Annotated in this window: 77 protein-coding genes and 1 pseudogene (1 of these 78 cut by a window edge); 35 read left to right on the top strand and 43 right to left on the bottom strand. The window is 72.3% G+C overall.

The features are described 5' to 3' along the window. Nucleotides 1-198: 198 nt before the first annotated feature. Genes Vau01_RS34355 through Vau01_RS34345 form a run of 3 tightly spaced genes read right to left on the bottom strand, consistent with a single transcriptional unit; the run spans nt 199 to nt 3,373 of the window. The gene (locus Vau01_RS34355; protein WP_204001487.1) at nt 199-963 is read right to left on the bottom strand and encodes an ABC transporter permease; all 765 of its coding nucleotides are present in this window, start codon (nt 961-963) and stop codon (nt 199-201) included. Further along, nucleotides 960-2,453 (bottom strand): DUF1349 domain-containing protein, encoded by a 1,494-nt coding sequence (locus tag Vau01_RS34350; RefSeq protein WP_204001485.1) that lies wholly within the window; start codon nt 2,451-2,453, stop codon nt 960-962. Before Vau01_RS34350 ends, Vau01_RS34355 begins: the two co-directional genes overlap by 4 nt. Then, nucleotides 2,450-3,373, bottom strand: a complete 924-nt coding sequence (locus Vau01_RS34345) for an ABC transporter ATP-binding protein (protein ID WP_204001483.1) — start codon at nt 3,371-3,373, stop codon at nt 2,450-2,452. Before Vau01_RS34345 ends, Vau01_RS34350 begins: the two co-directional genes overlap by 4 nt. A gap of 143 nt (nt 3,374-3,516) precedes the next feature. Here Vau01_RS34345 and Vau01_RS34340 point away from each other — a divergent pair, with 143 nt between their 5' ends. Continuing rightward, nucleotides 3,517-4,656, top strand: coding sequence for a sensor histidine kinase (locus tag Vau01_RS34340; RefSeq protein ID WP_204001470.1), 1,140 nt, complete (start codon nt 3,517-3,519; stop codon nt 4,654-4,656). Further along, nucleotides 4,653-5,318 carry a response regulator gene (locus tag Vau01_RS34335; protein WP_204001467.1) on the top strand — a complete coding sequence of 222 codons (666 nt, stop codon included), beginning with the start codon at nt 4,653-4,655 and terminating at the stop codon, nt 5,316-5,318. Before Vau01_RS34340 ends, Vau01_RS34335 begins: the two co-directional genes overlap by 4 nt. On the opposite strand, the gene Vau01_RS34330 is transcribed toward Vau01_RS34335, so the two are convergent. The 3 genes from Vau01_RS34330 to Vau01_RS64760 form a co-directional block, all read right to left on the bottom strand. Continuing rightward, entirely contained in the window at nt 5,315-7,135 is a 1,821-nt protein-coding gene (locus tag Vau01_RS34330; protein ID WP_204001465.1) for a WD40 repeat domain-containing protein, read from the bottom strand. The two genes, Vau01_RS34335 and Vau01_RS34330, sit on opposite strands and share 4 nt — an antisense overlap. 27 nt (nt 7,136-7,162) lie before the next feature. Then, nucleotides 7,163-8,071, bottom strand: a complete 909-nt coding sequence (locus tag Vau01_RS34325; protein WP_239152070.1) for an endonuclease/exonuclease/phosphatase family protein — start codon at nt 8,069-8,071, stop codon at nt 7,163-7,165. 61 nt (nt 8,072-8,132) lie between these two features. Beyond that, nucleotides 8,133-10,373: an Hsp70 family protein gene (locus Vau01_RS64760; protein WP_204001462.1), complete on the bottom strand. Its 2,241-nt coding sequence runs from the start codon at nt 10,371-10,373 to the stop codon at nt 8,133-8,135. A gap of 58 nt (nt 10,374-10,431) precedes the next feature. Between Vau01_RS64760 and Vau01_RS34315 the strand changes: the two genes are divergently transcribed. The 3 genes from Vau01_RS34315 to Vau01_RS34305 are packed head-to-tail and all read left to right on the top strand — an operon-like array spanning nt 10,432 to nt 15,004. After that, the gene (locus Vau01_RS34315; protein WP_239152069.1) at nt 10,432-12,438 is read left to right on the top strand and encodes an AAA family ATPase; all 2,007 of its coding nucleotides are present in this window, start codon (nt 10,432-10,434) and stop codon (nt 12,436-12,438) included. Nucleotides 12,439-12,487: 49 nt separating this feature from the next. Further along, on the top strand, nt 12,488-13,888 hold the full coding sequence (locus tag Vau01_RS34310; RefSeq protein WP_204001457.1) for an FAD-dependent oxidoreductase: 1,401 nt from the start codon (nt 12,488-12,490) through the stop codon (nt 13,886-13,888). A 45-nt stretch (nt 13,889-13,933) separates the two neighbouring features. Beyond that, nucleotides 13,934-15,004, top strand: coding sequence for an ABC transporter permease (locus Vau01_RS34305; RefSeq protein WP_204001454.1), 1,071 nt, complete (start codon nt 13,934-13,936; stop codon nt 15,002-15,004). A gap of 181 nt (nt 15,005-15,185) precedes the next feature. On the opposite strand, the gene Vau01_RS34300 is transcribed toward Vau01_RS34305, so the two are convergent. Next, nucleotides 15,186-16,364 (bottom strand): IS701 family transposase, encoded by a 1,179-nt coding sequence (locus Vau01_RS34300; protein ID WP_373320340.1) that lies wholly within the window; start codon nt 16,362-16,364, stop codon nt 15,186-15,188. 128 nt (nt 16,365-16,492) lie between these two features. Between Vau01_RS34300 and Vau01_RS34295 the strand changes: the two genes are divergently transcribed. The 3 genes from Vau01_RS34295 to Vau01_RS34285 are packed head-to-tail and all read left to right on the top strand — an operon-like array spanning nt 16,493 to nt 18,704. Next, nucleotides 16,493-16,882, top strand: coding sequence for a GntR family transcriptional regulator (locus Vau01_RS34295; protein WP_204001451.1), 390 nt, complete (start codon nt 16,493-16,495; stop codon nt 16,880-16,882). Beyond that, on the top strand, nt 16,879-17,748 hold the full coding sequence (locus tag Vau01_RS34290; RefSeq protein ID WP_204001448.1) for an ABC transporter ATP-binding protein: 870 nt from the start codon (nt 16,879-16,881) through the stop codon (nt 17,746-17,748). The genes Vau01_RS34295 and Vau01_RS34290 overlap by 4 nt, the downstream gene beginning before the upstream one ends. Beyond that, nucleotides 17,745-18,704, top strand: coding sequence for an ABC-2 membrane transporter-related protein (locus Vau01_RS34285; RefSeq protein ID WP_204001445.1), 960 nt, complete (start codon nt 17,745-17,747; stop codon nt 18,702-18,704). Before Vau01_RS34290 ends, Vau01_RS34285 begins: the two co-directional genes overlap by 4 nt. A gap of 27 nt (nt 18,705-18,731) precedes the next feature. On the opposite strand, the gene Vau01_RS34280 is transcribed toward Vau01_RS34285, so the two are convergent. Together Vau01_RS34280 and Vau01_RS34275 are read right to left on the bottom strand one after the other, a co-directional pair. Beyond that, complete coding sequence (locus Vau01_RS34280; RefSeq protein WP_204001443.1) at nt 18,732-19,562, bottom strand: TIGR03619 family F420-dependent LLM class oxidoreductase; 831 nt, start codon at nt 19,560-19,562, stop codon at nt 18,732-18,734. Nucleotides 19,563-19,584: 22 nt separating this feature from the next. After that, entirely contained in the window at nt 19,585-19,977 is a 393-nt protein-coding gene (locus tag Vau01_RS34275) for a PPOX class F420-dependent oxidoreductase (protein ID WP_204001441.1), read from the bottom strand. Between the two features lie 390 nt (nt 19,978-20,367). Here Vau01_RS34275 and Vau01_RS34270 point away from each other — a divergent pair, with 390 nt between their 5' ends. The 4 genes from Vau01_RS34270 to Vau01_RS34255 are packed head-to-tail and all read left to right on the top strand — an operon-like array spanning nt 20,368 to nt 24,300. Next, nucleotides 20,368-21,426 carry an ABC transporter substrate-binding protein gene (locus Vau01_RS34270; protein ID WP_204001439.1) on the top strand — a complete coding sequence of 353 codons (1,059 nt, stop codon included), beginning with the start codon at nt 20,368-20,370 and terminating at the stop codon, nt 21,424-21,426. 2 nt (nt 21,427-21,428) lie between these two features. Further along, nucleotides 21,429-22,268 (top strand): ABC transporter permease, encoded by an 840-nt coding sequence (locus Vau01_RS34265; protein ID WP_204001422.1) that lies wholly within the window; start codon nt 21,429-21,431, stop codon nt 22,266-22,268. Beyond that, nucleotides 22,244-22,972 (top strand): ABC transporter ATP-binding protein, encoded by a 729-nt coding sequence (locus tag Vau01_RS34260; protein WP_204001420.1) that lies wholly within the window; start codon nt 22,244-22,246, stop codon nt 22,970-22,972. Before Vau01_RS34265 ends, Vau01_RS34260 begins: the two co-directional genes overlap by 25 nt. Next, entirely contained in the window at nt 22,969-24,300 is a 1,332-nt protein-coding gene (locus Vau01_RS34255) for an LLM class flavin-dependent oxidoreductase (RefSeq protein ID WP_204001417.1), read from the top strand. The genes Vau01_RS34260 and Vau01_RS34255 overlap by 4 nt, the downstream gene beginning before the upstream one ends. A 296-nt stretch (nt 24,301-24,596) precedes the next feature. Here the strand turns inward: Vau01_RS34255 and Vau01_RS34250 are convergent, their stop codons facing one another. Next, nucleotides 24,597-24,944, bottom strand: a complete 348-nt coding sequence (locus tag Vau01_RS34250; RefSeq protein ID WP_204001414.1) for a winged helix-turn-helix transcriptional regulator — start codon at nt 24,942-24,944, stop codon at nt 24,597-24,599. Between the two features lie 143 nt (nt 24,945-25,087). On the opposite strand from Vau01_RS34250, the gene Vau01_RS34245 reads away from it, so the two are divergent. Beyond that, the gene (locus tag Vau01_RS34245) at nt 25,088-25,645 is read left to right on the top strand and encodes an NADPH-dependent FMN reductase (RefSeq protein WP_204001411.1); all 558 of its coding nucleotides are present in this window, start codon (nt 25,088-25,090) and stop codon (nt 25,643-25,645) included. A gap of 40 nt (nt 25,646-25,685) precedes the next feature. On the opposite strand, the gene Vau01_RS34240 is transcribed toward Vau01_RS34245, so the two are convergent. Further along, complete coding sequence (locus Vau01_RS34240) at nt 25,686-26,207, bottom strand: DUF6653 family protein (protein WP_204001408.1); 522 nt, start codon at nt 26,205-26,207, stop codon at nt 25,686-25,688. 164 nt (nt 26,208-26,371) lie between these two features. On the opposite strand from Vau01_RS34240, the gene Vau01_RS34235 reads away from it, so the two are divergent. Both Vau01_RS34235 and Vau01_RS64755 read left to right on the top strand, forming a co-directional pair. Then, nucleotides 26,372-29,737 (top strand): phosphodiester glycosidase family protein, encoded by a 3,366-nt coding sequence (locus Vau01_RS34235; protein ID WP_204001405.1) that lies wholly within the window; start codon nt 26,372-26,374, stop codon nt 29,735-29,737. A gap of 120 nt (nt 29,738-29,857) precedes the next feature. Then, nucleotides 29,858-31,510 (top strand): methyl-accepting chemotaxis protein, encoded by a 1,653-nt coding sequence (locus tag Vau01_RS64755; RefSeq protein ID WP_204001390.1) that lies wholly within the window; start codon nt 29,858-29,860, stop codon nt 31,508-31,510. Here Vau01_RS64755 and Vau01_RS34225 read toward each other — a convergent pair. From Vau01_RS34225 to Vau01_RS34215, 3 genes are read right to left on the bottom strand one after another with little or no spacing between them, the layout of a single operon-like run. Beyond that, the gene (locus Vau01_RS34225) at nt 31,507-32,424 is read right to left on the bottom strand and encodes a WD40 repeat domain-containing protein (protein WP_204001373.1); all 918 of its coding nucleotides are present in this window, start codon (nt 32,422-32,424) and stop codon (nt 31,507-31,509) included. The two genes, Vau01_RS64755 and Vau01_RS34225, sit on opposite strands and share 4 nt — an antisense overlap. Next, entirely contained in the window at nt 32,425-33,075 is a 651-nt protein-coding gene (locus Vau01_RS34220) for a response regulator transcription factor (RefSeq protein ID WP_204001370.1), read from the bottom strand. Nucleotides 33,076-33,079: 4 nt separating this feature from the next. Next, complete coding sequence (locus Vau01_RS34215; RefSeq protein ID WP_204001367.1) at nt 33,080-34,303, bottom strand: sensor histidine kinase; 1,224 nt, start codon at nt 34,301-34,303, stop codon at nt 33,080-33,082. Between the two features lie 91 nt (nt 34,304-34,394). Here Vau01_RS34215 and Vau01_RS34210 point away from each other — a divergent pair, with 91 nt between their 5' ends. From Vau01_RS34210 to Vau01_RS34185, 6 genes are all read left to right on the top strand, one after another. Further along, nucleotides 34,395-35,120 (top strand): ABC transporter ATP-binding protein, encoded by a 726-nt coding sequence (locus Vau01_RS34210; RefSeq protein ID WP_204001363.1) that lies wholly within the window; start codon nt 34,395-34,397, stop codon nt 35,118-35,120. Then, nucleotides 35,117-36,478 (top strand): ABC transporter permease subunit, encoded by a 1,362-nt coding sequence (locus Vau01_RS34205; protein WP_204001348.1) that lies wholly within the window; start codon nt 35,117-35,119, stop codon nt 36,476-36,478. The genes Vau01_RS34210 and Vau01_RS34205 overlap by 4 nt, the downstream gene beginning before the upstream one ends. After that, nucleotides 36,475-37,152, top strand: coding sequence for an ABC transporter permease (locus Vau01_RS34200; protein WP_204001345.1), 678 nt, complete (start codon nt 36,475-36,477; stop codon nt 37,150-37,152). Before Vau01_RS34205 ends, Vau01_RS34200 begins: the two co-directional genes overlap by 4 nt. Nucleotides 37,153-37,229: 77 nt before the next feature. Beyond that, nucleotides 37,230-38,672 (top strand): FAD-dependent oxidoreductase, encoded by a 1,443-nt coding sequence (locus tag Vau01_RS34195; RefSeq protein ID WP_204001342.1) that lies wholly within the window; start codon nt 37,230-37,232, stop codon nt 38,670-38,672. Further along, nucleotides 38,669-39,739, top strand: a complete 1,071-nt coding sequence (locus Vau01_RS34190; protein ID WP_204001341.1) for a hypothetical protein — start codon at nt 38,669-38,671, stop codon at nt 39,737-39,739. The genes Vau01_RS34195 and Vau01_RS34190 overlap by 4 nt, the downstream gene beginning before the upstream one ends. Nucleotides 39,740-39,766: 27 nt before the next feature. Continuing rightward, nucleotides 39,767-40,390: a TetR/AcrR family transcriptional regulator gene (locus Vau01_RS34185; RefSeq protein WP_204001339.1), complete on the top strand. Its 624-nt coding sequence runs from the start codon at nt 39,767-39,769 to the stop codon at nt 40,388-40,390. Here Vau01_RS34185 and Vau01_RS34180 read toward each other — a convergent pair. The 7 genes from Vau01_RS34180 to Vau01_RS34150 all read right to left on the bottom strand — a co-directional run bounded on the left by Vau01_RS34180 (nt 40,305) and on the right by Vau01_RS34150 (nt 50,095). After that, a complete protein-coding gene (locus Vau01_RS34180; protein WP_204001337.1) occupies nt 40,305-41,528 on the bottom strand; it encodes an MFS transporter in 1,224 nt (407 codons plus the stop codon). The genes Vau01_RS34185 and Vau01_RS34180 overlap by 86 nt on opposite strands. Then, a complete protein-coding gene (gene narI, locus Vau01_RS34175; RefSeq protein WP_204001335.1) occupies nt 41,525-42,265 on the bottom strand; it encodes a respiratory nitrate reductase subunit gamma in 741 nt (246 codons plus the stop codon). Before narI ends, Vau01_RS34180 begins: the two co-directional genes overlap by 4 nt. Then, nucleotides 42,262-42,879, bottom strand: coding sequence for a nitrate reductase molybdenum cofactor assembly chaperone (gene narJ / locus Vau01_RS34170; RefSeq protein ID WP_204001332.1), 618 nt, complete (start codon nt 42,877-42,879; stop codon nt 42,262-42,264). Before narJ ends, narI begins: the two co-directional genes overlap by 4 nt. Beyond that, entirely contained in the window at nt 42,876-44,447 is a 1,572-nt protein-coding gene (narH, locus tag Vau01_RS34165) for a nitrate reductase subunit beta (RefSeq protein WP_204001319.1), read from the bottom strand. The genes narJ and narH overlap by 4 nt, the downstream gene beginning before the upstream one ends. Nucleotide 44,448: 1 nt before the next feature. Continuing rightward, on the bottom strand, nt 44,449-48,114 hold the full coding sequence (locus Vau01_RS34160) for a nitrate reductase subunit alpha (protein WP_204001317.1): 3,666 nt from the start codon (nt 48,112-48,114) through the stop codon (nt 44,449-44,451). A gap of 68 nt (nt 48,115-48,182) precedes the next feature. Then, nucleotides 48,183-49,769, bottom strand: coding sequence for a methyl-accepting chemotaxis protein (locus tag Vau01_RS34155; RefSeq protein ID WP_204001315.1), 1,587 nt, complete (start codon nt 49,767-49,769; stop codon nt 48,183-48,185). A gap of 47 nt (nt 49,770-49,816) precedes the next feature. Then, nucleotides 49,817-50,095, bottom strand: coding sequence for a hypothetical protein (locus Vau01_RS34150; RefSeq protein ID WP_204001312.1), 279 nt, complete (start codon nt 50,093-50,095; stop codon nt 49,817-49,819). Nucleotides 50,096-50,174: 79 nt separating this feature from the next. Between Vau01_RS34150 and Vau01_RS34145 the strand changes: the two genes are divergently transcribed. Further along, complete coding sequence (locus Vau01_RS34145; RefSeq protein ID WP_204001309.1) at nt 50,175-51,407, top strand: EAL and HDOD domain-containing protein; 1,233 nt, start codon at nt 50,175-50,177, stop codon at nt 51,405-51,407. Nucleotides 51,408-51,411: 4 nt separating this feature from the next. Here Vau01_RS34145 and Vau01_RS34140 read toward each other — a convergent pair whose 3' ends face one another. The 5 genes from Vau01_RS34140 to Vau01_RS34120 all read right to left on the bottom strand — a co-directional run bounded on the left by Vau01_RS34140 (nt 51,412) and on the right by Vau01_RS34120 (nt 57,494). After that, nucleotides 51,412-52,581 carry a phage tail tape measure protein gene (locus tag Vau01_RS34140; RefSeq protein WP_204001292.1) on the bottom strand — a complete coding sequence of 390 codons (1,170 nt, stop codon included), beginning with the start codon at nt 52,579-52,581 and terminating at the stop codon, nt 51,412-51,414. An 85-nt stretch (nt 52,582-52,666) separates the two neighbouring features. Beyond that, a complete protein-coding gene (locus Vau01_RS34135) occupies nt 52,667-53,536 on the bottom strand; it encodes a hypothetical protein (RefSeq protein WP_204001289.1) in 870 nt (289 codons plus the stop codon). 80 nt (nt 53,537-53,616) lie between these two features. Beyond that, nucleotides 53,617-54,396: a hypothetical protein gene (locus Vau01_RS34130; RefSeq protein WP_204001286.1), complete on the bottom strand. Its 780-nt coding sequence runs from the start codon at nt 54,394-54,396 to the stop codon at nt 53,617-53,619. Between the two features lie 42 nt (nt 54,397-54,438). Next, on the bottom strand, nt 54,439-56,805 hold the full coding sequence (locus Vau01_RS34125; RefSeq protein WP_204001283.1) for an FtsX-like permease family protein: 2,367 nt from the start codon (nt 56,803-56,805) through the stop codon (nt 54,439-54,441). Further along, on the bottom strand, nt 56,802-57,494 hold the full coding sequence (locus Vau01_RS34120; RefSeq protein ID WP_204001279.1) for an ABC transporter ATP-binding protein: 693 nt from the start codon (nt 57,492-57,494) through the stop codon (nt 56,802-56,804). The genes Vau01_RS34125 and Vau01_RS34120 overlap by 4 nt, the downstream gene beginning before the upstream one ends. Before the next feature lie 152 nt (nt 57,495-57,646). Between Vau01_RS34120 and Vau01_RS34115 the strand changes: the two genes are divergently transcribed. The 3 genes from Vau01_RS34115 to Vau01_RS34105 all read left to right on the top strand — a co-directional run bounded on the left by Vau01_RS34115 (nt 57,647) and on the right by Vau01_RS34105 (nt 60,431). Further along, the gene (locus Vau01_RS34115) at nt 57,647-58,459 is read left to right on the top strand and encodes a sensor histidine kinase (protein WP_204001276.1); all 813 of its coding nucleotides are present in this window, start codon (nt 57,647-57,649) and stop codon (nt 58,457-58,459) included. Next, nucleotides 58,456-59,127: a response regulator gene (locus Vau01_RS34110; RefSeq protein ID WP_204001273.1), complete on the top strand. Its 672-nt coding sequence runs from the start codon at nt 58,456-58,458 to the stop codon at nt 59,125-59,127. Before Vau01_RS34115 ends, Vau01_RS34110 begins: the two co-directional genes overlap by 4 nt. A gap of 116 nt (nt 59,128-59,243) precedes the next feature. Further along, complete coding sequence (locus Vau01_RS34105) at nt 59,244-60,431, top strand: S8 family peptidase (protein WP_204001270.1); 1,188 nt, start codon at nt 59,244-59,246, stop codon at nt 60,429-60,431. Here the strand turns inward: Vau01_RS34105 and Vau01_RS34100 are convergent. Both Vau01_RS34100 and Vau01_RS34095 read right to left on the bottom strand, forming a co-directional pair. Beyond that, nucleotides 60,422-61,000 carry a GNAT family N-acetyltransferase gene (locus tag Vau01_RS34100; RefSeq protein ID WP_204001267.1) on the bottom strand — a complete coding sequence of 193 codons (579 nt, stop codon included), beginning with the start codon at nt 60,998-61,000 and terminating at the stop codon, nt 60,422-60,424. The two genes, Vau01_RS34105 and Vau01_RS34100, sit on opposite strands and share 10 nt — an antisense overlap. Before the next feature lie 40 nt (nt 61,001-61,040). Further along, nucleotides 61,041-61,604, bottom strand: coding sequence for a hypothetical protein (locus Vau01_RS34095; protein WP_204001265.1), 564 nt, complete (start codon nt 61,602-61,604; stop codon nt 61,041-61,043). A gap of 66 nt (nt 61,605-61,670) precedes the next feature. Between Vau01_RS34095 and Vau01_RS64750 the strand changes: the two genes are divergently transcribed. Continuing rightward, nucleotides 61,671-64,373, top strand: a complete 2,703-nt coding sequence (locus tag Vau01_RS64750) for a winged helix-turn-helix domain-containing protein (protein WP_204001263.1) — start codon at nt 61,671-61,673, stop codon at nt 64,371-64,373. Between the two features lie 90 nt (nt 64,374-64,463). Then, nucleotides 64,464-65,285, top strand: a complete 822-nt coding sequence (locus Vau01_RS34085; protein WP_204001261.1) for a class I SAM-dependent methyltransferase — start codon at nt 64,464-64,466, stop codon at nt 65,283-65,285. On the opposite strand, the gene Vau01_RS34080 is transcribed toward Vau01_RS34085, so the two are convergent. Further along, complete coding sequence (locus Vau01_RS34080; protein WP_204001259.1) at nt 65,286-66,764, bottom strand: sensor domain-containing diguanylate cyclase; 1,479 nt, start codon at nt 66,762-66,764, stop codon at nt 65,286-65,288. Between the two features lie 175 nt (nt 66,765-66,939). On the opposite strand from Vau01_RS34080, the gene Vau01_RS34075 reads away from it, so the two are divergent. Next, on the top strand, nt 66,940-67,653 hold the full coding sequence (locus Vau01_RS34075; protein ID WP_204001257.1) for a hypothetical protein: 714 nt from the start codon (nt 66,940-66,942) through the stop codon (nt 67,651-67,653). Here Vau01_RS34075 and Vau01_RS34070 read toward each other — a convergent pair. Genes Vau01_RS34070 through Vau01_RS34040 form a run of 7 tightly spaced genes read right to left on the bottom strand, consistent with a single transcriptional unit; the run spans nt 67,635 to nt 73,912 of the window. Further along, complete coding sequence (locus Vau01_RS34070; RefSeq protein ID WP_239152067.1) at nt 67,635-68,240, bottom strand: hypothetical protein; 606 nt, start codon at nt 68,238-68,240, stop codon at nt 67,635-67,637. The genes Vau01_RS34075 and Vau01_RS34070 overlap by 19 nt on opposite strands. 10 nt (nt 68,241-68,250) lie before the next feature. After that, nucleotides 68,251-69,117, bottom strand: coding sequence for an aldo/keto reductase (locus Vau01_RS34065; protein WP_204001255.1), 867 nt, complete (start codon nt 69,115-69,117; stop codon nt 68,251-68,253). A gap of 44 nt (nt 69,118-69,161) precedes the next feature. After that, nucleotides 69,162-70,202 (bottom strand): hypothetical protein, encoded by a 1,041-nt coding sequence (locus Vau01_RS34060; RefSeq protein ID WP_204001252.1) that lies wholly within the window; start codon nt 70,200-70,202, stop codon nt 69,162-69,164. A gap of 43 nt (nt 70,203-70,245) precedes the next feature. Then, complete coding sequence (locus Vau01_RS34055) at nt 70,246-71,121, bottom strand: MBL fold metallo-hydrolase (protein WP_204001249.1); 876 nt, start codon at nt 71,119-71,121, stop codon at nt 70,246-70,248. Continuing rightward, on the bottom strand, nt 71,114-71,884 hold the full coding sequence (locus Vau01_RS34050; protein WP_204001246.1) for a FadR/GntR family transcriptional regulator: 771 nt from the start codon (nt 71,882-71,884) through the stop codon (nt 71,114-71,116). Before Vau01_RS34050 ends, Vau01_RS34055 begins: the two co-directional genes overlap by 8 nt. A 17-nt stretch (nt 71,885-71,901) precedes the next feature. Beyond that, on the bottom strand, nt 71,902-73,488 hold the full coding sequence (locus Vau01_RS34045) for a class I adenylate-forming enzyme family protein (protein ID WP_204001243.1): 1,587 nt from the start codon (nt 73,486-73,488) through the stop codon (nt 71,902-71,904). Beyond that, nucleotides 73,481-73,912 (bottom strand): acyl-CoA thioesterase, encoded by a 432-nt coding sequence (locus Vau01_RS34040; protein ID WP_204001240.1) that lies wholly within the window; start codon nt 73,910-73,912, stop codon nt 73,481-73,483. Before Vau01_RS34040 ends, Vau01_RS34045 begins: the two co-directional genes overlap by 8 nt. Nucleotides 73,913-74,145: 233 nt before the next feature. On the opposite strand from Vau01_RS34040, the gene Vau01_RS34035 reads away from it, so the two are divergent. The 3 genes and pseudogenes from Vau01_RS34035 to Vau01_RS63700 all read left to right on the top strand — a co-directional run. Further along, nucleotides 74,146-75,258 (top strand): serine hydrolase domain-containing protein, encoded by a 1,113-nt coding sequence (locus Vau01_RS34035; protein ID WP_204001237.1) that lies wholly within the window; start codon nt 74,146-74,148, stop codon nt 75,256-75,258. A gap of 92 nt (nt 75,259-75,350) precedes the next feature. After that, nucleotides 75,351-76,133, top strand: a complete 783-nt coding sequence (locus tag Vau01_RS34030; protein WP_204001234.1) for a MerR family transcriptional regulator — start codon at nt 75,351-75,353, stop codon at nt 76,131-76,133. A gap of 146 nt (nt 76,134-76,279) precedes the next feature. Further along, nucleotides 76,280-76,586: pseudogene (locus Vau01_RS63700) on the top strand (transposase family protein); the annotation flags it as partial. A gap of 275 nt (nt 76,587-76,861) precedes the next feature. Here Vau01_RS63700 and Vau01_RS34020 read toward each other — a convergent pair. Beyond that, the gene (locus Vau01_RS34020) at nt 76,862-78,553 is read right to left on the bottom strand and encodes an FAD-dependent oxidoreductase (protein WP_204001229.1); all 1,692 of its coding nucleotides are present in this window, start codon (nt 78,551-78,553) and stop codon (nt 76,862-76,864) included. Nucleotides 78,554-78,556: 3 nt separating this feature from the next. Further along, on the bottom strand, nt 78,557-80,086 hold the full coding sequence (locus tag Vau01_RS34015; RefSeq protein WP_204001226.1) for an FAD-binding oxidoreductase: 1,530 nt from the start codon (nt 80,084-80,086) through the stop codon (nt 78,557-78,559). Between the two features lie 48 nt (nt 80,087-80,134). On the opposite strand from Vau01_RS34015, the gene Vau01_RS34010 reads away from it, so the two are divergent. Further along, nucleotides 80,135-80,698, top strand: a complete 564-nt coding sequence (locus Vau01_RS34010) for a TetR/AcrR family transcriptional regulator (RefSeq protein ID WP_204001223.1) — start codon at nt 80,135-80,137, stop codon at nt 80,696-80,698. Continuing rightward, nucleotides 80,695-82,227 carry a glycerol-3-phosphate dehydrogenase/oxidase gene (locus tag Vau01_RS34005; RefSeq protein ID WP_204001220.1) on the top strand — a complete coding sequence of 511 codons (1,533 nt, stop codon included), beginning with the start codon at nt 80,695-80,697 and terminating at the stop codon, nt 82,225-82,227. The genes Vau01_RS34010 and Vau01_RS34005 overlap by 4 nt, the downstream gene beginning before the upstream one ends. A 52-nt stretch (nt 82,228-82,279) precedes the next feature. Here Vau01_RS34005 and Vau01_RS34000 read toward each other — a convergent pair whose 3' ends face one another. Further along, nucleotides 82,280-82,942, bottom strand: a complete 663-nt coding sequence (locus Vau01_RS34000) for an HAD family hydrolase (RefSeq protein ID WP_239152066.1) — start codon at nt 82,940-82,942, stop codon at nt 82,280-82,282. Nucleotides 82,943-82,952: 10 nt separating this feature from the next. After that, complete coding sequence (locus Vau01_RS33995) at nt 82,953-84,356, bottom strand: UbiD family decarboxylase (RefSeq protein WP_204001217.1); 1,404 nt, start codon at nt 84,354-84,356, stop codon at nt 82,953-82,955. Between the two features lie 119 nt (nt 84,357-84,475). On the opposite strand from Vau01_RS33995, the gene Vau01_RS33990 reads away from it, so the two are divergent. Next, nucleotides 84,476-86,359 (top strand): N-acetylmuramoyl-L-alanine amidase, encoded by a 1,884-nt coding sequence (locus Vau01_RS33990; protein ID WP_204001214.1) that lies wholly within the window; start codon nt 84,476-84,478, stop codon nt 86,357-86,359. On the opposite strand, the gene Vau01_RS33985 is transcribed toward Vau01_RS33990, so the two are convergent. Genes Vau01_RS33985 through Vau01_RS33975 form a run of 3 tightly spaced genes read right to left on the bottom strand, consistent with a single transcriptional unit; the run spans nt 86,343 to nt 88,316 of the window. Further along, nucleotides 86,343-86,702 carry a hypothetical protein gene (locus Vau01_RS33985; RefSeq protein WP_204001211.1) on the bottom strand — a complete coding sequence of 120 codons (360 nt, stop codon included), beginning with the start codon at nt 86,700-86,702 and terminating at the stop codon, nt 86,343-86,345. The genes Vau01_RS33990 and Vau01_RS33985 overlap by 17 nt on opposite strands. Continuing rightward, nucleotides 86,699-87,304 carry a PadR family transcriptional regulator gene (locus Vau01_RS33980; RefSeq protein WP_204001208.1) on the bottom strand — a complete coding sequence of 202 codons (606 nt, stop codon included), beginning with the start codon at nt 87,302-87,304 and terminating at the stop codon, nt 86,699-86,701. Before Vau01_RS33980 ends, Vau01_RS33985 begins: the two co-directional genes overlap by 4 nt. Nucleotides 87,305-87,341: 37 nt before the next feature. Continuing rightward, nucleotides 87,342-88,316 (bottom strand): Lrp/AsnC family transcriptional regulator, encoded by a 975-nt coding sequence (locus Vau01_RS33975; protein WP_204001206.1) that lies wholly within the window; start codon nt 88,314-88,316, stop codon nt 87,342-87,344. A gap of 84 nt (nt 88,317-88,400) precedes the next feature. On the opposite strand from Vau01_RS33975, the gene Vau01_RS33970 reads away from it, so the two are divergent. Next, nucleotides 88,401-88,765: the 5' end (the start) of an MFS transporter gene (locus Vau01_RS33970; RefSeq protein ID WP_204001203.1), read on the top strand. 1,150 nt of this gene lie beyond the right edge of the window; the window shows 365 of its 1,515 coding nt (coding positions 1-365); the start codon lies at nt 88,401-88,403; its stop codon lies beyond the right edge, outside the window.

Raw genomic sequence — 88,765 nt, 5'->3', positions numbered from 1 at the left:
ACACCACGCCAACAACCACGCCCACACCATCCGCACCAACGCCGACCGCATCGTGGTCGAATCCGGCTTCGACTGGCGCACCGCCTGACCGAACACCGCCTGACCCAGCAGTACCTCGACGCCCCACCCCCGCGCGGACTCCCTCCGGCGCGCGGGGGTGGGGCCGCCCATGACAATCGGCGCAGCGGACGACAACGCTCAGCGGGCGTCGCGGACGTGGAAGGTCACGAGTCCGGCGATGACGACCGCACCGGCGTACGCGGACAGCACCCCGATTCCCGCCCACGGCCCGATGTGTTCGGCGGCGACGTTCCGGGTGGCCTGGATGGCCAGGCCGGCGTCCATCGGCGAGAACCGGTGCAGCCGATGCTGCCAGCGCGGGTCGGAGACGAGCCCCGCCACCACCGACGTCCCGTAGAGCATGGCCAGCGCCACGATCACCGCACCGGCCGTATCGCGCAACAGTAGCCCCAGCCCCACCCCCAGCGCCGCGACCAGTCCCAGATAGAGGGCGGTGCCCAGCGCGGCCCGTTGCAGGAGATGGTCGGACAGGGACAGCTGCGGAAACCCGGTGTGCGGCAGGGCCGACCGGGCCGCCGCGACCGAGCCGGCCGCGGCGGTCGCCCCGGCCAGGACGGCGAGGGCGACCAGCGTGACCAGTTTGCCGACCACCACGGACGTGCGGCGCGGGACGGCGGCCAGCGTCGGCTGGATCGTGCGGGTGGCGTACTCGGCCGTCACGCCCAGCACGGCGAGGATGACGACCGCGACCTGCCCGAGGCGCACGCCGGCCAGGCTCAGTTTGCCCGGATCGGTGACGCACGGCGCGTCGCAGCGCGAGTAGTCGAGCGACGCGGTAATGGCGAACCCGACGGCCACCGTGGCGACGACGGCTCCCAGCAGCAGCCATCCCGTGCTCGGCAACGTCCGCAGCTTCGTCCACTCCGAGTGCAGGACCCTCACGCGTCCGCCCGCCGCAGGCGCCACCACGCCAGCCCGAGCGCGAGCCCGGCATAGGCCACCACCACCGCGATGCCCGGCCCGGGTCCGATCATCGACCACGGCTCGACCAGCGTGATGGTCGGCGGCTTGGCCCGCTGTGTGGCCAGGCCACCGGCCAGCGTCGTGTACATCAGCCACCGCGGCGCGGTTCCGGGCAGCACCGTGCCGAGGACGACCGGCAGCAGCACGAGGACGACCGTCAGCGTGATCGCGATGGCGCTGCGGCGCAGCAACATCCCGACGGCCATGCCGAAGACGGCCACCAGGGCCATGAACCCGGCGCTCAGCAGCACCGCCCGCAGCACGGGACCGTCCACGAGGGACGGTTGCGGGAAGGCGGGCGGCGCGAAGCCGTTGTCGCGCAACGTCGGCAACGCCAGCAGCAAGGCCGCGATGACGCCGACGACGCTCACGACGTACGCCGACGCCCCGAGCACCAGCGCCTTCGCGGCGAGAACCCGCCCGCGGCGGGGCGTCGCCGCGAACGTCGCCCGGATCATTCCCCGGCGGTACTCCGACGTCGCGAACAGGACGCCGACGCAGATCAGTGCCATGAGACCGGCGATGACCCCGATGAGCGCGATCTCCACGATGTCGTCGTCCGGCGGCTTCGGGCCGACCTGACCGGTGCCCGTCACGGCGAAACCGCCGCCGGCCTCCGCGTGTTCGCCGCCCCGCGCTTCACCCTTCGGGGTTTCGAGGCCGCCGATCTGCTCACCGGCCCACTCCGCGGCCCCGTCGAGAGTGATGCTGTCGAACGTGGCCGAGGCGGTGGTCGGGCGCTCGCCGACGGATGAGACGCCGCCGCCGCGCGAGGTGTAGACCGCGGGCGTCGACGAGACGTAGAAACCGATCTCGGCGGTTGCGGGAAGGTTCTCCGGCGTCGCGGTCCCGATCCTGCGCCAGGCGACGCCGTCGGCCGACTCGTAACCGGTGATCGTGTTCCCGGTGCGCACCAGCCTGAGCCACCGGGTGCCCCGGCTGGTGCTGCCCGGAACGTCGGAGGCGAAATCGGACTGCATCCGCACGCCGTCGGCGCCGGTGAGCAGCACGGCGGCGTAGGACGATCCGGACCGCGTGCCGTCCTTGATCATGATTCCGGCGGCCGCGCCGGCGAACGGGTCGGGGTTGTCGAGCAGGGTCATCCCGTTGCCGTCCACGTTCACCCGCTCGCGGACCCGGGGCGGGACGAGCGACGCGACCCGCACCGTGAGCGTCGTGTTCCCGGTGACCGGCTGGTGCACGAAGTAGAAGCTGTCGGTGACCGGGTCGCCGTGCGGCCCGACGACGAAGTTGGGGTGCACGTTCATGTCGGTCTTGCTCGCGGACGCGGCGAGCAGGCTGAGCCCGGTGGTCAGCACGGCCGCCCCCAGCAGCGTGGCGACCCACCGGCCCACCGAGCGCAACTTGGTCCACTCGGCCCGCAGCAGCCCGGGGAAGGACTCTCTCATCGGGCGGTCCCCTCGGGTGCGAACTCGATGGCGCCCCGCGTCAGGTCCATGTACGCCTCTTCCAACGTGGCCCGGTGCCGCCGCAACTCCGAGAACGGAACCGCGGCCTCGGTCAGCAGTGCCGCGACGCGGTCGCCGGGCAACCCGTCGACCGTCACGGTGTCGACGCCGGCGACGGTCACCGTCGCGCCGGCGTTGGCGAGGACGCTCGTCGCGTCGGCGCGTTGCGCGGTGACCACCTCGACGCTCTCCTTCGACGCCGCGGCCAGCAGCCGCGCGACGCTCGTGTCGGCGACGAGCCGACCCCGGCCGACGACGATGACGTGGTCGGCCGTGTCCTCCAGTTCGCCCATGAGATGGCTGGAGACGAGGACGACCCGACCCTCCGCGGCCAGCGACCTGAGCAGTTCCCGGATCCAGACGATGCCGTCCGGGTCGAGCCCGTTGACCGGTTCGTCGAACATCAGCACCGGCGGGTCACCGAGCATCGCCGCCGCGATCCCCAACCGCTGCTGCATTCCGAGCGAGAAGCCGCCCGCGCGGCGGCGGGCCGCGGAGGCCAGGCCGACCTGGTCGAGCACCTCGTCGACGCGGCGCTTCGGGATCCCGTTGCTGTGGGCCAGCCACAGCAGGTGGTCGCGGGCCTTCCGCGCGGGGTGCAGCGCCGACGCGTCCAGCAGCGCACCGACGTGGGTCAGCGGCGCCCGCAGGGACCGGTACGGCTTCCCGCCGACCAGCGCGGCACCCTCGTCGGGCGAGTCAAGGCCCAGGATCAGCCGCATGGTCGTCGACTTGCCGGCGCCGTTGGGGCCGACGAAGCCGGTCACCTCGCCGGGCCGGACGGTGAACGACAGTCCGTCCACGGCGACGGTGCTGCGGAAGCGTTTGCGCAGTGCGCGTACCTCGATGGAGGGTTCCATGCCAGGCAGGTTAGGCGCGCCGGGCCGGCCGGCGCGTCACGCGCGGTGGGGTCTTCGCCGGCGGCCCCTCTCCCCCGTACGGGGGAGAACGCTTCCCGGACAGGTGGGACGACGGCGGCACGCGCGACCGACACAATGGTTCCGTGACGGTATCCGGGGTCGGCGCGGCGACGACGCTCCTCGGCGTGGCCGCCGCCGCCGAGTCGGTCGCGCGGGGCGACGGGCAGCAGCCGTCCACGACGGTCGCCGCGGTGATCGCGGTCGCGGTGGTCGCCCCGCTGGCCCTGAGCCGCCTCTGGCCGGTGGCCGCCGTGCTCCTCTCGACGGCCGCGTGCATGTTCGGGCTGTCGGCCTCGTTTCCGCTCACGGTGGCCGGAATCGCCGCGCTCGCCACGCTTTTCGCGGTCGCCGGGCGCAACCGTCCACTGCGGACGGTCGCCCCGTTGCCGCTGCCGTTCGCCGCGTTCGCGGTGCAGCCCTGGTCGACCGGCACGCCGGATGCGCGTCCGCTCGCCCTGGTTCTCGTCGGCGTTACCGCGGCGGCGGCCGCCGGCGGCGCGGCCGTGCGACGGCGGGAGGAGCGACGCCGGCAGCGCGCCACCGAACGGTCCGCCGCCGCCACGCTGCTGGAGTACGCCGCCCGCGGCGAACGCGCCCGCATCGCCCGGGAACTGCACGACGTCGTGGCCCACCACATCACGATGATCGCGTTGCAGGCCGACGCGGCCCGGCTGGCCACCCCCGGGATGCCGCCCGAGGGCGCGCGCCGGCTCACGGCGATCGGCGACACGGCCCGGACCGCGCTGACGGAGATGCGCCGCCTGATGGGCGTGCTGCGGGAGGACGTGGACACCGAGCCCGTCGAGCGCCACCCGCAACCCGGCCTGCGCCAGCTGTACGCGCTCCTCGACGAGGTGCGCGACGCCGGAACGGGCGGCGTGCGGCTCATCGTCAGCGGCCCGGTCGAACCGCTCGACCACGGGATCGAGTTGACGGCGTACCGCATCGTGCAGGAGGCGCTCACGAACGCGCGGCGGCACGCCCCCGGCGCGGCCGTCGACGTGGAACTGCGCTTCGGCGACGGCGAGGTGCGCGTCCGCGTCTTCGACAACGGCCCGGGGCCGCCGGTGGCGGACGACGCGGCGGGGCACGCGGCGGGGCACGGCCTGGCCGGGATGCGGGAGCGGGCCGCGATGGTCGGCGGGAAGGTGACGGCCGGCCCTGGTCCGGGCGCCGGCTTCCTCGTCGAGGCCGTCCTGCCGACGAAGAGCGTGAACGCATGACGCGGATCGTGGTGGTCGACGACCAGGACGTCGTGCGTGCCGCGTTCGAGGTCCTGCTCGCCACCCAGCCCGACTTCGCGGTCGTCGGCTCCGCCTGCGACGGCGAGGAGGCGGTCCGGCTGTGCCGGCAGGTGCGCCCCGACGTCGTCCTGATGGACGTCCGCATGCCCGGCATGGACGGCATCGCCGCGACCCGCCGCATCCTGGCCGAACCCGGCGGGCCGGTGCCGCGGGTCCTGATCCTGACGACGTTCGACCTCGACGCCCACGTGTACGACGCGCTCGAAGCGGGCGCGAGCGGGTTCCTGCTCAAGGACGCCACGGCCGAACGCCTCTTCGACGCCGTCCGCGTCGTCGCGGCCGGCGACGCGTTGCTGGCACCGACCGTGACCCGCCGGCTCGTCGCCGAGTTCGCCCGCCTGCGGGTGCGCCGCCGCGAGCCGGACGCCGCGCTGCGGGCGTTGACGGCGCGGGAGACCGAGGTGCTGCGGCTGATCGCCGAGGGTCTGTCGAACACCGAGATCGCCGCCCGGCTCGTCGTCGGCGAGGAGACCGTCAAGTCACACGTCAGCCGGGTGCTGGCCAAGCTCGGCCTGCGCGACCGCACCCAGGCCGTCGTCATCGCCTACGAGTCCGGCCTGATCGTCCCCGGCGATCGTTAGTCGAGTTCCAGCAGTCGTCCGTCGGCGAGGGTGGCGAGCAGCGTCTTGCCGTCGGGCAGGAACCAGACCTGCCGCACGCCCTCCGGTAGCGGCACCGTTCCGGCGGGCTCGCCGGTGTACGCGTCCCAGAGCCGGATCGCATCGGTGTGGACGGTCGCCAGCCGGCCGGCGTCCGACAGCGCGCCCGTGCCGCTGATCGTCTCGGTCTCCACGACCCCGTACAGTTCCGCGTTGCGGCCGGTGTCGATCGCGTGGATCCGACCCTGGTACTCCGTCTCCACCAGCAGGGTGCCGCCGGGAAGCAGGAACTGGGTGGGCTTGAAGGGCCAGCCCCGGGCGGCCTGCTGGTGCACCACCGACCTCGTGGCCGGGTCGAAGACCAGCCGGTGCGCGTCGCCCCGCAACTCGACCAGGCCGTCGTCGCGCAGGTCCGCCGCGCGGAAGGTGCGGTCCATGCGCTCGCTGTGCACGGGCGTGAGGGTCGTGGCGTCGAAGAGGTACAGCTCGCCGTACGAACGCCGTCTCGCCTGTGCGGCCGCGAGCACGAGGCCGGTCCCCGGCAGCGGTCGGATGACGGTCACCCGGTCCTTGAGGAAACCGGTCGTCGCGGGCGGCCCGCCGTCGAGGGGATACCGCTGCAGCCGGGTGCCGAACGCCGTCCAGACCGCGTCATCGTCGAGGTGCACCGCCTCGCTCTCGGTCTGTTTGGTCGACGGCTCGGCGGTGAACACCGGGGTGGACGACCCCCGTTCCCAGACGCACACCCGGACATCCTTGCCACTGGTGGCGAAGCGTTCCCCGGCGAAGGCGACCGCGATCACCGGCGCCCCGTGGCCACCGGGGTCCTCCGGCCACGGCTCGCCGTCCCGCAGAACGGCCACCCGGCCGGTCGCCGCCGTGGCCGCGACGACGTCAGGCCCGACCGCCAGGCCGCGGGTGAAGGTGCGCGAGGTCCACGAGTGGCGGACCGCGCCGGTCGCGGCGTCGAGATCGCGCAGCGTGTGGAAGTGCAGCGAGACGACCCGGTCCCCGTGGACCCGCGCGGTGTTGTACTGGTCGACCTTCCAGACCTCGGCCCCGGTGGACGGGTCGATCGCGTGCAGGGTCTTCTCGCTCACCTGGGCGATGAGCAGGCCGCCGGTGGTGAAACCGACGACGGACGCCGGGTTCTTCGCGGCGAGCAGGGTGACCGGCTTCGGTACGCCGAGCGTCCAGCCGAACACACGCGGCCCGGCCGCCGCGACCACCAGCCCGCGCCCCGACACCCGGACCGAACGCACCGGTGCCCGGGGGCCCTTCAGCGTCGCCGTGACCGTCGCGGTCGCGGTGTCGACGATCAGCACCGATCCGCTGCGTTCGGTGCCCGTCCCGATGGCGGCCACGGTTCCGTCGTCGCTCACCGCGACGCACATGGGTGACGCGGGCAGCGGACCGCTGCGGACCGATCCGGTGACCGGGTCGACGACGGCCACCGTGGGCGGACCGTCGCCGGCCACGACGACCACCGGCCCACCGGCGGCCAGGCACCGCACCGGGGCGTCGAGCGGGACGGTGCGCTCGACGGAGAGGTCGGCACCGGCCACCGTCAGGGACGCCCGTGCGGCCGTGGGCACCGCGACGACGCGGTCACCCGCCACCGTGAACGTGGCGACCTCGTCGCCCTCGATGACCTTCCCGGTGGCGACCTCGACGCTCTGCAGCACCGTTGCGCGCCGATCGGGACGGCCGACCGCGAAGACGGTGCGGCCGTCGGAGCCGACAGCGAGGTGGTGGTAGTCGTCGCGGAGCCGGTAGGCCGGCGAACCATAGCTGCGCACCGGGGCGAGGGTACCAACCGTGATCTGTCAGCCGACCGCGAGCGTCACCGTGCCGTAGACGATGCGGTGGTCCGAACACGGCTTGCCGCAGGCGGTGGAGATGGTGAGCGAGTCGCCGAAGTACGACCCGACGATCCGGTTCTCCGGAACGAAAATGAGGTCGATCTTCGAGCCGAGGCCGCACGCCCCGTTGTCGGTGCGGTTGGTCGTGCCCTCGCCGTAGCCGAGGCAGACCGGGTCGGTGTCGTCGAGTTCGCGGTGCCGGCCCCAGTTGCCCGGGTTGATCGTCGTGTTCGCGCTCGCCGCGTACCAGGAGTTGAGCCGGTCGTAGCTCGGCTCGGTGTTGAAGTCGCCGGTGAGGATGACGGTGTCACCGGCGTCCTCGAACGCCTCGACCCGCGCGCGGACCTCGTTCAGCTGCGTGTTCACCATGCCGTACGGGGTCAGGTGGGTGGTGCACAGGCGCAGCCGCTTGCCGGTCACCGGCGCGCACAGCAGCTTGCGCAGCTCGCCGTTGTCGCGGGGTTCGGCGGTGAGCGTGAACCGGTCGGCCGTGCCGAGGGGCGCCTTGCTGAAGATGGCGAGCCCGAACGGGTCGCCGTTGCAGACGGTGTCGAGCTGGGCCTCGAAGCGGGAGAAGTTCGAGGTGTCCGGCCAGCCGCTGGCGGCCAGGTCGGCCTGCACCGCCTTGTACTGGTCCCAGCAGATCTCGTTGAGCGCGACGAACGTGGCGTTGCGGTTGCGGATGGACGCGGTGAGCGCCGGGATGAGGCCGTCGGTGGTCGAGTTGCGGTGGATCACCCACCCGCTGACGTTCCACTGCCAGACGGTCGTGGTGACGTTCTCGGCCGCCGCGGAGGCGGCCGCGACCGGCGCCGCCGGCAGCACTCCGGCGAACAGTGCGAGGACGGCGACGAGCACGATTCTGATACGCAAGGCGGATCCCTCCCCCGTGGACGGAACCTGTATTCGACCATAGACATGTCTCGATGCTCAACTACGGGAGCCGCCAGAGCACCGTTTCCCCGTCGCCGCCGACGGCGATCGTGCGGCTGTCGGGGCCGAACGCGACCGAGTCGCCGTCGAACCGCGCGCTCAGAACGCGCGAGCCGTCGGCGGCGACGGCCCAGACGAAGACGGCGGAACTGTAGACGTCCGCGAGCGTCCGGCCGGTCGGCGCGAACACGACACCCGTGGCGTCGAACGAGTCGACCCTGGCCGGCGTGGGCGCGCCCAGGTTCCAGAGCGTCCCGGTGCGCGCGCGATCGGCGGTCGCGAGCAGCCCGCCGTCGGGACAGATCGCGATGGACGACGACCCGGGCAGGCTGCCCGCCGGAACGGGCTGGCGCCGATCGGACATGGTCCACCGGATCGTGGCGTCGTCGCTACCGGTGAACATCGCCGTGCCGTCGGCGCTGAACGCGACCGCGCCGACCGCGCCGGCGTGCCCGGACAGCGTGGCGATCCGCACGGGACGGGCCGGGTCGGCCAGATCCCACAACGCGACCGCGCGGAGCGTCCCGGTGGCCAGCGTCCGCCCGTCGGGGCTCAGCGCGATGTCGTACAGGCCCTGCGCGTAACCGCTGAGCGCGGCGACCCGCACCGGACGGGCCCGGTCGGCGACGTTGTACACCCGCCCCTCCGTGCCCTGCCCGGCGATGACGAGCGTGTTGCCGTCGGGAGTGAACACCATCGTGTTCACCGACGCCACCTCCGGCGCGATGACCGCGACCCGCCGGGGATTCGCCGCGTCGGCCAGATCCCACAGGAGCACGCCGAGGTTCGGTCCGGCCGTGGCGAGCGTGCGACCGTCCGGGGCGAACACCGCCGGCCCGACGGCACCGGCGAGCGCGGCTAGCCGGACCGGCTTCGCGGGCTGCGTCGGGGAACCGGAGGTCGCCGTGGGATTCACCGACGACGGATCCGCGCCATCGTCCTGCAGCGCCACGACGACCGCGACCAGCACCAGCACCAGCACAGCGAGCGCCGCGAAGGCCGGGCCCAACCGGCCGTTCCGCGGCGCGTCCGGGTCGGCGGGCGGATCCGGTGCCGGGCCGGGCTTTCGGACCGGTTGCGGTTCGGGCTCCGGTTGCGGTTCGACCGCCGGTTGCGGCTCGGGCGCCGGTCGCGGCCCGGGCTCCGGCATTTGGGTGACGAGCACAGCCGACTCCGGGGCACGGACGCCGCCCTCGGCGACCACGAGTTCGGGACGCTCGATGACCGTCGGCGCCAGCCCCAGCGCCCGGTGCAACAGCGTCGCCGCCAACGGCATGCGCGACGAGCCACCGACGAGGAACACCCCCGCGACCGCCTCCGTGCCGACGCCGGCATCGCGCACCACCGACCGGGTGGCCTCGACGGTGCGGTCCAGCACCGGACGGGACAGCGTCTCCAGTTCGGCCCGCCCGAGCGGCGCGTCCTCGCCGAACAGCGGCACGTGGACGAACGTCGACGACGCCCGCGACAGCATCTCCTTGGCGCCGCGCACGTCGGTCCACAGTTGCTGGGACGCGCGGCGGTCCTCGCCGTCCACCGGCCGGATGAGGCGCGCCCACCGCTCCGGATCGCGGGCGGCATAGACGGTGCCGAGGTGCGCGACCACCGCCGCGTCGATGTCCAGGCCGCCGGCGTCCGGCAGGCCACGGTCGGCGAGCACGTCGAAGCCGTCGACGGTGCGACGCACCACGGACGCGTCGAACGTGCCCGCACCGAAGTCGTAGACCACCGCGCAGAAACCCGTCGGCAGCCGGCCGTCGAGGACGTCGACGAAGTACGACGCCGCCGCCACCGGCTCGGCGACCAGTTGCACCGACGCCAACCCGGCGGCGTTCGCGGCCGTCGTCAACAACTGCCGGCGCCGGGGCCCCCACCCCGCCGGACAGGTCAGCCGCGCCGCGCGGACCGGCTCGCCGGCCACCCGTCCGGCCTCGTCGACGACCCGGGCGAGCACCGCCGCGAACACGTCGCCGACGGCGATCTCGGTGCCGCCGAGCAGGAGGGAACCGTCGTCGACGCTGCGCTTGGGGTTCGGCTCGAACCGGCCCGGATGCGATCGGGCGGCGTGCAACGCGTCGCGGCCGACCAGCAGCGTCCCGTCCGGCCCGACGCAGACCGCCGACGGCAGCAGTTCCGAGCCGTCGAACACCAGCGGCCGGGCCGCACCGCCGGCGCGGGCCAGCACGGCGACCGTGGTGGAGGTACCGAAGTCGATGCCGACCGTGAAGCCATCGACCGCCATCCCGACACTCTACGGAAGAACGACTGTGGCGTTGCCTCGCCGGGCGTACCATCCGGGCGTGGCGGGACGGCTGGGCGAGCTACTGGACAGCGAACGGCACCGCAACTTCGTCGGGCGCCGGCGCGAGGTGGCGTGCTTCGACGAGGCGGTAGCGGGCCGGTCGCCGCAGCGCGTCCTGTTCGTGCACGGGCCCGGTGGCATCGGCAAGACCACGCTGCTGCAGGAGCTCGGCGCCCGCGCCCGCGCCGCCGGACGCACCGCGACGCTGATCGACGGTCGGGAGATCGACGCGTCCCCGTCGGGTTTCCGGGACGCCGTCGGGCGGGGGGCGGGCCTGCCGGCCGAGGGCGTCCTCCTGGTCGACGGCTACGAGCACCTGGCGCCGATCGACGGCTGGATCCGCGGCGAGTTCCTTCCCGCGCTCGGCGTCACCGCGATCGTGGTGCTGGCGGGTCGCGACCCGCCGGCCGCGGCCTGGCGGGTCGACGCGGGATGGCGCCACGTCCTGGCCGTGCACGAGCTGGATCCGTTCGGCCCGGACGAGAGCGACGACCTGCTGGCCCGGGCCGGCGTCGGCGTCCCGGACCGGGCGCACCTGACCGCGCTGGGCCGCGGGCATCCGCTGGCGATCGCGCTGCTGGCCGACGCGGCCCGCGCCGGAGTCGTACCCGGGAGCCTCGCCGACGTGCCGACGCTCGTGTCCGTGCTGCTCGACCCGCTGCTGTCCGGCGCGCCGACGCCGGCGCACGTCACCGGCCTCGCGGCCTGCGCCAAGGCGTGGGTGACGACCGAGGACCTGCTCCGCGACGTGGTCGGCGCCGAGGCACCCGCCGTGTGGGCCTGGCTCGAACGGCGACCGTTCATCGTCAGCGGTCCGCACGGGCTGTCGCCGCACGACCTCGCCCGCGACGTGCTCGACGCCGAGTTCGACCGGCGCTCACCCGAGCGGTACCGGGCCCTGCACCGCCTCGTCCACGACCACGCGGTCACCGGCCTGCGCACCGCGGCCGGCGCCGACCGCCCGCTCCGCGCCCAGCACCTGCTCTACCTGCACCGCCGGGCACCGTTCACGGCCGCCATCGACGCGCTGCGCACGCGCGGTTCGACCGCGGTGGTGACGGCCCGGCCGGACGAGCACGACGAGGTCCTGGCGCTGGTGGACCGGTACGAGGGGCCGGTGTGCGCGGAACTCGCCGCGGCGTGGCTCGCCGAGCAGCCGGACGCGCTCAGCGTGGTGCGCACCGACGCGGGCGTCGGCGGCTACGGCTTCATCGTGCTGCTGCCCACCGGCTCCGCGCTGGAGGAGCGCGACCCGGTCGTGCGGGCGGTGCTCGCACACGTCGCCCGGGCGGGGCCGGCCCGCCCCGGCGAACGGGTCAGCGTCGCGCGGTTCCTCGGCGGGCGGGTCGAGCACCAGCGCGACCTGTACGCCAACCTGGTCGGACCGGTGGCCTCGCTGGTCGACTGGGTGAGCCGTCCGCTGGCCTGGTCGTTCGTCGTCGTCATCGACGACGAGTACTGGGGACCCGTCTTCGACTACCTGGGGTTCGCCCGCCTCGTGGAGGTCGAGGTCGACGGCCGCGCACACGTCGGGTACGGCACCGACTGGCGCCGGCTGCCCGTCGACGTCTGGCTGGAACTGATGAACGAGCGGGAACACTCGGGCGGCACCGGCCCGCCACCGGCGTCGCTGCTGCGCCCGCCCGCCCTCGACCGGGCCGCCTTCGCCGCCGCGGTCCGGGCCGCGCTGACGGACCTGCGCCGCCCGGACCGGCTCGCCACCAACCCGCTGGCGTCGTCGGGGATCGCGGGCGACGCCGGGGACCTGCGCTCCGCGATCACGACCGCCATCGACCGGCTCCGGGACGAACCCCGGGGCGAGCCGCTGAGCCGGGTTCTGGACCGCACGTTCGTCCGCGCCGCACCGACCCAGGAGGCCGCCGCGGAGGTGCTGGGCCTGCCGTTCAGCACCTACCGGCGCCATCTCGGTCGCGCCGTCGACCAGCTGACCGAGCTGCTGTGGGCCGTCGAGATCAAGCAGATCGGCCTGCCGGGCGGCGATTGAGCACCAGGTGACCTGGAAAGTGAGCAGTGCGGTCGCCGATCCTCCGGGTATGGCAGGAATCATCATCCTCGGCGCGGGTGTCGGTGGGCTGTCCACCGCCATGCTGCTCGCCCGCGACGGGCACGAGATCACGGTGCTGGAACGCGACCCGGCCGGGCCGCCTCCCCCGGCGCGGGCGTGGGACAGCTGGGAGCGGCGCGGGGTCAACCAGTTCCGGCTGGCGCACTTCATGCTGCCCCGCTGGTACGCGCAGATCGCGGCGGACCTCCCGGACGTACCGGCCGAACTGCGGGCGGCCGGCGCGCTGTCGACGAACACGCTCGCGATGCTGCCCGAGGCGCTGCGCGGCCCGCTGCGTCCGGACGACGGCCGGTTCGACACGGTGACGGCGCGGCGACCGGTGCTGGAGGCGGTGCTGGCCACGGTCGCCGCCCGCACGCCGGGCGTCACGATCCGGCGCGGTGTCACGGTGACCGGCCTGTGGTCCGACCCGGATCAGCGGTCCGGCCCGCCGCACGTCACCGGTGTCCTGGTCGAGGGCGGCCGGGCGGTCCGCGGCGACCTCGTGGTCGACTGCGGCGGCCGGCGCAGCGCACTCGGCGCGTGGCTCGACGCGGTGGGCGCCCGCCGACCCGTCGAGGAGCGCGAGGAGTCCGGCTTCGTGTACTACGGCCGGCACTTCCGCGGTGCGCCACCCGAGCCTCGGATGTACGTGGCCCAGCACCACGACTCGCTGACCGTCCTGACGCTGCCGGCCGACAACGGGACGTGGAGCGTGGTGCTGGCCACCAGCAAGCGCGACGCGGCACTGCGCGCCCTGCGCGACCCGCACGCGTTCGACGCCGCCCTGGCGCGGTACCCGCTGGCGGCGCACTGGCGCGACGGTGAGCCGATCTCCGGCGTCGAGGTCATGGCGGGCATCGAGGACCGGTACCGGCGCCTCGCCGTGGACGGTGAACCGGTCGCGACCGGCGTGGTGGCCGTCGGTGACGCCTGGGCGTGCACCAACCCGACGCTGGGCCGCGGCACGTCGATCGGCCTGCTGCACGCCCGGGTGCTGCGCGACGTTCTCCGCGAGGTGGACCCGCAGGACCACGACAAGCTGGCGCGCCGCGTCGACGAGCAGACCACCGCGCTGGTGGAGCCGCTGCACCGGATGACCGTCTGGTACGACCGGCACCGGCTCGCGGAGATCGACGCCGACATCGCCGGGGTCGGCTACCACACCGACGACGAGCGGTGGGCGATCAGCAAGGCGACGTTCGCGGCCAGCCTCGCCGATCCGGCGATCGCCCGCGGGTACCAGTCGCTCGCGTCGCTGCTCACCACGCCGGCCGACCTGTACGCCGAGCCGGGCATGCTCGACCGGATCGTCGAACTGGGCATGCGGGCCCCGCGCTACCCGCTGCCGGGACCGGACCGTCGGGAACTGCTCGCCGCCGTGGGTTGATCGCGAATCGGCTCGATTGCAACGTTCCTCTGCCAGCGTCGGGGCATGGGCACGTTGTCCCAGGACGTCGAGCTGGATGCCACCTCCGCCACCGACCTTCCGCCCGCCGCGGAACGCCGCCGCGAGCGGCACTTCTGGGTGCGGGCGGTCGTGGTGGCCGGGCTGGGCGTCGTCATCGCGACGCTGCTCGGCTCCGCGCTGCTGAGCATCTCCCACGCGCCCGCACCGCACCACGTGCCACTCGGCTATGTCGACAACACTGTCGGCGCCGCCGGTGCGCGCGAGGCCCTGTCGGAGAAGGCCGGCGACGCGCTCACGCTCGTCTCCTACGACGACCGCGACGCGGCCGTCACCGGCATCAGACGCCTCGACGTCTACGGGGCCCTGGTCGTCGGTGCCGGCGGCGTCGAGCTGCTCAAGTCCACCGCCGCGTCGCCGCAGGTCGCCGCCGCGCTGACCGCTCTGGTCACGTCGGCCACGGCCGGCTCGACCGCACCGAGGGTCACCGAGATCACGCCGTTGCCGGCCGGCGACTCCGCCGGAGGCGGTCTCGCCGTGCTGCTGCAGGTGGTCATCCTCGTCGGCACGATCGGTGCCGTGGGACTGGGTCGGCTCGTTCCCCGGTACCGCGCCAACTGGGCACGCGGCGAACTTCCGGTGCTGTTCCTGGTCCTCTATGCCCTGTGCGCCGGAGCGACCATCGCCACGCTGGCCCGGGCGTTCGGCGTCGGCGACCATCTGCACTACGCCGAACTGGCGCTCAGCCTGGCACTCGTCAACCTGGCCGTGACCGCGTCGATCAGCGCCGTCGTCTCGCTGATCGGCAGCGCCGGAGCCGCCGTCGGCGGCGTGCTCTACTTCCTGCTCGGCGCCCCGATCAGCGGCGCCGCCACCGCCCTGCCGATGATGCCCGCCGCCTGGCGTGATTTCGGGCAGGCGCTGCCGCCGGGCGCGGGCGCCACGCTGCTGCGCCGCGTCCTGTACTTCCCGGACGCGCCACTGGGGACGCCGGTGCTGACGCTCGCCCTGTACGCCATCGCCGGCGCGCTCGTTCTCGGCATCGTGAACGCCGTGGCCGGCGCCCACCACCGCAACAGCCTCGCCGACCTGCCCTAGTACTGCTACGGCGGTTCGTATCTTTCGAGGCGTTCGAGTCGTTTGCGGTAGTGGGAGTGGCGGGCTCGTCGGCAGCAGAGTCGGCGGAAGTCCGACCAGGCCAGGATGTGGTCGATGGTGTGCCGGATGGTCAGGATCAGCGTGGCGAATAGGCGTCTGATTTCGTTGGCGGTCAACGGGGTCAGGCTGTCTGTGTTGCCGCTGGTGCCCCCTTTGCGGCTTCATTTGCGGCTTCATTTGCGGCTTCGGTGGCGCGGATGACGGTCAGGAACGCGGCGGCGGCCATGGCCAGGGTGATGTGGGCGTACCAGGCGTCGTAGCGGCGGGCCTGGTACTGGTCGAGGCCGACCTCGTTCTTCGCGGTCTGGAACGACTCTTCGACCGCCCACCGCGCACCTGCGGTCCGCGCGAGGGTGCGTAGCCGGGTGCCGCGCGGCCCGAAACACACGTAGTAGGCCAGTTCGCCGGTGGTGATGTTGCGACGGGCCAGGACCCAGCCGCGCCGCCGGTGCGGGAACGGTGCTGTCGCTGGTGTCCGGATTGGGGTGGACACCCAGTCGTAGACGCGGGGGCCGTGCGCGCCGTCGCCGCAGGACATCCGTCGCCACGCCCCGGGTCTGACCTTGGCGATGAGCTGGTCGACGCGGGTCGACGTGTGCAGGCCGGAGGGCACCTCGTGGTCGGTGCGGGTGGCCATCACATACGCGACGTCCTGCTGCTCGCACCACTCCCGTAGCTGCCGGTTCTGCCCGTAGGCCTCGTCGGCGGTGAACCACGCGAACGGCACCCCCGCCTCGATCGCGCGGGCCAGCATGGTCTGCGCCTGCTGCGGCTTGGTGGCGAAGCCGACCTGCTCGGGCACGTGCGCACGCCGGCAGCGGTCCGGGTCGCCGATCCAGGACTGGGGCAGGTACAACTCACGGTCGATCAGCGCCCGCCCGGTCGGGGTGTGGTAGGCCAGGAAAACCCCGATCTGACAATTGTCGATCTTCCCAGTCGTCCCGGTGTACTGCCGCTGAACCCCGGCCGAGCCCTTGCCCTTCTTGACGAACCCGGTCTCGTCACCGACCAGCACCCCAGCCGGATCCCCGATCGCCTCCACGACCTGCGCCCGCACATCATCGCGGACCGCGTCCCGGTCGAAACACGGACTGCACAACAACGCCTGCATCGAATCCGGAGTGCCGTCGCCGGCCTGCTCGGCCAGGGTCCAGCCGTTACGCCGCTCCAACGGGGCCATCAACCCGCGCAGGTACTTCCGCGCCTGCCACCGCGTCTCCACCCGCCGGAACCGATGCGAGAACCCGAGAAAGAACTCCTCGAACCGCTCATCCCACAACCGAACCTGCTCAACCGTCACCACACCCAGCCAACGACCCGACCCCGGCCGAAGTAGCGAACCGCCGTAGCAGTACTAGCCGGGCCCGCCTTTGACGGTTCCTCGCTTTACTGCTTTACTACGCGACTAGTAAAGCGAGAGGGCGGGCGATGTTTCATTTCCGGCTCGAACCGGATTCCGGGGTGCCGCCGTACCTGCAGCTGGTTCAGCAGGTGCGGCAGGCGGTGCTGCTGGGCTTCCTGCGACCCGGTGACCGGCTGCCGCTGATCCGTGAGGTCGTCGAGGCGCTGGCCATCAACCCGAACACGGTCGCCAAGGCGTACCGGCAGCTGGAGCAGGAGGACCTCGTCACCGGCCGGCCGGGGCACGGCACGTTCGTCAACGACGTGCCGCCGGGCGTCATGTCTCCGGCGACCTACACCTCGCTGCGTCGCGGCCTGGAGACGTGGCTGCGCCGCGCGTACGCCGCGGGGCTCGACGAGCAGGCGGTCGAGGCGCTCATGTCCACCGTCCACGTTCAACTGAGGAAGACGGCATGACGGCCCTGCGCACCACGGAACTCACCAAGCGCTACCGCCGGTCCTGGGCCCTGCGCGACTGCACCCTGGACCTGCCGGCCGGTTCGGTGACCGCGCTGGTCGGCCCGAACGGCGCCGGAAAGACGACGCTGCTGCGGTTGTCGGTCGGGCTGCTGACCCCGACGTCGGGGTCGGTCGAGGTGTTCGGCGAGTCACCGACGACCAACAGCGTGCGGGCACTCAGCCGGATCGGTTTCCTCGCCCAGGACCACCCGCTGTACCGCCACTTCACGGTCGCCGACCTGCTGCGCTTCGGCCGCTCGTCCAACGTCCGCTTCGACCATGACCTCGCGGCGAAGCGCCTGACGCACCTCGGCATCCCGCTGGACCGCCGGGCCGGCGCGCTGTCCGGCGGGCAGCAGTCCCAGGTCGCGCTGGCGCTGGCGTTGGCGAAACGACCCGACCTGCTGGTGCTCGACGAGCCGCTCGCCAGCCTGGATCCGTTGGCACGGCACGAGTTCCAGCAGATGCTCATGGGCGCGGTCGCCGACGGCGACCTCACCGTGCTGTTCTCGTCGCACGCCGTCCACGAACTCGAACTCGTCTGCGACCACCTCGTCGTGCTCAACCACGGGCGGGTCGCCGTCGCCGGTGAGATCGAGGCGCTGCGGGCCGAACACCGCGTCCTGGTGGGCCCGCGGGTCGACGCGGACGCGCGGAGGTCGGCGTCCGTCATCCAGGCGACGCACAGCGACCGGCACACCACCCTGCTGGTGCGCGACATGGAGGCCCCGCTCCTGCCCGGCTGGCAGGCCAGTTCCGTCGGGCTGGAGGAGCTGATCCTGGCCTACCTGCGCCGTCCCGAAGATCTGGAGGTGGCGGCGTGACGTGGCTGATCTGGCGGCAGCACCGCGCGGAGGCCCTCGCCCTCGGCGCCTTCGTCGCGGTCATCGCCGCCTGCCTGCTCGTGCTCGGCCAGCCGATGCACGACCTGTTCCCGCGCGGCACGGAATTCTGCTCGACGCACGCGGCCGACCAGTCCTGCCGGGCCGCGCTCAGCCGTCTGCAACAGGACTTCGGCTACAGCACCACCCTGCTGATCCTGCTCAACTTCGCGCCGTTCGCGATCGGCGGTTTCCTCGGCGCGCCGCTGCTGGCCCGCGAACTGGAGTCCGGTACGTGGCAGCTCGCGTGGACACAGGCGATTCCCCGCACCCGGTGGCTGATCGCCAAGATCGCGGCGCTCGGCGCGTTGACCGCCGGGCTCGCCGCGGGACTGTCCACTGTGGTCGGCTGGTACCGGCAGCCGCTGGACCTGCTGGGCGGGTTCGACATCACCGGGTTCGACCTGACCGGCGTCGCGCCCGTGGCCTACGCGCTGTTCGCCTTCGCGGTGGGCACCGCCGCCGGCGGGCTGCTCGGGCGCAGCCTGCCGGCGGCCGCGACGGCGTTCGTCGTGTTCGTCGCCGTGCGCTTCACCGTCGCGGGGTGGATCCGGCCGCACCTGTTCCCGGTCACCCGCGTCGACGCGATCGCGCCCGGCTCCGGCGACGTCGTCCAGGGCACGGGCAACAACCGCGACATGATCCTGAACGAGGGCTTCGTCGACGCGAGCGGCAGGCGGATCGACGGGCTCGCCGCCGTCATCGTCGAGGGGAAGGCGCGCGAGGGTGCCACCGATCCCACCCTCTACCTCCACGACCACGGGTACCGGAAGTGGGTCGTCTACCAGCCCATCGAACGGTTCTGGACGTTCCAGCTCGTCGAGACGGTCTTCTACGCCGGGCTGGCCGCGATCCTGCTGACGCTGGTGGTGCTGCGGATCAGACGCCGGGCGTCCTAGCGTCCCGCGTCCCGGTGTCCTGGCGTCCTATGTGGACACCTGCCCGACGAGTGTCTCACCGACGGAGGCGATCAGGCCGTCGACCTTGTCGTCGTCGAGCCCCTCCAGCTCGATGATGAGGCGGTGCACCCCCGCGTCGGCGTACCGGCGGGCGGTGTCGAGGTCGGGCGGGGTGGGCGGCGTCATGCTGATCTCCAGCTCGCCGAGGCCGGCGGGCCGCTCCTCGCGGCCGGCGGTCTCGTTCAGCGCGCGCAGCGTCTCCCGGGTCTCGTCGACGCTCAGACCCCAGCCGTACCAACCGTTCCCGTGCCGGACGGCCCGGCGGAACGCGGCGGCCGAGTGGCCACCGATCACGATCGGCGGGTGCGGACGCTGGACCGGCGACGGGTACTGCGCGACGCCTTCGTAGGAGACGAAGCGACCGGTGTACGACGTCTCGGCGGCCCACAGCGCGCGCATCACGGCCAGGTACTCGTCGGTGCGGGCACCGCGCTCGGCCAGTTGCACACCCATCGCGTTCAGTTCCGGCTCGACGTACCCGGCGCCGACCGCGACCGTCAGCCGGCCACCGGACAGCACGTCGAGCGAGGTGAGCTGCTTGGCCAGCAGCACCGGCTGGCGCTGCGGAAGGACCACCAGGCCGGCGCCGAGGCGTACCCGGCTGGTGACCGCCGACAGGTAGGTCAGCGCGGTGACGGCCTCCAGCCGGGGCGGGTTGCCCTCGCCGATCGGGAGGGCGATGTGGTCACCCACCCAGATCGACTCGAAGCCGGCGTCTTCGGCCAGGGTGGCCCGGCGGGCCAGGACGCCGGGGTCGACGTTGCGGTCGCGGTGCAGTCCGTACAACCCGAATCTCATCCGGCGACGATAGCCGCCCTGATCATCCGTGCGCGACGAACTTCTCCGGCCGGATGTTCAGGATCACGCGGACGGCGGCGTCGGGGATCGGGTAGCTCTTGCCGTACCGCTCCTGCAGCCCCTGGTAGAACGACGCCTGCGCGTCGTCGTCGTCGATCCGCTCGACGACGCCGCGGATCTCCAGGAACCGGTACGGGTTGTCGGGGTCGGCGATCGACAGGGCGAGGCGCGGCTCCTTCTGGAAGTTGCGGTACTTCTGCCGGGTCTTCGTGTGCGTCATCTGGACCCGGTCGCCGCTCCAGCGGAACCACATCACCTGGGTCTGCGGCGAGCCGTCGGGCCGGACCGTCGCCAGGTGCGCGAACAGCGGGCGCTCGAGAAGATCGAGGTGACTCTGGGGAACTTCAACGGACACGGTCGGCTGCCTTTCTGACGTACTGATCCACGACTCATCCTCGCACGGCGGACGGCGGTCGTCGCGGCACTACGGCGTTCCGGTCATTACCTATCTAACCTATAGGTTTAATTGGTGACGTGCGTCATACCTGTCTGTTCCGATCGGATCACCGACGGTAGATTCAGCGCCATGTATCGGAGCCAGCGCCTCATCCGGCGCCGCTTCCTCGACTTCCAGCGGGTCTGTAGCTGCACCTGTTGAGGAACCGGCCGCACTCCCCCGCGGTCACCGGTCATCTCTCCGTCCACTGAGGACATTCATTCGTCACGTGCCGATGCCGTCGCGTGTCCGCAGCACTGTCGCCGCGGGCACGCCGACGCAGCCTGCCCACGTACGTCAGGAGTCATTGTGTACCGACCATCGACACCCGCACCGGTCCTGCGCCGGCGCACGTTACTCGCCTCGCTCGGCCTCGGCGCCGCGGCGATCGGGCTCGGCGCCTGCGCGGAGGCCGACGCCGGCGGGCTCGAGAACGACGCTCCCCTGCCCACCGAGGTCGACCCGGCGACGGCGCTGTCGATCTCGATCCGGACGACCCAGAAGCAACTCGAGGGATCCGGCCTGATCGGCAAGCTTCCGTTCCAGGTCAAGGAGTGGATCAACCTGGGCGCCGGCCCCGACATCATCCAGGGCTTCCGGGCCAAGTCGATCGACATCGCCAACAACGCGGGCATCCCGCCGATCCAGGCCCGCGCCATCAACGTCGACGCGAAGATCGTCGCGGTGCAGAGCGTCCCCATCCCGATCTACAAGCTGGCGACGATCCCCGGTTCGGGAATCAACTCGCTCGCCGACATCAAGGGCAAGAAGATCGCCTTCTCGCAGGGCCAGGCGCAGGGCGTCGTGGTGCTGCGCACCATCAAGGAACTCGGGCTGAAGAACAGCGACGTGACGCTGGTCCCGTTGACCAGCAACCAGTTCTTCACCGCGTTGCAGAGCAAGCAGGTCGACGCCGCGCCGCTCGGCGAACCGAGCCTCACCAAGTACATCAGCCAGTTCGGCCGCGACGGCGCCAAGGCGGTCGACATCAACGCGGTCGACTACCTGTCGGTGCTGTGGGCGCCGGGCGCGGTGCTGGCCGACCCGAAGAAGGCCGCCGCCGTGCGCAGCTTCATCCCGTTCTGGGTGCAGGGCGCGGTGTGGGGCTGGGAGAACCAGTCCGCCTACATCGACGTCTACTTCGTCAAGGACCAGCAGGTGACCACGACCGACGGTCAACGCATCCTGGCCGCGTCACCGAAGCCGGTCTTCCCGACCGGTTGGGACAAGGCGATCGCCTGGGAACAGGAGACCGCCGACCTGCTGGCCGACGGCGGATACGTGCCGAAGATCAAGGCGACGGACCTGTTCGACCGGCGGTTCGAGAAGATCGCCTCCGAGGCCGCCCCCGCGGGATACCGGGAGTAGCGATGACCATTGTCGACCTGAAGAAGATCGCGCCGGTCGCGCCGACGAACGTCGGGCCGCCGAAGCGGTCCCGGCTCGGCCCCGGCCGGTCCATCCCCTACGGACGCGTGCTCGGCCCGCTCGTGGTCCTCGCGGTGTGGTGGACGGCGTCGGCGGCCGGGCTGCTCGACCCCCGCATCCTGCCGACACCCGGTGCCGTGTGGACGTCCGCCGTCGACCTGATCGAACGCGGCACCCTGCAGAGCAGCCTGGCCGTGTCGCTGCAACGGGCCGGGCTGGGATTCGCCATCGGCACCGCGGCGGGAATCGCGCTGGCGCTCGTCGCCGGGTTGAACCGGGTGGGCGAGGCCGTCGTCGACGGCTGGATGCAGGTGCAGCGCTCGGTGCCGACGCTCGGCCTGATCCCGTTGATGATCCTGTGGCTCGGCATCGGCGAGACGTTCAAGGTGGCCATCATCGCGATCGTCGTGGCCATCATCATGTACATCCAGACGTACTCCGGGCTGACCGGGATCGACAGCCGGTACGTGGAGCTGGCCGAGACCGTCCACTTGCGACGGTGGCAGTTCATCGGCACGGTCGTGCTCCCCGGCGCGCTGCCGAGCGTCTTCGTCGGGCTGCGGCTGGCGGTCACCGGATCGTGGCTGTCGCTCGTGGTCCTCGAACAGATCAACGCCACGAGCGGCATCGGTTACCTGATGTTCCAGGCGCAGAACTACGCGCAGACCGAGGTGATCCTGGTGGGTCTGGTGGTGTACGGCCTGTTCGGCTTCGCCTCCGACGGGCTCCTGCGTGTTCTGGAAAGGAAGGTGCTGTCATGGCGACGGACGTTGAGCAGCTGACCCGGCCCGCCGTCCGGGTGTCCGGGCTGGTGCGCCGCTTCGGACCGACGGTCGTCCTCGACGGCCTGGATCTGGAGATCGCACCGGGCGAGTTCGTCGCCCTGCTCGGGCGCAGCGGATCGGGCAAGAGCACGCTGCTGCGCGCGCTGGCCGGGCTCGACAAGGATGTCGCCGGATCGGGCGGGATCGCCGTGCCCGGCAACGTGTCCGTGGTCTTCCAGGACTCGCGGCTGCTGCCGTGGCAGCGGGTGTTGCGCAACGTGCTGATCGGGCTCGACGGCCGGGCCGCGCGCGACCGCGGTCTCGCCGCGCTGGCCGAGGTCGGCCTGGCCGGACGCGAACGGGCGTGGCCGGTGGAGCTGTCGGGCGGCGAGCAGCAGCGGGTGGCGCTGGCCCGGTCGCTGGCCCGCGAACCGCAGCTGCTGCTCGCCGACGAGCCGTTCGGCGCGCTCGATGCGTTGACCCGCATCCGGATGCACGCGCTGCTGCGGGAGCTGTGCGAACGGCACCGGCCCGCCGTGCTGCTGGTGACGCACGACGTCGACGAGGCGATCGTGCTGGCCGACCGCGTCGTCGTGCTCGACAAGGGCGCGATCGCCGTCGACGTCACCATCGACCTGCCCAAGCCACGGTCGCACCGCGACCCACGGTTCCTGGAGCACCGCTCCCGGTTGCTCACCGCCCTTGGAGTGGACGACGAATGACCAGAAGACTGCATCTCAACGCGTTCCTGATGGAGAACGGCCACCACGAGGCGTCCTGGCGGCTGCCGGAGAGCGACCCACACGCCGGCACCGACGTGGCGCACTGGAAGCGCATGGCCCGGATCGCCGAACGGGGGAAGCTCGACTCGCTGTTCCTGGCCGACAGCCCCGTGCTGTGGGGCGACATCGGGCGGCGGCCGTCCGGCGCGCTGGAACCGACCGTGCTGCTGACCGCGCTGGCCGGCGCGACCGACCACATAGGACTGATCGCGACCGCGTCGACGACCTACAACGAGCCGTACAACCTGGCCCGCCGGTTCGCCTCGCTCGACCACATCAGCGGCGGGCGGGCCGGCTGGAACATCGTCACCACGGCGGGCCTCGACGCGGCGCAGAACTTCAACCGCACCCACCTGCCGAGCCACCGCGACCGGTACGACCGCGCGGCCGAGTTCGTCGACGTGTCACTGCGCCTGTGGGACAGCTGGGCCGACGACGCCGTGCTCGCCGACAAGGCCGCCGGAGTCTGGGGAGACGACGACCGGCTGTACCCGCCGGCACACATCGGCCCGCACTTCCGGGTCGCCGGCGCGTTGAACCTGCCCCGCTCGCCGCAGGGACATCCGTTGCTGGTGCAGGCCGGCTCGTCGGAGAACGGACGCGGGTTCGCCGCGCGGTACGCCGAGGCGGTGTTCACCGCCCAGCAGACCCTCGCCGACGCGCAGGCGTTCTACGTCGACCTCAAGCGCCGCGCCGGTGCCGCGGGCCGCGACCCCGACACGGTGAAGATCCTGCCCGGGATCGTGCCGGCGATCGCCGCCACCGAACGCGAGGCGCTGGCGCTGGAGGAGGAGCTGGACCGGCTGATCAAACCGGAGTACGCCAAGCGCCAACTGGCCGAACAGCTCCGCGTCTCCCCCGACGCCCTCGACCTCGACCGGGAACTCCCGGACGGCCTGCCCGACGAGGACGAGATCGAGGGCGCGAAGAGCCGGTACACGCTCATCGTGACGCTCGCCCGGCGCGAACGGCTCACCGTGCGCCAGCTCATCGGCCGGCTCGGCGGCGGCCGCGGGCACCGCACGTTCGCCGGCACGCCGGAGCAGGTGGCGGACGCCATCCAGCACTGGTTCGACAACGGCGCCGCCGACGGGTTCAACATCATGCCGCCCGTGCTCCCCCGCGGGCTGGCCGACTTCGTCGACCACGTGGTGCCGATCCTGCAACACCGCGGCCTGTTCCGCACCGGGTACGAGGGAACGACCCTGCGCGACCACTACGGCCTCACCCGACCGGCGAACCGCAACGCCGCGCCGGTACCCGCATAGCGTCCTGAGTTGCAACAGCTGTTCACGTGGTGGTTGTCGCGACCGCCCCCCTGAGTCGATCTTGCAGTTATGGTGGGCCACAAACAGCAGCAAATACGGGCGAACCAGGCACCACAACCGCAAGATCGACGCCGGAGGACAGCCCTCGGTTGTCGATCTTGCAGTTGTGCCCGCCTTTTTGCCGGAATTCGCCCGTTTTTTGGCGAGCACAACTGCAAGATCAGCGACGTTGGGTCACTGTGGACCCACCCTGGGCCAGGGTCACTCGGGTGAGCGATCGTGCGGGCGGCGTGCTGTCAGTGCGCCGCCCGGTTGCGCAGCACGGTGCGGCCGTGCTCGTCGACCCAGCGGATGAGGCCGTCGACGGGATCGAGGAGCGTGCGCCCGAGCGGCGTCAGCGCGTACTCCACCCGCGGCGGCACCTCGGCGTGGACCTCGCGCGACACCAGGCCGTCGTGTTCGAGGTCGCGCAGCGTCTTGGTGAGCATGCGGTGGGAGATGCCGTCGACGCGGCGCTGGATCCCGGTGAACCGCTGCGCGCCGTCGACGAGGGCGGCCACGACGACCAGGGTCCACTTGTCGCCGATCGTGGTCAGCAGGCCGCGCAGCACCAGCCGCAGGTCGTCATCCTGACATGTCGTCATCGCTGGTCCCTCCAATGCGCACCTCGAAGTGCGTCAGGCATTAAATAGTGCCCATTTCCTACCGGGAATCAAGGTTATTGGGGAATCGCTCACACGGTTCGAGCGGCACAGATCGCCGCCGTAACCCGTGAGGAGTCCGCACCGTGACCAGAATCGCCATCATCGTCGGAAGTTCCCGGCCCGGCCGCTACAGCCGGCAGGTCGCCGACTGGGTGTACGAGGAGGCGGCGAAGCGCACCGACGCCGAGTTCGCCGTCGTCGACCTCGCCGACCACCCGCTGCCGCACCTCGACGAGCCGATCCCGGCGTCGGCGGGCAGCTACGCCAACGAGCACAGCAGGGCGTGGTCGCGCGTCATCGACGCCTTCGACGGCTACGTCTTCGTGACGCCGGAGTACAACCACTCGACCAGCGGCGTGCTGAAGAACGCCATCGACTACCTGTACGCCGAGTGGAACAACAAGGCCGCGGGCTTCGTCAGCTACGGCGTGGTCGGCGACGCCCGGGCCGTGGAGCACCTGCGGCTGATCGCGGCCGAGCTTCAACTGGCCACGGTCCGCTCGCAGGTCGCCCTGTCGTTCTACACCGACTTCGAGAACTTCACGACGATCACGCCCGGCCGGCACCAGTTCGACGCGCTGACCGCCACGCTGGACCAGGTGATCGCCTGGTCCGACGCCCTGTCGACGCTCCGCAAGTAGAACGCCGTCGGCCCGGCGGTGTTCAGGCGCCGCCGGGCCGTCAGAAATCCCATTCCGCGTACGGCGCGTGCCGGTCCTTCATGTCCTCGAACAGCAGCACCATGCGGTCGAGATACCAGCACTTGGCGCACTGGACGAGCAGCGTCCCGGCCACCGCGGCGACGGCGTCGAGCCGCGCCAGCCCGTAGGCGAGCACGACGAGCCCGAGAACCTGGAAGCCGTACGTCACGGCGAAGGAGCGGGACTCGCGGTACCGGGCCGGCACCTCGACCTGGTTGCGCTCGGCCCAGACCCGTTCGCCGAGGACGGCCTTCGACGCCCAGTTGCGGGTCGACCGCGGCGGCGCGAACAGCAGCGGATTGACCATCATGAACACGAGCGACAGGCCGAGCGGCACCAGCGACCACCACCCGATCCAGTCCCGGCTCCAGATCGAGACGACGATCATCGGCAACACGGCGAACCTGGTCCAGACGCTGACCGCGTTCGCGTGGCGCATCCAGTTGTCGCCCTGCAGGCCGAACAGCTTGGCGATCCGCTGCTCGCCGGTGGAGGTACTCATCGCAGACCCTCCTTCGAAGGCTGGGAGCACGACCCACCCTACAAATCGGCCGACGTCGACGGAACCCGGAAAATAGCTTCTCCCCTCTTGAGGAATTCGAAGGAAACCTTCACGATATTTCGACAGCGGTGGATGTTCGTGCCCAGGAGGCCCCGGGAGGTCGCATGTCCGCGTCAACACGGTCCCGGTTCCGCGGGGTCACCGCACGGACCACCCTGATCGTCACGCTCCTGGCGGTGCCGACCGCCGTGCCGACCGTGGCCCGGGCCGATCCGGCCGCACCGGCCGCGGTGCAGTCCATCGACACCGATCGGCGGGACCGGCCGGTCGCGCCGGGCGTCACCCTGAGCTCCTTCGACCGCGTCGATCCGCGGGGCTGGCTGCGCGCCGACGCGCTCACCGCCGACCTCACCGGCGGGGTCAGGGTCGACTACCTGTCCCCCGGCACGGTGTCGGCCGTCGAACCGTTGTCGGCGCAGGCGAACCGCCAGCGCGCGGTGGCCGCCGTCAACGGCGACTTCTTCGACATCAACAACAGCGGCGCGCCGCGCGGCGTCGGCATCGGCGCCGGCCAGGTCATCAAGTCACCGAGTGCCGACTGGAACCGGGCGGTCGGCATCGACGCCGCCGGGATCGGGCGCGTGGTCGACGTCTTCTTCGAAGGGTCCGTGACGACGCCCGGCGGACCGCTCGCGCTCACGCAGCTCAACAGCGCCGCGATCCCCGTCGACGGGATCGGCGCGTTCACCCACCTGTGGGGCACCTACAGCCGCGACCGGGCGGTGCAGGGTGCCGCCGGGGTCCGCGAGGTCACCGTGGTCGGTGGGCGGGTCACCGCCGTCGCGGACGGTGCGGGCGCGGGCGCGATCGGAGCCGACGGCTTCGTGCTGGTCGGGCGGGAGAAGGGCGCGGACGCGCTGCGGGCGCTCGCCGTCGGCGACGCCGTCTCGATCGACTACCGGGCCCGGGCCGGCGACGACAGCAAGCTGCGCGCCGCGATCGGCGGCAACGCCCGGCTGCTCGTCGACGGTCAGATCTCTCCCGAGGCCGCCGACGACGTCACGGCACACCCGCGCACCGCGGTCGGCTTCTCCGCCGACGGCCGCACAATGTACCTGCTCACCGTCGACGGGCGGCAGGCCGACAGCCGCGGCGCCACCATGCGCGAACTCGCCCTGCTGATGAAGGAACTCGGCGCGGTCCACGCCCTCAACCTCGACGGCGGCGGCTCCTCGACGATGCTGGCCCGCGAGCCCGGCTCCGCGACGGTCCAGGTGGAGAACGGCCCGTCCGACGGCGGGGAACGCCTGGTGCCGAACGGGCTCGGCCTCTTCGCCCCCGCCGGAAGCGGCCGGCTGACCGGGTTCTGGGTGGAGACCGCCGCCGATCCCGCGTCCGCTCCCGGAGCGGCGCCGGTGCGCGGTGGGCGTCCGGAAAGGGTCTTTCCCGGACTGACGCGGACCCTGACCGCCCGGGGCCACGACGAGACCTACGGCCCCGCGGCCGGCGACCCGGCCTGGCGGGTCGACGCGCCGGCGCGCGGCTTCGTCCAGCCCGGCGGCGGCCGCACGGCGACGTTCCGGGCGCTGCTGCCCGGCACCGTGACCGTCACCGCCGCCCGGGGCGCCGCGAAGGGCCGGATCGGGCTGACCGTGCTCGGTCCGCTGGAACGCATCGAGGCGACCACCGACCGGCTGACGATCGCCGACCCGCAGCAGCCGGGCCGGTTCGGGGTGGTCGGCTACGACCGGAGCGCGAACACGGCACCGATCGAGCCGGGCGACCTCCGGCTGGAGTACGACCGGAACCTGCTCGACATCACGCCCGCCGGCGACGGCGGCTTCTCCGTCACCGCGAAGCAGCCCACCGGATCGGCGCTCGTCACCGTGCGCGTCGGCACCGCCAGCACGGTCGTGCCGGTGTCGGTGGGGCTGGAGTCACGGCTGTTCGCCGACTTCGACGACGGCGCCGCCTGGAAGTTCGGCACCGCCCGCGCGGCCGGCGCGGTGACCCCGGTCGCCGACGGACACACCGGCGCCGGGCTGCGACTCACGTACGACTTCACGCTGTCGACCGGCACCCGCACCGCGTACGCCTACCCGCCGCAGCCGATCGCCATCGAGGGCCAGCCGCTCGCGCTCGGCGCCTGGGTGTACGGGCACGGCAAGGGCGAATGGACGGCGTTCACCGTCACCGACGCCAACAACCAGACCTACTCGCTGTACGGCCCCTACATCACCTGGACCGGTTGGCAGTACCTGGAGATCGCCGTGCCGCCGACGGTGGCGTACCCGATCAAGGTCAACCGCTTCTACACGATCGAGACCGCCGCCGCCCGCCAGTACACCGGCGAGGTGCTGATCGACGACTTCGTGGCGAAGGTCGCCCCGTCGGTGACCGCGCCGCCGAAACCGGTGCAGCGGGCGCCGTTCGTGGTCACCGACGGCACCGTCGGCGACGCGCCGTGGCGGTACGCGGTGATGTCCGACGCCCAGTTCGTCGCGGCGTCGCCGGACAGCCCGCTGGTCGCCGCGGCCCGCCGGACCCTGCGGGAGATCAAGGCGGCCCGGCCCGACTTCCTGGTCATCAACGGCGACTTCGTCGACACGGCGTACCCGGCCGACATGACGCTCGCCCGCCGCATCCTCACCGAGGAGCTCGGCGACGACCTGCCGTGGTACTACGTGCCGGGCAACCACGAGATCATGGGACCGGGCGACACCGGCAACTTCTCCGCCGAGTTCGGCGCCACGTACCGGTCGTTCGACCACAAGGGCGTGCGGTTCGTGCTCCTGAACTCCGCCACCGGAACGCTGCGCGGCGGCGGGTTCGACCAGCTCGCGCTGCTCCGCGAACGGCTCGACGAGGCGCGCGGCAACCCGGCGGTGTCCGGCGTGGTCGTGATGCAGCACCACCCGCCGCGCGACCCCACGCCGGCCAAGGGCAGCCAGCTCGGCGACCGCAAGGAGGCGGCGCTGGTCGAGCAGTGGCTGGCCGAGTTCCAGCACGGCACCGGCAAGGGCGCGGCGTTCGTCGGCGCGCACGTGGGCACGTTCCACGCGTCCCAGGTCGACGGCGTGCCCTACCTCATCAACGGCAACAGCGGGAAGGCGCCGTCGACCCCGGCGGCCGAGGGCGGCTTCACCGGCTGGACGATGGTCGGCGTCGACCCGGGCCGGCCGCGGTGGTTCCGGGCGGAGGTCCGTCCGCACGTCGACGGCCTCGCGCTCGCCGCGCCCGCGGAGGCGGTCGTCGGCGCGCCGGTCGCGCTGCGGGCCACCGTCACCCAGGGCACGCGGGAGTTTCCGGTGGCGTACCCGGTCAGCTACGACTGGTCGGCGTCGCCGAGTGTCCACATCGGAGGGTGGGCCGGGATCCGGCCATGGCACGTCGCCCGGCTCGATCCGGACACCGGCGAGCTGACCGCGTTGCGGCCAGGAACGGTGACGGTGCGGATCGCCGTCAACGGGGCCGAGGCCACGGCGGCGGTCACGCTCGTCGCGTCGTCGGAACGGCAGCGGACGGCGTGAGCACCTTACTCCTCGCGCGACCGTCCGGCGGGAGAACGGCCCACCAGGACCCGGCCGGGTGACAACGGGCCTTCGGGCTCAGCCCGGGGGTGGGACCGCCGATAGGGCGACGTGGCACAGATGAGCACCGACCTGTCCGCTATCAACGTGACGATCGAGCGGAACCGGTTGACCGGCTGGCTCTCCGACCGCCGGTTCGGCACCAAGATCCTGGTGTCGACGGCCGTTCTCACGCTGGTGGCGATCGGCATCGGCGTCGTGTCGCTGACCCGGATGTCCGAGCTCGACTCGAACTTCGAGGAGCTCAAGTCGGCGCACCTGGAGAGCATGGCCGAACTCGTGGTCGTGCGGCAGGGCGTGGGCGAGATGTACCGCGGCCTGTCCCTGTACGCCTGGCAGACGACGGACCCGTCGCTCGGCCCCCGCGGCCGGCAGGCCATCAAGGACGGCGACGCCATGGTGCTCGGTGCCGCCGAGTCCTACCGCACGCGCGCCGCCGGGTCGCCCGCCCGCGTGGAGCAGATCACCACGTTCACCACGACGTACACCCGCTACGTGCAGCTGCGCAACCTGCTGGTGTTCCAGGAGCAGCCGCCGGCCGGCGCGTCACTGCCGACCGGCGCCGCCGAGCAGAGCAAGCTGTGGAACGACTCCGAGGCCGCGATGAACGCCACGCTGGCCGCGCTGCAGCAGCTGGAGATGGACGAGGCGACGGCCAAGACGACCGCGGCGCGGGACTCCTACCACCAGGCACGCCTGATTCTCATCGTCTGCCTCGTGGTCGGACTGCTCCTCGCGCTCGCCGTCAGCGTCCGCGTGAACCGGCTCATGGCCGCACAGCTACGAACGGTGTCTGACGCCCTGGACAGCATGGCCAACGGTGACCTCACCCGGCGGGCGGAGGTCCGCGCCCGCGACGAACTCGGCGCCATGGCCGTCGCCGTGAACCGGGCCGCCGACGGCATCCGCACCACCGTGCACACGCTCAGCAGCGGCGCGCAGACCCTCGGGCAGAGCGCCGGTCAGCTCACCCAGATCACCGCCCGCATCGCCGGCAGCGCCCGCGACACCGCCGACCAGGCCAACCTGGTCTCCGGCGACGCCGGCACGGTGTCGAACAACGTGCAGACCGTCGCCGCCGGGTCCGAGGAGATGAGCGCGTCGATCCGCGAGATCGCGCAGAACGCCAACGACGTCTCCGCGGTGGCCACCGAAGCGGTCGCCGTCGCCGACTCGGCCAACCAGACCGTGGCCAAGCTCGGCGAGTCGTCGACCGAGATCGGCAACGTGGTGAAGGTGATCACCTCGATCGCCGAGCAGACCAACCTGCTGGCCCTCAACGCCACCATCGAGGCGGCGCGGGCCGGCGAGTCCGGCAAGGGTTTCGCGGTAGTCGCCAGCGAGGTCAAGGACCTGGCCCAGGAGACCGCCCGGGCCACCGAGGACATCTCCCGCCGGGTCGAGACGATCCAGTCCGACACCACCAACGCGGTGCAGGCGATCCAGAAGATCAGCCAGATCATCGCGCGCATCAACGACTACCAGCTGACCATCGCCTCGGCCGTGGAGGAGCAGACCGCCACGACCAACGAGATGTCCCGCAACATCAGCGACGCCGCGAGCGGCGCCGGCAACATCGCCCGCGTCATCGGCGGGGTCGCGGACGCCGCGCAGACCACCACGACCATCCTCGGCGACGCCGACCACACCGTCACCGAGCTCAGCCGGCTGGCCGGCGAGCTGCAGGAGGCGGTCTCCCGGTTCCGCACCTAGCCGGCGTGCCGGGCGCGCAGCGTTCCGTCCAGCTCCACGCTGATCAGCCGGCCGTCTCCGGTGAACGCCAGGTCGACCACCCCCTCGCCCGTCCACGTCGCCAGCTCCGTGCCGTCCGTGCGGTACACGCGTACCGTGTCGGAATCCGCTACGGCCGCCACGGGCAGGCTGGGGTGCAGCGCCATGGCGTCGACACGTTTCCCGGAACCCGGGAGCCGGGCGACCCGCGCGCCGGTGGCCGGATCCCAGCTGACGACCGCGTCACCCACCGTGTACAGCAGGCCCCGCGCGTCGAAGTCGACCGTGGTGAGGTCGCCGAGGTGCGAATCGGCGATCCGCCGGCCGAGTTGGATCGGCTCCTCGTGGTCGTAGTCGTTGGCCAGGATCCGGAACTCCTCGACGCCCAGCACGGGATCGGCGCCGAGGTCCCACACGAAAACCTCGTCGTCGTTGTTCAGCGTGGCCGCCCATCGACCGTCGGGGCTGACCGCCACGTCGAGGAGCGTGTCGGCGCCGGCGGCGAGCACGCCGCGGCACGCGCCGGCGGCCAGGTCCCACACCTGCGCGGCGCCGACGTCGCTGGTGGCGGCGACGGCGACCGTGCCCGTGCTCGCCAGCGCCCAGACCGTGTCCAGGTGCTCCAGCGCCGCCGACCGGGACCAGGTGGCCGTGTCCCAGACCAACACCGTCTCGTCATACGACGCGGACGACAGCAGGCGACCACCGCCGGCCGTCGACAGGCCGTTGATCGAACCGCCGTGGGCCTCGATCACCCGGAGCACCTCTCCGGCACGCAGGGAGGCCACGTGCAGCGTGCCGAGGGTCAGGCAGCCGACCACGCACGTGTCGCCGTCGGGCAGGACGGCGAGGCGGGTCGCCTCGGTGAACTCCAGTGGTACCGTCAGAACGTCCATTCAAGCGTCTCCCTGGAGATAGGTGAGGACGGCCCGCACCCGGCGGTGGTCGTCGTTGTTGTCGGGCGGCAGGTCCAGCTTGGTGAAGATCGAGTTGATGTGCTTGCCGATGACCTTCTCGCTGACCGCGAGCGTCCGCGTGATGGCGGCGTTCGACCGGCCCTCGGCCATCAGCGCGAGCACCTCGCGCTCGCGCGGCGTGAGCCGGGCCAGCGGGCTGGTGCGGCGCCGGAGCAGGTGCCGGACGACGTCCGGGTCGATGACGCAGCCACCGGCGGTGACCCGTTCCAGCGCGTCGACGAAGTCGCGCACCTCGAGGACGCGGTCCTTGAGCAGGTACCCGACGCCGCCGCTGCTCGTGGACTCCAGGAGTTTCGCGGCGTACGCGGTGGCGATGTACTGGCTGAGCACGAGCACCGGCAGGCGCGGGTGGTCGCGGCGCAGCGCGAGGGCGGCGTGCAGCCCCTCGTCGGTGAAGGTGGGCGGCATGCGTACGTCGGTGACCACGGCGTCGGGCGCGTGCCGCGCCACGGCGGTCAGGAGCGCGGACGCGTCACCGACCGCGGCGACGACCTCGTGTCCGAAGCGGCCCAGGAGCGCGGCCAGGCCCTCGCGCAGCAGGACGGCGTCGTCGGCGAGTATCACGCGCACGGCGTCACCCGGTCCAGGGCAGGTCGACGGTCAGGGTGGTCGGTCCGCCGGGCGGGCTGGCGAGCGTCAGCGTGCCGTCGAGGGCGTCGACGCGGTCGGCCAGGCCGGTGAGCCCGGTGCCGCGGGCCGGGTCGGCGCCGCCGGCACCGTCGTCGCGGATCTCGACGACGAGCCGCTTCCCGCGTAGCCCGCCGGCGACGATCACCTCGCGGGCGCCGGCGTGCTTGGCGGCGTTGGTGAGCGCCTCGGCGATCACGAAGTACACGGTCGACTCCACTGTGGACGGTAGGCGGTGCGGCACGTCGAGCGTCACCGACACCGGCGCCGTGGACCGGTCGGCCAGCTCGGCCACGGCCGCCGGCAGGCCGAGATCGGTGAGCACCTGCGGATGGATGCCGCGGATCAGCTCGCGCAGTTCGGCGAGCACCGCGCGGGACTGGTCCGCCGCCTGCCGCACCAACGCCCGCGCCGCTTTCGGGTCGTCCTCGAGCTCCAGGTCGGCCGCGACGAGGGTCATGCCGAGCGCGAGGAGATGCTGTTGCGCGCCGTCGTGCAGGTCCCGTTCGATGCGGCGCCGCTCCACCTCGAACGCGTCGATCAGCCGGGCCCGGGACCGGGTCAGCGTGCGGACCGTCGCGTCCTCCCCGGCAGCGAGCAGGAGCCGGGCGAGGGCGCCGTGCGCGACCGCCGCCAGCGGCATCGCGTACAGCGCGACCGCCATGACCACGAGGACGCCGAGCACGGTCAGCGCGGCGACGGTGCCGGCCACGACGAGGTCGACGGCCTCGGTTCCGGCGCCCGCGAACGACCCGAACCCGAGCGCGAGCAGCGGCGCGAACGCCAGCGCGGTGGCGGCGGCGTCGAGCAGCAGCAGCACCGTTCCGTGCAGCACCAGGTAGGCCAGTTCCCGCCACGTCACCGGCTCGGCGTACCGCGTCCGCAGCCACGCCACGATCCCCGGCCGCTCCGCGCGGTGGTGCGGGTCGGGCAGCGGCGGTCCGCCGAGGAGGACCAGCCGCCGCCGTTCGAGGGCGACAAGCGGGACGGTCAGCAGCGGCACCAGGACCACCCCGCCGAGCACCAGCGCCACCGCCAGCCAGGCCAGCGTGACCGCGCCGACGGCGACGCCCGACACCACGTACGCCAGCGCCCGCAGCGGCCACAGCGAGAGCAGGAACCGCCGGGGACGGCCGCGCACGGCGTCCCAGAGCATGGCGTCCCACAGCATGGCCAACACCGTACGTGGTAGGGCAGGCCCACCCCCGGTGGTGCGGGTGCGCACTCCTGTGGCGGGGCCGCGCGGTGACTTGGATGGGGCCATGGACACCATCGAGTGCCGGGGTCTCCGGAAGCGGTACGGGTCGACGACCGCGGTGGACGGGTTGACGTTCACCGTCGCGCCGGGCCGGGTGACGGGCTTCGTCGGACCGAACGGGGCGGGCAAGTCCACGACGATGCGGATGATCCTCGGGCTGGACGCGCCCGACGACGGCGCCGCGCTGATCGGCGACCGGCCGTACCGGAGCCTGCGGGACCCGCTGCGCCGGGTGGGTGCGCTGCTCGACGCGGGCGCGTTGCATCCGGGCCGGCGGGCGCGCGACCACCTGCGGTGGCTGGCGCAGTCGAACGGCCTGCCGCGCCACCGCGTCGACGAGGTTCTCGACCTGGTGGGGCTGGCCGGCGTGGCGAAGCGCCGCGCCGGCGGCTTCTCCCTGGGCATGCGGCAACGGCTCGGCATCGCGGCGGCGCTGCTCGGCGATCCGCCGGTGCTGCTGTTCGACGAACCGGTCAACGGGCTCGACCCGGAGGGCGTCCGCTGGATCCGGGGCCTGCTGCGCGGGTTCGCCGCGGAGGGGCGGACCGTCCTCGTGTCCAGCCACCTGATGGCGGAACTGGCCGACACCGCCGACCACCTGGTCGTCATCGGCCGGGGCCGGCTGATCGCCGACACCAGCGTGCGCGACCTGCTCGGCGGGCGCCGGGTCTCGCTGGAGGAGGCGTACTTCGAACTGACCGCCGCCGCGACCGAGTACCACGCCCGATGAGCCGGCTGTTGCGTTCCGAGTGGACCAAGGCGTGGACCGTTCTCGGCACCGCCGGGTGCCTCCTCGCCGTCGTGGGCGCCATCGTGGGCGTAGCGCTGCTGATCTCGTCGGGAAACGCGCGGACGTGGGGCGACGCCGGGTACGTCGACGAGTTCCGCTTCGTCCACCGCCCGCTCAGCGGCGACGGGACGCTCGTCGCCCGCGTCCGCACGCAGGACGCCGGCCACCCGTGGGCGATGGCCGGCATCATGGTCAAGCAGCGCCCCGCCGCCGGCGCGCCGTACGCCGCGCTGATGGTCACCGCCGGTCACGGCGTGCGGATGCAGGCAAACTTCGCCACCGACGTCGCCGGCGGCCCGGACCCGGCACCGCGGTACCTGCGGCTCACCCGGACCGGCGACACGATCACCGGTGACGAGTCGGCCGACGGCGCGGCGTGGACGCGGGTCGGAACGGTGACGCTCAACGGCCTCGCGGAGACCGTCGAGGTGGGCATGTTCGTCACCTCGCCGGGCCTGACCCGCATCCACCCCATGCGCCCGGCCCTCGTCCAGGTACGGCCGGCCACCGCGACGTTCGACGCGGTGCGCCTGGACCCGCCACCGCAGCCGACACCGTGGATCACCGAGGACGTCGGCGGCCGGGGCGGGGCGTCCACTGTGGACGATGGGCCGTTCACGCTGACCGGCTCCGGCGACATCGTCCGCCGGACCGACGACGGCAGCCGCGTCGTCGCCGCCACCGCCGGCACCGTCTTCGCGGTGCTCCCGGCGATCGCGATGGGCGTGCTGGCCGTCACGGCGGAGTACCGGTGGCAGACCATCCGGGCCACGCTCGCGGCGGGCCCGCGCCGGGGCCGGCTGCTCGTCGCCAAGGCGGTGGTGGTCGCGGCGTCGACGTTCCCGGCGGCGCTGGTGGCGGTGGTGGTCGCGCTGCTGGTCACCCAGCCGCTGCTGCGGCGCAACGGGTTCCGCGCGCCGGTGTACCCCGATCCGTCGCCGCTCGACCCGGCGACGGTGCGCGTCGTCGCCGGCACCGCCGCCCTGCTCACCGTGCTGGCGCTGCTCGGGCTGGGCATGGGCGCCGTCATGCGCCGCGCCACGGGAGCCATCACGCTGCTCGCCGCGACGGTGTTCGTGCCCATCCTCGTCACCCCGTTCCTGCCCACGCCGGCCGCGACGTGGCTGCAACGACTGGCACCGCTCGCCGGGCTGTCGCTGCAACAGGTCCGGGAGACCGACGACACGTTCCTGTTGCCGTGGTCGGGGCATCCGTGGCACGGGTTCCTGGTCCTGTGCGGGTACACGGTCGCCGTCCTCGGCGCGGCGTACTGGCGCCTGCGCCGGAGTGACGCATGAGGCGGGTGGTGCACGCCGAGTGGACCAAGCTGCGCACGGCCCCCGACACCGCCTGGCTGCCGCTCGTCGCCGTGGTGCTGACGGTCGGGCTCGGCGCCACGGTCAGCGCCGCGGCGACACCCGACACGTCGGCGTGCGCCGGCGGCTGCGACGCGGCCCGGCTCAGCCTGTCCGGCGTCCTCCTCGGCCAGGTCGCGGTGGTCGCGTTCGCGGTGCGCGCGATCACCGGCGAGTACCGGACCGGCCTGCTCGGCGTCACCCTGGCCGCGACGCCGCAACGGCTGGTCGTGTACGCGGCGAAGACCGCCGTGCTGACGGCCGTCGCCCTGGCGACCGGGGTGCTCGCCGTCGCCGGGTCGCTGGTCGTCGGGCGGATCCTGGCGCCGTTCGCGTTCCGCCCCGGGCCGCCGCTGGGCGCCGTCGGCTACCTCGGTCTGATCGCCCTGCTCGCGTTCGGCCTCGCCACGGTGGTCCGGCACCCGCCGCCGGCGCTCGTCACCGTGCTCGCGCTGCTGTACCTGCCGCCGCTGCTCGCCCGGTTCGTCCCCGACGAGCGGTGGCACGCCCGGATCGAACGGTTCGCCCCGATGACCGCCCCGCCCGCGGTGCTCGCCGCCGAGGCGGGGACCGCCCTCCTCGTGGCCGCCGCCGTGTTCGCCCGCCGCGATCCCTGATGCGGTGCTTGACACCCGTGATGGGTCATCCATACATTTCTTATCCATCTGTATGAATGACGCTAGGGTGGTGGGCGATGACGCTCGGCGAGACTGCCGTCGTTCTGGGTGGGAGCGCCGCCGGTCTCTGTGCGGCCGGTGCGCTCGCCCCGTACTTCGGCCGCGTGCTGGTGCTGGAGCGGGACGAACTTCCCGCCGACGCCGAGCACCGGCGTGGCGTGCCGCAGAGCAAGCATCCGCACTTCCTGCTGAACTCGGGACGGCGCGCGATCGGTGAACTGTTCCCGGGTTTCGAGGACGACCTCGTCGCCGGGGGCGGGTTGCACCTGATGCCGTCGATGGACGCCGCCTACCTCGACGGGGAGGGCTGGTCGGCGCGCAAGCGCAGCGCGATGACGATGATCTACGGCTCGCGCATCCTCATCGAGCGGGTGCTGCGCGACAAGGTCCGGGAACTGGCCACCGTGACCGTCCGCGAGGGGGTCGGCGTCACCGGGCTGACCACGCGGGACGGCGCGGTCACCGGCGTGGAACTCGCCGGCGCCGAGCATCTCGACGCCGACTTCGTGGTCGACGCGCTGGGGCGTGGCTCCCCGGTCGGCGCGTGGCTGGTGGCGGCGGGCTGGCCCGCGCTCGAGGCGCAGACCCTCGACGCCAAGGTCACCTACACCTCGCGCTGGTACGAACTACCCGCACAGCGACCGCCGACCTGGTGGTGGCAGCACCTCGTGATCATGCCGACCCGGCACAAGGGCGAGCACCCGGCCGAGCACGAGTACCTGGTGAACTTCTTCCCGATCGAGGGCAACCGCGTCATCGCGTGCATGGGGTCGTGGGGGCACGCCATGCCGCGCACCGAGGACACGTTCGTCGAGTCGGCCCGCCGGGTGCGGGCGCCGCTGTTCGCGGCCGCGATGGACCGGTGCACCCCGACCTCGGAGGTCCATCTGACGCGGTCGACCGGCAACGTCTGGCGGCGCTACGACCGGTGGGCGACGCCGCCCGGGCGGCTGGCGTTCGTCGGCGACTCGATCTGCGCGTTCAACCCGTTCTACGCCCAGGGCATCAGTTCGGCCGCGCTGTCCGCGTTGCTGCTGCGCGAACAGTTGGAACGCGCGGAACGGCTCGACACCGCGTTCTCCCGGCGGTTCCTCGCGGCCCAACGCAAGCTGCTCGGCGTCCCGTGGCGCCTGGCGATGGCGCGGGACCAGGCTTACGCGTGCGCGGTGGGCACCGAGAAGCCGGCCGAGTGGCGCCGCCGCGTCCTCGCCGCCGTGTCCGATCCCGCGTTCAGCTTCATCGTCGGTGCCGCCCGGGAGGACGCGGTGATCGACGAGCACTTCGCCAAGGTGTTCAACCTCGACGAGTCGCTCGGCGACATGCTGGGCAACCCCGGTGTGCTCGCGCGGCTCGTGCGCCACGGCGTCCGGGCCGCGCTGGGGCGGCGCCGCGTCCCCTTCGGGTTCGACCCCACCGCCGAACCGCCGGCCAAGGACTACTCGACGGCGGCCGCGCCATGAGCGACGGGTGCGGGCCCGGGGCGGAGACGGTCACCCGCGGGCTCGGCTTCGACTGCCACGACGTCTCCGCCGTGGTATCGGTCCGCTTCCCGTGGGAGCTCGCCCACTGGACCATGCCGCTGCTCGAAGCGATCGTCATCGGCGGCGCGGTCTTCGCGCTGGTGCACGCCGTCGGCCGGCACCGCGCCGGCGATCCGACCAATCTCGCGCTGTGGTTCGCCTCGCTGGTCTACCTCTTCGTGACCGAGCCGCCGCTGTACTTTCCGGAATGGTTCGGTCTCGACGAGATCTACGGGTTCATCTTCGCCCACAACCTGTTCACCGTGCAGTTCATGGGTGACCGGCTGCCGCTCTACATCGTGGCGTTCTACCCGGCGTTCAGCCAGCTCGCCTACGAGCTCGTCCGGTCGCTGGGCATCTTCGCCCGCCGCGGCGCGCTGGCCGGATCGGTGGCCGTCGCCTTCACCTGCCAGGTCTTCTACGAGGTGTTCGACCACATCGGTCCGCAGCTGAAGTGGTGGGCCTGGAACATGGACAACGACATCGTCAACCACCCCGCGCTGGCGTCGGTGCCGATGACGAGCATGGTGCTGTTCGCCTCGGTCTCGATGGGCGCCATGACCTATCTCGTCGTGCGGCTGGCCGGCCGGTGGCGGCTCGTGCCGACCGTTCTGGTGGCCGGGGTGCTGACGCCGCTGAGCATGGCGGTCGCCGGCCTCCCCTCGGCCCTGTTCGAGGGGAACGACACCGCCCAGGCGTGGGTCCTCGGCGTCGAACTGGCCCTGCTGTGGATCGCGGGCATCTGGATCGTCGCGTCCACCCGTGACGCCCCGGACGTGTCGACGTTCGCGCGGTACTACCCCGCCGTCTACCTCGGGGGGATGGCGGTGATCTGGCTCGGCGCCCTCCCGGCCTATGTCGCCGCCGACAACGGCGTCACAAGCGAGGGGACGCCGATCGGCAGCGGGCCCTACGCGCTCGCCTGCTTCGCCGCCGCGGGCCTGCTGCTCGTCGCGCTCCACCGGCGAAGCCGGCGGAGCCGGCGCACCGCCCCGGTCACGGCCTGACCTGCCGCGTTCGGGGAAGATGGGCGCATGGGGTACCACGGTTGGCAGGGCAACCCGCCCGGCACCGGAGACGAGGCGCGCCGCCGGATCGTCGAGGCGGCCACGGCGTGCATCGACCGGCTCGGGCTCGCCAAGACCAGCCTCTCCGACATCGCGACCGAGGCCGGCGTCACCCGGCAGACCGTCTACCGCTACTTCCCAGGCCTGCCCGACATCCTCACCGCGGTCGCGGAGGCCGGCGCCGAGGAGTTCGCCGCCCGGATGGAACGCCACCTGGCGACGTTCGATACCGCGGAGGACGCCGCGGTGGAGTCCGTCGTGTGGGCCGTCCGCACGATTCCCCGGGAGCCCTACATGGGCCTGCTGCTCCGGGCCGGCGAGACCGACTCCTTCACGGCGGGGGTCACCTCACCGCTGTCGTTCTCCCTCGGCGCGCGCATCCTCGGCAACCTGCCCGTCGACTGGTCGGCGGTCGGCGTCACCACCGACGCCGACCTGCGCGGCCTCGCCGAGATCCTCATGCGGCTGTTCGTCTCGTTCCTGCGGTACCCCTCGACACCGCCCCTCACCGACGACCAGTTGCGGGCTCTCGTCCGGCGCTGGATCGGACCGGCTCTCCGTGCGGACGGCGGGCCAGACCGCTCATCTTGACCGCGGTGTAGACCGCCGCGGCGAGGGCGACGTCCGAGAGCAGCATCAGCCCGATCGCGTAGGAATCCTCGACGCCGTACACCCAGCCCATGATCAGGGGTGGGACGAACCCGCCGAGGCCGCCGGCCGCACCGACGACGCCGGTGACGGTGCCGACCTTGTCGGCGGGCGCGACCTTGCCGACGAGCGCGAACACGGCACCGCTGGCGGCGCCGAGCAGGGCCGCCATGCCGAGGAACGCCACCGTGGCGACCGGAACGAGCACCGGCTGGAACGCCTGCACGACGGCGAACCCGGCGGTCCCGGTGAAGCACCAGACGAGCACCGGCACCGGGTGGAACCGGTCGGACAGCCAGCCGCCGGTGGGCCGCGCGACGACGGCCAGCAGGACGAACCCGGCCGTGCGCAGCGCCGCGTCGTTGGCGCTGAGATCGTAGGCGGTGCGCAGGTACGCGGGCAGGTAGACGCTGAACGCGACGAACCCGCCGAACCCGACGGCGTACAGGAAGCACAGCTGCCACGTCACCGGCAGGCGTCCCACGTCGACGGTGCGCGACCAGGCCGACCCGGCCGGCCGCTGCCGGTCGGGGGCGTCGCGGATGAACAGGAACGCCACCACGGCGTACCCGGCCAGCATCGTCGCCACGAGGAAGAACGGTGTGTTGTCGCCGTAGGCGTCGGCGAGCTTGACGGTGGTGAAGTTGGCGATCGCGGTGCCGCCCATGCCGGCGCCGAACACGCCGATCGCGAACCCGCGCCGGGCCGGCGGATACCAGCCCGACACCAGCGGCACGCCGACCGCGAACGCGGTGCCGCCGATGCCGAGCAGGAAGCCGGTGACGATCAGGGCCGGGTACGACGACACGAACGCCAGCGTCAGCACCGGCACGATGCTGGCCAGTGACACCGCCGGGAACATCACCCGGGCGCCGTACCGGTCGGTGAGCGCACCGATCGGGATGCGTCCGACCGAACCGACGAGCACGGGGACCGCGACGAGCAGCGACTGCGCGGCGAAGCTGAGGCCGAGGCGCTCCTTCACCCCCGGGCCGAGCGGACCGAGCAGAGCCCACGCCCAGAAGTTCACGGTGAACCCGAGGGTGGCCAGGATCAGGTTGCGGGTGGCACCGGGTCTCATCGTCCACCTCGGGGGAGCGTGGGGGGACCCTCCCAGCCGCGCCGCCGGGGACCGAGTCCGGGGCGCGGATCGCGGCTGCGGTACGGGATGTAGGGGCGGGTGAGGTAGCCGACCGGTGCGCTGAACGCGTGCACCAGCCGCGTGAACGGCCAGAACGCGAACAGCGCGAAGGCGGCGATGACGTGGATCTGGAAGCCGACCGGCGCGCCGGCCATGATCTCCGGGTCGGGCTGGAAGACGAACAGCGACCGGAACCAGGGCGAGATCGTCTCCCGGTAGTCGTATCCGTCCCCGACGATGTTCGCCCGCACGGTCGCCAGCAGGCCGAGGACGATCACGGCGGCGAGCACGACGTACATGGCCTTGTCGTTGCGGGTGGTCGCGGCGAACACCGGCCCGGTCAGCCGGCGACGGGCGATGAGGATCGCCATGCCGATCAGCGTGCACAGCCCGGCGACGGTGCCGACGAACACGGCCATGAGGTGGTAGGCGTGTTCGGTGACGCCGATCGCCTCGGTCCACGACTTCGGGATCAGCAGGCCGCCGATGTGTCCGACGAGGACCATCAGCACGCCGAAGTGGAACAGCGGGCTCCCCCACCGCAGCACGGCGGTCTCGTACAACTGGGACGACCGGGTGGTCCAGCCGAACTTGTCGTAGCGGTACCGCCAGATCAGCCCGCCGACGAGCACCGCCACCGCGACGTAGGGATACACCGTCCACAGCAGAACGTTCATCGACGGCCTCCGACGGTGTCGACGGGCCCGTACGGCTCCAGCCCCACCTGTTCGACCGGCGGGCCGGTACGGGCCAGCAGGGCGGCCGCCGCCAGGTCGCCGGGTCGGGCCGGTGGCAGCATCTGCCGGACCGCCTCGATCGCGTGCCGGTACACCGAATCCTCCTTCGCGAGCGCCTCGGTCAGCAGGTCCAGGCCGACCCGGTTGTCCCGCAGCAGCCGCCATCCGCCGTCGTCACAGGAAGCCAGGTCGAGCACCGCGGGCAGGAAGTCGGGCAGTTCCCCGCCGACGACCTCCAGGCCGGCCGCCTTGTACGCGGCGGCGAACCCGACCAGCGCCTCGCCCCGTTTGCGGGTGTCGCCGCAGGTGTAGTACGTGAGGTGCAGGCAGCAGCGGCGCCGGAAGTCGAACAGCTCGACGTACCCGCTCCGGAGCGTGCCGGCGTCGGCGCCGGCCCGGTGCTCCGCCACCGTCCACAGTGGACGCCGCACCGCGTCGGGCAGGTCCGCCAATGCCGCCCGGACCGTCGGCAGCGCCGCCATGACGTCGTCGTCGGGGTAGCGCAGCAGCAGCGAGGCCGCGCGGGCGGCGACCGCCCGCCACACCGCAGTCATGACGGCTCGATTTCGTCGGCGGTCTGCCGGTCGCGGAGCGTGCGGAGCGACTCCAGCTGGAGGGGGACCGGCCGGCCGGACGACTCGCCGAACGGCCCGCTCCCGCCCATGCCGGGGCCGCCGTCGTAGTCGAGGCTGCACTCGGTGGCGATCTGCTCCAGCCGGTGCGCGTCCTCGGCGTGCGCGCTCGGGATGACGTAGCGGTCCTCGTACTTGGCGATCGCCAGCAGCCGGTACATGTCGTCCATCTGCCCGCCGGTCATGCCCACCGCCGTGGCGATGGACTCGTCGCGCTCCTCGCCCAGGTTGACGCGTCGCTGGTAGGAACGCATCGCCGCCAACCGGTTCAGCACCGCCCGCACGGGCGCCGGATCGCCGGCGGTGAACAGCCCGGCGAGGTAGTCGACCGGGATCCGCAGCGCGTCGACGGCGCCGAACAGGTTACCCGCCGCCTCGCCGTCGTGGCCGGTGTCACGGAGCACGTCGACCACCGGTGACAGCGGCGGGATGTACCAGACCATCGGCATCGTGCGGTACTCCGGGTGCAGCGGGAGCGCCACCTCGTACCTCATGATGAGGTCCCAGACCGGTGACCGTTTCGCCGCCTCGATCCAGTCGTCCGGGATGTCGGCCCGGCGGGCGGCGTCGGCCACCGACGGGTCGTGCGGGTCGAGGAAGACCGAGCGCTGCGCCGCGTACAGGTCCTTCTCGTTCTCGACGGCGGCGGCCGTCGTGACGGCATCGGCGTCGTAGAGCATCAGACCGATGTACCGAAGCCGGCCGACGCACGTCTCCGAGCAGATGGTGGGCTGGCCGATCTCGATGCGCGGGAAGCAGAACGTGCACTTCTCCGCCTTGCCGGTGCGGTGGTTGAAGTAGATCTTCTTGTACGGGCAGCCGGTGATGCACATCCGCCAGCCGCGGCAGCGGTCCTGGTCGACGAGCACGATGCCGTCCTCGGCCCGCTTGTAGATGGCGCCCGACGGGCACGACGCGGCGCACGACGGGTTCAGGCAGTGCTCACAGATGCGCGGCAGGAAGAACAGGAACGCGTTCTCGTACTCCTGCTTCACCCGGTCGGAGACCTGTTTCAGCACCGGGTCACCGGCGGCGATCTCGTTGCCGCCGGCCAGCGAGTCGTCCCAGTTCGCCGACCACGTCACCTTCGTGTCCCGCCCGGTCAACAGCGATTTGGGACGCGCGACAGGCGTGTCGTCGCCGGCCGGCGCGGTGAGCAGGTGCTCGTAGTCGTAGGTCCACGGCTCGTAGTAGTCCCGCATCGCCGGCATCTTCGGGTTCGCGAAGATGCTGAACAGCTTCTTCAGCCGGCCACCGGCGCGCGGCTTGAGCCGGCCCGACCGGGTCCGGGTCCAGCCGCCCTGCCAGCGCTCCTGATCCTGGTACGTGCGCGGATAGCCCTGCCCCGGACGCGACTCGACGTTGTTGAACCACACGTACTCCACACCCGACCGGTTGGTCCACGCCTGCTTGCACGTCACCGAGCAGGTGTGGCAACCGATGCACTTGTCGAGGTTCATGACCATCGACATTTGCGCCATCACGCGCATCTCAGTACTCCACATCCTGCGAACGCCGACGGATCACCGTGACCTCGTCGCGCTGGTTGCCGGTCGGACCGAGGTAGTTGAACGCGAACGACAGCTGGGCGTAGCCGCCGATCAGGTGCGTCGGCTTCACCAGCAACCGGGTCAACGAGTTGTGGATGCCGCCGCGCCGGCCGTTGGTCTCGGCCTTCGGCACGTCGATGACGCGTTCCTGCGCGTGGTACATGTACACCGTGCCCGCGGGCATCTTGTGCGTCACCACCGCCCGGCACACCACCACGCCGTTGCGGTTGACCGCCTCGATCCAGTCGTTGTCGCGCACGCCGATCTTCCCCGCGTCCACTTCGGACATCCACATCGTCGGGCCGCCGCGCGACAGCGTCAGCATGATGAGGTTGTCCTGGTACTCGGAGTGGATCGACCATTTCGAGTGCGGCGTGAGATACCGCAGCGTGATCTCCAGCTCGCCGGTGGTGCCGAGGCGCGGCTCGCCGAACAACTTGTGCATGTCCAGCGGCGGCCGGAAGACCGGCAGGCCCTCGCCGACCTCGTGCATCCAGTCGTGGTCGAGGAAGAAGTGCTGCCGGCCGGTGAGGGTGTGCCAGGGCTTGAGCCGCTCGGTGTTGATGGTGAACGGCGAGTACCGGCGTCCGCCGTGTTCGCTGCCCGACCACTCCGGGCTGGTGATGACGGGCACCGGCCGCGACTGCGTGTCGGCGAACGTGATCTGCTTGCCCTCGTGCTCGCGGGCGAGGTCGGCGAGGCGTTGCCCGGTGCGTCGTTCGAGGAACTCGAAGCCCGCCGTGGCCACCCGGCCGTTGGTCGTTCCCGACAGCGTCAGGATCGCCTCGCAGGCACGGATGTCCGTGTCCAGCCGGGGCCGCCCGTCGGCGACGCCGCCGCGGACCGTGCCGTTGACCCGGGCCAGCCGTTCGATCTCCGGGGTGACGTCGACGGTGACCGCCTTCGTGGTGGTACCCAACCGGTCCAGGAGCGGGCCGAGCGCGGCCAGCTTGTCGGCGACCGCGCCGTAGTCGCGTTCCACCACGACGAACTTCGGCATCGTCTTTCCGGGTACGGCTTCTACGGCGTCACCGGTCTTCCAGTCCCGCACCACGCCGTGCGGGGTCGCCAGCGCGTCCGGGGTGTCGTGCAGCAGCGGCGCGGCCACCAGGTCCCGGCGCACGCCGAGATGCGTCGCGGCGAGGTCGGAGAACGCCCGGGCGATGCCGTGGAACGCGGCGAAGTCGGTGCGGGTCTGCCACGGCGGGTTGATCGCCGGGGTGAACGCGTGCACGAATGGATGCATGTCGGTGCTGTTGAGATCGTGCTTCTCGTACCAGGTGGCGGCGGGCAGCACGACGTCGGAGAACAACGTGGTCGACGTCATCCGGAAGTCGAGGCTGAGCAACAGGTCGAGCTTGCCTTCCGGCGCCTCGTCGTGCCACACCACGTCGTTCGGTCTCAAGCCCTGCGGGGCCTCGGTCGCGCGCAGGTTCGAGTCCGTACCCAACAGGTGACGCAGGAAGTACTCGTTGCCCTTCGCCGACGAACCGAGCAGGTTGGCCCGCCACACCGTCAGCACCCGCGGCCAGTTCTCCGGCGCGTCCGGGTCGGTGCAGGCGAACCCGAGCCGTCCGTCGACCAGCGCGGCGGCGACGTGTGCCGCCGGGTCGTCGGGGTTCGCGGCCACGGCCTCGTCGGCGACGTCGAGCGGGTTGCGGTCGAACGTCGGCATCGACGGCATCCACCCGAGCCGCGCCGACTGGGCGAGCAGATCCATCGTGTGCCGGCCGGTGAAGTGCCCGTCAGCCAGCGGTGACGCCAGAACCTCGGCGTTGTAGTGGTCGTAGCGCCACTGGTCGGTGTGCGTGTACCAGAACGCGGTGCCGATCATCTGCCGCGGCGGGCGCGACCAGTCCAGCCCGAACGCCAGGTGCGCCCACCCGGTGACCGGCCGGCACTTCTCCTGCCCGACGTAGTGCGCCCAGCCACCGCCGTTGATTCCCTGGCACCCGGTCAGCGTCGTCAACGCGAGCATCGCCCGGTACGTCGTGTCGGAGTGGAACCAGTGGTTGGTGCCGGCGCCCATCAGGATCATCGAGCGTCCGCCGGACCGGTCGGCGTTGTCGGCGAACTCGCGCGCGACGCGGGTCACCTGCGCGGCGGGGACACCGGTGATCGGCTCCTGCCACGCCGGCGTGTACGGCTCGGCGGCGTCGTCGTACCCGCTCGGCCACGTGCCGGGCAGGCCCGGCCGGGCGACGCCGTACTGGGCGAGCATCAGGTCGAACACGGTGGTGACCAGCCGGCCCGCCACCCGCGCGGTCGGCACCCCGCGACGCAGCAGTTGCGGCTCGTCGGTGTCGAAGCGCGGCAGCGCCACCTCCACGACGTCGCCGTGGCAGCCCAACCGGGGCACGATGTCGCCGAGGTCGAGGTTCCATTTGCCGACGCCGGCCTCGCTGAAGCGGTCGCCGAGCGAGCCGTTCGGCACCGCCGGCGCGTCGGCGGCGGAGTCCCAGACCACCGGCCGGAACGCCGCCTCGGTGCCGGTCCCGCCGAGTTCCTCGGCGGTGAGGAACTTGCCGGGCCGGTAGCCGCCGCCGTCGACCGGTTCGAGGCAGACCAGGTAGGGAAGATCGGTGAACCGCGAGACGTAGTCGGCGAACCGCGGCACGGTCCGGTCGACGAAGAACTCCTTGAGAATCACGTGACCCATGGCCATCGCCAACGCGCCGTCGGTTCCCGGTTGCGCGGGCATCCACTCGTCGGCGAACTTGACGTTGTCGGCGTAGTCCGGCGAGACCACCACGACCTTCTGCCCGCGGTAGCGCGCCTCGGCCATCCAGTGCGCGTCCGGCGTCCGCGTCACCGGCACGTTGGAGCCCCACATCACCAGGTACGCGGCGTCCCACCAGTCGCCGGACTCGGGCACGTCGGTCTGGTCGCCGAACATCTGCGGAGACGCGACGGGCAGGTCGGCGTACCAGTCGTAGAACGACAGCATCGAGCCGCCGATCAGCGACAGGAACCGGGCCCCGACGGCGTGCGACACCATCGACATCGCCGGGATCGGCGAGAACCCGGCGACCCGGTCGGGCCCGTGGGTCCCGATGGTGTGCACGTGCGCGGCGGCGACCAGTTCCTGTGCCTCGTCCCAGGAGACGCGCACCAGCCCGCCCTTGCCCCGCGCCCGCTGGTACCGGCGACGGCGTTCGGGATCGCCCTGGATGTCGGCCCACGCCGCGACCGGGTCACCGAGACGCGCCTTCGCCTCCCGGTACATGTCGATCAGCACGCCCCGCGCGTACGGGTAGCGCACCCGGGTCGGCGAGTAGGTGTACCAGGAGAACGCGGCACCACGCGGGCAGCCGCGCGGCTCGTACTCGGGCCGGTCGGGGCCGACACTCGGGTAGTCGACCTGCTGCTGTTCCCACGTGATGATCCCGTCGCGGACGTACACCTTCCACGAGCACGATCCGGTGCAGTTGACGCCGTGCGTCGACCGCACCACCTTGTCGTAGGACCAGCGGTCGCGGTAGAACGCGTCCGCTTCGCGTCCACCGATCTGGTGCAGCGTGCGACCGTCGGATGAAACCTCGGCCCGGCGGACCAGCCCGCCGACCGCCAACAGGGCCTGCTGGGCCGTTCGCGCCATGCACGCCATCGTGGTTGGCGGGCGGAGCGGCTGTCAGGGCCGAAGGTCCCGAATCTCCGGGACGGGGTGATCGGCCCTCAGTACCGGAACCGGGACACGACCGTCTGCAGGCGGGTCGCCGTGGTGGTGACCTCGTCGGCGGCGCGGCGGGTGTTGACGACCGTGTCCGTGGTGCGGCGCGTCGCGTCCGATACGCCGTTGATGTTCGAGGCGATGTTGGTGGCGCCGTCGGCCGCGTCGGACAGGGTCCGGTTGATCTCCTGCGTGGTGGCGGTCTGCTCCTCGACGGCGGACGCGATCGTCATCTGGATGCCGTTGATGCGCTCGATGATCGTGGAGATCCGGCCGATCGCGCTGACCGCGCCCTCGGTGTCGGTCTGGATCGTCGCGACGCGGCGGGAGATGTCCTCGGTGGCCTTGGCCGTCTCCTGCGCGAGGTCCTTGACCTCACCGGCGACGACCGCGAACCCCTTGCCCGCCTCGCCGGCGCGGGCGGCCTCGATGGTGGCGTTGAGCGCGAGGAGGTTGGTCTGCTCCGCGATCGAGGTGATGACCTTGACGACGGTCGCGATCTCGTTCGACGAGTCGCCGAGGCGGGAGACCATCGCGTTGGTGCTCGCCGCGGCGTCCACCGCCTGCGCGGCGACCTCGGACGCCTCGCTCGTCGACTGGGAGATGTCGCGGATCGACGCGCCCATCTCCTCCGAGCCGCTGGACACGACCTGCAGGTTGTTCGACACCACCTCGGCCGCCGCCGCGACGGTTCCGGCCTGAGCCGACGCGTCGGACGCGGCGGTGTCGACGGCCGCGGACACGGCGGTCAGTTGCTCTGCCGCCCGTTGCAGCGTCGTCGCGTCACCGGTGAGTTGGAGAATGTCCTCGCGCAGCCGGCCGATGGCCCGGTCCATCGCCTGTGCCATCCGACCGACCTCGTCGGTGCTGACGACGCCGGAGGTGCGGGTCAGGTCGCCGTCGGCGAGGCCCTCGGCGAGGGCTGACACGCCCTGGACGGCCTTACGGATGCGGCCGGCCACCTGGAATGCGACGAGGAGACTGCCCACGATGCCGAGGCCGAGGAGCAGCGTGATGGTCCAGATCGCCTTCGCGGCCTCGGACTTGGCCTCCTGGAGGCTGGCCTTCGCGGTGCTCGTCGCCAGCGCCTGGAGCGTGTCCTCGTCGGCGACCACCGCGCCGTAGATCGCGTTGTACTTCTGCAGGGCCTCGTTGAACTGTTCCGGCGTGGTGAGAGGCGTGGTGGAAGGAGCGGTCAGGAACTCGGTGAAGGCCTGCCAGTCCTGCCGGGCCTTGGCAACCGTCTTGATGCCCGCCGGATCCGCGGCCAGTTCGATCTCCAGCGTTTTCAACGCCTCGTCGATGGCCTTCTTGTTCTCCGCCATGCCCTGCTGGATCTCCTTTGCCAGCTGCGGATACAACTGCGCGGCCGACACCCCACCACCGAACGCTTCCACGCTCTTGCTGAAACTGCCGACGGCCGTGTCGACCGCGATCGTGCGCGTCAGCATCTCCTCGGCGTTCTGGTTGTGGTGTCGCAGGGTGTAGATCGCGACCCCGCCGACGATCAGACCCGTCGCGGTCGCCGCGGAAATCACCGCGCCGATTTTCGTCCGCAGGGAACGGTTGTTGAACGCCCCAGCCAGCGCCATGACGAAATCCCCCCGCTAATGCCCTCGTGTCATGGGCCGTCGGCACATCAACGCCCCGGGACGATTGTGAACCAGATTCGGTCTCCCCGTGCCCGATCGCGCTGAACCGCGGCGACGAGATCGGCACCGTGCCGCGCGGCGGCGTCCAACTGGTCGAACTGCGCGGTCAGAAACGCCATGACGGAATACTCCGCCGCCGTGGCGGAGTATTCCGACAGCACTCTTCGACACCGTGCGACGCGTTCGGCCCGGCGCGCGAAATACTCCGCGCACAACGCGAGCAGATCGTCCGTATCTGAATCGGCGGCGTCCGGATCGGCCGGCATGTGCCCACCATCCCACGGCGACGGACCGGATCACGGCCGGAACGCTCAGAAGCGGATCGGGGGTGCCGATAGGTGCCTCGTGACAGTCCGTCCGGCGCAGTCAACCGCAGCCTCGACGACCCACGTGGGCCGCCAACCCGTGTACGACCGCGGCGGCGACGTCATCGGCTACGAACTCCTCTTCCGCGAAGGCGCGCACGCCACCACCGCCACGCGTCGCAACGCCTACGCGACCAGCCAGGTCATCATCGCCGCCTTCACCGAGTTCGGCCTCGCGGAACTCGTCGGCGACCGGCCCTGCTTCGTGAACCTCACCCGCGAGTTCCTCGTCGGCGAGCTCCCCGTGCCCTTCGACTACAACCAGACCGTCCTCGAGGTCCTGGAAACCATCGACGTCGACGACGAGGTCGTCACCGGCATCGCCAACCTCGTCGACCGCGGCTACACCATCGCCCTCGACGACTTCGTCTTCACCGAGCACACCTCCCGGCTCCTCCCCCTCGCCAGCTTCGTCAAGGTCGACATGCTCGACGCCGACCCCGACACGCTTCAGGACACCGTCACCCGGCTCCGCCAGCACCCGCATCTCACGCTCGTCGCCGAGCGCCTCGAAACCGAACAGCAGCTGACCCACGCCACCGACCTCGGCTTCGACCTCTTCCAGGGCCACGTCCTCGGCCGTCCGCACGTGACGACCACCCACGCCCTGTCCCCGTCGGACCTGCGGCGGTTGGAACTGTTGACCGCCCTCCACGACGACGACGCCGACATCGGCCACATCGCCGACCTCACCGCCACCGATCCCGCCCTCGCGCTGCGCGTGCTGCGCGCCAGCAACAGCGCCGCCTCCGGCATGAGCAAGACCGTCGACTCCATCCGCGACGCGGTCATCCTCCTCGGCCTGCAACGCATCCGGGACTGGGTGACCCTCATGGTCATCAGCGATATGACCCATGCCACCGACGACCAGCTCACCACCACCCTCATCCGCGGTCGCATGTGCCACAGCCTCGCCGACCACCGCGGCCTGTCGCCCGACGCCGCGTTCACCGTCGGCCTGCTCTCCGGCGTCGCCGACCTCATCAACCAGCCGATCGGCGACCTCGTCCGCAGCCTCCCGCTGGCCCCGGACACCACCAGGGCCCTCACCGACCACAGTGGACCCCTCGGCGACGTCCTCGCCACCATCCGCGCGTACGAGAACACCAGCACCGACACCGCCGACGACCTCGCGAGCGCCTACCTCGCGGCGCTGGCCTGGTCGAACCGCACCCTCGTGCCGGTCAGCGCCGCCGACAGCTCCCGCGTCTGAGCCGTCAGGCCCGCCACACGGGTTCGGTCGGTGCCCGGCGCGTGCGGTCGGGCGGGATCCAGATCAGCTGCGGGTCGGCCAGCGGTCCCCACCACCAGTACGTTCCGGCCTGCCGGTCGGTGAACGACGGCCCCCACCACCGGATCGTGGTGGCCTGCTGGTCGGTGAACGGCACCATCTCGACCGACTTGTGCCGGAACACCCCGCGCCACGACGGCTCGTGCCACGCGACCGAGGGCCACATCGGCGGCCGGGCCGCCCCGATCGCGGCCACCGGTGCCGGAACGGTCTGCGCCACGGCCTGCGTCGAGGGGGCCGTCGCGGCGCTGGTGACCGTCGCGGTGCTCGACACCGGCGCGGTGGCCAGCACGATGGCCGCGCCGATGGTGACCAGTCCCGCGGCCGCGGCCGCCGCACCCCAGCCGGGCCGGACCGTGTCGCCGAGCAGGGCGATCCCGACGGCGGACGGGGCGACCACCTCGCCGATCCACAGCACCGCCGTCACCGGGCCGACCTGGCCGTGCTGCAGCGCGTTGGTGTACAGGAGCATGCCGGCCGCCGCGAACGTGACCAGTGCCGCCGTGAGCGGCTCGGAGATCAACGCCAGCGCGAACGCGGGCACGTTCGGCGACTCGGTGGGCATCGGGAGCGTGCGTCCACACAGCGCCGCGCCACCGAACGCCGTTCCCGCCAGCGCGGCCACGACGCCCGGCGAGGAGACCTTGGTCGCGCCCCACCCGATGACCGCCAGCGACACCGCGGCGACGCAGAACCCGAGCCGGACCGCCGGGGACGGCAGCACCGGCTCCTGCGGCCCGGCCGACATCGCCAGCACCGTCAGGGCGGCGATGGTGATCATGACGGCGGCGACGTCGCGGCGGCGCAACCGCGACGACAGGACGAGGCGGGCGGCCACGACGGTGACCGCGAGCGAGCCGGCGAGCACCGACTGGACCTGGTAGACCACCAGTTCCCGCAGCGCGACCATCGACGCCGCCCAGGCCAGCAGGTCGCAGCCCACACCGAGGAGGTAGATCGGATGGCCCAGCGTGCGCACGGTGCCGGTGCTGCGCATGGCGCCGACCGCCTGCAGGATCGACCCGACGCCGTAGCTGAACGCGCCGAAGACGGCCATCGCCAATGCGATCCAGCCCGACAAAGTCATCGCGCTCACCAGCCAAAATTACGCAGCGCTATTACGACATCACTATCCGATGATATGACACGCGGCGGCCACAGGGAACGCCCAATATCGGCGACTATCGAGACGCGCGGCGGGTGAAGCAGCGCGCGAGCAGGCTCGACCCGCCGAACAGCGTCGCCGGTCCCCAGGCCACCACGGCGACCAACGCGACCGCGCCGAGCGCCGCCGACCAGGTGGCACCGGTCGACACCAGCGCCGCCGCCAGCGCACCCTCGCGGGCGCTCAACCCGTTCAGCCCGGGCAGGAGCGTGCCGAGCTGACTCGCCGCGTACAGCGTCGCCACCTGGATCGGCCCGGCCCGGTGACCGGTCGCCGTCACCGCACCGACCAGCAATGCCACGGCCGTGACCTGATACCCCACCGACAGGCCGACACCGACCGCGACCGCCCGCCACCCCGGCCACGCCCGCCCGACCGCCGGCCGGCGCCGGCGCGCGAACACCACCAGCACGGCAACCACCGCCGCGACGACGAACACCGGCACGGCCATCGCGACCGGCAGCGTCACCCCGACGACGGCGGCCGACAGGACCAGCGCGACCCCGCCGATCAACCGGTCGACCGCGATCACGCCGCCGGCGTGCAGCGGCTCCATGCCCGCGCCGACCAGCCGGCTCCCCCGCCACAGATCGGCGCCCACGTGTCCCGGCGACGCCAGGCCGAGCAGCTCGCCCTCGGCGTACGTGCGCAGGTGCCACCACAGGCCGTGCCCGTTGCGGGACACCAGCAGGAACCGCACCGGGCACAGGACGTACTTGCCCACGATCCACACGGCGACGGCGGGCAGCAGCGGCAGCAGCGAGATCCGCGGCACCCGGGTCAGGACGCCGACGGACACCGCCAGCGGCACCACGACGACCGCCACGCGCAACCAGGGGTTGCCGGCGAGGCGGCGGAAGGCCGTTCGGATCCGGTCCGGCAACATCACCCCTCTCGCCGGGCGCTTACCGTCGTTGACCTGTCACTTTAGGTCAAGGACGAGCGCCCGGCGAGCGGAGCCGTCGGCTACAGGGTCTGGAGGATCGGCAGGGATCGCTGCGCCACCGGCCGGCTGGTGCGTCCGGTCGCGGTCCGCTGGGCGAGCGAGAGGCTGGTGTCGTACCCGCCGGTGTGGTCGCCGTAGACCCGGCAGAACCACTGCGTGCGTCCCTCGAGAATCCGCGAGTTGCACGTCGGGGTCAGCTGCGTGATGACCGCCTGGGTGCTGCGGATGAGCACCGGGATCATGCTCGTGTTGCTGACACCGATCCGGCTCCGGACGATCAGCATGATCGGGCCGACCGCCAGGAGCGCGAACCCGAGCTGGTCGGCGGCGGCCTTGTCCGGCCCGGTGGCGAGCAGGCTGTCGATGAGGTTGACGCAGCTGCGCGCCGCCATCGCGAAGGCCTCCTGGCTGTCGCGGCTGTAGGAGTCGAAGTTCTCGAAGTCGAGCACGGCGTCCTGGGCGCAGGCCCGCGCCTGCGCGGCGGCGACCGCGTCGATGCGGGCCATCACCTCCACCTTGGCGCTGTAGATCGCGTTGAGGATCTGCCGCGTGGCGTCCTCCACCGACAGGCTCCCGGCGGTGAACGTCCGGTAGGCGGTGAAGGCGGCGGAGATCACGGACGCGATCGCACCGACCTCGCCCGGGGTCACCGCGAGTTGTGCCTGGCCGGTGGCCGCGAACCGGTCGGCGGGAGCCGCCGCTGCCGGGCCGGCCCCCATCAGGACCGGCCCGGCGGCCACCGTCACGGTGAGGAGTCCGGCCAGCACCCGGCGACCGGCTCGTGACGTCATGACATTCATGGACGACAACGTATGCAGAACCGTTGCACCGCCGTTGCAGCCTCACTCGTTGTGGAGCACCTCGGCGATCGTGAGCCGGGCCGCGCCGCGGGCCGGAACCAGCGCGCCGAGCAGCGCGATCACGAGACCGGCGAGCGCCATCAGCACGAGCGTCGGCACCTGCCACACCTCCATCACCACGTGCGGGAGGGTGACCCGGCCCGCGTCGGCCGCGGCGGGCACGACATACCGGTGCGCGAGGACCCCCAGCGGGATCCCGAGCACGCCACCGGCGACGCCGACGACGGTCATCGACGCGAGCACCATCGTGACCACCTGGCGCGGCGTCATCCCCATCGACTTCAGCGTGCCGAGGTCGCGGCGGCGCTCCCGGACGTTGAGCACGACCGTGTTGAAGACGCCGAGCGCCGCCACCGTCGACAGCAGCAGCGAGAGCACCGTCGAGAAGCCGACGATGATCACCTCGAGGTCGCTGACCTGGGAGGTGTCGTACGCGTCGACCGCCGGATCGGCCGCCCGCACCGCGTCGACGTAGGCCGCCACGTCGCCGCCCGGCCGGAGCTGGACCTGGTACTGCACCTCGTGCGGCAGCACGACACGGTCGGGCGCCAGCCCGGTGAACACCTGCCGGTCCGCGACGATGCCCGCCGGCCCGAACGGGGTGTTCATGACCACGCCGACCACGGTCACCACCTTCTGCCGCCCGTCGATCTCCAGGGTCAGCCTGTTCCCGACCGCCAGCCCGTGTTCCCGCACGAACTTCGACGGGATGACCGTCTCGTCCGGGCCCGCCAGCCAGCGTCCTTCGGTGAGCAGATCCTGGTACCCCATGGCCGAGTAGTCGCCGCTGAGAAAGTTGACGGTCAACGGCTGGGTCTGCCCGACGGTCGCGACCGGCTGGGTGAAGGTGGCGGTGACGCGGGCGGCGTCCGGCAGGCCGCGCAGCAGGGCCTCGACCTCGGCGTCGGTGCGGGTGGTGCGGGCCGGCGCCTCCTGCGGCGGCTGGCCCGGCGCCCCGATCCGGCTGTGACCGTCGGACGGCCGCACCTCGACCTGCCCCGACGCCCGGTCCTGGAGCGTCGACAACCGGCCGAGCGTCGCGGTCAGGCCGGTCGCGAACGTCACGGTGGTGACGCCGAGCAGGACGGCCGCGACGGTGAAGGCGGTGCGGCCCGGTCGCGCGAACGGCAGGCCGAGCCCGAGGGTGACGTGACGCGGCAGCCGGATGCCGGCGAGCCGGCGCTGTACCCGGGTGCCCCGCCCGGTGCGTGGGGCGCTGCCGGCGCTGATCGCCTCGGCGGCCGACAGCCGGTGGGCCCGGACGGCGGGAACGAACGCCACGAGGGCGACGAACACCGGCATCCCGACGAAACCGGCGAACCAGATCCAGGGCGCGACACCGACGCCCACGTCGAGCCCGAACCCGCGGAACCCCTCGTTCACCAGCGGCTGGCCGGCGAAGGTCCCCGCGACGGTACCCAGGACCGAGCCGACGATAGCGGGCACCGACACCATGGCGAGGTAGACGGCGACCACCTGCCGCGGGGTGAACCCGAGCGCCTTGAGGATCCCGATGTGCCGGTACCCGGAGACCACCGCGCCGCTGACCACGTTGCCCACGATGACGATCGCGACGATCAGCCCGAGCACGCCGAACGTGGCGAGGAACGGCACGTAGACCGCGATGTCGGCGGCGACCTCCTTCTTGACGACGAGGTACTGCTGCGCGGCGACCAGCGCGCCCGCCGGCAGCCCGGCCGTGACGGCGGCCAACCGGGCGTCGACCGCCGCCTCCGTGGACACGTCACCGCTGAAGCGGTAGAGCATCTGCACAGCCGTGGGCCGCAGGTCGGTCATCTGCGCGGGCGTCACCCAGGCGTCGGCGGACCCGCTCAGGCTGTACGCCCGGCCGACGAGCGTGAACGGCTTGCCGCCCAGCGTCAGCTGATCTCCGACGTACGGCGGGAACGCCGGGTCGCCGTCACGGGGCGGCTGGTTGAGGACGATCTCGCCGGGCGCGGTTGGCCAGCGCCCCTCCCAGAGGTCCAGCCGGTCGACCGGACCGCCCGGGTCGGCACGCCCGACGACGGTCATCGGGCCCTCCCGCACCGGCCCGGTGGTGCCGGACAGGTCGAGGACGACCTGACCGAACGGTCCCGCCGCGGCCGACACGCCGGTCTTCCGGCCGGTGAGTTGCGCGTCGGTGACCGTGGCCGGGTCGAACACGGCGACGGCGTGCGGCCCGCGCTGTTTCTCGAAGGCCTTCTCGAACGGCGCCGACGACGCGTCGAGCAGCGCCAGCGCCACGATGATCGTCGTGGTGGAGAGCAGCACCACCAGCCCGATGACGAACGTCTGCACCCGCCGGCGGTGTACCGCCGCCCGCGACGCGCGCCATACGGCACTCACGCGCGTTCCAGGGTGCGCTCGCGGGCGATCCGGCCGTCGGCCAGCTCGATCACGCGGCTGGCGCACCGCGTCGCGAGCCGCTCGTCGTGGGTGACGATCAGCAGCGTCTGACCGATCTGGTTGAGGTCGAGCAGCAGGTCCATCACCTGCTCACCGGCGCGGCTGTCGAGCGCGCCGGTGGGCTCGTCGGCCATCAGCAGCGCCGGCCGGTTGATGAGTGCCCGGGCCACCGCGACGCGCTGGCGCTGGCCGCCGCTGAGCGTCGCCGGGTAGGCGTTGCGCCGGTCGGCGACGCCGAGTTCGTCGAGCAGTTCGAGGGCCCGCTTGCGGGCGACGCCGGCCCGCGACCCGGTGAGCTGGGCGGCGAGCGCCACGTTGTCGAGCGCCGGCAGGTCGTCGAGCAGGTTGAAGAACTGGAAGATCATGCCGACCTTGTGCCGCCGGAACAGGGCCAGCTTCGTCTCGTTCAACCGGCCCAGCTCCTGGTCGTGGACGCGCACCGAGCCGGACGTCGGCCGGTCGAGACCCGCGATCATGTTCAGCAACGTGGACTTGCCGCAGCCCGACGGTCCCATCACGGCCACCGCCTCGCCGCTGCGGATCTCGAGCGACACGCCGTCGAGGGCGGTCGTGTCGCCGTACTCTTTGCGGACGTCGTCGAGCCGCACGACGCAGGTGTCAGTGGTCATGGCTGCACGGTAGGGTCGCCGGTGCTGCCCGGTCGTCGTTCCCGGGATGCAACCCGCGGGCGCCGTAGTCCCGGAGATGTACGACGCTGGACCCGGGGCATGATGCGGTCCGGGTCGGGAATCTGTGAAGGTGACCCTATGAAGGTGACGGCGTGGGCTGGCTCGTCGGTGCGCTCGTAACAGCGCTCGGGGTCGCGTGCGCGTCGGCGGCCTGGCTCGGTGTCGCGCTCGTCCGCACGCGTCGGCGACACCGTCGGACGCTGGAGGAGCGCGGCTGGCTCCTCGAACGTGAACGGGAGAGCGCGGCCCGCACCGCCGTCGACGCCGAGCGTGCCCGCATTGCGCGGGAACTCCACGACATCGTCAGCCACAACGTCAGCCTGATGATCGTGCAGGCCGCCGCCGCGCGCGAGGTGCTCACGTCGCTGCCCGACGACGCCTCGGCGGCGCTGTCGGCCGTGGAGCGTGCCGGCCGCACCACGATGACCGAACTGCGCCACCTCCTCGGCCTGCTGGCCCCCGCGGCCGACGGTACCGATTCGACCGATCTCGCTCCCCAGCCGAGCCTCGGCCGGCTGAGCCCGTTGATCGACCGGATCGCGTTCGCCGGCCTTCCGGTGGAGGTGCGCATCTCCGGCGAGCCCCGGCCGCTGCCGTCCGGGGTCGACGTCACCGCCTACCGGATCGTGCAGGAGGCGCTGACGAACGCGGTCAAGCACGGCAGCGGCGGGAAGGCCGAGGTGACGATCCGGTACGCCGAGCGCTCGGTGCGCGTCGAGGTGCTCACCGGCGGTCCCAGTGTCCTGACCGGCGACAAGCCCGGACCGCGCGACGGCGACGGCACCGGGCGGGGTCTCATGGGGCTGCGGGAGCGGGTCGCGGTCTACGGCGGCGACCTCGACGCCCGCCGGCGCCTCGGAGGTGGGTACCGGGTCCGCGCCCGAATCCCGGTGGACTCCTCATGACGTCGCCGAAGGTTTTGATCGTCGACGACCAGGAGCTCATCCGCACCGGCTTCCGCCTGATCCTCACCGCCCGCGGCATCGACGTGGTCGGCGAGGCGGGCGACGGCGTCGAGGCGGTGTCGGCCGAGCGGCGGCTGCAGCCCGACGTCGTCCTCATGGACATCCGCATGCCGACGATGGACGGGCTGGAGGCGACCCGGCGGATCCTCGAGCACAGCCCGCGCTGCCGCGTCCTCATGCTCACCACGTTCGACCTCGACCGGTACGTCTACGCCGCGCTGTCGATCGGCGCCAGCGGGTTCCTCCTCAAGGACGTCACCGCCGACCACCTCGCCGCCGCCGTGCGCCTCGTCGACACCGGCGACGCCCTCCTGGCGCCCTCGATCACCCGCCGGCTCGTCCAGCGGTTCGCCACCGAGCGCGCGGGCGCCGGCGCGACGCCCGCCGTCCACCGCGACCTCACCGCGCTGACGCCGCGCGAGCTGGAGGTGCTGACCCTGCTCGGCCGCGGCCTGTCCAACACCGAACTCGCCGCCGCGCTGACGCTCAGCGAGGCGACCGTGAAGACGCACGTCGCCCGGATCTTCGCCAAGCTCTCGCTGCGCGACCGCGCCCAGGCGGTGGTGCTGGCGTACGAGACCGGTCTGGTCACACCCGGTGACACCTGATACATCGCGGCGTGGTCGGGATGCGGACAGTGACTGATGGAGTGATGTGACGTCACACACCGCTCCGTGACCAGTACGGTCGGCATCACATCTCCGAAGGGGTGGGTGAGCCAGCCATGCTACGAACCAAGCACGTCATCCTGCGGCGCACGGAGACGCGGGAGACCCGGGACGACCCGACGTCGCCGGGGCCGGCCGGAGTCGGACCCGAGTCGGTACCCGTCAAGGTCGAGGTGGAGGCGTTGACGGCCGCCGACGCGGCGGACCTCAACCGCCGCGCCGACATCGAGGCCGTCGCACTGGTCTTCCCCATGAAACTCATCCGTCCGGTCGAACTGGCCGACGAGTCCCAGCCGACCGCGTCGACCGTCGCGTGGGGCATCCCCGCCGTCGGCGCCGACACGTCACCGTTCTCCGGCGACGGCGTCACGGTCGCGGTCCTCGACACCGGCATCGACCCGAACCACCCGGCGTTCCGGGGCGTCGAACTGGTCCGGAAGAACTTCACCTCCGAAGGCGACGACGACGCGCACGGGCACGGCACGCACTGCGCCGGCACGATCTTCGGCCGCAACGTCGACGGCAAGCGGATCGGCGTGGCGCCCGGCGTGGGCACCGCCGTCATCGGCAAGGTGCTCGGCTCGAAGGGCGGCGGCAGCGACGACATCCTGACGGCCATCGAATGGGCGATCGGCAGCGGCGCGCAGGTCATCTCGATGTCGCTCGGCATGGACTTCCCGGGGCTCGTCAGCGACCTCGAACAGGACGGCGTTCCCACCGACCTCGCGACGTCGATGGCGCTGGAGGCCTACCGCGCCAACATCCTGCTGTTCGAGCGGCTGGCCTCGCTCGTCGCGGCCCGGGCCGCCTTCACCGGTCCGTGCCTGATGGTCGCGGCCGCGGGCAACGAGAGCAAGCGCAGCAAGGACCCGGACTTCGTCATCGCGGTGAGCCCGCCGGCCGCCGCCGACGGCATGGTCTCGGTGGCCGCGCTCGGCCCGGATCCGGCCGGATTCAGCATCGCGAGCTTCTCGAACTACGGCGCGCGCCTGTCGGGGCCGGGCGTCGACGTGCTGTCGGCCCGGGCCGGCGGCGGGTTGACCACGATGAGCGGCACCAGCATGGCGACGCCCCACGTCGCCGGCGTCGCCGCGCTGTGGGCGGAGAAGCTGATGAAGGCCAACCAGTTCTCGTTGCAGCGCTACACCGACCGCCTCGTGGGTTCGGCGGTGACCGACGGGTTGAAGCCGGGCTTCCGGCCGGCCGACGTCGGCAACGGCATGGTGCGCGCGCCTCAGAACTGAGCCGGCCACTCCGGTTCGTCGCCGGTGTTGTCGATGATGCCGACGGTTTCCAGGAAGAACGGCGCCGGAGCCGGGTTCCGGTCGACGCGCATGCCGATGCGTCGCATGACGCCGGCCGAGGCCGCGTTGGTGTCCTCGGTGGTGGCGACGATCCGGCGCACCTGCCACTGCCTGAACGCGAAGTCCACCAGCGCGGCGCCCGCCTCGGCGGCGTAACCGTTGCGCTGGTGGGCGGACGCGACGGCCCAGAACAGGCCGACCTCCGGGATGTTGTGCGCCGACGTGTCGGGGTGATGCGGCAGCAGGCCGAACGGCATCATCGACGGCACGAGCCCGGCGAGGCCGACCAGTTCGCCGGTGCTCCTGAGCACGACGCCCCGGTCGCCGTAGGGCATCTGGTGCAGCCGCCGCTGCTGCTCGTAGCCGAGGATCGTCCAGTCGAGCCACCGGGCCCGCTCCGGCCGGGTGCACGGGTTCATGGACAGGTCGAGGTCGAGGATCGCGTGCACGGCGTCGAGGTCGCCCGGTGTGAGTTCACGGACGCGCAGGCGCGGTGTTTCGAGGTCCACACGGTGACTCAACCCGGTCCGGGCCGGCGGGGCCAGCGATTTAGACGGTGAACATCACCGCGACGGCGATCGCGGCCGCGGTCCCGGTCACCACGCGCCGGTACCGTTCGTAGGTCTCGTGGGCGTGCAGCCACGCGATCACCGCCTCGACGTCCGCCGACGGCGGGGGTGGTGGCAACGGCCGCACCGCGGCGATCCGGACGGCCGCACTCGTCGCCGCGGGCCCGGCGGCCGCACCCGTCGCCGCGGGCGGAGCGGTCCAGCGGGCGGGCACCAGGTCGGTGAACACCTCGATCTCGCGATAGTCGTCCGGCTCGACCCGGGTCTCCGGCGAGTCCGGACGCCACGGCGCGGTGCGGCGGGCCAGCGCGACGCCGAGGTACGCCCCCGCCGGATCGGGCCGGCGCAGCCACACCCGCAGGATCTCGAGCCAGCGCCACCGCAGGGCGACGTCGGCCAGCACGTTCGTGCACACCTCGTCGACGTCCTGCCCGGGATTGGCCAGCCGCCGCGCATCGCGTCGCAGCGCCTCGAAACGGCACTCGACGAACCGGCGGTAACCGGGCGCCGGCTCCAGGCTCATCCGCGGCAGCAGACCCGCCACGCATCGATGGTAAGCGCTACCCGCGGTTCGGTACCTTGGTTACCCGGGCGCCGGATTGGGGCGGGCATGGGTCGGATCCCGTCGGTGGCAGGTGGGCTGCTGCTGGCAACCAAGCTGTTCGTTCCCCGGCCGCGTGCCGACCTGGTGCCCCGTCCCCGCTTGATCACGCGACTCAACGCCGGTCTGGCCGCGGGCCGGTGCTCGCTGCTGTCGGCACCGGCCGGTGCCGGCAAGACCAGCCTGCTGGCGGCCTGGCTCGCCCAACTCGACCGCCCGGCCGCGTGGCTCACCCTCGACGACCGCGACCAGACGGCCGACCAGGTGCTCCGCTACCTCGTCGCCGCCTGCCAGGTGTTCGCGCCCGCCTGCGGACGGAAGGCGTCGGCCTGGCTCGAGGCCCAGCCGCCGCCGCGCGCCGAGGTCGTGGTCACCGAACTGGTCAACGACCTGGCCGCGCTGCCCTCCCCCGGTGTCCTCGTCCTGGACGACTACCACGTCGTCCGCGACCCCGCCGTGCACGCCGCGGTCGTCTTCCTGCTCGACCATCTGCCACCTTCGCTGCACCTGGTGATCGCCGGCCGGGAGGACCCGCCGCTGCCGCTGCCGCAACTGCGGGCCCGCCGCCACCTGGTCGAGGTGCGCGCGCCGGACCTGAGTTTCAGCGTCGCGGAGGCGGCCGCGTTGCTGGCCGGGCTGTGCCTGCCGGCGGCGCAGGTGACGGTGCTGGTGGAGCGCACCGAAGGCTGGGCGGCCGGCCTGCAGCTGGCCGGGCTCGCCCTGCACGACCGGCCCGACCCGGCGGCGGTGGTGTCCGCCTTCACCGGCGGGCACCGGCTGGTCGCCGACTACCTGCTGGCCGAGGTGCTGGAGCGGCAGCCGCCGGCGACCCGCCGCTTCCTGCTGGCCACCAGCGTGCTCGACCGGCTGTGCGCACCGCTGTGCGACACCCTGGTGGAGACCGCTCTGGTGGAGACAGCCGACAGCCAGGAGATCCTGGAGGGTCTGGAGCGGGCCAACCTGTTCCTGGTGCCGCTGGACGACGAACGGGTCTGGTACCGCTTCCACCGCCTCTTCGCCGACGCGTCGCGGGCCCGCCTGGTCCGGGAGGCCGGGCCGGAGGCGGTGGCGGCGCTGCACCGGCGGGCCGGCGCCTGGTTCGGACGGCATGAGCTGCTGCCGGAGGCGATCGGGCACGCGTTGGCCGGTGGCGCCGCCGAGGACGCCGTCCCGTGGATCGAGGCGCTGACGCCCACCATGTTCGCGACCATGAGCGTCCACCGGCGGCTGGCCGACTGGCTGGCGGCGCTGCCCGACCCGGTCGTCCGGAGCCGGCCGCTGCTCTGCCTGGCCCGGGCCTGGCTCCTGATCCACCGGGTCGAACTGCAACCCGCCACGGCGTGGATCGAGGCGGCCGAGGCCGCGCTGACGCCCGACGACGCGGCCGCATCAGCGCTGACGCCCGACGACGTGGCCGCGCGCGGCGCGGTCGCCGCCACCCGGGCGTACCTGGCCACCGTCGCGCCGGACGCCGCACCGGAGCAGGCCGTGACGTGGGCGGAACAGGCGCTGGCCGACCTGCCGCCGGCGGAGACGGCCTACCGGAGCATCGCCGGCGTCAGCCTCGGCCAGGCCGCGCTCGCACTGGGCCGGCTCGACGGGGCCGAACGGGCCTTCGCCGGCGCCGCGACGGCGAACCGCGCGGCCGGGCTGGCGCAGGGCGACCTGACGGCGACCACCCAGCAGGTCAGCGTCCTGCGACTGCGTGGCGCCCGCCGGGAGGCGCTGGCCACCGGGCAGGCGGCGCTGGCCCAGGCCCGCGACCAGGTCGTCCCCTCGATCGTCGGGCGGCTGCAGACCGCGCTGGCCGACGCGCTGCTCGACGCGAACGACCTCGACGCGGCCCTGCCGCTGGCGATGGACGGCCTCGCCGCCCCGCGCGAGTTCGGGAACGCGCCGCCGCTGGTCCTGCTCGCGAGCCTGCCCGTCGTCCGGCTGCGCCTCGCCGAGGGCGACCCGGCCGGGGCGGAGGCCGTGCTGGCCGAGGTCCGGCCGCTCGTCCGCCACGGCCCGTACGCCATGGTGGCGCACCTGCTGGCGGCGGCCGAGGCGCGGATCCGCCTGGCCACGGACGACGGCGCGGGCGCCGTCGACTGGGCCGCCGCCGTCGCGTGGGACGGCCCGGTCGGGCCGGCGGCGCTGGCGGACCTGCTCCGGTTCGGCCCCGCCGCCGTCGAGGCGACCGGCGTCACGCCGGCGCGGGTCCTCCTCGCGCGGGGCCGGGCCACCGGCGACGCCGACCTGCTGGACCGGGCGCAACGGCACCTGGACGCCGCCGGGCGGCTGGCGGACGAGTGCGGACTGGGCTGGCTGCGGCCGCGGGTGGCGATGCTCCGGGCGCTGCTCGCCGACGCCCGCGGCGACTCGCGGGGAGCGCTCGGATCCCTCACGGCGGCCGTCGCCGAGGCCGAACGGGAGGGCGTCGTCCGGCCCTTCCTCGACGAGGGCGAGCCGATGGCCGCCCTCCTGGCCGACCTGCGTGGGGCGCGGCCGGCGGGCCACCGAACCGCTCTCGCCGAGCCGTTGACCGAGCGCGAACTGGAGGTGCTGCGGCTGCTCGCGGCCGGACACTCCAACGCCGGCATCGCGACCGCGCTGTTCGTGGAGCTGAGCACGGTCAAGACCCACCTGATCCACCTGTACGGCAAGCTCGGCGTCCACAGCCGCACGCGGGCGGTGGCCCGGGCCCGCGCGCTCGGGCTGCTGAACTGATCCACCCCGTCCTCCACCTTCCGGTTGACGCGTCCGGCCCGGCATCCGGCCAGGCTGACGACGTCCACGACGACCTGGAGGGACGAATCGATGACCACCACACTGCCGACCTTCACGCCGCTGGAGAACAGCCTGTGGCTGACGCTGTGCGCGCGGGCGCTCGACCACCGCTCACCGCGTCCCATCCTCGGCGACGCCGCCGCCGACCGGATCGTGCGCACCCTCGACTACGACTACCGCCGGCTCAACATCGACGCCAACCTGCGGGTCAGCGTCGCCCTGCGCGCCAGGAAGCTGGACCAGGTGGCGGCCGAATTCCTGGCCCGGCACCCGGACGCGGTCGGCCTCGACCTCGGCGCCGGACTCGACACCCGGCTCGCACGGCTGGACGCCGCCGCCACCGTCGACTGGTACGACGTCGACTTCCCCGCCGTCGCCGCCGCCCGGGAGCAGCTGACCCCCGCGCGGCCGAACGGCCACGTCATCGGCGCGGACGTGCGGGACGCGGGCTGGCTCGACGCCGTCCCGACCGACCGGCCCGCCGTGATCGTGGCCGACGGCCTGATGGGGTTCCTCACCAGGGACGAGATGATGACGCTGTGGAACCGGCTCGTCAACCACTTCCCCGAAGGCGAGCTGGTCTTCAACAGCTACAGCCGGTCGGCCCTCTGGCTGGCGCGGCACGCTCCGGGCACGCGGTCGGTCGCCGACCTGATCGCGTTCCCGGGCATGGACGACCCGCGCGAGCCCGAGAGCTGGAACCCGAGGCTGCACCTGGTGAAGGAGATCCTCCTCAGCCGGGAACCCGAGGTCGCCGAGTTCCCGCCGTTCTGGCGCTGGTACCACCGGCTGGCCGCCCGGAGCACCGCGTGGTCCCGCAAGGGCACGATCGTCCTGCGCTACCGCTTCTGATCACCGCGTGTGCAGCAGCGGCTCCATCGGGGCCGGCTCACCCGGGTACACCCGGTGGCATCCGCGCCCGGCCCGTTTCGCCTCGTAGAGGGCCTCGTCGGCCCGGGTGAGCACCGCGTCCAGCCCATCCGGGTCCCGATGCCCGGCGGCGATCCCGATGCTGAGGGACAGCGTGACCGGAGCACTCACCGTGCTGCTCCGGCAGCCCGCCTGCAGGTCGGCGGCGAGGCTGGCGGCGCCGCCGGTCCCGACTCCGGGCAGGACGACCGCGAACTCGTCGCCACCCAACCGGCACAGCAGATCGGTGGCGCGGAGGCGGCCGCGGATCACCCCGACGATCGCCCGGAGCGCCTCGTCACCGGCGTTGTGGCCGAACGTGTCGTTGATGCCCTTGAAGTGGTCCACGTCGATTACCAGGGCGCTGTAGGGGGTCCCGGCCAGGCGGTTCGTCTCGGCGAACAGGGCGCGCCGGTTCATCGCACCGGTCAGCTCGTCATGGTGGGCCTGGAAGTGCAGGGCGGCCTGCAGCCGGGCGCTGTGGACCAGCACGCTGCCCTGCCGCACGGTGACCAGCAGCGTGGCGATCGTGGCCAGCACGACCAGTCCGTTCAGCATCACACCGGACGAGCCCTCGAACGTCTTCCAGATCAGTACCAGGTAGCCGATCACGACGAATCCGTACGGCGCCATCGTGGCCGGCGAGAGCCGCGCCGCGCGCGGCGCCGGTCCCGGCGACGTCGCCGGTTCGCCCGGCTCCTGCCAGCGGACGCCGGCGAGCTGGTCGACGGCCGCCACCGTGAACAGGACGCACCCGATTCCGCGCGCCGACAGGACCACCGGCATCCACGGTCCGGTGATCCTGAGGACGTCGACGACGAAGCCGACCCCGGTCAGGACGACCATGCCGAGCGCGAAGGTCCGGACGGTGCGGGCGACGTGTGGGGCCGGCCGGCCCACCAGCACACCGACCGCGACGGCCAGGATCGTGAACGACAGGCAGAGGACGACGATCTGGCCGACCCGGTCGTCCGAGGGCGTCAGCTCGTTCCAGCGCGGCACCACGATGAACGTCCAGCACGCCATGAAGGCGCCGGTGAAGGCGATCAGGGCGTCGAGCGTCCGCGTGCCCCGACGCCCCGCGGCCCTACCGGCGGACGGGAAGGCCAGCAGGCCGACCACCCCGCCGATGCTGCCCACCACGGCGAACACCGCGCTCAGGGCGTTGTCCATGGCCGCGCCGATCACCACGCTGCTGAACCCGACGCAGAGGCACAACCAGGCGCGCCGGGAACCCGTGTCGAGCCGCTTCCGGCGGCTCAACATGCCGGCCAACACGGCCACCGGCACGTACAGCAGGCTCATGACGGGTCCGTACAGGTCGTCGGGGATGCCCGGCACGGTGAGGACGGCGACACTCAGCGCCCAGAAGAGGACCGCCCAGCCGATCGGGAACGCCGTGGCGAGGCGCTTGTCGGCCATGGCCGCTCCTCCGTGCAGGAATGGTCTCTGTGACCTCTTCGGAACCGCGACGCGGGTCCTGAGCGGATTCTCCGGCCGGCACGACGCCCGATGTGACCCGAGTGATCCGGCGGAAAGCCACGTGAAAGTCGGACGTGTTCGACTGTGTCGTCGATGGCGGACGAAGAAGGGGTTGATGGTGCGCAGAGCTGCGCTTGTGATCGCGGTCCTGGCGCTCGGGCTGGTCGGACCGGCGGTGCCCGCACAGGCGGCCCAGCCGACGTTCGACGAGTTTTCGCGGCTGTCCGTCCGCAGCGCCGGGCAGTACTGGTCCGGCAACCAGGTGGGGGGCCAGTGGGCGTGGAGTCCGCAGTCGGCGACCGAGTCGGGGATCAGCTGGGGCGACCCGGCCACCTGGCCACCGACCTCCATGGAGATGTTCCGCCACGAGGGTGACTGGCTGCTGCTCGACGGTTGGAAGGACAACGGCACCTACTACACGGTGCGGGTGACCCAGGAGCAGATCGGCGACGGCACCTGCGCCGACCTGCGGCCGGTGCCGGCCGCCGGCGGTCGGCAGCACTACGTGCAGTGGACCGTTCCGGCGCAGGCGTACTGCCTCAAGGCCTGGGGCACGATCACCGAGCAGTCGTCGGGCAAGGTGGTGGACTTCGGTCACACGCAGATCTGGTCGCCGCCGGCGGCCTGCGGCAACGCGTATTTCACCGGGCAGACCTGCGTCAAGCAGTGGGAGTCATGGTGGGACAACCGGGGCACCCCCGGCACGCCGATCACGCGCAAGCTCGAACGGGACCAGTACATCGCCCGCGGTCTCGGCATGGCCTTCCGGATCCAGCAGTACTACCCGAGTTCCTGGCGCGCCGACCTGCGCTACTCCTGGACCTGGTGAGCCGGCGCGGCCGCCCGGAGCGGACCGGGTGCCGGGCGGCCGTCCAGCCCGCTCGGATCGACGCTCCACAGCCCGGCGAGCCGCATGACGTCGGACTCGCCGACCAGGACGTCCTCGTCGTGCTCCGGCCGCGTGCCCAGGCCGAGCCCGGCCTCCGCCGGATCGGGGTCGCCGGTCCACCGCAGCACCTCCGCCGACGCGCCGACGTAGGCGAAGCTACGGACGAGCGTGCCGTGCGCGGCCCGCTCCCACTCGTGCTGTTCCAGGCCGCGGTGCGAGGCGTAGCGGTGGACCTCGGTGTCCAGCTCGGCCGACAGCTCGGCGACCGACAGCCAGTCGTCGGCCTTCCACAACCAGCGACCGGTGAGGAGGAGCCAGCGGCTGCCGCCGGCACCCTCCAGCGCCGGGGTGAGCACCACCCGGTCGTCGGTCAGGTAGGCGAGGTCGATCCCGGCGCGCCACGCCACCGGGCCGAGGTCGCGCAGCCCCAGCGCCGCGCGGACGTCCGCCGGCACGCCGTTCCGCACGGCCAGCCACGCCTGCTTCGGGCCGAACCCGACCATCGACTCCCCGTTCACGCTGTTCACGGGGGAAACGCTAGCGCGGGGCGGCGTCGAGCCGGGCCACCTCGTCGTCGGTCAGGGTGAGGTCGGCCGCGGCGGCCGAGTCGCGGATGGTCTCGGGACGGCTCGCGCCCGGAATCGGGACGACCGTCGGCCCCTTCGCCAGCAGCCACGCCAGGCACACCCGTTGCGGGCTCACCCCGTGCGCCTCGGCGACGCGGGCGAACTCGGCGAACCGGCCGCCGAGGTCGCCGGCCCGTCCGATGCCGCCCAGCGGCGAGTAGGGCAGGAACGCGACGCCGAGTTCGGTGCACAGCGCCAGTTCCGGCTCGGAGCTCCGGAACGCCGGCGAGAGCTGGTTCTGCACCGAGGCCAGCCGTCCGCCGAGGATCTCCCACGCCTGCCGGATCTGCTCCGGGTTCGCGTTGGAGATCCCGGCGAGGCGGATCTTCCCGGCGTCGAGGAGGTCGCGGACGGCGCCGACGGAGTCGGCGTAGGGCACGGTCGGATCGGGACGGTGGTGCTGGTAGAGCCCGATCGCGTCGACACCGAGGTGCTTGAGGGACGCGTCACAGGCCGCCTTGATGTACTCCGGCCGGCCGTCGATCGTCCACGAGCCGTCCCCCGGACGGAGATGGCCGCCCTTCGTGGCGATCAGGACGTCGGACGTGTCCCCGCCGTAGCTCGCCACGGCCCGCGCGATCAGCGTCTCGTTGTGGCCGACCTCGCCGGCCCTGAGGTGGTACGCGTCGGCGGTGTCGATCAGCGTCACGCCCGCGTCGAGGGCGGCGTGGATGGTCCGGACGGAGCGCTGCTCGTCGGGCCGGCCCTCGATCGACATCGGCATCCCGCCGAGCCCGATGACGCCAACCGCCACACCGCCGACAGATCGTGTTCTCATGGGTAACCACCCTGACAAACCTCCGCGCCGTCCGCCACCGGTGGTCACCGGACCGGGGCGTCGGGTGCCGGACCCGTACCCGGCAGGACCCGGGGGAACGGGCTGCCGGGCGGGACCCGCCGGAACGCCGTGCCGGGATCCGGGACGATCCGCAGCGGGTACCCCTGGTAGCAGACGTAGGGCTTGGACGGCAGCGCCGGCCGCAGCACCTCCCGCATCGCGGCCAACCGGTCGTCGTCGAAGGCGGTGATCGGGCCGGGCGCGCGGAGCACCACCGCCGGGCCGGCCGGCTCCACGATCTCCACGAGAAAACCGTACGGCGCCGCACGGTTCCGGAGCGCGTCCTCGCCGCCGAGACGTTCGAGGTGACCGGCGGTGAGCAGATTGGCCCAGTAGTAGCCGCGGACCCGCTCCCGGGTGATCGGGGTGCTCTCGAACGTGTTGATCCCGTACCAGCACTCGTACGGCGACTGGCCGACGACGCCGCCACCGCCGCGGTCGTAGGTGATCGCGGCCGTGCGCAGGTCGAGCGGGCCGGCCCAGGAGACGACCAGGTTCAGCAGTTCGGCGGCCACCGCGTCAGTCGCGTCCGCGGGCCACAGGTCCATGCTCGACAGCGAGAACCGCAGCGCGGCGTCGGGCTCCTTCTCCGGCCACGGGTGCGACTGGACCTGGAAGTACCAGCGGTGCTGATCCTCGTCGCCCGCGGTGAACATCATTGACGCCAGGTCGACCTCGTTGTCCCGCAGCGCCGCCGCGAAATCGTCGCGGGACTCGCCCGGCCGGCCACCGCCGCGCCCGTCCCGGTTGACCCAGCTGACGTTCCGCAGCCGCATCCGCAGCGGCGTGGTCCGGAACAGCACCTCCGTCATGTCCGCCACGATCCGGTCGAGCCGGTCGGCGAGGTCGGGCTGGGACAGGTTCGAGTCGAGGTGGGCCTGCACGGTCGGCGGTGGCGCCGGCGCCCGGCCCGGCTCGCGCACGAAGTAGTCGACCGCGTCGAACTCGTGCTGGGGCAGCTCCTCCCGCAGGTCGTACAGCGGATCCATGGCCCGTTCCAGCGCCCGCCGGGATTCCTCGTCCACGCCGGCATCATGCCCGGTGCCGGGCGTTCGCGGTGCCCCGCGTTCAGGGCGTCAGGCGGGCCGTGTCGTCCGCGGCAAGTTCCACCGTTCCGTCGGCGGCGAGCTTGCGCAGCGCGGCGCGGGTCGACTGCTCCGCGAACGGCCACAGCGCGCGGTCGACCGTGGCGTAGATGACGGCGACGAGCTGCGCCGGCGTGGCCGGTCCCGCCGACAGGGCCGCCAGAATCTGGCCCTCGCGGTACCGGCGGTGGGCGAGATAGAAGTCGACGACCGCCGTCGGGTCCTCGCGCATCTCCGGCCCGTGCCCGGGATACAGCACCGACGGCCCGAGGTCGTGCACCCGGCGCAGCGAGTCGAGGTACGCCAGCAGGTCGCCCTCCGGGAACGTCACCACCGACGTGCCCCGGCCGAGAATGTGGTCACCCACCAGCACGGCGCCGGTCTCCAGCCGGAACGCCAGGTGGTCGGCGCAGTGGCCCGGAGTGGCGACCACGCCGACGCGCAGCCCGCCGACGGTCACCGTCTCGCCGTCGCGGAGCACCCGGCCGTCGGGACCGGCCACAGTGGACGATCCGGCGGCGACGGTGGCGCCGAGTTCGGCGGCCCACGGCAGCGCCGCCTCGGCGTGGTCGATGTGGTGGTGGGTCACCAGGATCAGGTCGCACGACGCGTCGAGCGCCGCCATCGCCGCGCGCACCCGGGCCAGATGACCGGGATCGGGCGGACCCGGGTCGACCAGCGCGACCGCGCCGGACCCCGGCCGGCCGAGCAGGTAGGTGTTGGTGCCGTCGAGCGCCATCCGGCTCGGGTTCGGTGCCAGCACGCGGGTCACGAGGTCGTCGAGCCGTGCCTCGCGCGGCATCGCGCCGATGTCCGGCACGGCCGGCCACGACAGGCGGGGGTCGACCGGCTCAGACACCGACGTCTCCGATCTGTCGCGGCGACGACGCGGCCACCGGTCTGTTCTCGCCGACCGCGTACAGCAACGTGGACTCCAGGTGCACGCGCGCCTGCTGCTGCACCCGGTCGACGGCACCGTCCGCGATGGACCGCAGGATGCGCTCGTGTGCGCGCACGCCGGTCATCCGCCGGCGGCGGTCGGGGAACTCGCCGGTGAGGCTGGCGTCGCGGGCCCACGCCTCCTCCCGCGACGACCACAGCGACTCCAGCGCGCCGACCACGACGATCAGCGTCTCGTTGCCGCACACCGCAACGAGTTGCTCGTGGAACCGGCGGGCGGCGACGGTGAAACCGACCTCGTCGTCGACCGCGGCGACAACCTCGTCGTGGATGGCCCGCAGCACCGGCAGCACCGTCTCGTGCCGGTCCTCCCGGGCCGCGCACAGGCCGGCGCACACCGGCTCGATGCTCTTGAGGGCGTCGCGCAGGTCGGTCATCGGCACCCCGCGCGACTGCAGCACGAGCCCGACCGACCAGGCCGCGTTGCCCACCCGCGGGGCGTGCACGACCGAACCGCCGAGGTTGCCGCGGCGCACGGTGATGAGACCCTCGGACTCCAGGATGCGCAGCGCCTCGCGCAGCGACGGCTTGCTGACGTTGAACTCGGCGAGCAGGTCCTCCTGCCGGGGCAGGCCGTCGCCGTCCTTCAGGCGTCCGCTGATGATGCGGTCGCGCAACGCGTCGGCGACCATCTCCGCGAGGCGGGGCTGGTGTATCTGCACGGACGCTCCTCGGGTCGTCAGGACAGCCGGCGCTTCAGGTCCTCCCGCAGCGCGGCCTTGGCGAGCTTTCCGCCGTCGGACGTGGGCAGTTCGTCGACGACGACCAGGTGCTCCGGGAACCACTCCCGGCTGACGCCGCGCCCGCGCAGGTGCGCGACGACGTCGTCGAGCGTCAGCGCGACGCCGGCCTTCGGCACCACGTACACGCACACCCGTTCGCCGAACACCTCGTCGGGCATCGCCACCGCGGCGCACCGCACGATTCCCGGGTGGCTGACGACCTCCTCCTCCACCGCGGCCGCGCTGATGTTCTTGCCGCCCCGGATGATGAAGTCGCTCGTGCGCCCGACGACCTTCAGGTAGTCGTCCTCGTCGACGGTGACGAGGTCACCCATCAGCATCCAACCGTCCACTGTGTACAGTTGCGCGTTCGCGTCGGGATCGTCGTGGTAGCCGAGCGAGCTCACCACCCCGATCGACGCCGGGCGGCCGGGGCCGTCGTGCCGGCCGAGCTCCCGACCGTCCACATCGAACAGTCGCACCTCGGCCTCCGGGATGAGCCGCCCGCCGGTGGTGAGCCGCTTGTCGCGCGGGTCGCGCACCGTCGTGTAGCTCTGCACGCCGGTCTCGTTGGAGCCGTACATGTTGAGGATGAGGCTGCCGGTGCGCCGCTCGAACTCCTCCGCCTTGTGCACCGGAACCGCCTCGCCACCGGTGTACATGACGCGCAGCGCGCTCAGGTCGTACCGGTCGAACCCGGGGTCGCCGAGCATCATCACGAACTGCGTCGACACCGCCATGAACACGGTGACCCGCTCCTGTTCGAGCATCCGCAGCGTTTCGGTGACGCTGAACCGGGGCAGCACCACGCTCGGAGCGCCGAGCAGCGTCGGCGTGAAGTGCGCGGTCCACAGGCCGAACCCGAACGGCGCCGGCACCACGCTCATGCAGACGTCGTCGGTGGTGAGCTCGCCGGCGTCGACGGCGAAGTCGTGGTACTTGATCCAGCGCCGCTCGTCGTGCGCGACACACTTGGGCAGGCCGGTGGTGCCGCTCGTCGAGTTCAGCAGCGCCAGCGTGTCCGTGGGCGCGTGGTGGCCGTCGACCCGTCGCTCGGCCTTGGCGAGAACGTCGTCGGGCGCGGCCTCGTAGACGGGACCGTCGGGAACCGGCACGACGTCGTAGGCGGGTACGTACCGGGTCAACTGTGGCAGGTCGGTTCCGAGTTCCCCGAACAGCCCACGGGTGTCGACGTCACCCATGCGGGGCGCGGTGAGGAGAACCTTCGCGCCGCTCTTGCCGAGCAGGTGTGTGAGCTCACGGCGTCCGCTGCGGGCACCGATGCCGGTGAACACGAGACCCGCGCGCAGGCACGCCGACAACGCGACGTGCACGGCGACGCCGTCCGGCAGCCACACGCCGACCCGGTCGCCCGGGGCCAGCCCGAGGTCGAGCAGATGCGCGGCGAGCAGGGTGACGTAGCCGTCGTAGGCCGTCCAGCTCAGCCGTCCGGCCGGCTCGACCATCGCCCACTCGCGGGGCCGGGTGGCGGCCCAGTGCCGGATCGCGTCGTCGAGCGTGTCCCAGCGCGGCACCTCACTCATCGACGCCCCCCGCCGCGCTGTGCAGCACCGACCGCAGCGCGGCCGGAATCGCCGTCGGCTTGCCGTCCGGCCCGACGCACACCATCGTGAGCGACGACCGTGCCACCACCACCCGGTCGCCCACCCGCGTCATCGTGAACCCGTAGCGGTACGACCTGTTCCCGATGTGGTCGACCCGCATCTCGACGTCGATCTCGTCGTACACGGTGGCGGTGGCGACGTACTCACAGGTGGTGCTCCGCGTGACCGGCGAGGCGCCGTGCTCGTCCATCATCCGGTCGATCCGGAAACCCCGCTCGTACGCCCACTCGACGTTGACCCGCTCCATCCACGGAAACCACGCGGCGTAGTAGAGGATGCCGGCCGCATCGGTGTCGGCATAGGTGAGCCTGACCCGCCGCGAAGCGACGACCGGTGCGCTCATCGAACCAGCTCCCTTATGTTCTAAAAGTTTATAACATAAGGCCGGGCAGCCACGGCACCACAACAACGTGGGCGATTTGCGTGTCCGCGTAACGGCGGGTGACGCTCGGTAGCCCGTTTTCCCACAATCAAGTGACGCACGTCATGCTTGGCCTTGACCCGAGGTCAGGGTGGAAGGTTCTCGTATCGGCAGGACGCCGAAGGGAATCGAGCGCTTCGAAGGAGCGAACCACCGTGACCACTATTGTTCCCAACCAGACCGCCAACCTCCAGCGGACGATCGAGGCGATCGTCGGCCCCGGAATCATCGGGATCACGGCCCGCGTCAACGACGAGCGGGGCGAGTGGGTCGGCAGCGCCGGCGCGGCCGAGCTGGGCGGGTACGCGAAGCCGCCCGCCGACGGGCACATCCGGATCGGCAGCAACACCAAGACCTTCACCGCGACCCTGGTTCTGCAGCTCGTGGCTGAGGGCAGGATCGGGTTGGACGACTCGGTCACCGATCACCTGCCCGAGTTCGGGATCGACGAGCGGATCACGGTGCGGATGCTGCTCCAGCACACCAGCGGCCTGTTCAACTTCACCGGTGAGGTCTACGCGGACGGATCGATCGTGCTCGGCATCGCCATGCCCTATGGCCCCAACGGTAAGGAATGGCTGGACAGCCGATTCAAGACGTACCGGCCGCAGGAGCTGGTCGAACTCGCGCTGTCCAAGCCTGCGCGGTTCGAGCCCGGTACGGGCTGGAGCTACTCCAACACCAACTACGTCCTGGCCCGGCTGCTGATTGAGAAGATTACCGGCCGTACCGTCACCGCGGAGATGCAGCGGCTGATCCTGACCCCGCTCGGCATGTCACACACTGTGGTGCCAGATGGCGCGGAGATCGCTGCGCCGCACGCCCACGCCTACTACCGGTACGAAGAGGACGGCGAGCAGCGCACGGTCGACATCACCCGCCAGAACCCTTCCTGGGTCTCCGCCGGCGGCGACATGATCTCGACGACCGAGGACCTCCACACGTTTGTCGCCGCGCTCACCGGCGGCAAGCTCCTCCCGGACGAACTGCGCGAGGAGATGTTCACCCCGCGCTCGACGGGCATCCCGGGCATGGACTACGGGCTGGGGGTATTCGTGCTGAGCACCGACGACGGCGCCACCGTCATCTCCCACAACGGCGCCTCGGCGGGCCACGCGGCGCTCATGTATGCCACCCCCGACGGGGCCAAGACCCTGACCGCCGCCCTGAACTGCGTGGACGACGCGAACCTCACCGTCGCCGCGGCGTTCCGGGATGCCCAGCAGCGCCTCCTCAACGAGGTGTTCGGCGGCGGGCAGGCCGCGTAAACCCTGAGAACCAGGCCCGCGCCGAGCCCGGCGCGGCCGTTCCCGCACCCGGTGCGCGATCGGCGCGTCCGAACCCAAGGCAGGATGAGCAGGTGCGCAACGGAGTCACGATCAGCCAGGCGGCCGCGTTCGTCGGCATCACGATCAAGACGGTGCGGCACTACCACAAGCTCGGCCTGCTCGCCGAGCCCGACCGCGACTCGTCGGGTTACCGGCGGTACGGATCGAACGATCTGCTCAGGCTGGTGCAGGTCCGGACCCTGGCCGCCGCCGGCGTGCCCCTGGCCGAGATCGGGCCCCTGCTCGAAGCCGACCCCGCGCTGTTCACCGCCGCCATCGTCCAGGTCGAGCAGCAGCTCGATGAACGCATCGCGGAGCTCACCGCGCGGCGCGCCATGCTGCACCGGCTCGCCGACGGCGACCGCGCGCTCCTGCCCGACCGCGCCGTGGACATGCTGAAGCGCATGCTCGACGTCGGGTACTCCGAGGACGAGGTCGCGGCCACCAGGGACGGCTGGGTCCTCGCGCGGGCGCTCGTCCCCGAAGGCTTCGACGACTACCTCACCCAGTTCGAACACGCCCTCAAAGACCCCAAGCTCACCGCGTTGACCAGGCGCATCACCGAAGCCGCGGCCTGGGAGGTGGACGATCCTCGCATCGACCGGCTCGCCGCCGACGCGGCCGAGCACTACCTGGCCGACCCCGCACTGCTGAAGACCGTCGCGGGCATGCAGGCCCGCACCGACACCGCGGCCCGCTACACGATGATCGCCCGCCACGGGGACCAGCCGACCCCGACCATGGCACGACTGTCCACACTCTTCGAATCCAAACTCCGCGCCGCCGGCGTCCGAATTCCGAGGTCCGACCCCTAGTGAGCCTTCCGCGTAACGGGCTAGGGACGGTGGGTAGGCGCCGGTCGCGATGGTTGCGACACGCGGAACCTGTGGTGGTGCACCGGAAAGACGCAGAGCCCCGGTATGAGGGTGGTCCTCTCACAGTCCAACTTCATAGGGGTCCGGTCCGCCCAGGCCGCGAACACGACACCACCGCCCTGCGGGAACACGCCGAGATGCTACCCCTGCTGTCCATCTGGACCAACGACCAACTCCGGGTCCTGGGCGATCTGGGCTATGAAGGCGAAGCCGGCACCATCACCATCGCGTTCAAGAAACAACGGAATCCGGGCCGTCGGCGACCGCGGCAACTCTCTGCTCAAGACCACCTTCAAGGCGCTGCGTAACGTCAGCCTGTGCCCCTGGCAGATCGGCAAGATCGCTGCAGCCGCGCTCGTCCTCCTGCACTTCCAACACGGCCGGACCACCTGATCACCCAACGCCACAACCCGCTACGCGGAAAGGCTCAGGGTCCCGAGTCGTTGATTCGGCCGCAGCTCGCCCATCTCCAAGATCTTCTTTTGAGGAAGAAAACTCAAGTGAGACTGCATGTTTGTTCCTCAAAAGGTGATCTTGGAGGGTGTCGCCGGCATTGATCGGCTCGGCCACGGAAGCGGAGGGTGACCTCGCCGGACCGGCATGGCGAAAGCGGGGCATGAGAGAGCGGGACCCATCCTCGACCGCCACCGAACCAACGACTCAGGACACTAGCGGCGCAGGGCGGCGGGTGCGTCCGGCGGCACCGCCGGGTGCGCCGGCGGCACCGGATCAACCGGCACATAAGCCGTACCGAGCGCCGGACGCGGATCCGCCTCCCCCCGGTTGGGCCACATCGACAGGGCCCGCTCGGCCTGCGCCGCGATGGTCAGCGACGGGTTGACGCCGAGGTTCGCGGTGACCGCCGCCCCGTCGACGACGTGCAGGCCGGGGTGGCCGTAGACGCGATGGTACGGATCGATGACGCCGTCCTCGGACGTGGCACCGATCGCCGCGCCGCCCAGGATGTGCGCGGTCACCGGGGTGTCGAACGCCTCCGTGATCGAGCCGCCGGGGATGCCGCCGATCTCCTCGGCCAACGCCTCGCACGCCGACGCGCCGGCCGGGATCCAGGTCGGGTTCGGCGCCCCGTGTCCCGGTGTACTCCGCAGCGACCAGCCGCCGAAGCGGCCGAAGCGGCGACGGTAGCGGGTGGTCAGCGAGTTGTCGAAGGACTGCATCACCAACGCGATCACGGTCCGTGAGGACCACTGCCGCACCGACAGCATCGGCAGGTAGGTCAACGGTTTACGCGCGAGGATGCCGAGCCACCGCAGCGTGCGGCGCGGGCCGCCGGGCACGAGGGCGGTCTGCAGCAGGCCCATCGCGTTCGAGCCGCGGCCGTAGCGGACCGGTTCGATGTGCGTCCGCGGATCGGGGTGGAATGAACTGGTGATCGCCACGCCGTCCGAAAAATCGAGCTTGCGGCGACGGGCGGCCCGGCGCGGGACCGACGCGCCCAGGATGGCCTCGGAGTTCGTGCGGGTCAGTGCGCCGACGCGGGCGGAGAGCGCCGGCAGTGCGCCGGTGGCCCGCATCCGGTGCAGCAGTCGCTGCGTGCCGAGCGCGCCCGCGGCGAAGATCACCTGATCGGCGACCAGCACCGAGGAGCGCCGGCGCACCAGCGCGCCGGTGCGCACGGTCGTCACCTCGTAGCCGGATCCCGACGGACGTACGGACACGGCCGTGGTCAAGGGAAACACTGAGGCACCGGTCTGCTCGGCCAGCCACAGGTAGTTCTTGACGAGGGTGTTCTTGGCACCCAGCCGGCAGCCGGTCATGCACGCGCCGCAGTGCGTGCAGCCGGTGCGGTCCGGCCCCACGCCGCCGAAGTACGGGTCCGGCACCCGCTCGCCGGGGCGGCCCAGGAACACGCCGACCGGCGTGGGGTGGAACGTGTGCCCGACACCCATCCGGTCGGCCACCGCGCGCATCGCGCGGTCCGCGGCGGTCGTCCTCGGATACTCGGTGACGCCGAGCATGCGCTTCGCCTGGTCGTAGTGCGGTGCCAGTTCCGTCCGCCAGTCGGTGATGTGGCGCCACTGCGGGTCGTCGTAGAAGTCGGGCAGGGGTTCGTACAGGGTGTTGGCGTACACCAGGCTCCCGCCGCCGACGCCCGCACCCGACAGCACCAGCACCTTGCCCGCGGCGCCGCGCAGCAGCGTCAGGCGCTGGATGCCGTAGCAGCCGAGTGCGGGCGCCCACAGGAACCGCCGCATCCGCCACGAGGTCTCCGGAAGCTCGTCGTCGGCGAACCGGCGACCCGCCTCCAGCACCGCGACCCGGTACCCCTTCTCGACCAGTCGCAGCGCGGCGACGCTGCCGCCGAAGCCCGAGCCGATCACCACCACGTCGAACCGCATGGGTCATTGTCCCGTCTGTGGCAGCAACACGCCCGGATTCAGGATGCCGGCCGGGTCGACCGCGTCCTTGACCGCCCGCAGCATCGCGGCGCCCACCGGTCCGATCTCCCGCAGGTACCAGGGGCCGTGGTCGGTGCCGACGCCGTGGTGGTGGGTGATGGTGGCGCCGGACGCGAGGATCGCGTCGGCCGCGGCCGCCTTCGCCGCGCGCCACTGGGCGACCGGGTCGTCGGTCTGCGCCGTGACGACGGTGAAGTACAGCGAGGCGCCCGCGGCGTACACGTGCGAGATGTGGCACAGCACCAACGGCGGGGTGCCGAGGCCGGTGAGGGTGCCGATCAGCGCGTCCCGCACGGCCGCGTACGTCTGCGGCAGCCGGTGCCAGAACGTCGCCGTCTCCAGGGTCTCGGCGAGCGCGCCGGCGTCGAGGAGGGCGTCGCGCAGGTACGGCGCCCGGTACCGGCCGTCGAGCCACGCCTTACCGGGCTCCTCCCCCAGCGGCGTGCCGCCGTACTCGCGCAGCCGCGCGTCCACACCCGCGTCAGGGGCGTCCTCCAGGCCGATGATCGCGAGACAACCGCTGCCACCGCCGACCGCGGTCTCGGTCTCGTCCGACAGCCGGAGGACCGTCGGCAGCGGGCCGTCCTGGGCCAGCGCCCGCAGCGCCCGCGACCCGGTCTCGAACGTCGGGAACGACCACCCGGTGTACGAGCGCGTCCGGGGCCGCGGCCGCACCCGCAGCGTCAGTTCGGTGATGACGCCGAAGGCGCCCTCCGACCCGAGCAGCAGCTGCCGCAGGTCCGGGCCGGCGGCCGAGCGCGGTGCGCGTCCGATCTCCAGGTCGCCGGTGGGCGTCGCGGCGCGCAGGCCGAGCACCATGTCGTCGAAGCGCCCGTACCCGGCCGACGCCTGGCCGCTGGAGCGGGTCGCGGCGAAGCCGCCGAGGGTCGCGTACCGGAACGACTGCGGGAAGTGCCCCAGCGTGAAGCCCTCCCCGGCCAGCAGTTCCTCGGCACGCGGTCCGCGCACGCCGGCCTGGAGGATGGCCGTCCGCGAGACCGGGTCGACGCCGACGAGCGCGTCGAGGCGGGCGAGGTCGAGCGCGACCACGCCGGTGAAGCCGTCCCGGACCGCCCGCAGGCCGCCGACCACCGACGTGCCCCCGCCGAACGGCACGACCGCGACCCGGTGGGTGGTGGCCACGCGCAGCACGGCGGCGACCGCGTCGGGCCCGGCCGGGCGCAGCACCGCGTCGGGGGCGTCGGCCGCGTCGCCGGCGCGCAGGCGCAACAGATCCTCGGTGGACTTCCCGGCCGCGTGCGCGAGCCGGGCGTCGGCTGAGGTGTCGGCGTCGGTCCCGGCCTCGCGAAAAGCATCGATGACGCGTGCGGGCAACCGAACGGGTGGCAGCATCTGTCGGTCGGCGGCGGGCCGGGTACCGCGCACGCCCAGCGCGCTCGTGAGAAGGTCACGCACCTCGTCGGGCAGGGCGACCGCGTCGGCGGGATCGCCCCACCGGGCCGGAGAACTCATGCGTTACACTGTGACACATGACGTCAGGATGTAACAGCGGGGCCAACCTTGGGCGCTGACGACGTCCTCCTCGACGCGGCCCGCGACTGCGTCCTCGCCGTGGGCCTGCGCCGCACCACGCTCACCGACGTCGCCCGCCGCGCCGGCGTCTCCCGCATGACGATGTACCGCCGCTGGCCCGACATGTCCTCGCTGATCGGCGACCTGATGACCCGGGAATGGAGCACGCTCGCCCGGGTCTCCGCCGACGAGGCCGACGGCGACACGGCCCGCGAGCGGCTGGTCGACGGCCTGGTGCGCGGCGTCCGCGCCCTGCGCACGCACCCGGTGTTCCGCCGCATCGTCGAGGTCGACCCGGAGATCCTCCTGCCGTACCTGGTCGACCGCCGGGGCACCACCCAGGACCACCTCCTCGACCAGCTCGTCGCGGCGATCGAGGCGGGCCGGGCCGACGGGTCGCTGCGCCCGGCCGATCCGGCGCTGCTGGCCCGCACCGCGCTGCTCACCACCCACGGCTTCGTCCTGTCCGCCGCCACGATGACCGACACCGTCTCCCTCACCGACCTCGACGACGAGTTGCGGCTGCTGCTCGACCGGTACTTCGCGCCATGAGCGGCTCGTCGCTCTCGGCGGCCCGGCGGCAGCGGGACCTGGCCGACCTCGCCGCCGGCAGCACCGTCGACCTGCTCGTCGTCGGCCTCGGCGTCACCGGTGCCGGCGTCGCCCTCGACGCCGCCGCACGCGGCCTGACCGTCGCCGCCGTCGACGCCCACGACCTCGCCTTCGGCACCTCCCGGTGGAGCTCCAAGCTGGTGCACGGCGGCCTGCGCTACCTCGCCGCCGGCCACCTCGGGCTGGCGTACCGGAGCGCCGCCGAGCGCGACGTCCTGCTGCGGCGGACCGCGCCCCACCTCGTCACCGCGTTGCCGTTCGTGCTGCCGCTCACCCCGTCGGTCTCCCGGAAGCGGGCGGCGCAGACCCGGGCCGGGTTCGCCGCCGGTGACGCGCTGCGCGTCGCCGTCGGCACGCCCGCCGCGGCGCTGCCCCGCTCCCGCACCGTCGGCGCCGCCGAGGTGGTCCGGCTGGTCCCGGCCGTCCGCCGGGCCGGCCTGCGCGGCGGGATCGTGCAATGGGACGGCCAACTCGTCGACGACGCGCGGCTGGTGGTCGGCCTGGCCCGCACCGCGGCCGCGCACGGTGCCCGCATCGTGACCCGGTGCCGCGTCGAGGACCTGCACTCCCGCGGCGCGTCGGTGCGGGACACCCTCACCGGGGAGCGGCACGAGCTCCGCGCGCGGGCGGTCGTCAACGCCACCGGGGTGTGGGCCGGCGGTCTCGATCCGGCCGCCCGGCTGCGCCCCTCGCGCGGCACCCACCTCGTGCTCCGCGCGGAGCGGCTCCGGCATCCGGGCGCCGCGCTGATCGTGCCGGTACCCGGCGAGCGGAACCGGTTCGTCTTCGCCCTCCCCCAGGCCGACGGCCTGATCTACGCCGGCCTGACCGACGAGCCCGTCGACGGTCCGGTCGAGGACGTGCCCACGCCGAGCCCGGCCGAGATCGGCTTCCTGCTCGACGTCCTCAACACCGGCCTCGACCCCGCCATCACCGCCGCCGACGTGGTCGGCGCGTTCGCCGGCCTCCGCCCGCTGCTCGCCGGAACGGCCCGCACCACCGCCGAGCTGTCCCGCCGGCACGAGGTGTCCACCTCACCCGGCGGCGTCACCACGGTCATCGGCGGCAAACTGACCACCTACCGCAGCACCGCGCGCGCCGCCGTCGACGCCGCGGTGGCGACCGCCGGCCTGACGGCCGGCCCGTGCCGCACCCACCGGCTGCCGCTCGTCGGCGCGGGTTCACCGGCACAACTCGCCCGGGTGGCGGCACCCGCCCGCCTCGTCGCCCGGTACGGCGTCGAGGCGCCGGCCGTCGTCGCCGGCGCCGCGGGCGACCCGGCACTGCTCACGCCGATCGCCGACGGCGTGCCGGTCACCGCGGCGGAGCTGCTGTGGGCGGTTCGCCACGAGGGCGCGCTGGACGAGTCCGACCTCCTCGACCGCCGCACCCGGGTAGGCCTCGTCCCCACCGATCGCCTGTTGGCCGTCCCCGCCGCCCGCGCCGCGTTGTCGGCCACCACCACCTGACCCCCGCACCCCTTTTCGCGGATCTTGGACTCCTTGAGGTGTTACAGCACCGTCAGGAGTCCAAGATCGCGGATACAGCGGTTGCCACCTCGGGGAAGGTGGGGATCGAGGTGGTGACGTACCTCGGGTCGAACTCGTCGAGGCGGCGGACGCCGCTCTGCAGGCACGCGATGAAGCGGATGCCCGCGCCCCCCGCCGCCAGCGCGTCGCCGGGTGAGTCGCCGACGTACACGCACTCGGCCGGTGTGAAACCGGTGTCGGCGAGCAGTTCGTCGAAGACGCGCGGGTCGGGCTTGCGGAACCGGGTGTTGCCCTGGTGGTAGGCGGCGCTCACGCGTCCGGCGAGCACGTGCTCCGGCGCGAGCATGTGCTCGACCTCCGTCTCGGTGCGCGACGTCAGCAGCATCACGGTGCGGCCGGCCGAGACGAGCGTGTCCAGGGCTTCGAGGTTCTCCGCCGGGATCACGTCCAGTTTGCCGGCGGCCAGGTACTCGCGGTGTACCACCGGGAACAGGTCGGCGAACCGGCGCAGGTCCAGGCCCGGTGACCGGTGCGGCATGGCGTCGAGCAGCACCTCGCCCCAGGTGGACAGGTGCACCGTCCGCGGCATCGGCGGCCGGCCCATCCGGGCGAGGACCTCGTTCTCCAGGTCGAACGAGGCCCCCTCGGTGAGGCACAGGGTGTCGTCGACGTCCACGATCACGGCCCGGATCACAAGCGGCAGCCTAAAGGGAGGTGACGTCCTCGACCGCCGCCGGGTCGACCGCGGCGACGGCGTCCAGCGGCACGCGGGCGCGCTGCGGGAACACGACGGGCGGCGCGGGCTTGGTCGCGTCCACGATCACGGCGGACGACCGGCGCGGGGTCCGGCCGCCGTCGGCGTCGTAGCTCCAGTTGGTCGGCAGCAGGCCGCCCGGCCCGTTCCACTTCGGGATGACCTGCAGGTCCTCGGCGGCGTCGAACCGGGTGCCGATCGCCCAGGCCACCTCGCGCTCGTCGTAGACGTCGATGTCGTCGTCGACGACGACCACGGCGCGCAGGTTCTCCGGTTCGGTGTTGAACGCCGCGAACGCGGCCCGCGTCGGGTCGCTGTCGAACTCCTTGCGGATCGAGAGGTAGCAGTGCATCCGGGCGTGCAGCGGGATGTTGACCGCACGAAGGCCGGGCACCTTCTGCCGCACCGCCTCGTGGATGCTGGCGATCCGGGGCAGGGCGCCCATCAGGCGGTGTTCCCGGCCGGACGCCTGGATGTCCTGGAAGATCGCGTCGCGACGCATCGTGATCGCCGAGACCTCGATGACCGGCTTCGACCCGCCGCCCACGTAGTGACCGGGCCACTCGGCGAACGGGCCCTCCTCGACCCGCTCGTCGGGGAGGATGTGACCCTCGATCACCACCTCGGCACGCGCCGGGACGAGCAGGTCGGAGGTCACCGCGCGCACGACGTCGACCGGTTCGTCGAGGAACGCGCCGGCGGCCTCGTACTCGCCGCCGATGCCGGGAACCCGCGACACCGCGCCCATCAGGAACGCCGGGTGGTGACCGACGGCGATCGCGACCGGCGTCGGCTCGCCCCGCGCGGCGTACCGCCGGTGGATCGTCCCGCCGTCGTGCGAACCGAAGAACCACACGCCCATCCGCCGGCCGTCGTAGACGTGGTGCCGGTAGATCCCGGCGTTGAGCCGGCCCGACTCCGGGTCGCGCATGATCGCGACCCCGGCGGTGAGGAACGGGCCACCGTCCAGTTCGTTGTGGACCGGGATCGGCAGGCGCCCCAGGTCGGCGTCGGCGCCGCGCCACACGATGTCCTGCACCGGGGCACCGGTGACCTCGACGGGCGCGTGACCCGCGCGGCCCTGCCCGGCGAGCGACGACCGGGTCAGCACCTCGACCGGAACGCCGAGCGCGAGCGCCATCCGGTCGTGGGTGGCGACGAGGTTGGTCAGGCAGGGCAGTGACGACCCGGCGACGTCGGCGAACAGCAGCGCCGGGTACTCGTTGCGCTTGTCGTACCACGCGCCGTACGCGGTGACGCCGAACCGGCGGTCGACGGTCGCGGTCACCCGCTTGAGGCTGCCCGGGTCGTGTTTGACGACGTCCGCGAGGAACGTCCGGAGATCCTTGGCCATAGGCGCAGGAGTTTACGGCGCGGCTTGACGGTGCGGCTTGACGACGCCGATCGATGCCGCGAGGATCACAACACCGGTCATCAATCAACATCTATCCACACGATCGAATAGAGGTTGGGATGCGCGCAGCCACCCGGACCGCCACCGCGGCCGTGATCGTCCTCCTCGCCGGCACGGTCGGTCCGGGACCGGCCATGGCCGCGCCCGCCGACAGCCGCCAGCTGGCGTACCGCACCGCCGCCGGGGACTTCGACGTGCCGGAGAGCGTGCTGCTCGCCGTCTCCTATCTGCAGTCGCGGTGGGACACCAATGCCGGGACCCCGAGCACCGTCGGGGGTTACGGACCGATGCACCTCACCGACGTCCAATCGACGACCGCGCGGCCCGACGGCCCGGCGGCGGCGGATCCGCGCGGGGACGCGGCGCGGCCGGCCCTGGTTCCGGCCCCCGCACCGAGAACCACGGCGACGCAGAGCCTCGACCGCGCGGCCGCGCTGACCGGCCTCGACCCGCAGGCGCTGCGCACCGACCCGACCGCCAACATCCGGGGCGGCGCCGCGCTGCTCGCCCGGTACCAACGCGAACTCGGCGCGCCGCTGTCGACCGACCCCGCCGACTGGTACGGCGCGGTGGCCCGCTATCCGGGCGTCGGCGAGGCCGACGGGGCGTTCGCCGACGAGGTGTACGCCGTGCTCGCCGAGGGCGTCACCCGGACCACCGACGACGGCCACCCGCTGCGCCTCGCGGCCACCCGGGTCGAACCGCACCGGTCACCGACCCGCCCCCGGAGCGACGGCGTGGAGTGCCCGGTAACCCTGTCGTGCGAATGGATCCCGGCGCCCTACCAGCAGACCGGACCCGCGCCGAACAACTACGGCAACCACGACCTGAGCGACCGGCCGGCCCGCCAGAAGATCGAGTACATCGTCATCCACGACACCGAGACCTCGTACGACGACACCATCCGGCTCGTGCAGGACCCCACCTACGTGTCGTGGAACTACACGATCCGCTCCGCCGACGGCCACACCGCCCAGCACGTCAAGGCGAAGGACGCCGCGTGGCACGCCGGCAACTGGTACGTCAACGCCAAGGCGATCGGCATCGAGCACGAGGGCTACGCGGCGCAGGGCACCTGGTTCACCGAGGCGATGTACCGCAGTTCGGCCAAGCTGGTGCGGTATCTGGCGCTGCGCAACGGGATCCCGCTCGACCGTACACACATCATCGGGCACGACAACGTTCCCGGGACGCTGCCGACCACCGTGCGCGGCATGCACTGGGACCCGGGCCCGTACTGGGACTGGAACCACTACTTCGACCTGTTGCACGCGCCGCTGGCCGTCCCCGTGGTTCCGCGCGGTGGCACCGTCGTCATCGACCCGGACCTGCGGACCAACAAGCCGCGGTTCACCGGATGCGACACCGACGGGACGTGCCCGGCGCGCGGCTCGTCGGCGGTCGTCCTGCACAGCGCGCCGAGCGACACCGCGCCGCTCGTCAAGGACCTCGGGCTGCACCCGGACGGGACACCGTCCACAATGGACATCTCCGACCACGGCGCGCGGGCCAGTGCCGGGCAACGGTTCGCGGTGGCCGACCGCCGGGGCGACTGGACCGCGATCTGGTACCTCGGACAGGTCGCCTGGTTCCGCAACCCGCGCTCCGCGCCGACGGCCACACCGTCGTTCGGTCTGGTGGTGACGCCGAAACCGGGCCGCGCCACCGTTCCCGTGTACGGCCGGGCCTACCCGGAGCAGGCCGCCTACCCCGAAGGCGTTCCGTACCAGGCCGTGACGCCGCTCCAGTACACGTTCTCGGCCGGCGAACGGTACACGGTGGGCAACCTCCTGCCGTCGGAGTACTACCGGGCCACGACGTTCGCGGGCACCTCTCCGGGCGACTGGACCGTCATCCGCGGCGCGACGAGGTACGTCCAGATCCAGTTCGGGCACCGGATCATGTTCGTCAACCGCGACGACGTTCTCATCCTGCCGTCCTGAGCCGGTCCTCCACCTGCCGGGCCAGGCCGGCGACGCCGTCGCGGACCGTTGCGCGGTAACCGATGAAGAACCGGTTCGCCATGGGCACCGCCCAGGCGGACCGGCGGGCGATGTTGAACACGCGGTAGGTGAGCGTGGTGCGGCTCCCGTCCGGTTCGGCGCTGATCTCGCCGCGGTACCACCAGTGCCCCTGGAAGCCGACGGTGCCGGGCCGATGGTCGACGTCGACGTATCCTCGGCCGCCCCCGAGGAACGTGTCGACCACCCAGCCGTCGTCGATCAGGGCACGGACGGACCCGACCGGTGCGTCCACGGTCGCGTGGGCCTCGTACAGCAGTTTCACGGCGGCTCCTCGAGCAGGTGGTCGACACCGGCGATGGCGTCCGGCGTTCCGGGCCAGGTGAGCCGTCCGGCGTCGAGGTCGGCGATGATCCGCGACACCCACGCGCGCTCGGCGGCGAGCCGGCTCGCCTCGTACTCGGTCTCCAGCAACAGGATCCGGGGAAGGTCGGGCAGCCCGGCCAGGGCGGACCGCGCGGCCTTCGCCCGCCGGTCCAGGTCCCCGCGACGCTCACGGAGGAGACCGGCGACGGTGACCGGTGGCAGGCAGCCGGCGAACGTCAGCGCCGCCGTGAACAGGGTCGAGTCGGGATCCGGTTCGCGCAGCAGCCGGGCCACCCACTCGTCGAGGCGGGCCCGGCCCCGGTCGGCGAGCGCGTAGACGGTGCGCTCGGGCCGCCCGGCGTCCCTCGTCGCGCCGACCGTCCGGATGTCGCCGGCGGCGACCAGCCGGTTGACCGCGTGGTAGAGGCTGCGCGGCAGCCCGGCGACGAACGTCTTGTGGGTCTTCTCGATCAGCAGCAGCATCTCGTACGTGTGCCGCGGCCCGGTGAGCAGCAGGGCGAGCGCCGTCAACGCCACCAGATCCCGGTCCGCTTTCCTCACTAGTGCAGTCTGCACTAGTGCACTCTGCAATAGCAACTCACACGAGCAGGGCGCCCGCGCTCTTCACCCGCCGCACGACCGGCGCCGCCTCGGCCGCGGACACGCCCCGCAGCGAACCGACGCCGGTCGCCAGGTAGTCGTACAACTCGCCGAGGTCGCGGCACGCGACCGCCGCGGAGATGTTGGCCGGTCCGGTCATGGCGGCGGCGTAGGCGATCTGCGGATGCCGGGCAAGAGCATCGGTGACGCGCGTGAGCGCCGACGGCACGACCGTCAGCCACAGCATCGCCTCGGCGTGGTAGCCGAACAGCCGCGGCTCGGTGTCGACGTCGAAGTAAAGGACGCCGGTGCGGCGCAGGTCGTCGAGGCGGCGCCGGACGGTCGTCTCGGCGGACCGGGTCGCGGCGGCGAGGTCGGGGATGCTCGCCCGGCCGTCCCTGGCCAGGGCGGCCAACAGGTGGTGATCGGTCGGGCCGAGAGCGACCGGCGCGGTCGGCGGCGTTGTCTCGGACCATTCGGGACGCAGCGCCGCGACCTCGGCCGGCCCCAGCGCGGCGGTGCGGCCCGGCCATCCGTTGACGCCGGCCACCGAGCGCAGCGTGCAGTGCGCGGTGACGTCGGTGATCCGGGGCGTCCGGGGCAGCTTCTGCAGCAGCAGTTCGCCGTCCTCGCTCTGGGCGCGGGTTCGGGTGATGCAGGTGATCTCGGTGCCGCCGGAGAGCACGGTGACCCAGGACGTGTCGGCGCGGCGGGCGAGCGCCGTCGAGAGCGGGACGGCGGCGTCGGGTGCGCAGCGCATCCGCACCAGCCAGTCGACGTGGCCGAGCGCCGCCGCGTGCGGCAGGCCGACGACGCGCAGCACGCCGGCCAGGCGCAGCCGCCGGTAGCGGCGGGCGATCGTGCGGTCGGAGGTGCCGAGGGCGTCGGCGATCCGGCTGAACGCGGCCCGTCCGTCGATCTGCAGGGCGTGGACCAGTTGCCGGTCCAGGACGTCCAGCGTGAGTGGATCCACCGTCTCACGCTAGCATCGTGTCGGAATCCGCCGAATTGCCGTCGGTTGACGCCGGTAGTCGGGCGCTCTCGGCAGGCTGCCGCCATGCGCAAATGGTTGCCCCTGCTCGCGGTGTCGCTGAGCACGTTCATGCTGCTGGTCGACATGACCATCGTCTCGGTGGCCGTGCCGGCCCTCTCCCGCGACCTGCACTCGTCGTTCGCCGCCCTGCAGTGGACCGTCGACCTGTACGTCCTCGTGCTCGCCGCGCTGCTCATGGCGTCCGGTTCGCTGTCGGACCGGCTCGGGCACCGGCGGGTGTTCATCGTCGGCCTGGTGGTCTTCGCCGTCGCCTCGTTGGCGTGCGGGCTGGCGTCGGGCACCGGCATGCTCATCGCCGCGCGCGGCGTACAGGGCGCCGGCGGTGCGGCGATGTACGCCACGAACGCCGCCCTGCTGACCGCCATCTA

The organism is Virgisporangium aurantiacum (assembly GCF_016863635.1).
Lineage (GTDB): Bacteria > Actinomycetota > Actinomycetes > Mycobacteriales > Micromonosporaceae > Virgisporangium > Virgisporangium aurantiacum.
Note: the sequence above shows the minus strand (reverse complement) of the source record. Positions and strands in the feature narration are given on the sequence as shown.

Bases quoted from the DNA above. Each gene is read 5' to 3' on its own strand.
- Vau01_RS33990 (WP_204001214.1), top strand. From the start codon at position 84,476: ATGCGCGCAGCCACCCGGACCGCCACCGCGGCCGTGATCGTCCTCCTC.
- narI (WP_204001335.1), bottom strand. From the start codon at position 42,265: ATGAACGTTCTGCTGTGGACGGTGTATCCCTACGTCGCGGTGGCGGTG.
- Vau01_RS34255 (WP_204001417.1), top strand. From the start codon at position 22,969: ATGACCAGAAGACTGCATCTCAACGCGTTCCTGATGGAGAACGGCCAC.
- Vau01_RS34105 (WP_204001270.1), top strand. From the start codon at position 59,244: ATGCTACGAACCAAGCACGTCATCCTGCGGCGCACGGAGACGCGGGAG.
- Vau01_RS34210 (WP_204001363.1), top strand. From the start codon at position 34,395: ATGGACACCATCGAGTGCCGGGGTCTCCGGAAGCGGTACGGGTCGACG.
- Vau01_RS34160 (WP_204001317.1), bottom strand. From the start codon at position 48,114: ATGGCGTGCATGGCGCGAACGGCCCAGCAGGCCCTGTTGGCGGTCGGC.
- Vau01_RS34280 (WP_204001443.1), bottom strand. From the start codon at position 19,562: ATGAGATTCGGGTTGTACGGACTGCACCGCGACCGCAACGTCGACCCC.
- Vau01_RS34085 (WP_204001261.1), top strand. From the start codon at position 64,464: ATGACCACCACACTGCCGACCTTCACGCCGCTGGAGAACAGCCTGTGG.
- Vau01_RS34150 (WP_204001312.1), bottom strand. From the start codon at position 50,095: ATGCCGGCCGATCCGGACGCCGCCGATTCAGATACGGACGATCTGCTC.
- Vau01_RS34020 (WP_204001229.1), bottom strand. From the start codon at position 78,553: ATGCGGTTCGACGTGGTGGTGATCGGCTCGGGCTTCGGCGGCAGCGTC.
- Vau01_RS34260 (WP_204001420.1), top strand. From the start codon at position 22,244: ATGGCGACGGACGTTGAGCAGCTGACCCGGCCCGCCGTCCGGGTGTCC.
- Vau01_RS34225 (WP_204001373.1), bottom strand. From the start codon at position 32,424: ATGGACGTTCTGACGGTACCACTGGAGTTCACCGAGGCGACCCGCCTC.
- Vau01_RS34015 (WP_204001226.1), bottom strand. From the start codon at position 80,086: ATGAGTTCTCCGGCCCGGTGGGGCGATCCCGCCGACGCGGTCGCCCTG.
- Vau01_RS34185 (WP_204001339.1), top strand. From the start codon at position 39,767: ATGGGGTACCACGGTTGGCAGGGCAACCCGCCCGGCACCGGAGACGAG.
- Vau01_RS34045 (WP_204001243.1), bottom strand. From the start codon at position 73,488: ATGAGTGAGGTGCCGCGCTGGGACACGCTCGACGACGCGATCCGGCAC.
- Vau01_RS34350 (WP_204001485.1), bottom strand. From the start codon at position 2,453: ATGAGAGAGTCCTTCCCCGGGCTGCTGCGGGCCGAGTGGACCAAGTTG.
- Vau01_RS34120 (WP_204001279.1), bottom strand. From the start codon at position 57,494: ATGACCACTGACACCTGCGTCGTGCGGCTCGACGACGTCCGCAAAGAG.
- Vau01_RS64750 (WP_204001263.1), top strand. From the start codon at position 61,671: ATGGGTCGGATCCCGTCGGTGGCAGGTGGGCTGCTGCTGGCAACCAAG.
- Vau01_RS34205 (WP_204001348.1), top strand. From the start codon at position 35,117: ATGAGCCGGCTGTTGCGTTCCGAGTGGACCAAGGCGTGGACCGTTCTC.
- Vau01_RS34130 (WP_204001286.1), bottom strand. From the start codon at position 54,396: ATGAATGTCATGACGTCACGAGCCGGTCGCCGGGTGCTGGCCGGACTC.
- Vau01_RS34200 (WP_204001345.1), top strand. From the start codon at position 36,475: ATGAGGCGGGTGGTGCACGCCGAGTGGACCAAGCTGCGCACGGCCCCC.
- Vau01_RS34195 (WP_204001342.1), top strand. From the start codon at position 37,230: ATGACGCTCGGCGAGACTGCCGTCGTTCTGGGTGGGAGCGCCGCCGGT.
- Vau01_RS34040 (WP_204001240.1), bottom strand. From the start codon at position 73,912: ATGAGCGCACCGGTCGTCGCTTCGCGGCGGGTCAGGCTCACCTATGCC.
- Vau01_RS34295 (WP_204001451.1), top strand. From the start codon at position 16,493: ATGTTTCATTTCCGGCTCGAACCGGATTCCGGGGTGCCGCCGTACCTG.
- Vau01_RS64760 (WP_204001462.1), bottom strand. From the start codon at position 10,373: ATGGCGGTCGATGGCTTCACGGTCGGCATCGACTTCGGTACCTCCACC.
- Vau01_RS34290 (WP_204001448.1), top strand. From the start codon at position 16,879: ATGACGGCCCTGCGCACCACGGAACTCACCAAGCGCTACCGCCGGTCC.
- Vau01_RS34345 (WP_204001483.1), bottom strand. From the start codon at position 3,373: ATGGAACCCTCCATCGAGGTACGCGCACTGCGCAAACGCTTCCGCAGC.
- Vau01_RS34065 (WP_204001255.1), bottom strand. From the start codon at position 69,117: ATGAGAACACGATCTGTCGGCGGTGTGGCGGTTGGCGTCATCGGGCTC.
- Vau01_RS34310 (WP_204001457.1), top strand. From the start codon at position 12,488: ATGGCAGGAATCATCATCCTCGGCGCGGGTGTCGGTGGGCTGTCCACC.
- Vau01_RS34135 (WP_204001289.1), bottom strand. From the start codon at position 53,536: ATGTTGCCGGACCGGATCCGAACGGCCTTCCGCCGCCTCGCCGGCAAC.
- Vau01_RS34005 (WP_204001220.1), top strand. From the start codon at position 80,695: ATGAGCGGCTCGTCGCTCTCGGCGGCCCGGCGGCAGCGGGACCTGGCC.
- Vau01_RS34075 (WP_204001257.1), top strand. From the start codon at position 66,940: ATGGTGCGCAGAGCTGCGCTTGTGATCGCGGTCCTGGCGCTCGGGCTG.
- Vau01_RS34335 (WP_204001467.1), top strand. From the start codon at position 4,653: ATGACGCGGATCGTGGTGGTCGACGACCAGGACGTCGTGCGTGCCGCG.
- Vau01_RS34265 (WP_204001422.1), top strand. From the start codon at position 21,429: ATGACCATTGTCGACCTGAAGAAGATCGCGCCGGTCGCGCCGACGAAC.
- Vau01_RS34240 (WP_204001408.1), bottom strand. From the start codon at position 26,207: ATGAGTACCTCCACCGGCGAGCAGCGGATCGCCAAGCTGTTCGGCCTG.
- Vau01_RS34155 (WP_204001315.1), bottom strand. From the start codon at position 49,769: ATGGCGCTGGCTGGGGCGTTCAACAACCGTTCCCTGCGGACGAAAATC.
- Vau01_RS34110 (WP_204001273.1), top strand. From the start codon at position 58,456: ATGACGTCGCCGAAGGTTTTGATCGTCGACGACCAGGAGCTCATCCGC.
- Vau01_RS34250 (WP_204001414.1), bottom strand. From the start codon at position 24,944: ATGACGACATGTCAGGATGACGACCTGCGGCTGGTGCTGCGCGGCCTG.
- narJ (WP_204001332.1), bottom strand. From the start codon at position 42,879: ATGACTGCGGTGTGGCGGGCGGTCGCCGCCCGCGCGGCCTCGCTGCTG.
- Vau01_RS34235 (WP_204001405.1), top strand. From the start codon at position 26,372: ATGTCCGCGTCAACACGGTCCCGGTTCCGCGGGGTCACCGCACGGACC.
- Vau01_RS33995 (WP_204001217.1), bottom strand. From the start codon at position 84,356: ATGGCCAAGGATCTCCGGACGTTCCTCGCGGACGTCGTCAAACACGAC.
- Vau01_RS34190 (WP_204001341.1), top strand. From the start codon at position 38,669: ATGAGCGACGGGTGCGGGCCCGGGGCGGAGACGGTCACCCGCGGGCTC.
- Vau01_RS34080 (WP_204001259.1), bottom strand. From the start codon at position 66,764: ATGGCCGACAAGCGCCTCGCCACGGCGTTCCCGATCGGCTGGGCGGTC.
- Vau01_RS34180 (WP_204001337.1), bottom strand. From the start codon at position 41,528: ATGAGACCCGGTGCCACCCGCAACCTGATCCTGGCCACCCTCGGGTTC.
- Vau01_RS34215 (WP_204001367.1), bottom strand. From the start codon at position 34,303: ATGCTGTGGGACGCCATGCTCTGGGACGCCGTGCGCGGCCGTCCCCGG.
- narH (WP_204001319.1), bottom strand. From the start codon at position 44,447: ATGCGCGTGATGGCGCAAATGTCGATGGTCATGAACCTCGACAAGTGC.
- Vau01_RS64755 (WP_204001390.1), top strand. From the start codon at position 29,858: ATGAGCACCGACCTGTCCGCTATCAACGTGACGATCGAGCGGAACCGG.
- Vau01_RS34305 (WP_204001454.1), top strand. From the start codon at position 13,934: ATGGGCACGTTGTCCCAGGACGTCGAGCTGGATGCCACCTCCGCCACC.